At 68.4% G+C, this 113,414-nt stretch carries 111 protein-coding genes, 1 tRNA gene and 6 pseudogenes (1 of these 118 running past the window's edge); 67 read left to right on the forward strand and 51 right to left on the reverse strand.

All coding sequences use genetic code 11. The features are described from left to right. Both A5756_RS19755 and A5756_RS19760 read right to left on the reverse strand, forming a co-directional pair. A partial coding sequence (locus A5756_RS19755; RefSeq protein WP_066956311.1) for a carbon-nitrogen hydrolase family protein occupies positions 1–731 on the reverse strand: 731 nt, incomplete at its 3' end. Between the two features lie 25 nt (positions 732–756). Next, positions 757–1,281, reverse strand: coding sequence for a DUF2505 domain-containing protein (locus A5756_RS19760; RefSeq protein ID WP_066956314.1), 525 nt, complete (start codon positions 1,279–1,281; stop codon positions 757–759). Between the two features lie 26 nt (positions 1,282–1,307). Between A5756_RS19760 and A5756_RS19765 the strand changes: the two genes are divergently transcribed. Further along, the gene (locus A5756_RS19765; protein ID WP_066956317.1) at positions 1,308–2,405 is read left to right on the forward strand and encodes a UDP-N-acetylmuramate dehydrogenase; all 1,098 of its coding nucleotides are present in this window, start codon (positions 1,308–1,310) and stop codon (positions 2,403–2,405) included. A gap of 33 nt (positions 2,406–2,438) precedes the next feature. Then, a complete protein-coding gene (locus A5756_RS19770) occupies positions 2,439–3,812 on the forward strand; it encodes an Ig-like domain-containing protein (RefSeq protein WP_197505479.1) in 1,374 nt (457 codons plus the stop codon). Here the strand turns inward: A5756_RS19770 and A5756_RS19775 are convergent. Continuing rightward, positions 3,796–4,545: an SDR family NAD(P)-dependent oxidoreductase gene (locus tag A5756_RS19775; protein ID WP_066956323.1), complete on the reverse strand. Its 750-nt coding sequence runs from the start codon at positions 4,543–4,545 to the stop codon at positions 3,796–3,798. The two genes, A5756_RS19770 and A5756_RS19775, sit on opposite strands and share 17 nt — an antisense overlap. Positions 4,546–4,788: 243 nt before the next feature. On the opposite strand from A5756_RS19775, the gene A5756_RS19780 reads away from it, so the two are divergent. The 6 genes and pseudogenes from A5756_RS19780 to regX all read left to right on the forward strand — a co-directional run bounded on the left by A5756_RS19780 (position 4,789) and on the right by regX (position 10,849). Next, entirely contained in the window at positions 4,789–6,039 is a 1,251-nt protein-coding gene (locus A5756_RS19780) for an ROK family transcriptional regulator (protein ID WP_231989263.1), read from the forward strand. A 29-nt stretch (positions 6,040–6,068) separates the two neighbouring features. After that, a complete protein-coding gene (gene mshA / locus A5756_RS19785; protein ID WP_231989259.1) occupies positions 6,069–7,370 on the forward strand; it encodes a D-inositol-3-phosphate glycosyltransferase in 1,302 nt (433 codons plus the stop codon). Further along, a pseudogene (locus A5756_RS19790) lies at positions 7,367–7,901 on the forward strand (YbjN domain-containing protein); the annotation flags it as partial. The gene mshA and the pseudogene A5756_RS19790, both read left to right, overlap by 4 nt. 97 nt (positions 7,902–7,998) lie before the next feature. Beyond that, positions 7,999–8,748, forward strand: coding sequence for a phosphoglyceromutase (locus A5756_RS19795; protein ID WP_066956333.1), 750 nt, complete (start codon positions 7,999–8,001; stop codon positions 8,746–8,748). Positions 8,749–8,901: 153 nt separating this feature from the next. Further along, positions 8,902–10,116, forward strand: a complete 1,215-nt coding sequence (locus A5756_RS19800; protein WP_156659683.1) for a cell wall metabolism sensor histidine kinase WalK — start codon at positions 8,902–8,904, stop codon at positions 10,114–10,116. Positions 10,117–10,165: 49 nt separating this feature from the next. Beyond that, positions 10,166–10,849 (forward strand): two-component sensory transduction protein RegX, encoded by a 684-nt coding sequence (gene regX, locus A5756_RS19805; RefSeq protein WP_007167631.1) that lies wholly within the window; start codon positions 10,166–10,168, stop codon positions 10,847–10,849. Positions 10,850–10,924: 75 nt separating this feature from the next. On the opposite strand, the gene A5756_RS25585 is transcribed toward regX, so the two are convergent. Then, a complete protein-coding gene (locus A5756_RS25585) occupies positions 10,925–11,143 on the reverse strand; it encodes a ferric uptake regulation protein (RefSeq protein WP_082948393.1) in 219 nt (72 codons plus the stop codon). Between the two features lie 554 nt (positions 11,144–11,697). On the opposite strand from A5756_RS25585, the gene A5756_RS19810 reads away from it, so the two are divergent. The 4 genes and pseudogenes from A5756_RS19810 to A5756_RS26735 form a co-directional block, all read left to right on the forward strand. Continuing rightward, on the forward strand, positions 11,698–12,120 hold the full coding sequence (locus A5756_RS19810; RefSeq protein WP_197505477.1) for an MmpS family transport accessory protein: 423 nt from the start codon (positions 11,698–11,700) through the stop codon (positions 12,118–12,120). Next, a complete protein-coding gene (locus tag A5756_RS19815; RefSeq protein ID WP_066956343.1) occupies positions 12,117–15,053 on the forward strand; it encodes an RND family transporter in 2,937 nt (978 codons plus the stop codon). The genes A5756_RS19810 and A5756_RS19815 overlap by 4 nt, the downstream gene beginning before the upstream one ends. Before the next feature lie 165 nt (positions 15,054–15,218). Beyond that, entirely contained in the window at positions 15,219–16,457 is a 1,239-nt protein-coding gene (locus A5756_RS26650; RefSeq protein ID WP_066956346.1) for a PPE family protein, read from the forward strand. Between the two features lie 22 nt (positions 16,458–16,479). Continuing rightward, positions 16,480–16,653 (forward strand): annotated as a pseudogene (locus A5756_RS26735) (PE/PPE C-terminal domain-containing protein); the annotation flags it as partial. A gap of 47 nt (positions 16,654–16,700) precedes the next feature. On the opposite strand, the gene A5756_RS19830 reads toward A5756_RS26735, so the two are convergent. From A5756_RS19830 to A5756_RS19840, 3 genes are read right to left on the reverse strand one after another with little or no spacing between them, the layout of a single operon-like run. After that, positions 16,701–18,554, reverse strand: a complete 1,854-nt coding sequence (locus tag A5756_RS19830; protein ID WP_066956352.1) for a GMC family oxidoreductase N-terminal domain-containing protein — start codon at positions 18,552–18,554, stop codon at positions 16,701–16,703. Continuing rightward, positions 18,551–18,880, reverse strand: a complete 330-nt coding sequence (locus tag A5756_RS19835; protein WP_066956354.1) for a hypothetical protein — start codon at positions 18,878–18,880, stop codon at positions 18,551–18,553. The genes A5756_RS19830 and A5756_RS19835 overlap by 4 nt, the downstream gene beginning before the upstream one ends. Further along, complete coding sequence (locus A5756_RS19840; RefSeq protein WP_066956357.1) at positions 18,877–19,845, reverse strand: hypothetical protein; 969 nt, start codon at positions 19,843–19,845, stop codon at positions 18,877–18,879. Before A5756_RS19840 ends, A5756_RS19835 begins: the two co-directional genes overlap by 4 nt. Positions 19,846–19,887: 42 nt before the next feature. On the opposite strand from A5756_RS19840, the gene A5756_RS19845 reads away from it, so the two are divergent. Then, a complete protein-coding gene (locus tag A5756_RS19845) occupies positions 19,888–20,640 on the forward strand; it encodes a FadR/GntR family transcriptional regulator (RefSeq protein ID WP_066956360.1) in 753 nt (250 codons plus the stop codon). Here A5756_RS19845 and A5756_RS19850 read toward each other — a convergent pair. Then, complete coding sequence (locus A5756_RS19850; protein ID WP_066956364.1) at positions 20,603–21,388, reverse strand: hypothetical protein; 786 nt, start codon at positions 21,386–21,388, stop codon at positions 20,603–20,605. The two genes, A5756_RS19845 and A5756_RS19850, sit on opposite strands and share 38 nt — an antisense overlap. Before the next feature lie 115 nt (positions 21,389–21,503). Between A5756_RS19850 and A5756_RS19855 the strand changes: the two genes are divergently transcribed. The 9 genes from A5756_RS19855 to A5756_RS19895 all read left to right on the forward strand — a co-directional run bounded on the left by A5756_RS19855 (position 21,504) and on the right by A5756_RS19895 (position 28,999). Then, positions 21,504–22,520, forward strand: a complete 1,017-nt coding sequence (locus A5756_RS19855) for a Ppx/GppA family phosphatase (protein ID WP_066956367.1) — start codon at positions 21,504–21,506, stop codon at positions 22,518–22,520. Beyond that, positions 22,517–23,464: a hypothetical protein gene (locus A5756_RS19860; protein ID WP_066956370.1), complete on the forward strand. Its 948-nt coding sequence runs from the start codon at positions 22,517–22,519 to the stop codon at positions 23,462–23,464. The genes A5756_RS19855 and A5756_RS19860 overlap by 4 nt, the downstream gene beginning before the upstream one ends. 24 nt (positions 23,465–23,488) lie before the next feature. Further along, positions 23,489–24,331 (forward strand): sugar phosphate isomerase/epimerase, encoded by an 843-nt coding sequence (locus A5756_RS19865; RefSeq protein ID WP_066956373.1) that lies wholly within the window; start codon positions 23,489–23,491, stop codon positions 24,329–24,331. Between the two features lie 14 nt (positions 24,332–24,345). Beyond that, positions 24,346–25,191 (forward strand): thioesterase family protein, encoded by an 846-nt coding sequence (locus A5756_RS19870; RefSeq protein WP_066956376.1) that lies wholly within the window; start codon positions 24,346–24,348, stop codon positions 25,189–25,191. Positions 25,192–25,218: 27 nt separating this feature from the next. Next, positions 25,219–26,094 (forward strand): pyrroline-5-carboxylate reductase, encoded by an 876-nt coding sequence (gene proC, locus A5756_RS19875; protein WP_197505476.1) that lies wholly within the window; start codon positions 25,219–25,221, stop codon positions 26,092–26,094. A 140-nt stretch (positions 26,095–26,234) separates the two neighbouring features. After that, positions 26,235–26,489, forward strand: coding sequence for a cell division/environmental response transcriptional regulator (locus A5756_RS19880; protein ID WP_066956383.1), 255 nt, complete (start codon positions 26,235–26,237; stop codon positions 26,487–26,489). Positions 26,490–26,648: 159 nt separating this feature from the next. Then, positions 26,649–26,750 (forward strand): 30S ribosomal protein bS22, encoded by a 102-nt coding sequence (locus tag A5756_RS25595; protein WP_003402602.1) that lies wholly within the window; start codon positions 26,649–26,651, stop codon positions 26,748–26,750. Positions 26,751–26,801: 51 nt separating this feature from the next. Next, complete coding sequence (locus A5756_RS19890; protein WP_066956389.1) at positions 26,802–27,929, forward strand: SDR family oxidoreductase; 1,128 nt, start codon at positions 26,802–26,804, stop codon at positions 27,927–27,929. After that, positions 27,911–28,999, forward strand: a complete 1,089-nt coding sequence (locus A5756_RS19895; protein ID WP_197505806.1) for a lysophospholipid acyltransferase family protein — start codon at positions 27,911–27,913, stop codon at positions 28,997–28,999. Before A5756_RS19890 ends, A5756_RS19895 begins: the two co-directional genes overlap by 19 nt. Before the next feature lie 59 nt (positions 29,000–29,058). Here the strand turns inward: A5756_RS19895 and A5756_RS19900 are convergent, their stop codons facing one another. The 7 genes and pseudogenes from A5756_RS19900 to A5756_RS19925 form a co-directional block, all read right to left on the reverse strand. Next, positions 29,059–29,988, reverse strand: coding sequence for a cyclopropane mycolic acid synthase family methyltransferase (locus A5756_RS19900; protein ID WP_066956393.1), 930 nt, complete (start codon positions 29,986–29,988; stop codon positions 29,059–29,061). Positions 29,989–29,998: 10 nt separating this feature from the next. Then, entirely contained in the window at positions 29,999–30,511 is a 513-nt protein-coding gene (locus A5756_RS19905; RefSeq protein WP_066956395.1) for a MaoC family dehydratase N-terminal domain-containing protein, read from the reverse strand. Between the two features lie 45 nt (positions 30,512–30,556). Then, positions 30,557–31,462, reverse strand: coding sequence for an HAD family phosphatase (locus A5756_RS19910; protein ID WP_066956399.1), 906 nt, complete (start codon positions 31,460–31,462; stop codon positions 30,557–30,559). A gap of 418 nt (positions 31,463–31,880) precedes the next feature. Continuing rightward, positions 31,881–32,657: an SseB family protein gene (locus A5756_RS26035; RefSeq protein WP_156659687.1), complete on the reverse strand. Its 777-nt coding sequence runs from the start codon at positions 32,655–32,657 to the stop codon at positions 31,881–31,883. 56 nt (positions 32,658–32,713) lie between these two features. Continuing rightward, positions 32,714–33,157 (reverse strand): annotated as a pseudogene (locus tag A5756_RS19915) (NAD(+)--arginine ADP-ribosyltransferase Mav); the annotation flags it as partial. A 4-nt stretch (positions 33,158–33,161) separates the two neighbouring features. Further along, positions 33,162–33,452 carry a WXG100 family type VII secretion target gene (locus A5756_RS19920; RefSeq protein ID WP_066956658.1) on the reverse strand — a complete coding sequence of 97 codons (291 nt, stop codon included), beginning with the start codon at positions 33,450–33,452 and terminating at the stop codon, positions 33,162–33,164. After that, entirely contained in the window at positions 33,445–33,753 is a 309-nt protein-coding gene (locus tag A5756_RS19925) for a WXG100 family type VII secretion target (RefSeq protein WP_066956405.1), read from the reverse strand. The genes A5756_RS19920 and A5756_RS19925 overlap by 8 nt, the downstream gene beginning before the upstream one ends. A 59-nt stretch (positions 33,754–33,812) precedes the next feature. On the opposite strand from A5756_RS19925, the pseudogene A5756_RS19930 reads away from it, so the two are divergent. The 7 genes and pseudogenes from A5756_RS19930 to A5756_RS19960 all read left to right on the forward strand — a co-directional run bounded on the left by A5756_RS19930 (position 33,813) and on the right by A5756_RS19960 (position 40,110). After that, positions 33,813–34,177 (forward strand): annotated as a pseudogene (locus A5756_RS19930) (glutaredoxin family protein). A 7-nt stretch (positions 34,178–34,184) separates the two neighbouring features. Further along, positions 34,185–35,555, forward strand: coding sequence for a glutamyl-tRNA reductase (locus A5756_RS19935; RefSeq protein WP_066956410.1), 1,371 nt, complete (start codon positions 34,185–34,187; stop codon positions 35,553–35,555). 13 nt (positions 35,556–35,568) lie between these two features. Continuing rightward, a complete protein-coding gene (hemC, locus tag A5756_RS19940; RefSeq protein ID WP_066956661.1) occupies positions 35,569–36,513 on the forward strand; it encodes a hydroxymethylbilane synthase in 945 nt (314 codons plus the stop codon). 23 nt (positions 36,514–36,536) lie between these two features. Further along, positions 36,537–38,192: a uroporphyrinogen-III synthase gene (locus A5756_RS19945; protein WP_066956412.1), complete on the forward strand. Its 1,656-nt coding sequence runs from the start codon at positions 36,537–36,539 to the stop codon at positions 38,190–38,192. Between the two features lie 106 nt (positions 38,193–38,298). Beyond that, positions 38,299–39,282: a porphobilinogen synthase gene (gene hemB, locus A5756_RS19950; protein WP_082948394.1), complete on the forward strand. Its 984-nt coding sequence runs from the start codon at positions 38,299–38,301 to the stop codon at positions 39,280–39,282. 1 nt (position 39,283) lies between these two features. Next, complete coding sequence (locus A5756_RS19955) at positions 39,284–39,850, forward strand: DUF3093 domain-containing protein (RefSeq protein ID WP_066956415.1); 567 nt, start codon at positions 39,284–39,286, stop codon at positions 39,848–39,850. Then, positions 39,847–40,110, forward strand: a complete 264-nt coding sequence (locus tag A5756_RS19960; RefSeq protein WP_066956418.1) for a hypothetical protein — start codon at positions 39,847–39,849, stop codon at positions 40,108–40,110. Before A5756_RS19955 ends, A5756_RS19960 begins: the two co-directional genes overlap by 4 nt. On the opposite strand, the gene A5756_RS19965 is transcribed toward A5756_RS19960, so the two are convergent. Continuing rightward, on the reverse strand, positions 40,097–40,522 hold the full coding sequence (locus A5756_RS19965; RefSeq protein WP_066956668.1) for an STAS domain-containing protein: 426 nt from the start codon (positions 40,520–40,522) through the stop codon (positions 40,097–40,099). The two genes, A5756_RS19960 and A5756_RS19965, sit on opposite strands and share 14 nt — an antisense overlap. A gap of 313 nt (positions 40,523–40,835) precedes the next feature. Here A5756_RS19965 and A5756_RS19970 point away from each other — a divergent pair, with 313 nt between their 5' ends. Together A5756_RS19970 and A5756_RS19975 are read left to right on the forward strand one after the other, a co-directional pair. After that, positions 40,836–42,086 carry an acyltransferase gene (locus A5756_RS19970; protein WP_066956421.1) on the forward strand — a complete coding sequence of 417 codons (1,251 nt, stop codon included), beginning with the start codon at positions 40,836–40,838 and terminating at the stop codon, positions 42,084–42,086. A 91-nt stretch (positions 42,087–42,177) separates the two neighbouring features. Further along, positions 42,178–42,864, forward strand: a complete 687-nt coding sequence (locus tag A5756_RS19975) for a GDSL lipase (protein ID WP_066956670.1) — start codon at positions 42,178–42,180, stop codon at positions 42,862–42,864. 1 nt (position 42,865) lies between these two features. Here A5756_RS19975 and A5756_RS19980 read toward each other — a convergent pair whose 3' ends face one another. From A5756_RS19980 to A5756_RS19990, 3 genes are all read right to left on the reverse strand, one after another. Next, positions 42,866–46,183 carry a LuxR C-terminal-related transcriptional regulator gene (locus A5756_RS19980; RefSeq protein WP_066956424.1) on the reverse strand — a complete coding sequence of 1,106 codons (3,318 nt, stop codon included), beginning with the start codon at positions 46,181–46,183 and terminating at the stop codon, positions 42,866–42,868. Positions 46,184–46,431: 248 nt separating this feature from the next. Further along, positions 46,432–46,599 carry a hypothetical protein gene (locus A5756_RS26040; RefSeq protein ID WP_156659694.1) on the reverse strand — a complete coding sequence of 56 codons (168 nt, stop codon included), beginning with the start codon at positions 46,597–46,599 and terminating at the stop codon, positions 46,432–46,434. A 9-nt stretch (positions 46,600–46,608) separates the two neighbouring features. Beyond that, complete coding sequence (locus A5756_RS19990; protein ID WP_231989262.1) at positions 46,609–47,487, reverse strand: alpha/beta hydrolase-fold protein; 879 nt, start codon at positions 47,485–47,487, stop codon at positions 46,609–46,611. Positions 47,488–47,863: 376 nt separating this feature from the next. Between A5756_RS19990 and A5756_RS19995 the strand changes: the two genes are divergently transcribed. Genes A5756_RS19995 through A5756_RS20010 form a run of 4 tightly spaced genes read left to right on the forward strand, consistent with a single transcriptional unit; the run spans position 47,864 to position 52,566 of the window. Continuing rightward, positions 47,864–49,018 (forward strand): LLM class flavin-dependent oxidoreductase, encoded by a 1,155-nt coding sequence (locus A5756_RS19995; protein WP_066956431.1) that lies wholly within the window; start codon positions 47,864–47,866, stop codon positions 49,016–49,018. A gap of 4 nt (positions 49,019–49,022) precedes the next feature. Then, positions 49,023–50,378 carry an MFS transporter gene (locus A5756_RS20000; protein ID WP_066956434.1) on the forward strand — a complete coding sequence of 452 codons (1,356 nt, stop codon included), beginning with the start codon at positions 49,023–49,025 and terminating at the stop codon, positions 50,376–50,378. A gap of 55 nt (positions 50,379–50,433) precedes the next feature. Continuing rightward, entirely contained in the window at positions 50,434–51,174 is a 741-nt protein-coding gene (locus tag A5756_RS20005; RefSeq protein WP_156659696.1) for a class I SAM-dependent methyltransferase, read from the forward strand. Between the two features lie 21 nt (positions 51,175–51,195). Then, positions 51,196–52,566 (forward strand): amino acid permease, encoded by a 1,371-nt coding sequence (locus A5756_RS20010; RefSeq protein WP_066956437.1) that lies wholly within the window; start codon positions 51,196–51,198, stop codon positions 52,564–52,566. A gap of 20 nt (positions 52,567–52,586) precedes the next feature. Here the strand turns inward: A5756_RS20010 and A5756_RS20015 are convergent, their stop codons facing one another. Next, positions 52,587–53,114 carry a hypothetical protein gene (locus tag A5756_RS20015; protein WP_066956440.1) on the reverse strand — a complete coding sequence of 176 codons (528 nt, stop codon included), beginning with the start codon at positions 53,112–53,114 and terminating at the stop codon, positions 52,587–52,589. 114 nt (positions 53,115–53,228) lie between these two features. On the opposite strand from A5756_RS20015, the gene A5756_RS20020 reads away from it, so the two are divergent. Together A5756_RS20020 and A5756_RS20025 are read left to right on the forward strand one after the other, a co-directional pair. Beyond that, on the forward strand, positions 53,229–53,651 hold the full coding sequence (locus A5756_RS20020; protein WP_066956443.1) for a MarR family winged helix-turn-helix transcriptional regulator: 423 nt from the start codon (positions 53,229–53,231) through the stop codon (positions 53,649–53,651). 181 nt (positions 53,652–53,832) lie between these two features. Next, positions 53,833–54,674, forward strand: a pseudogene (locus tag A5756_RS20025) (DNA polymerase domain-containing protein). Between the two features lie 28 nt (positions 54,675–54,702). On the opposite strand, the gene A5756_RS20030 reads toward A5756_RS20025, so the two are convergent. Beyond that, entirely contained in the window at positions 54,703–55,095 is a 393-nt protein-coding gene (locus A5756_RS20030) for a nitroreductase family deazaflavin-dependent oxidoreductase (RefSeq protein WP_066956445.1), read from the reverse strand. Positions 55,096–55,268: 173 nt separating this feature from the next. On the opposite strand from A5756_RS20030, the gene hemL reads away from it, so the two are divergent. Genes hemL through A5756_RS20065 form a run of 7 tightly spaced genes read left to right on the forward strand, consistent with a single transcriptional unit; the run spans position 55,269 to position 62,511 of the window. After that, the gene (hemL, locus tag A5756_RS20035) at positions 55,269–56,600 is read left to right on the forward strand and encodes a glutamate-1-semialdehyde 2,1-aminomutase (protein ID WP_066956447.1); all 1,332 of its coding nucleotides are present in this window, start codon (positions 55,269–55,271) and stop codon (positions 56,598–56,600) included. Continuing rightward, on the forward strand, positions 56,600–57,208 hold the full coding sequence (locus tag A5756_RS20040; protein WP_066956450.1) for a histidine phosphatase family protein: 609 nt from the start codon (positions 56,600–56,602) through the stop codon (positions 57,206–57,208). Before hemL ends, A5756_RS20040 begins: the two co-directional genes overlap by 1 nt. A 2-nt stretch (positions 57,209–57,210) precedes the next feature. Then, entirely contained in the window at positions 57,211–57,798 is a 588-nt protein-coding gene (locus A5756_RS20045) for a TlpA disulfide reductase family protein (protein ID WP_066956453.1), read from the forward strand. Beyond that, positions 57,795–58,574: a cytochrome c biogenesis CcdA family protein gene (locus tag A5756_RS20050; RefSeq protein ID WP_066956456.1), complete on the forward strand. Its 780-nt coding sequence runs from the start codon at positions 57,795–57,797 to the stop codon at positions 58,572–58,574. The genes A5756_RS20045 and A5756_RS20050 overlap by 4 nt, the downstream gene beginning before the upstream one ends. A 47-nt stretch (positions 58,575–58,621) precedes the next feature. Then, positions 58,622–60,199, forward strand: a complete 1,578-nt coding sequence (locus A5756_RS20055; protein WP_066956459.1) for a cytochrome c biogenesis protein ResB — start codon at positions 58,622–58,624, stop codon at positions 60,197–60,199. Continuing rightward, the gene (ccsB, locus tag A5756_RS20060) at positions 60,196–61,173 is read left to right on the forward strand and encodes a c-type cytochrome biogenesis protein CcsB (protein ID WP_066956462.1); all 978 of its coding nucleotides are present in this window, start codon (positions 60,196–60,198) and stop codon (positions 61,171–61,173) included. Before A5756_RS20055 ends, ccsB begins: the two co-directional genes overlap by 4 nt. Positions 61,174–61,215: 42 nt before the next feature. Beyond that, positions 61,216–62,511 carry a MinD/ParA family protein gene (locus tag A5756_RS20065; protein ID WP_066956680.1) on the forward strand — a complete coding sequence of 432 codons (1,296 nt, stop codon included), beginning with the start codon at positions 61,216–61,218 and terminating at the stop codon, positions 62,509–62,511. A gap of 8 nt (positions 62,512–62,519) precedes the next feature. On the opposite strand, the gene A5756_RS26045 is transcribed toward A5756_RS20065, so the two are convergent. Then, entirely contained in the window at positions 62,520–62,681 is a 162-nt protein-coding gene (locus A5756_RS26045; protein WP_156622576.1) for a hypothetical protein, read from the reverse strand. 85 nt (positions 62,682–62,766) lie between these two features. Between A5756_RS26045 and A5756_RS20070 the strand changes: the two genes are divergently transcribed. Beyond that, on the forward strand, positions 62,767–63,087 hold the full coding sequence (locus A5756_RS20070) for a DUF4229 domain-containing protein (protein ID WP_066956683.1): 321 nt from the start codon (positions 62,767–62,769) through the stop codon (positions 63,085–63,087). 6 nt (positions 63,088–63,093) lie between these two features. Here A5756_RS20070 and fabH read toward each other — a convergent pair whose 3' ends face one another. Beyond that, positions 63,094–64,101 carry a beta-ketoacyl-ACP synthase III gene (fabH, locus tag A5756_RS20075; protein WP_066956465.1) on the reverse strand — a complete coding sequence of 336 codons (1,008 nt, stop codon included), beginning with the start codon at positions 64,099–64,101 and terminating at the stop codon, positions 63,094–63,096. A 167-nt stretch (positions 64,102–64,268) separates the two neighbouring features. Continuing rightward, on the reverse strand, positions 64,269–65,141 hold the full coding sequence (locus A5756_RS20080) for a 1,4-dihydroxy-2-naphthoate polyprenyltransferase (protein WP_066956467.1): 873 nt from the start codon (positions 65,139–65,141) through the stop codon (positions 64,269–64,271). Between the two features lie 71 nt (positions 65,142–65,212). On the opposite strand from A5756_RS20080, the gene A5756_RS20085 reads away from it, so the two are divergent. Beyond that, entirely contained in the window at positions 65,213–65,992 is a 780-nt protein-coding gene (locus tag A5756_RS20085) for an S-methyl-5'-thioadenosine phosphorylase (RefSeq protein WP_197505808.1), read from the forward strand. Then, positions 65,989–67,017: an NAD(P)-dependent oxidoreductase gene (locus A5756_RS20090; RefSeq protein ID WP_066956472.1), complete on the forward strand. Its 1,029-nt coding sequence runs from the start codon at positions 65,989–65,991 to the stop codon at positions 67,015–67,017. Before A5756_RS20085 ends, A5756_RS20090 begins: the two co-directional genes overlap by 4 nt. A 5-nt stretch (positions 67,018–67,022) precedes the next feature. On the opposite strand, the gene A5756_RS20095 is transcribed toward A5756_RS20090, so the two are convergent. After that, positions 67,023–68,696, reverse strand: a complete 1,674-nt coding sequence (locus tag A5756_RS20095; RefSeq protein WP_066956474.1) for a hypothetical protein — start codon at positions 68,694–68,696, stop codon at positions 67,023–67,025. Positions 68,697–68,974: 278 nt separating this feature from the next. Here A5756_RS20095 and A5756_RS26050 point away from each other — a divergent pair, with 278 nt between their 5' ends. The 3 genes from A5756_RS26050 to A5756_RS20110 are packed head-to-tail and all read left to right on the forward strand — an operon-like array spanning position 68,975 to position 71,932. Beyond that, positions 68,975–70,612: a hypothetical protein gene (locus A5756_RS26050; protein ID WP_066956477.1), complete on the forward strand. Its 1,638-nt coding sequence runs from the start codon at positions 68,975–68,977 to the stop codon at positions 70,610–70,612. A 7-nt stretch (positions 70,613–70,619) separates the two neighbouring features. Continuing rightward, positions 70,620–71,273 (forward strand): glycosyltransferase family 2 protein, encoded by a 654-nt coding sequence (locus A5756_RS20105; RefSeq protein ID WP_066956480.1) that lies wholly within the window; start codon positions 70,620–70,622, stop codon positions 71,271–71,273. Further along, entirely contained in the window at positions 71,270–71,932 is a 663-nt protein-coding gene (locus A5756_RS20110) for a DUF2064 domain-containing protein (protein WP_066956483.1), read from the forward strand. The genes A5756_RS20105 and A5756_RS20110 overlap by 4 nt, the downstream gene beginning before the upstream one ends. A 7-nt stretch (positions 71,933–71,939) precedes the next feature. On the opposite strand, the gene A5756_RS20115 is transcribed toward A5756_RS20110, so the two are convergent. From A5756_RS20115 to A5756_RS20160, 10 genes are all read right to left on the reverse strand, one after another. Beyond that, complete coding sequence (locus tag A5756_RS20115) at positions 71,940–73,292, reverse strand: hypothetical protein (RefSeq protein WP_066956486.1); 1,353 nt, start codon at positions 73,290–73,292, stop codon at positions 71,940–71,942. A 6-nt stretch (positions 73,293–73,298) separates the two neighbouring features. Next, the gene (menE, locus tag A5756_RS20120) at positions 73,299–74,384 is read right to left on the reverse strand and encodes an o-succinylbenzoate--CoA ligase (protein ID WP_232005367.1); all 1,086 of its coding nucleotides are present in this window, start codon (positions 74,382–74,384) and stop codon (positions 73,299–73,301) included. Positions 74,385–74,452: 68 nt separating this feature from the next. Next, complete coding sequence (locus A5756_RS20125) at positions 74,453–74,755, reverse strand: DUF3349 domain-containing protein (protein WP_066956493.1); 303 nt, start codon at positions 74,753–74,755, stop codon at positions 74,453–74,455. 56 nt (positions 74,756–74,811) lie between these two features. Further along, positions 74,812–75,111 carry a hypothetical protein gene (locus tag A5756_RS20130; protein WP_066956495.1) on the reverse strand — a complete coding sequence of 100 codons (300 nt, stop codon included), beginning with the start codon at positions 75,109–75,111 and terminating at the stop codon, positions 74,812–74,814. Then, entirely contained in the window at positions 75,111–76,346 is a 1,236-nt protein-coding gene (locus tag A5756_RS20135) for an inorganic phosphate transporter (RefSeq protein ID WP_066956498.1), read from the reverse strand. Before A5756_RS20135 ends, A5756_RS20130 begins: the two co-directional genes overlap by 1 nt. Positions 76,347–76,443: 97 nt before the next feature. Then, a complete protein-coding gene (locus A5756_RS20140; RefSeq protein ID WP_066956501.1) occupies positions 76,444–76,851 on the reverse strand; it encodes a VOC family protein in 408 nt (135 codons plus the stop codon). Between the two features lie 27 nt (positions 76,852–76,878). After that, on the reverse strand, positions 76,879–77,775 hold the full coding sequence (locus A5756_RS20145; RefSeq protein ID WP_066956504.1) for an SDR family oxidoreductase: 897 nt from the start codon (positions 77,773–77,775) through the stop codon (positions 76,879–76,881). A 107-nt stretch (positions 77,776–77,882) separates the two neighbouring features. Further along, complete coding sequence (locus A5756_RS20150) at positions 77,883–78,785, reverse strand: 1,4-dihydroxy-2-naphthoyl-CoA synthase (RefSeq protein ID WP_066956506.1); 903 nt, start codon at positions 78,783–78,785, stop codon at positions 77,883–77,885. A gap of 13 nt (positions 78,786–78,798) precedes the next feature. Continuing rightward, positions 78,799–79,254 carry a nitroreductase family deazaflavin-dependent oxidoreductase gene (locus A5756_RS20155; protein WP_066956509.1) on the reverse strand — a complete coding sequence of 152 codons (456 nt, stop codon included), beginning with the start codon at positions 79,252–79,254 and terminating at the stop codon, positions 78,799–78,801. An 11-nt stretch (positions 79,255–79,265) separates the two neighbouring features. Beyond that, positions 79,266–80,189, reverse strand: a complete 924-nt coding sequence (locus A5756_RS20160) for an aldo/keto reductase (protein WP_066956513.1) — start codon at positions 80,187–80,189, stop codon at positions 79,266–79,268. An 81-nt stretch (positions 80,190–80,270) separates the two neighbouring features. Between A5756_RS20160 and A5756_RS20165 the strand changes: the two genes are divergently transcribed. Further along, entirely contained in the window at positions 80,271–80,819 is a 549-nt protein-coding gene (locus A5756_RS20165) for a TetR/AcrR family transcriptional regulator (protein WP_066956515.1), read from the forward strand. 81 nt (positions 80,820–80,900) lie between these two features. Here the strand turns inward: A5756_RS20165 and fadD8 are convergent, their stop codons facing one another. Next, entirely contained in the window at positions 80,901–82,502 is a 1,602-nt protein-coding gene (gene fadD8, locus A5756_RS20170) for a fatty-acid--CoA ligase FadD8 (RefSeq protein WP_066956518.1), read from the reverse strand. A 66-nt stretch (positions 82,503–82,568) separates the two neighbouring features. On the opposite strand from fadD8, the gene A5756_RS20175 reads away from it, so the two are divergent. The 7 genes from A5756_RS20175 (at position 82,569) to A5756_RS20205 (ending at position 90,172) form a co-directional block, all read left to right on the forward strand. Next, complete coding sequence (locus A5756_RS20175) at positions 82,569–84,173, forward strand: amidohydrolase (RefSeq protein WP_066956521.1); 1,605 nt, start codon at positions 82,569–82,571, stop codon at positions 84,171–84,173. Positions 84,174–84,223: 50 nt separating this feature from the next. Continuing rightward, positions 84,224–85,141, forward strand: coding sequence for an o-succinylbenzoate synthase (locus tag A5756_RS20180; protein ID WP_232005369.1), 918 nt, complete (start codon positions 84,224–84,226; stop codon positions 85,139–85,141). Continuing rightward, complete coding sequence (locus A5756_RS20185) at positions 85,138–85,920, forward strand: alpha/beta fold hydrolase (RefSeq protein WP_066956528.1); 783 nt, start codon at positions 85,138–85,140, stop codon at positions 85,918–85,920. The genes A5756_RS20180 and A5756_RS20185 overlap by 4 nt, the downstream gene beginning before the upstream one ends. A gap of 57 nt (positions 85,921–85,977) precedes the next feature. Beyond that, on the forward strand, positions 85,978–87,603 hold the full coding sequence (gene menD, locus A5756_RS20190; RefSeq protein WP_066956531.1) for a 2-succinyl-5-enolpyruvyl-6-hydroxy-3-cyclohexene-1-carboxylic-acid synthase: 1,626 nt from the start codon (positions 85,978–85,980) through the stop codon (positions 87,601–87,603). Continuing rightward, a complete protein-coding gene (locus A5756_RS20195; RefSeq protein WP_066956534.1) occupies positions 87,578–88,144 on the forward strand; it encodes a DUF3592 domain-containing protein in 567 nt (188 codons plus the stop codon). The genes menD and A5756_RS20195 overlap by 26 nt, the downstream gene beginning before the upstream one ends. Before the next feature lie 38 nt (positions 88,145–88,182). After that, complete coding sequence (locus A5756_RS20200; protein ID WP_066956537.1) at positions 88,183–89,337, forward strand: glycosyltransferase family 1 protein; 1,155 nt, start codon at positions 88,183–88,185, stop codon at positions 89,335–89,337. A 211-nt stretch (positions 89,338–89,548) separates the two neighbouring features. Next, a complete protein-coding gene (locus tag A5756_RS20205; protein ID WP_066956540.1) occupies positions 89,549–90,172 on the forward strand; it encodes an FHA domain-containing protein in 624 nt (207 codons plus the stop codon). Here A5756_RS20205 and A5756_RS20210 read toward each other — a convergent pair whose 3' ends face one another. From A5756_RS20210 to A5756_RS26060, 3 genes are all read right to left on the reverse strand, one after another. Then, a complete protein-coding gene (locus A5756_RS20210) occupies positions 90,173–90,934 on the reverse strand; it encodes an RNA polymerase sigma factor (protein WP_066956543.1) in 762 nt (253 codons plus the stop codon). It abuts the gene before it with no gap. A gap of 190 nt (positions 90,935–91,124) precedes the next feature. Then, complete coding sequence (locus A5756_RS26055; RefSeq protein ID WP_156659706.1) at positions 91,125–91,262, reverse strand: hypothetical protein; 138 nt, start codon at positions 91,260–91,262, stop codon at positions 91,125–91,127. Further along, entirely contained in the window at positions 91,259–91,480 is a 222-nt protein-coding gene (locus A5756_RS26060) for a hypothetical protein (RefSeq protein ID WP_156659708.1), read from the reverse strand. The genes A5756_RS26055 and A5756_RS26060 overlap by 4 nt, the downstream gene beginning before the upstream one ends. On the opposite strand from A5756_RS26060, the gene A5756_RS20215 reads away from it, so the two are divergent. Continuing rightward, on the forward strand, positions 91,473–91,721 hold the full coding sequence (locus tag A5756_RS20215) for a hypothetical protein (protein ID WP_066956545.1): 249 nt from the start codon (positions 91,473–91,475) through the stop codon (positions 91,719–91,721). The two genes, A5756_RS26060 and A5756_RS20215, sit on opposite strands and share 8 nt — an antisense overlap. 28 nt (positions 91,722–91,749) lie before the next feature. On the opposite strand, the gene A5756_RS20220 is transcribed toward A5756_RS20215, so the two are convergent. Further along, positions 91,750–92,574 (reverse strand): SDR family oxidoreductase, encoded by an 825-nt coding sequence (locus tag A5756_RS20220; RefSeq protein ID WP_066956548.1) that lies wholly within the window; start codon positions 92,572–92,574, stop codon positions 91,750–91,752. A gap of 55 nt (positions 92,575–92,629) precedes the next feature. Here A5756_RS20220 and A5756_RS20225 point away from each other — a divergent pair, with 55 nt between their 5' ends. Beyond that, a complete protein-coding gene (locus tag A5756_RS20225) occupies positions 92,630–93,322 on the forward strand; it encodes a demethylmenaquinone methyltransferase (RefSeq protein WP_066956551.1) in 693 nt (230 codons plus the stop codon). Positions 93,323–93,329: 7 nt separating this feature from the next. Here A5756_RS20225 and A5756_RS20230 read toward each other — a convergent pair whose 3' ends face one another. Together A5756_RS20230 and menJ are read right to left on the reverse strand one after the other, a co-directional pair. Next, on the reverse strand, positions 93,330–93,683 hold the full coding sequence (locus A5756_RS20230) for a DUF732 domain-containing protein (RefSeq protein WP_066956686.1): 354 nt from the start codon (positions 93,681–93,683) through the stop codon (positions 93,330–93,332). Positions 93,684–93,775: 92 nt separating this feature from the next. Next, positions 93,776–95,002, reverse strand: coding sequence for a menaquinone reductase (gene menJ / locus A5756_RS20235; RefSeq protein WP_156659710.1), 1,227 nt, complete (start codon positions 95,000–95,002; stop codon positions 93,776–93,778). A 15-nt stretch (positions 95,003–95,017) separates the two neighbouring features. Between menJ and grcC1 the strand changes: the two genes are divergently transcribed. The 3 genes and pseudogenes from grcC1 to A5756_RS20250 all read left to right on the forward strand — a co-directional run bounded on the left by grcC1 (position 95,018) and on the right by A5756_RS20250 (position 97,497). After that, on the forward strand, positions 95,018–96,034 hold the full coding sequence (gene grcC1, locus A5756_RS20240; protein ID WP_066956557.1) for a nonaprenyl/(2E,6E)-farnesyl/geranylgeranyl diphosphat synthase: 1,017 nt from the start codon (positions 95,018–95,020) through the stop codon (positions 96,032–96,034). Between the two features lie 83 nt (positions 96,035–96,117). After that, a complete protein-coding gene (gene htpX, locus A5756_RS20245; protein WP_066956560.1) occupies positions 96,118–96,972 on the forward strand; it encodes a zinc metalloprotease HtpX in 855 nt (284 codons plus the stop codon). Between the two features lie 163 nt (positions 96,973–97,135). Then, positions 97,136–97,497, forward strand: a pseudogene (locus A5756_RS20250) (toxin-antitoxin system HicB family antitoxin). A gap of 9 nt (positions 97,498–97,506) precedes the next feature. On the opposite strand, the gene A5756_RS20255 reads toward A5756_RS20250, so the two are convergent. The 6 genes from A5756_RS20255 to A5756_RS20280 all read right to left on the reverse strand — a co-directional run bounded on the left by A5756_RS20255 (position 97,507) and on the right by A5756_RS20280 (position 103,670). Next, positions 97,507–99,060 carry a SulP family inorganic anion transporter gene (locus A5756_RS20255; protein WP_066956563.1) on the reverse strand — a complete coding sequence of 518 codons (1,554 nt, stop codon included), beginning with the start codon at positions 99,058–99,060 and terminating at the stop codon, positions 97,507–97,509. Between the two features lie 245 nt (positions 99,061–99,305). Continuing rightward, on the reverse strand, positions 99,306–100,331 hold the full coding sequence (locus A5756_RS20260) for an NAD(P)H-dependent glycerol-3-phosphate dehydrogenase (RefSeq protein WP_156659712.1): 1,026 nt from the start codon (positions 100,329–100,331) through the stop codon (positions 99,306–99,308). A 71-nt stretch (positions 100,332–100,402) separates the two neighbouring features. Beyond that, positions 100,403–101,914, reverse strand: a complete 1,512-nt coding sequence (locus A5756_RS20265) for an NAD(P)/FAD-dependent oxidoreductase (RefSeq protein ID WP_066956568.1) — start codon at positions 101,912–101,914, stop codon at positions 100,403–100,405. Positions 101,915–101,985: 71 nt separating this feature from the next. Then, positions 101,986–102,612, reverse strand: a complete 627-nt coding sequence (locus tag A5756_RS20270) for an RES family NAD+ phosphorylase (protein ID WP_197505807.1) — start codon at positions 102,610–102,612, stop codon at positions 101,986–101,988. Then, on the reverse strand, positions 102,609–103,115 hold the full coding sequence (locus A5756_RS26065; protein ID WP_066956574.1) for a DUF2384 domain-containing protein: 507 nt from the start codon (positions 103,113–103,115) through the stop codon (positions 102,609–102,611). Before A5756_RS26065 ends, A5756_RS20270 begins: the two co-directional genes overlap by 4 nt. 63 nt (positions 103,116–103,178) lie before the next feature. Then, complete coding sequence (locus tag A5756_RS20280; protein ID WP_066956577.1) at positions 103,179–103,670, reverse strand: YajQ family cyclic di-GMP-binding protein; 492 nt, start codon at positions 103,668–103,670, stop codon at positions 103,179–103,181. A gap of 69 nt (positions 103,671–103,739) precedes the next feature. Here A5756_RS20280 and A5756_RS20285 point away from each other — a divergent pair. Further along, positions 103,740–103,823, forward strand: a tRNA-Tyr gene (locus A5756_RS20285). Positions 103,824–104,549: 726 nt separating this feature from the next. Here A5756_RS20285 and A5756_RS20290 read toward each other — a convergent pair. From A5756_RS20290 to A5756_RS20300, 3 genes are all read right to left on the reverse strand, one after another. Continuing rightward, complete coding sequence (locus A5756_RS20290) at positions 104,550–105,689, reverse strand: PPE family protein (protein WP_066956580.1); 1,140 nt, start codon at positions 105,687–105,689, stop codon at positions 104,550–104,552. An 868-nt stretch (positions 105,690–106,557) separates the two neighbouring features. Next, positions 106,558–107,487, reverse strand: a complete 930-nt coding sequence (locus tag A5756_RS20295; RefSeq protein WP_066956583.1) for a DMT family transporter — start codon at positions 107,485–107,487, stop codon at positions 106,558–106,560. A 46-nt stretch (positions 107,488–107,533) separates the two neighbouring features. Continuing rightward, the gene (locus A5756_RS20300; RefSeq protein ID WP_066956586.1) at positions 107,534–108,403 is read right to left on the reverse strand and encodes an oxidoreductase; all 870 of its coding nucleotides are present in this window, start codon (positions 108,401–108,403) and stop codon (positions 107,534–107,536) included. A gap of 91 nt (positions 108,404–108,494) precedes the next feature. On the opposite strand from A5756_RS20300, the gene A5756_RS20305 reads away from it, so the two are divergent. From A5756_RS20305 to A5756_RS20315, 3 genes are all read left to right on the forward strand, one after another. Next, positions 108,495–109,481, forward strand: a complete 987-nt coding sequence (locus A5756_RS20305) for a diacylglycerol kinase family protein (RefSeq protein ID WP_066956589.1) — start codon at positions 108,495–108,497, stop codon at positions 109,479–109,481. A gap of 458 nt (positions 109,482–109,939) precedes the next feature. Then, the gene (locus A5756_RS20310) at positions 109,940–113,179 is read left to right on the forward strand and encodes a fatty acyl-AMP ligase (protein WP_066956592.1); all 3,240 of its coding nucleotides are present in this window, start codon (positions 109,940–109,942) and stop codon (positions 113,177–113,179) included. A gap of 17 nt (positions 113,180–113,196) precedes the next feature. Continuing rightward, a protein-coding gene (locus tag A5756_RS20315; protein WP_066956595.1) for a metal-dependent hydrolase crosses the window boundary here: on the forward strand, positions 113,197–113,414 show its 5' end (the start). Its footprint extends 691 nt past the window's final position; only the first 218 of its 909 coding nucleotides appear in the window; its start codon is at positions 113,197–113,199; the stop codon falls past the right edge of the window.

Below are 113,414 nucleotides of genomic sequence, written 5' to 3' on the forward strand. Positions count from 1 at the left end.
TCGGCCAGCACCAACTGCGGCGCGGAGCCGGCCGACGCGACGACCTCGCCGAACGGGGAGGCCACCAGGCTGCCGCCGACCCCGGTGGGCGCGCCCGACCCGGTCAGAGACTCGCCCGGGTCGGCCTGGCCGGCCGCGGCGACGTAGCTCATCGAATCGAGCGCGCGGGCCCGCGCCAAGAGCGTCCACTGGTCGAGCTTGCCGGGCCCCGCGCCCCACGATGCGCAGACGGCGATCAGCTGGGCGCCGCGGCGGGCCAGCTCGGTGTACAGGGCCGGGAAGCGGATGTCGTAGCAGACCGTCAGCCCCACCCCCACGCCGGCGACCGTGATCACCACCGGCTCGCGGCCGGGTGCGACGGTGCGTGACTCGGTGAAGCCGAAGGCGTCGTAGAGATGGATCTTGTCGTAGTGCGTGTCCGGCTCGTTGGGACTGCCCGGACCGGCCGCGATCAGCGTGTTCTTCACCCGGCCGTCCCCGGCCGGGGTGAACATGCCGGCAACCACCGTGATGCCGCAATCGGCCGCGACGCCCCGCACCCCGGCCGCCCACGGCCCGTCGACCGGTTCGGCGATCGGCGCCAGCGGAACGCCGAACCGGCACATGGTCGCCTCCGGGAACACCACCAGCTTCGCGCCGGCGTCGGCGGCCCGGCCGCTGTACTCGCGCACCAGCTCCAAGTTGGCGGCCGGGTCGGTGCCGCTGAGGATCTGCGCCAACGCGATTCGCATGGGCGCCAGCTTAGGCTCGGCGTCCTTAGGCCGTGTTGGCGATCCACTCCGTGGTGAACCGCTGCTCCGCTGCCACCAGCTCGGCCAGTCGGGTGCCGATGATGTTCTCCAGCTTGCCGCCGATGATCGGGACGCGTACCTGGACGGTGGCCCGGAAGGTCAGTCGGGCACCGCCCGTCTCCACGATTGTCGAGAGCGCGGCGGTGCCCTTCAGTTTCACCGGGGCGTCCAATATCGAGCCGACGACCAAGCCCTGCGCGGCGCCGTCCGCGACGGGTCCCCAGATCTCCTCGCGCCTGATGCGGAGGTCGCCGCTGTGCAACTGCGTGACCATCCCCGGCAACTTGTGACTGTGGATCACCTGCACGGTGACGACCTCGACGGTGTCGTCGTCCCCGGCTTCACCGCCGACCCGCATCGATTCCAGCGTGGCGAGGTCGACACCGGACCCGGCCAGCCGTGCCCGCCAATAGGTCTCGTCCGTGAACGCCCGATGCACCTCTTCAACGCTGCCGTCGTAGTCGGCCGACAAGTCGAATGAACGCGGCATAGCAGGTGAGGCTACCGTTACGGGCCATGAAATCCAGCGATGCCGGCTCGACATTCGCCGGCGCGCATGTCGCCGAGGCGGTGTCGCTCGCGCCGCTGACGACGTTGCGGGTGGGGCCGGTCGCGCGCCGCCTGATCACCTGCGCCAGCACCGAACAGGTGATCGCCGCGGTGCGGGGGGCGGATGCCGAAAGCCTTGCGGGAGAACATGCCCCGGTGCTGGTGTTCGCCGGCGGGTCCAACCTGGTGATCGCCGACACCTGCGCCGACCTGACCGCCGTTCGGTTGGCCAACAGCGCGATCACCATCGACGGCGCCCTGGTGCGCGCCGAGGCGGGGGCGGTGTGGGACGACGTCGTGGTCAGCGCCATTGAGCACGGTCTGGGCGGCCTGGAATGCCTGTCCGGGATTCCCGGGTCGGCCGGGGCCACCCCGGTGCAAAACGTCGGAGCCTACGGTGCGGAAGTCTCCGACACCATCACCCGGGTCCGGGTACTGGACCGCGGCAGCGGGCAGGTGCGCTGGGTGCCGGCCGGCGAGCTCGGCTTCGGCTACCGCACCAGCGTGTTCAAACAGGCTGCGCCCGAAACCCCTTGGGTGGTACTGGAAGTCGAGTTCGCCCTGGACGCATCGGGCCGCAGTGCGCCGCTGCGCTACGGCGAACTGGCCGCCGCGCTGGGGCTGAGCGGCGGTGAGCGGGCCGATCCGCGGGCGGTCCGCGAGGCGGTTTTGACGCTGCGAGGCCGCAAGGGCATGGTGCTCGACCCGGACGACCACGACACCTGGAGCGTGGGGTCGTTCTTCACCAACCCGGTGGTTGCGCCCGAGGTGTACGAGCGGCTGGCCGCGAGCGTCCACGAGGCCGTTCCGCACTACCCGGCGCCCGACGGCGTCAAGCTGGCGGCGGGCTGGCTGGTGGAGCGGGCCGGCTTCACCAAGGGTTATCCCGACGATCCCGGGGCGCGATGCCGGCTGTCCACCAAGCACGCGCTGGCGCTGACCAACCGCGGCGGCGCCACCGCCGACGAGGTGATCGCACTGGCCCGCGTCATCCGCGACGGGGTTCGTGATGTGTTTGGTGTCACATTGCAACCCGAGCCTGTCCTGCTCGGCTGCAGGCTGTAGCTCCGAATCCTGCGAAAGACCGCCCCGGCCCCGATTTGTCGCGGCGGGGTTGGCGGATTTTGCCCGGTATCTTTGACTTTCGTGAGCACGTCGCACACCCCGCCGCCGATCAACCGGCGTGTGGCTTTGGCGGCCCTCGGACTGGGGGTCTTCGCCCCCAGCCTGTTGGCCGCGTGTAGCGGCACCACGGCCAAGCAGGCCGACAAGAAAGAGCAGCCCGCGCCGCAGCTGAAGTTCCAGCCGGCCGATGCAACCGAAAACGTGGTGCCGATCGCGCCGATCAGCGTCCAGATCAGCGACGGCTGGTTCCAGCACGTCGCGCTGACGAATTCCGCGGGCAAGGCCGTGGCGGGCAAGTTCAACTCCGACCGCACCGTCTACAGCACCACCGAGCCGTTGGGCTACGACGCGACCTACACGTGGAGCGGCTCGGCCGTCGGGCACGACGGCAAGGCGATCCCGGTGAAGGGCAAGTTCACCACGGTTTCTCCCACCAAGAAGATCGGTGGGGCGTTCCAGCTGGCCGACGGCCAGACCGTCGGGGTGGCGGCGCCGATCATCATCCAGTTCGACGCGCCGATCACCGACAAGGCCGCCGTCGAGAAGGCGCTGACCGTCACCACGAATCCGCCCGTCGAGGGCAGTTGGGCGTGGCTGCCCGACGAAGCGGCGGGCGCCCGGGTGCACTGGCGCACCCGCGAGTACTACCCCGCGGGCACCACCGTCAACGTCGACGCCAAGTTGTACGGCCTGCCCTTCGGCGACAGCGCCTACGGCGCCGACGACATCTCACTGAACATCCAGATCGGCCGCCGGCAGGTGGTCAAGGCCGAGGTCACCTCGCACCGCATCCAGGTGATCAGGGACGAAGGCGTCATCATGGACTTCCCGTGCAGCTACGGCGAGGCCGACAAGGCGCGCAACGTCACCCGCAACGGCATCCACGTCGTCACCGAGAAGTACGCCGACTTCTACATGTCCAACCCCGCCGCCGGCTACAGCCACGTGCACGAGCGCTGGGCGGTGCGGATCTCCAACAACGGCGAGTTCATCCACGCCAACCCGTCGAGCGCCGGCGCGCAAGGCAACAGCAACGTCACCAACGGCTGCATCAACCTGTCGACCGGCGACGCGGAGCAGTACTTCGGGTCGGCGATGTACGGCGACCCGGTCGAAGTGACCGGGAGCTCGATCCAGCTGTCCTATTCCGACGGCGACCTCTGGGACTGGGCCGTCGATTGGGACACCTGGGTCGCCATGTCGGCGCTCCCACCTCCCACCGCGCACCCGCCGTCCACGCAGATTCCGGTGACCGCACCGGTCACGCCGTCGACCGCGCCGAGCCTGTCCGGCACGCCCACCACGACAACCACCTCGTCCAGCCCGGCGACTAGCCCCGGCGGTTGAACCGGGTGGCCGACGCCTGGTCGCGCGGCTTCATGACGATCAGGTCGAGGTCGACGTGGGGCGGCCGCGAGGCCACGAAGCCGATCACCTCGGCGACATCGGCGGCAACCAGCGGTGTGAGGCCGGTGTAGACGGCGTCGGCGCGTTGTTGATCGCCGTCGAAGCGAACCAGCGAAAACTCGGTCTCCACCGCGCCGGGCGCGATCTCGGTCAGCCGCACCGGCTTACCCAGCAGCTCGCCGCGCAGCGTGCGGTGCAGCGCTCCCTGGGCGTGTTTGGCCGCCGTGTATCCGGCGCCGCCGTCGTAAACCTCAAGTGCCGCAACCGAAGTCACCGTGACGATCAGGCCGTCGCCGGAGTCAATGAGTTTGGGCAGCAGCGCCCGGGTGACCCGCAGCGTGCCCAGCACGTTGGTCTCCCACATCCACCGCCAGTGCTCGAAGTCGGAATCGGCGACCGGTGCCAGTCCGCGGGCGCCCCCGGCGTTGTTGACCAGCACGTCCACCCGGGCCAGTTCGTCGGCCAAGGCGGCGACCGCCGCGTCGTCTGTGACGTCGGCCACAATCGCGGTTCCGCCGATCTCCCGAGCCAGGGCGTTGATCCGCTCCGCCCGGCGCGCCACCGCCACCACGTGAAAGCCCTGCGCAGCGAGGGTCTGGGCGGTCGCCTCGCCGATTCCCGAGCTGGCGCCTGTGACCACCGCGACCCGTTCATTCCTGACGTTTCCAACCATAGAAACAACCTTAGTGAGCGTGCTAAATTTTCTTCGTGCACCTCAGCGCCCTGTCCAGCACCACCGCCGCGTGTCTTTGCGCGGCGGGTGCGTGTTGTTGTCGCGCACTTTGCCGCTCCTGACTTTTTCAGGCGTGGCCAGTGACGGCCAACAAAAATCGGACAAAGGACGCTCGTGCGCTCGAATACCCTCACCCAGACTCTTCATCCGCCCGCCCGTGCCAGCTACAAGGGCCACCGGTCGGTGCGTCGTCAAATCGTGCCGCCGGCACTGCACATCGCCGACTCGGCGGCGGCCTCGGTGTTCCGGGCCGTCCGATTGCGCGGCCCCGTCGGGCGTGACGTCATCGCAGGCGTCACCTCGCTGAGCATTGCGACGGTCAACCGCCAAGTCATCGCCCTGCTCGAGGCCGGGTTGCTGCGGGAGCGCGCCGACCTGGCCGTTTCCGGAGCGATCGGACGCCCACGCGTGCCGGTCGAGATCAACCACGAACCGTTCGTGACGCTGGGCATCCACATCGGCGCCCGGACCACCAGCATCGTGGCCACCGACCTGTTCGGTCGCACGCTCGACACCGTCGAGACGCCGACACCGCTCAGCCCGGCCGGGCCCGCGCTGGCTTCGCTGGCCGAGAGCGCCGCTCGTTACCTGCGGCGTTGGCATCGGCGCCGCCCGCTGTGGGTCGGCGTCGCGATCGGCGGCACCGTCGACAGCGCCACCGGTCACGTCGATCACCCGCGGCTAGGTTGGCGGCAGGCGCCGGTCGGTCCGGTGCTGGCCGACGCGCTGGGACTGCCGGTGTCGGTGGCCTCGCACGTCGACGCCATGGCCGGGGCCGAGCTGCTGCTCGGCATGCGGCGATTCCTGCCCAGCTCGCCCACCAGTCTCTACGTCTACGCCCGCGAGACCGTGGGCTACGCGCTGGTGATCGGCGGACGGGTGCACTGCCCGGCCAGCGGCCCCGGCACCATCGCGACGCTGCCCGCCCACTCCGAGCTGCTGGGCGGCACCGGCCAACTGGAATCCACCGTCAGCGACGAGGCGGTGCTGGCCGCCGCCCGCAGGCTGCGGGTCCTCCCGTTCGCTTCACCGGGCCGGTCCAACGCGCCGGCCGCCGGCATCGCCGACCTGCTGCGGCTGGCCCGGGCCGGCAACGAGCAGGCCAAAGAATTGCTGAACGAGCGCGGCCGGGTGCTCGGGGAGGCGGTGGCGTTGCTGCGCGACATGCTCAACCCCGACGAACTGGTCGTCGGCGGCCAGGCCTTCACCGAGTACCCCGAGGCGATGGAGCACGTGGAGGCGGCGTTCGCCGAGCGCTCGGTGTTGCCGCCGCGCGATATCCGCGTCACCGTCTTCGGCAACCGGGTCCAGGAGGCGGGCGCGGGGACCGTGTCGCTGGGCGGGCTGTACGCCGATCCGCTCGGGGCGATGCGGCGGGCCGGGGCGCTGAATCCGCGGCTGCGCGACGTCGCCGTCGACGAGACTTCCGCTTAGCGCGAAGCCATGTCCTGGGCGTTGGGCTGGTGAGCGGAACGTCCTGTAAAGATGACAGAGTGCGGCACGATGACGTATTCCGGCTGAAACCGCGCCGCGTCGCAGTGTTGGCGGTGCACACCTCACCATTGGCCCAGCCGGGCACCGGCGACGCCGGGGGCATGAACGTCTACGTCCTGCAGACGGCGCTGCACCTGGCGCGGCGGGGCATCGAGGTCGAGATCTTCACCCGGGCCACCGCGTCCGCCGACCCTCCCGTCGCCCGGGTCGCGCCCGGCGTGCTGGTGCGCAACGTGGTCGCGGGGCCGTTCGAGGGCCTGGACAAATACGACCTGCCCACCCAGCTGTGCGCGTTCGCCGCGGGGGTGCTGCGCGCGGAAGCGTCGCACGAACCGGGTTACTACGACATCGTGCACTCGCACTATTGGCTGTCCGGGCAGGTCGGCTGGCTGGCCCGCGACCGCTGGGCGGTGCCGCTGGTGCACACCGCACACACACTCGCCGCGGTCAAGAACGCGGCGCTGGCCGCGGGTGACGCGCCCGAGCCGCCGCTGCGCACCGTCGGTGAGCAGCAGGTCGTCGACGAGGCGGATCGCCTGATCGTCAACACCGACGATGAAGCCGGGCAACTGATCTCCATCCACCACGCCGACCCGGCGCGCATCGACGTCGTCCACCCGGGAGTGGATCTCGAGGTGTTCCGCCCGGGCGACCGCCGGGCGGCCCGGGCCGCGCTGGGGTTGCCGCTCGACGAAGACGTGGTGGCGTTCGTCGGGCGGATCCAGCCGCTGAAGGCGCCCGACATCGTGCTGCGCGCCGCCGCGAAATTGCCGGGCGTGCGCATCGTGGTGGCCGGCGGCCCGTCGGGCAGCGGCATGGCCTCCCCGGACGGGCTGCGGCGGCTGGCCGACGAGCTCGGCATCGCGGCGCGGGTTACCTTCCTGCCCCCGCAGTCCCGCACGGACCTGGCCACCTTGTTCCGGGCCGCCAACCTGGTCGCCGTGCCCAGCTACTCGGAGTCGTTCGGCCTGGTAGCCGTCGAGGCACAGGCGTGTGGCACGCCGGTGGTGGCCGCCGCGGTCGGTGGTCTGCCGGTGGCGGTGCGCGACGGGGTCACCGGCACGCTGGTGTCCGGCCACGACGTCGACCAGTGGGCGGACGCCCTGGACCGGGTGCTGCGGCTGCGCGCGCCACAGGCCGAGGCGATGAGCCGCGCGGCGGCCGAGCACGCGGCCACGTTCTCCTGGGACAACACCACCGACGCGCTGCTGGCCAGCTATCGGCGCGCGATCCGCGCGTACACCGCCGAGCGAAGCGGCGTGGGCGCATGACGTCGACCGTGGAGCAGGTGATCGAGGACGCGCTGCAGGCGAGCGGTCTGGAGTACTCGAAACACGAGGGGGCGCACGGCGGGCTGTCCGGCCTGGTGGTGGAGCTGCCCGGCGAGCGCAAACTCAAGACCAACACCATCCTGAGCGTCGGCGAGCATTCGGTGCGCATCGAGGCGTTCGTGTGCCGCAAGCCCGACGAGAACCACGAGGGCGTCTACCGCTTCCTGCTCAAGCGGAACCGCCGCCTCTACGGGGTCGCCTACACACTGGACAAGGTCGGCGACGTCTACCTGGTGGGCCGCATGTCGCTGGCGTCGGTGGACGCCGACGAGATCGACCGAGTGCTCGGGCAGGTGCTCGAAGCGGTGGATTCGGACTTCAATACGTTGCTGGAGTTGGGTTTTCGTTCGTCGATACAGAAAGAGTGGGAGTGGCGGGTGTCCCGCGGCGAATCGCTGAAGAACCTCGAGGCGTTCGCTCACCTGATCGACGAAGACGACGATGCAGAGCGCGAAGCGCGATGAGGAGAAGTCGAGCAAGTATCGACGAAGACGACGATGCAGAGCGCGAAGCGCGATGAGGAGAAGTCGAGCAAGTATCGACGAAGACGACGAATAAGCTAGCCCGCATGGGAGACACTGCCACGCTGGTGCTGCTGCGCCACGGCGAGAGCGACTGGAATGCCCTGAACCTGTTCACCGGTTGGGTGGACGTCGGGCTGACCGAAAAGGGCCGGGCCGAGGCGGTGCGCAGCGGGGAGCTGCTGGCCGAACAGAACCTGTTGCCCGACGTCCTCTACACCTCGCTGCTGCGCCGCGCGATCACCACCGCGCACCTGACGCTGGACGCCGTCGACCGGCTGTGGATCCCGGTGCGGCGCAGCTGGCGGCTCAACGAACGGCACTACGGGGCGCTGCAGGGGCTGGACAAGGCCGAGACCAAGGCCCGCTACGGCGACGAGCAGTTCATGGCCTGGCGGCGCAGCTACGACACGCCGCCCCCGCCGATCGAGAGGGGTAGCCGGTTCAGCCAGGACACCGACCCCCGGTACGCCAACATCGGCGGCGGCCCGCTGACCGAATGCCTGGCTGACGTGGTGGTCCGGTTCCTGCCGTACTTCACCGACGTCATCGTCCCGGACCTGCGCAGCGGCAAGACGGTGTTGATCGTCGCGCACGGCAATTCGCTGCGGGCCCTGGTCAAGTACCTCGACCAGATGTCCGACGACGATGTCGTCGGGCTGAACATCCCGACCGGCGTTCCGCTGCGCTACGACCTGGACGCCGACCTGCAACCGGTGGTGCCGGGCGGCACCTACCTCGACCCGGAGGCGGCCGCCGCGGGCGCGGCGGCGGTTGCCAGCCAGGGGCGCGGGTAACGCCGGGCCGGGTGGCTACGGCGAGTTTTAAAGGCCTGTTTGCCGAACATCGCGTTAACGGGAGTCGAACACCTGAAGCGCAAAGTGTGACTTGTCCGATTTTGGCCTCGTTCCGCTAGGGCGGCGTTCAGGAAGATTTGTAGGATTTGCTATGTGACTGTGTTCTCGGCGCTGTTGCTGGCCGGGGTCTTGTCCGTGCTGGGGCTGGCCATAGGGGTAGCAGCCGGGACCCGGCTGTCGCCGAAAGCTCGCCGGCAGCGAGCGACCACCGAATGGACCGGGATCACCGTCGCGCAGATGCTGCAACGCATCGTCGCGCTGATGCCGCTTGGAGTCGCGGTGGTGGATTCCCACCGCGACGTCGTCTACCTCAACGACCGGGCCAGGGAACTGGGCCTGGTGCGCGACCGGCAGCTTGACGACCAGGCGTGGGAGGCGGCCCAGCAGGCGCTGAGCGGGGTCGACGTCGAATTCGACCTGCGGCCGGCCAAACGGGCGGCGGGCCGGTCCGGGCTCTCGGTGCACGGGCAGGCCCGGCTGCTCAGCGAAGAGGACCGCCGGTTCGCCGTGGTGTTCGCCCACGACCAGTCCGACTATGCGCGCATGGAGGCGACCAGGCGCGATTTCGTGGCCAACGTCAGCCACGAGCTCAAGACCCCGGTCGGCGCCATGGCCCTGCTCGCCGAGGCCCTGTTGGCGTCCGCCGACGACCCCGAAACCGTTCGCCGCTTTGCCGAGAGGGTGCTCGTCGAAGCCAACCGGCTGGGGGACATGGTCGCCGAGCTGATCGAGCTGTCCCGGCTGCAGGGCGCGGAGCGGTTACCCAACGTGACCGAGGTCGACGTGGATACCGTTGTATCCGAGGCGATTTCACGCCACAAGGTGGCGGCCGACAACGCGCATATCGAGATTCGCACCGATGCGCCCAGCGGCTTGCGGGTGCTGGGCGACGAAACGCTTCTGGTCACCGCGCTGGCCAACCTGGTGTCCAACGCGATCGCCTATTCGCCGCCCGGTTCGCCGGTCTCGATCAGCCGCCGGCGCCGCGGCGACAACATCGAGATCGCCGTCACCGACCGTGGCATCGGGATCGCGTTGGAAGACCAGGAGCGGGTCTTCGAGCGGTTCTTCCGGGGGGACAAGGCACGCTCGCGCGCCACTGGCGGCAGTGGGCTGGGCCTGGCCATCGTCAAGCATGTCGCGGCCAACCACAACGGCAGCATCGGCGTGTGGAGCAAGCCGGGAACCGGATCGACATTCACGCTGTCGATTCCGGCCTACACGGACAATGACGAACAACCCGAGCAACCGCCGGGTCGCGACGTGCGGCCCAACAGGTCACAACGAGAGGAAGAACTAAGTCGATGACCCGCGCTTACGACGATGCAGAGCATCGCGATGAGAAGGAGTGGCGCGCATGACCAGTGTGCTGATCGTGGAGGACGAGGAGTCGCTGGCCGATCCGCTGGCATTCCTGTTGCGCAAGGAGGGCTTCGAGGCCACGGTCGTAACCGATGGGCAAGCCGCGTTGGCCGAGTTCGATCGTGGGGGCGCCGACATCGTGCTGCTCGATCTGATGCTGCCCGGCATGTCGGGGACCGACGTGTGCAAGCAGCTCCGCGCTCGTTCCAGCGTGCCGGTGATCATGGTGACCGCACGCGACAGCGAGATCGACAAGGTCGTCGGGTTGGAGCTGGGCGCCGATGACTATGTGACCAAGCCGTATTCGGCGCGTGAGCTGATCGCACGGATCCGCGCGGTGCTCCGCCGTGGCGGTGACGACGATTCCGAAATCAGCGACGGTGTGCTCGAGTCCGGACCGGTACGGATGGACGTCGAGCGACACGTCGTCTCAGTCAACGGCGATACGATCACGTTGCCGCTCAAGGAGTTTGACTTGCTGGAGTACCTGATGCGCAACAGCGGTCGGGTGTTGACGCGCGGACAGTTGATCGACCGGGTGTGGGGCGCCGATTACGTCGGCGACACCAAGACGCTCGACGTCCACGTCAAGCGGTTGCGGTCCAAGATCGAAGCCGACCCGGCCAACCCCGTCCACCTGGTGACCGTGCGGGGGCTGGGCTACAAGCTCGAGGGCTAGACCGGCCCGAACAGTGCAGGCTCGATAGCCGGGAATATCCGGCTTTCGTGCCGAAAGATTCGGTCGAAGCGCGGATTACCGCGCCGCCTTGGCGCCTTTGCGACGAGTCTTTTCTTTCGCGCGGGTCGAGCAGCAATGCGCCATATCGCAATGGAACCGGTCACTGCATTCATGCGAACAATAAATTGACGCGGCCGGAAGCCAGCCCGGATCGGACAGGTCGCGGTGTCGGTCGCTCGGATCGAACGTGTGGCCGCAATGTACGCAGGTCCTGACCTTGGTCTTGGTGGCCATATCGGTCAGGGTACGCGCCACGGCCCCAAATCGGTGCCGGTTTCAGATCGACAAATCGCACCCGGGTGTATTCGACGCAAAGGCGTCTGCGCCAGCGAATTACTTTCTGAAACTAATTCAGTCGGTCCGTTGCCGCTTGCGCCGCAATCGACACCACTGCGCGGTCATCTCGATGAAATCGACCGCGCAACAGGCCAATAGGCGGTAAATCGGCGCCTCGCAACGAATTAGCCTGCAGGGCAGAGCGTTTCCGTGTCTCCGGCGAAAGCTACCGTCCCGAGTGTCTTTCGCCTTGGCAACACGGTTGTTGCCATGCACACGCGAGTGACCACCATGGTGCCGCGTCGTCGCGGAGAAAACGGATCAGGTGTGGTACGACGAGCGGTGCGGTCACGGCCAGGGCGGCGACATCGTTACGACACGACGGCGCACCGCAGGAATTAATTCGGCAACCATGGCGTTCGGGATAGCCGTGGCGCACGCGACGAAATGCCTGAACAGATGAAGTGTCTTAACATCAGCCCGTCGGGCAATCGTGGTCGGGGGGAACGGTGTTGACTCTTCTCAAGCGGGGATGGGTCGCGCTGGTCGTGGTCGTGGCAGCGGTGATCGGCGGCGTGGCGGTGGACCGACTCAGCGGCGTCTTCCCGGGACCCGGCCTGCCCAAGCCCGATCCGCGCGATGCGACCCCGCCGTACGCGGCCAAGACCGCCATCTACGAGATCCTGGGACCGCCCGGGACGACCGGCGTCGTCAACTGGATGGATGCGGACGCACAACCGCAGAAGGCGAACTTCACCACGTTGCCGTGGTCGCAGACGATCGTCGCCGAGATGCCCGGCATCTTCGCCTACGTCGTGGCCCAGGGTGACGGACCCTCCATCGGCTGCCGGATCACCGTCGACGGCAAATTGGTCGATCAAGAACAGGTCAACACCCGTGACGCGCAGGTCTCCTGCTTGGACAAGTCCGCATGACCGACGACACGAGCGACACGGACGAAATCCCCGTCGCGCAACGCACCGAAGTCGAGCGCAAACCGCGACTGGCCCGCACCATCCGCGTTCTGGCGCTGCCGATCGTCGTGACCTGGCTGCTGATCGCGGTCGGCGTCAATGTCTTCGTCCCACAGTTGGAGAAGGTCGCCGAGGACGTCTCGGTGCCGCTCTCCCCGTCCGACGCGCCGTCGGTGACCGGGATGAAGCACATCGGGGAGAAATTCAAGGAGTACGACTCCGACAACCTCGTCCTGGTGACCCTGGTCGGTGACAAGCCTCTCGGCGAGGACGCTCACCGGTATTACGACGATCTGGTCAAGAAGCTGAAGCAGGACACCGAACACGTCGAGCACGCGCTGAATTTCTGGGGGCAGCGGTTTACGGCTTCGGGTGTCGAGAGCTATGACCACAAGTCCGCCTACGTCCAGGTCAACCTGCGCGGTGACCAGGGCGGCGCCGTCGGCGACAAGTCGGTTGACGCGGTTCGCAAGATCGTCGCGGACTCGAAGCCGCCGCCTGGGGTCAAGGCCTACGTCGCGGGTCAGGGAGCCCTGACCGACGACACGATCGTCGTGGGCAACGCGAGCCTGTTCAAGATGACGATCATCACCATCGTCATCATCGCGGTCATGCTGATGTTCGTCTATCGGTCCATCGGCACTGTGCTGCTGACGATGGTGATTCTGTTCGTCGGACTGGCCACCGGCCGAGGCGTGGTGTCGCTGCTGGGCGACACGGGCATCATGGGGCTTTCCACCTTTGCCGTCAACCTGCTGACGGCATTGGCGATCGCCGCGGGTACCGACTACGCGATCTTCATGGTCGGCCGCTACCAGGAGGCCCGCGAACGGGGACTAGACCGCGAAGCCGCCTACTACGACACCTTCGCCGGGGTCAGCAAGGTAGTGCTGGGTTCGGGTTTGACGATCGTCGGGGCGCTGGCATGTCTGCATTTCACCAGGCTGCCCTATTTCAGTTCGCTGGCGTTTCCGTGCGCGATCGGTCTGCTGGTGGTGGTGGCCGCCGGGGTGACCCTCACCCCGGCACTGATCGCATTCGCTAGCGGCTTCGGTCTTTTCGATCCGAAGCGAAAGTTCAACTACACCCGGTGGCGCCGCCTGGCGACCGCAATCGTGCGATGGCCGGCACCCATCCTCGCCACCTCCGTCATCCTGGCGATCGTCGGCGCCCTGGGCTTGATGGGCTTCAACCCGCGCTACAACGACCTGTACTACCTACCGAAGAGTGCGTCCTCGGTTCAGGCGTATGACGCGGCCGATCAACACTTCACCCAGGCCCGCCTGAACCCGGACCTGCTGATGATCGAATCGGACCACGATCTGCGCAATCCCACCGACATGCTGGTCCTGGACAAGATTGCCGGAGCCATCTTCCGGGTGCCCGGCATCGAACGGGTGCAGAGCATCACCAGACCCCTCGGGCCGCCGATCCAAGACGGATCCGTTCCGTTCCAGCTCAGTGTGCAAACCGCGCCGATCCGCGACAACCTCAATTACCTGAAGGCCCGCGTCGGCGATATCAAGAAAATCACGGGCTTCCTCGACACCCAGATCGCCCTGTTGGAGCGCCAGTACGCGGTGACCCAGAAGCTCGCGGACGCCGCGGACGACAGCTCGAAAACCACGGGGGAGACGGCGGCCATCACGGACGAGATCCGGGACCACATCGCGGATTTCGACGACTTCTGGAGACCGATCCGCAGTTACTTCTACTGGGAGAGGCACTGCTACGACATCCCGATTTGCTGGTCGTTACGAAGCCTGTTCGACGCCTTGGACGGGTTCGATCAACTGGCCGAAAAGTTTCACGCCCTCACCAGCGACCTCACCAACACGGCTGCGGCCACCCGCGAATTGCTGGCGATCATTCCCGAGAACATCGCTGTCTCGAAATCGATCCGCGACACGACGCTGACCATCTACAGCACCTTCGACAATCTGATCGATCAGTTCGACCGGCTGACCGATACCAACGCCGTGATGGGCAAGTCCTTCAACGACTCTCAGATCGAGAGCCTCTTCTACCTGCCGCCCGAGATTTTCGACAACCCGGACTTCCAGCTGGGATTGCGTTTGATGGTGTCACCGGACGGCAAGGCCGCTCGCTTCATCATCACCCATGCAGTGGATCCGGCGACGACGCAGGGAATCTCGTCCGTCGACAAGGAGCGCCAAGCAGCCAAGGAGGCGCTGAAACTCACCTCGCTGCAAAACGCCGACATTTACCTCGGCGGTACGGCCGCAACGTTTTACGACATCGCCAACGGCGCGAAGTTCGACCTGATGATCGCCGGGGTGGCCTCGATCGTGCTCATCTTCATCATCATGGTGATAGTCACCCGCGCGTTGGTCGCCGCCGGCGTGATCGTCGGCACGATCGTGATGTCGCTGGGGGCGGCGTTCGGGTTCTCGACACTGATCTGGCAGCACCTTCTGCATTTCCAGTTGCATTGGGTGGCAACAGAATTCGCGTTGATTGTGCTCTTGGCGGTGGGGTCGGACTACAACCTGATGCTGGTGTCCCGAATCGAAGAGGAGATCGGTGCCGGCCTGAAGACCGGACTCATCCGCGGGATGGGTCTGACCGGCCCGGTGGTGACCGCGGCCGGTCTGGTGTTCGCCGTCACCATGGCCACGATGATCACCAGCGATCTGCGGGCGATCGGCCAGTTCGGCACGACGATCGGGCTCGGCTTGATGTTCGACACCTTCGTCGTCCGATCACTCATCACGCCGTCGATCATGACGGTGATGGGACGTTGGTTCTGGTGGCCGAAGCGGGTACGAGTCCGCCCAGCCAGTCAGATGCTTCGGTCGGTCGGGCCGCGCCCGCTGGTCCGTGCACTGCTGTACCAGCCGCGGCACGCGATCGCGCCGGATCCGCAGACGTAGCACGCGACGCCGACCGTCTAACCCGGACACGGCTCGAGTTTCCCCCGCCGTTTGTGCCAATCGCTGGTGCCCGAACACCGCCGGCGTTATTCTATGGCCGTTGAAAAACTATTCTATGGGTGTTGAAAACAACCCCTGCCGGCTGCCGCGGAGAGGACTGACGACATGGACTTTGCGTCGCTGCCTCCGGAGGTCAACTCCGGGCTGATGTATGCAGGCCCGGGGGCGGGGCCGATGCTCGCGGCGGCGGCCGGTTGGGACGCGCTGGCCGCCGAGCTGGAGTCCACCGCCGGCGGCTATGCGGCCGAGCTGGCCGGACTGACCGGCCAGGCGTGGTCCGGCCCCTCGTCGCTGCTCATGACGGCCGCGGCCACCCCCTATGTGGAATGGCTGTCGACTGCCGCTGCTCAGGCCGCGCAGACCGCCGCCCAGGCTTACGCGGCGGCCGCGGCCTATGAGGCGGCGTTCGCGATGACGGTGCCCCCGCCGGTGATCGCGGCCAACCGGGTGCAGCTGCTGGCGCTGATCGCGACCAATTTCTTCGGCCAGAACGCCCCGGCGATCGCGGCCACCGAAGCCCAATACATGCAGATGTGGGTACAAGACGCCACGGCGATGTATGGGTATGCCGCCGCGTCCGAGACCGCCAGCACCCTGACCCCGTTCGACGAGCCGCCGCAGACCACCAACCCGGCGGCGCAGGGCGCCCAGGCCCAGCCGGTGGCGCAGGCCGCCGGCAACGTCACACAGCAGGTGGCCTCGACCAACACCACGATGCACACCCTCAGCTCCACCACCGCCGACACCGTCGGGCCCGTCGCTCCCGGCGAAACCGTCACCGTCGCGCCGGGTGACACCATCGCCATCGGCACCGACACCGGCATGTCCGTCAACAGCGGCTCGATCACGATCACGGGCTCCGGAACAAATCTGATCAGTTTCGGCTCCGTTATCGTCAACCCGGGCAGCACAATTCACACGTTGATCGACTGTTCCGAGGGCGGTGTTCTGATTCCTAGCGGTGTTGACGTCACTGCCGACTCCGCCCCACTCGTCCTCACCCCGGGATCGTTCCAGGAGGTCCTGGTCAGCCTCGTCAACGGCTCGGCCACGCTCCCCGTTGTCGGCGGGGAACAGGTCGCCATCGAAACCTTCGGGAACACCGCCACCGCTATCGCCGGCCCCGCCGGCGCGTCCATCACCAACGTCTTCGGCACCGTCAGCATCGCCTCCGTCACCCCCATCCCCAGCTCGCCGGGCGCATTGGGGGTCGCGGTAGGCGGGCTGGCCTCGCCAGGCCTGGCGGGTACCGCAGGCATTCAGCCTCAGCTCGACGCGGATGGGTTGTTGGAGTGGGCTCGAACCATTTCGGGCGCCGACCTGGCAGCCGCCGGTTCAGGGTAGGTAAATCGTGGCAAGAGGCGACATGCAGTGGCCGCTCCACCCCTCGTCCGGGGTTGGCGCGCCGTCCGCAGGGGTCGGCGAGGCGGCCTCGCTCGGTTCGCTGTCCGTGCCGGCGGCCTGGACGGCGACCGCCCCGCAGGTCGAACCGGCGCTGCCTTCAACGGCTTTGAGCGTCGAGGCCACTGCGCCGGGGCGCACGTTCCAGGAGGCGCTCATGGCAACGGTGACAGGTCTGGCGCTCGATCAGCTGCGTGCGCTCAGCACTTCGTCGGCCACGCCCAACGCCAGCGCCATGATCGACACCTGCGGGTTGACCTCCGGGCAGCTCGGCAGGATCGAGGCGTCGGCGACCCATACCCCGTCCACGCCGCGCAGCCGCCCGGTCTCGTCGACCGGACAGAGCTGAGCGTCGACACCGGCTGCGGCCGTGCCGGTCGGGTGAAAGGCGGCCAGGTGCAAGCCTTTTGGGTCGCAACGGCGCAGGGCGTCCTGCAGGGCGGGCAGCGACGTCACCGTCGTCGCCCCCGGTAAACCGGTGAGCACCTCGGTCGCGCCCGCCGCGAACAACAGCCGGCCCATGGCCTCGATTGCGACGACGAGCTTGGCGATGTCGGCGCGGGAGATGTTGTAGCGCACCAGCGTTTCACCACGCACCGAGGACACCGAGCCGACGCCGCGATCGGCCACCATCGCACCGAACGTCGCCACCCGGGGTGCGGTGTCCAGCCAGCCGAGCAGCTCGGCGCCATAGCCGGGAAACACCATCGAACCCATGCCGGGTGGGGTCGATGTCGCCTCGATCAGCACGCCGTGTGATTCGTGAAGCTCGTGAACCGCGGCGCTTTGCAGCACCCCGTGCCAGGCGACGACGTCGTCCTCGAAACGTCCGGCGAGCATTGTCGCCGGATGCAGCGCCAGGTTGCGGCCGAGCCGCGGATGCGCACCGAAGTCGCTCCGCCGCAACAGCCCTGGCGTTTCGGTGGCGCCGGCCGCCACGAGTACCGTGTCGGCCAGGACGTCCAGGGCCGTGCCGTCGGCCCGGCGGGCCCGCACTCCCCGGGCGCGCCCGTGCCGATGCAACACCCGCTCGACGCGGGCATCGGAGATGATCCGCGCACCCGCCGCGCACGCCTCGGGCAGCGCGTTGAGGTGCACGCCGAACTTGGCATTGCGGGGACAGCCGATCGCGCACTGGCAACAGCCTTCGCAGCCCGGCGCGTTGCGCGGAATGGGCGCCGCCCGCCAGCCCAGTGTGGCGGCGGCGTCCAGCAGCAGCCGCCCGTTGCGGCCCATGACTTCCAGCGGCACCGGGGCGACCCGCAGGGTGTGCTCGACGTCGTCGAGGCGCTCGGTCAGCCGGTCCGAATCGGCCAGGGCGAGCCCGAACTCGTCACGCCAGCGCCGCTGCACTTCTGCCGGCGGGCGGTAGCAGGTGCCGGAGTTCACCACCGTGGTGCCGCCGACCGCCCGCCCGATGGGCAGCACGACTGACGGACGTCCGAGGGCGATGGTGGCCCCGCCGCCGCGGTACAACCCGGCGTAGCGGTCGATGGGATGAGTGGTGCGGAATTCTTCGACCGTCCACCGGCGCCCCTCCTCGAGAACGACGACGTCCAGCCCGGCCCGCGCCAGGGTGCGGGCCACCATCGCGCCGCCGGCACCGGACCCCACAATCACCGCATCCGCGGTGACGACCGAACCGCTCTCGGCCGAGGAGACGACGTTCAACGTCGCGTCGCGCCGGGCCGTTCCGTGCTCTTTGGCATGCGAAAGCAGTTCCGGCGCATAGGTTTCCGCGCCGTTGGCCAAGAGCACAACCGCCTTCATGGCCTCGACGGCCGCGCCGGCGTCTGGGCTCAGCGCGGCGACGCGCCGCACCACCTGCTCGCGCCGATCGGGGCCGAGCCGGGGCAGTGACCGGCCGGTGGTGACGTAGCTCGCCGCGGCCAGCGCGAACATCCCGGCGCGCATCGCGACCCGCGATGTCGTCGGCAGCTGCCGCAGATATCGCTCGACGCGATCGGTCAGCTCGGGCGGTGTCGGGCCGCCATATTCCTCCGGTAGTAGGGCGCTCCCGAACGACGCGACCAGGCTCATATCACCCGCGCGAGCCGGCGGCCCATCTTGATGAAGAACGGATAGGTGGCGAAGATGGCGCCCGCCGCGGCGTGCAGGGGCCAGTCCGCTTCAGCGGTATTCACGCCGAAAACCCCGCTGTTCCACATGAAGTCGCGACCATTGCGGGCACGGAAGGGCCGCCACAACAATCCCAATCCGGGGACGTTGTTGTACAGCCCGAACGACCCGCCGAAGAAGACACCCAGCGTGGCGGCCTCGGCGACATCGCGACGGTCGGCGGGCAGCCGCCGCTCGATGAGCACGCCGGAGGCAAATAGCAGTGGTGGGTCCAGCAGAAAGCTCATTTCGGAATCCTTTCGTTGACGTCGGGTGCCGCGCGGCCGCGCAAGCCCACCTCGGCATGCCCGGTGCCCAGCACCGACCAGTGCCGGTCGTCGATCTCGATGTGGACGTCGGCTTGTTCGGTGTTGGTGCACACCGCCTTGCCGCCGTCGGGATCGGTGTATTGCAGGCTCACGCACCGCTCCGCCGGCTGGTCGATCCGGATGAGCACCCGGCGACCGCCGATGCGTCCCTCCAGCTGCCAGTGCGCCACGCCGAGCGTCGTGCGCATCCGCAGTGACGGCAGGCGGCTTGTTAAAGGGCTTGCAGGCCAATCCTTTCCGTCGATCCGAAATCGAACGAACGCCAGCGGCGCCAGCCTGTTCAGGCCCGGCTTGTGCGATACGGCGGTGACCGCCTCGCACACGTCGCCATTGCCGAGGTCGGCATGGACCCATCCCCAGCGTTTGGCATTGCCGTGCCCGTAGATGTGGGCGACGCCGCCGCGCCACCCCTCGATGCGCGCGGCGGCGTCGTTGATGGTCAGTGAGCCGGTGAAGTCGGCGGTGGGGGCCAGGACGACCTGGGCGCCCGGCAGCAGCTCGCGCTCCCAGGCGGCGCGGGGAAACGTCCACAGCGGTGCGCCGGTGTCGGTCCAGGACAGATCCCAGGCGAGTGACCCGGCGCGTCCGCTCAGCCGTTCGTCACCCACGCGCACGCCCTCGGCGTCGAACCACCAGGGGCCGGCGGCGGGCCGGGCGGGCACGGGCCCGAACCGCTCGGTGCGTGGCGGCCCGTCGGGGGCAAACCAGGTGGCCCAGCCGTGCGCGTAGGCATCGTCGGCGCCGGCCAGCGGGGCCACCGTCTCGCAGTGCACCCATAGGCCGGCGCGCGTCACCGGATCCGAGAGGGTGGCGTACCAGACCTCCAGGCGCCCGGCCTTGCCGCGCCAGCGCGGGGCCGCCGCCGATCGCATCTCGCCGTCCATTGCTCACCTTCCGTGGGTCCGTCCACTATATTGGTTGAGCCAATGAACCAGTCAACTCCGCTGCGCCCGCCCGACCGCCAACGCGTCGATGAACAGATCGCCGCGTCCATCACCGACGCCATCCTCGACGGGGCGTTTCCGCCGGGATCGGCGTTGCCGCCCGAGCGCGAACTGGCCGAACAGCTCGGTGTCAACCGCACGTCGCTGCGGCAGGGTCTGGCCAGGCTGCAGCAGATGGGCCTGATCGAGGCCCGCCACGGCAGCGGCAACGTGGTCGCCGACCCGCAGGCGCTCACCCACCCCGCGGTCGTCGAGGCGCTGGTCCGCAAACTGGGCCCCGAGTTCCTGGTGGAACTGTTCGAAATCCGGGCGGCCCTGGGCCCGCTGATCGGCCGTTCGGCCGCGCGACACGGCGCCCGCGGGGATGCCGAGGCCCTACGCGCCGCGTTGGCCGCGGTTCGCGAGGCCGACAGCGCGGCCGCGCGCCAGGCTGCCGACCTCGCCTACTTCCGGGTGCTCATCCATCACAGCCGCAACCGCGCGCTGGTGTTGCTGTACCGCTGGGTCGAGCACGCCTTCGGCGGCCGAGAGCACGACCTCACCGCCGCTTATGACGACGCCGCGCCCGTGGTAGCCGGCCTCAGTGCCATCACCGACGCCGTGCTGTCGGGCGACGAGGATGGGGCGGCCGCGGCGGTGGAGGACTACCTGCACGCCAGCGCACAGCGAATGGTGTTGTCGTACAACAAGACTGAAGTTACTCGGCGAGGCGAGTCGCCGGATGGACCGCGATGAGCCCCAACTTGCTGCGGCGCTTGCACATCGCCGCCAGTTCCGCGTAGGCCTTGGCGCCGAGCAGCTCGGTGAGCTCATCGGCCATGCTCTCCCACACCTGCTTGGCGCCGACATGGGCGCCGGGGTCGCCGGTGCAGTACCAATGCAGGTCGGCACCCCCGGAGCCCCAGCCGCGCCGATCGTATTCGGTGACAGTGGTTTTGAGGATTTCGGTGCCGTCGGGCCGCGTCACCCACTCCTGGCTGCGCCGGATGGGCAACTGCCAGCAGACATCGGGCTTCATGGTCAACGGCGCGACGCCCAGCTTGAGGGCTTTGCTGTGCAGCGCGCACCCGGTGCCGGCGGGGAAGCCGGGCCGGTTCAAGAAGATGCAGGCGTCCTTGTGTTTGCGGGTGCGGTACTGGGCCTGCCCGTCGTGCTCGTCGAGCTCCAGATATCCCTTGCGGCCCAAGCCCTTTTCGCGGAACTGCCAGTCTTCGTCGGTCAGCTGCTGCACGGCGTCGTCGAGCCGGGCACGGTCGTCGTCGTCGGATAAGAACGCCCCGTGCGAACAGCATCCGTCGTCTGGGCGGCCGGCCACCGTGCCGTGGCAAGCGGGTGTGCCGAACACGCATGTCCAGCGCGACAACAACCAGGTGAGGTCCGCCGCGATCAGGTGCTCGGGATTGTCCGGGTCGTAGAACTCCACCCACTCACGGGCGAAGTCGAGTTCGACCTCGTGCCCCGGCTCCGGATAAGGATTCGCCACGGGTCCACGTTAGTCGACGCTTCCGGCTCTTCGGCTTGCTGACACTCGGGGCCCGACGCCGCAACATCGGCAACCTCCACAGCGGGCAGCATCTTCGCCGACTAGGTTGTTTCCCGTGCGATTGGGCGTGCTCGACGTGGGCAGCAACACGGTGCATCTGCTTGTGGTTGATGCGCACCGTGGTGGGCATCCCACGCCCATGAGTTCGACCAAGGCCACGCTGCGCCTCGCCGAGTCCATCGACAGCTCCGGCAAGATCACCAAGCGCGGCGCCGAGAAACTCATCTCCACGATCGACGAGTTCGCCAAGATCGCGGACAGCTCGGGCTGCGCCGAGCTGATGGCCTTTGCCACGTCCGCCCTGCGTGACGCGGTGAACTCCGACGACGTGCTCACCCGCATCCGCAAAGAAACCGGTGTCGAGCTGGAGGCTCTCAGTGGCGTCGACGAGTCGCGGCTGACCTTTCTGGCCGTGCGCCGCTGGTACGGGTGGAGTGCGGGGCGGATCATCAACCTCGACATCGGCGGCGGCTCGCTGGAAATGTCCAGCGGCGTCGACGAGGAGCCCGAGGTTGCCCTGTCGCTGCCGCTGGGTGCCGGCCGATTGACCCGCGAATGGCTGCCCGACGATCCGCCCGGCCGGCGCCGGGTGGGGATGCTGCGGGACTGGCTGGACGCCGAGCTCGCCGATGCCGCCGTGACCGTGCTGGAAGCCGGTGCCCCCGACCTGGCGGTGGCAACCTCCAAGACGTTCCGCTCCCTGGCACGGCTCACCGGCGCGGCGCCGTCGGCGGCCGGCCCGCGGGCGAAGAGGACGCTCACAGCAAACGGCCTCAGGCAACTCATATCTTTCATCTCTAGGATGACGACCGCTGACCGGGCAGAACTGGAAGGGGTGAGCGCCGAGCGGGCGCCGCAGATCGTGGCGGGTGCGCTGGTGGCGGAGGCGAGCATGCGAGCGCTGTCGATTGAATCGGTGGATATCTGCCCGTGGGCATTACGGGAAGGTCTCATCTTGCGCAAACTCGACAGCGAAGCCGACGGAACACCCCTCATGAAGCGTTCCATGCGCGATGCTGGAGGCCAGGCAGGTGATCGGGACGGGAACCGATCGAGAGGCGACAAAGCATGACCGGACCACATTCTGAGACCGACAGCCCCGGCACTCGGCCGATCTCGGTGGCCGAACTGCTGGCCAAGAACGGAACCATCGGCGCGCCGGCAGTCACGCGGCGCCGGCGCCGGCGGCGCGGCGACAGCGACGCGGTGACCGTCGCTGAGCTGACCGGCGAGATTCCGGTCATCCGTGACGACCAAGAGGACCCCCGCACGGCCGAACGGCCCAGCGCCGAACCCGTCGTCGCCGCCTCCGAGCAGCAAACCGAGGAAAAGCCCGCCACCGCGTACTGGTCGCAGCCGGAGCCGCGCTGGCCCAAGTCGCCGTCGCAACCCAGCAAGGCGGCCGGGCCTGAGCGCAGCGCGTACCCGCGCCCCCTGAGCCACGTCGAGGCGGGGGAGACCAACGGCACCGGGCAGTCCGGTGCCGAGGGCATGAATCCCGACCCGCTGGACCACTACAGCGATCTCCCGGTGGACGTGATGGATTCGGAGGTCCGCGACGCCGAACCCGCACTGGAGGACTCGGCATACGTGCGATCCTTCCTGCGCACCGAGACCGACGAGGCCGAAGACGACGCAGACCCGCTGGCCACCGGATTCGTAGCGGACGAGGAGCGCGAGGAGGATCACCTCGACGGCGCGACCGTGCGCGCGGACGCGGCCACCGACGTCCACCCGGCGCAGGGCAGGCTCGAGTCGCTGTGGCGCGGCAGCCTGGTCGTGTTCCAGTCGATTCTGGCCGTCGCTTTCGGCGCGGGATTGTTCGTCGCCTTCGACCAGTTGTGGCGCTGGAACAGCATCGTGGCCTTGGTGCTCTCGGTGCTGGTGATCCTGGGCCTGGTGGCCGGCGTTCGGGTGGTGCGCAAGACCGAGGACATCGCCAGCACGTTGATCGCGGTCGCGGTGGGGTCGCTGATCACCCTGGGCCCCTTGGCGCTGTCGCTGCAGTCGGGCTAGGCGGATCCGGGACCACACAGACCGTTGCGGCCAGCTATCAAAGTCGGACTTTCGACGGCTTCGGTGTACCCATTGCGGGCCGAGGCCGCATTCGAGTATGCGGCCCGGCTCGGCTACGACGGCGTCGAGCTGATGGTGTGGGCCGAGTCGGTCAGCCAGGACATCGACGCCGTCCAGAAGCTGTCCCGCCGCTATCGCGTACCGGTCTTGTCCGTGCACGCGCCCTGCCTGCTCATCTCGCAGCGGGTGTGGGGCGCCAACCCGATCTCCAAGCTGGACCGCAGCGTGCGGGCGGCAGAGCAACTCGGCGCGCAGACGGTGGTCGTGCACCCGCCGTTTCGCTGGCAGCGTCGGTACGCCGACGGATTCAGCGACCAGGTCGCCGAGCTGGAAGCGTCGAGCGACGTGATGGTCGCGGTGGAAAACATGTTCCCGTTCCGGGCGGACCGGTTCTTCGGATCCGGCCAATCGCGGGAGCGGATGCGCCGGCGTGGCGGCGGCCCGGGGCCGGCGATATCTGCGTTCGCGCCCTCGTACGACCCGCTGGACGGCAACCACACGCACTACACGCTGGACCTGTCCCACACGTCGACCGCGGGCACCGACTCGCTGGACATGGCGCAGCGGATGGGGGGCGGGTTGGTCCACCTGCACCTGTGCGACGGCAGCGGCCTGCCCGCCGACGAGCACCTGGTGCCCGGACATGGCACCCAGCCCACCGCCGAGGTGTGTCAGATGCTGGCCGGCAGCCACTTCGCCGGCCACGTCATCCTGGAGGTGTCCACATCCAGCGCGCGCAGCGCCAGTGAGCGCGAAAGCATGCTCGCCGAATCGTTGCAGTTCGCCCGCACACACCTGCTGCGCTGATAACCCAGGAGACCATGAACGCGTTATTCACCACCGCGATGGCCTTGCGGCAGGTTGACCCCGGCGTCTTTGAGGGTGAGCTCAACAAGCACTGGACCATCGGTCCGAAGGTGCACGGCGGCGCGATGCTGGCGCTTTGCGCCAACGCCGCCCGCACCGCCTGCGGCGCAGAGTCGCCGGCCGGCTTCGAACCGGCCCAGCAACCCGTCGCGGTTTCGGCGAACTTCCTGTGGGCCCCCGATCCGGGCCCGATGCGGTTGGTGACCTCGATCCGTAAGCGCGGCCGCCGGATCAGCGTCGTCGACGTCGAGCTCACCCAGGGCGACCGCACCGCGGTGCACGCCGTGGTCAACCTCGGCGAGCCGGAACATTTTCCGCCCGACGGTGATGCCAAGCCGCTGCTGTCAGCCAACCCTGTCGTGGGCCTGATGGCGCCCGAGCCCCCCGACGACATCGCGCCGATCGGGCCCGGGCATCCGTTGGCCGGCCTGGTGCACCTCGGCGAAGGCTGCGATGTGCGTCCGGTGCTGTCGACCCTGGGGCCGTCCGCTGACGGTGGCCCGCCGGTGATCCAGATGTGGGCGCGCCCGCGGGGCGTGGCTCCCGACGCGCTGTTCGCGCTCATGTGCGGGGATCTGTCGGCGCCGGTCACCTTCGCCGTGGAGCGCACCGGCTGGGCTCCCACCGTCCAGCTGACCGCCTTCCTGCGCGGACTGCCCGCCGACGGGTGGCTGCGAATCATCGCGACGTGCACCGAGATCGGGCACGACTGGTTCGACGAGGACCACACGGTCGTCGACAGCCTGGGTCGCCTGGTGGTGCAAGCCCGCCAATTGGCGTTGGTCCCTGCCGCCGGGTAGCCGCCGCTGTCTGCGATGCTGTCGGGCATGGCAAGAATCGCGATCATCGGTGGCGGCAGCATCGGGGAGGCACTGCTGTCGGGTCTGCTCCGCGCGGGCCGGCAGGTGAAAGACCTGGTGGTCGCCGAACGCGTTCCGGAGCGCGCCCAGTATCTGGCCGACACCTACTCGGTGTTGATCACTTCGGTGGCCGACGCGGTGGAGAACGCATCCTTCGTCGTGGTCGCGGTCAAGCCCGGCGATGTGGAGCCCGTGATGGCGGAGCTGGCGAAGGCGGCCGCCGCGTCCGAGAGCGACAGCGCCGAGCAGGTGTTCGTCACCGTCGCGGCGGGGATCAGCGTCTCGTATTTCGAGTCGAAGCTGCCGGCCGGAACGCCGGTGGTCCGGGCGATGCCCAACGCGGCGGCACTGGTCGGCGCGGGGGTGACGGCGCTGGCCAAGGGCCGGTTCGTCACCGTCCCGCAGCTCGAGGGCGTCTCGGCCCTGTTCGACTCGGTCGGCGGCGTGCTGACCGTGCCGGAAGCCCAGATGGACGCCGTGACGGCGCTGTCGGGGTCCGGCCCGGCGTACTTCTTCTTGATGGTCGAGGCCCTGGTGGACGCCGGGGTAGCCGCGGGCCTGAGCCGGGACGTGGCGGCCGACCTGACGGCGCAGACGATGGCCGGGTCCGCGGCCATGCTGCTGGAACGGATGGACGCCGAACGGCGGCCGGGCGAGGGGGAGGCGCCGGGGCTGCGGGTGGACGCCACGGCGACGCAGTTGCGGGCGACCATCACCTCACCCGGTGGCACCACTGCCGCGGGGCTTCGCGAACTGGAAAAGGGCGGACTGCGGGCGGCCGTGGATGCGGCGGTTCAGGCCGCCAAAACGCGCTCTGAGCAGCTAAGAATTACATCGGAGTAATCCACAAATTTTGAACTGATTGTCCCCCACCAGTACCAGTAACCCCATTAGTCCCGCTATTCTCCTCTTTGTATGCACGTGTGGGTGCCAGCGGAGGGGAAGCCGCTGGCATTGCGCGGGCCTGACACGATTGGGTTGCGATGACGTCTACGAACGGGCCATCGGCGCGAGATTCCGCTGGTAAGCGGGACGCCGGTTCCGGCGAGGGCCAGCAGGGCAGGACACAATTCTTGACGGTCGCCGAGGTGGCGGCGTTGATGCGGGTCTCCAAGATGACGGTGTATCGACTGGTGCACAACGGCGAGCTGCCCGCGGTCCGGGTCGGGCGGTCTTTCCGGGTGCACGCCAAGGCGGTGCACGACATGCTGGAGACGTCTTACTTCGACGCGGGCTGACCCTGAAACTGGCTGCTTGCGCGGAGTGTGCGGGCAGCCAGCGGTGCGCTTCGCGGTTACGCGGCGGCCGTCGACGCCGGTTTGGTGTTCGGTGCGTCCCGCCGGGTAAAGTGTCCGGGTCAATCCTGCAAGCAGGTCACGGGTCAGATAGCGGAGTTCATGGGTTCAGTAATCAAGAAGCGGCGCAAGCGCATGTCCAAGAAGAAGCACCGCAAGTTGTTGCGCCGCACGCGGGTGCAGCGCAGAAAACTCGGCAAGTAGGCCCGCCCGCGGCGTAGTGCTGCGGTCTCTCCTGGTGGATAGGCTGTTTGGGTGGATCAGTCGAGTGGGGATGGCGCCGGAACCGGCGACGCCGCGAGCAACACGGTGCATTACCCCAAGGTTGTGCTGGTTACCGGTGCGTGCCGGTTCCTGGGCGGCTACCTGACCGCTCGGCTGGCGCAGAACCCGATGATCAACGCGGTCATCGCGGTGGACGCGATCGCGCCCAGCAAGGACATGCTGCGCCGCATGGGCCGCGCGGAGTTCGTCCGTGCCGACATCCGTAATCCCTTCATAGCCAAGGTGATTCGTAACGGCGACGTCGACACCGTGGTGCACGCGGCGGCCGCGTCGTACGCCCCGCGGTCCGGTGGCACCGCGGCGTTGAAGGAAATCAACGTGATGGGCGCGATGCAGCTGTTCGCGGCCTGCCAGAAGGCGCCCTCGGTGCGCCGCGTCGTGCTCAAGTCGACCTCTGAGGTGTACGGGTCGAGCGCTCACGACCCGGTGATGTTCACCGAGGACAGCACCAGCCGTCGGCCGCTGCGCGGTGGTTTCGCCAAGGACAGTCTCGACATCGAGGCCTACGCGCGCGGCCTGGGCCGGCGCCGCCCCGACATCGCCGTGACGATCCTGCGCCTGGCCAACATGATCGGGCCGGCCATGGACACCACGCTGTCGCGGTACCTGGCCGGGCCGCTGGTGCCCACGATGTTCGGTCGCGACGCACGCCTGCAGCTGCTGCACGAGCAGGATGCGCTGGGCGCGCTGGAGCGCGCGGCGATGGCCGGCAAGGCCGGCACCTTCAACGTCGGCGCCGACGGGATCATCATGCTGTCGCAGGCAATCCGGCGGGCCGGCCGGATTCCATTGCCGGTGCCCGGTTTTGGCGTCTGGGCGCTCGATTCGCTGAGGCGGGCCAATCGCTACAACGAGATCAGCCGCGATCAGTTCGCCTACCTGAGTTACGGCCGGGTCATGGACACCACCCGGATGCGCTCGGAGCTCGGATACCAGCCGAAATGGACGACGGCCGAGGCTTTCGACGACTACGTTCGCGGCCGCGGCATGACTCCCATTATCGACCCGCATCGGGTACGCTCCCTGGAGGGTCGTGCCATATCTTTAGCTCAGCGCTGGGGTAGCCGAAATCCAGTTCCGTGGGGTGGGGTCAGGTAGGTATCGTGGCTGGTGAAACCAGAGCCAATGTCATTCCACTGCACACAAATCGGGGTCGGGTAGCGGCGCGCAAACGAGCCGATCAGCGGGCGGAGTCAGCTCGCCAGCATCCTTCCTTGCTTTCGGACCCCCACGGTCGGGCCTCAGCCGAACAGCTCGCCGCCGTCGTCCGCGAGATCGACGAGCATCGGCGTGCCGCGGGCGCGGGGTCGGCGGACGCCCCGCTCAACGAACTCGCCCAGCGCGTCGCCGCGGTCGCCGGCTTCCTGCGTCAGCGGATCACGGGTGACTACACCGTCGACGAGTTCGGCTTCGATCCGCACTTCAACAGCGCGATCGTCCGGCCGTTGCTGAGGTTCTTCTTCCGGTCGTGGTTCCGGGTCGAGGTCAGCGGAATCGAAAACCTGCCCAGCGACGGGGCCGCGTTGGTGGTCGCCAACCATGCTGGGGTGCTGCCGTTCGACGGGCTGATGTTGTCGGTGGCCGTCCACGACGAGCATCCCGCCCAGCGGGACCTGCGGTTACTCGCCGCCGACATGGTGTTCGACCTGCCCGTGGTGGGGGAGGCCGCCCGCAAGGCCGGCCACACCATGGCCTGCACGACGGACGCGCACCGGCTGCTTGCCGCCGGCGAACTCACCGCCGTGTTCCCGGAGGGCTATAAGGGGCTGGGGAAGCGCTTCGAGGACCGCTACCGGCTGCAGCGGTTCGGCCGCGGGGGCTTTGTGACGGCGGCGCTGCGCACCAAGGCGCCCATCGTCCCGTGCTCGATCATCGGTTCGGAAGAGATCTATCCGATGCTGACCGATGTGAAGCTGCTCGCCCGGCTGTTCGGCCTGCCCTACTTCCCGATCACGCCGCTGTTCCCGCTGGCGGGACCGGCGGGGCTGGTGCCGCTGCCGTCGAAGTGGCGCATCGCGTTCGGCGAGCCCATCTACACCAACGACTACGCCGCCTCCGACGCCGAGGACCCGATGGTCACCTTCGAGCTGACCGATCAGGTTCGCGAGACGATCCAACAGACGCTGTACCGGTTGCTCGCCGGCCGGCGCAACATCTTCTTCGGCTGAACCTCTCCTGACGCGAAAACGCCCCGGAGCCAACGGCTTCGGGGCGTTTTGCGCTTGGATTACTTGACCATCGTGAACTGGCAGACGTTGGTGTAGCCGTCGCGGAACAAGTCCGAGCAGCCCCGCAAGTACTTCAGGTAGATGTCGTAGGTCTCCTGGCCCTTGAGGGCAATCGCCTCCTCCTTGTGCGCCTCGAGGGCATCCCCCCAGGCGGTCAGCGTCGGCACGTAGTTCTTGCCGATGTAGTGGTGTCGCTCGATCTTGAAACCCGCATCCGTCGCGTATTTGTCGACCAGGTTGACCTGGGGCAACTTTCCGCCCGGGTAGATCTCCTTCAGGATGAAACTGATGAACCGCAGCAGGGTCATGTTCACCTGCAAGCCCATCGCTTTGCCCTCCTCGGCGGTGGGCACCACGATGCTGTGGAGCAGCATCCGGCCGTCGTCGGGCAGCAGGTCGTAGTACTTCTTGAAGAAGGTGGCGTAACGCTCGTACCCGGCGTCGCCTGCGCCGTCGGCGAAGTGCTCGAACGCGCCCAGCGACACGATCCGGTCGATCGGTACGTCGCCGGGGAATTCCTCCCAGCCCTGGATCCGCACCTCCTTGCGGCGGGGACTGTCCATCTTCTCGAATTCGGCCACACAGTGGGCGTACTGGTTCTCGCTGAGCGTCAGGCCGATGACGTTGACGTCGTACTCGGCCACCGCGTGCCGCATGGTCGAGCCCCAGCCGCTGCCGATGTCGAGCAGCGTCATGCCGGGCTCGAGGTTCAGCTTGTCCAGGGCCAGCTTGCGCTTGGCGTACTGCGCCTCTTCCAGCGTCTTGGTCAGATTCTGCGGGTCCGGATTCTCGTCGAAGTATCCGCAGCTGTAGGTCATCGACGGGTCGAGCCAGAGCTTGAAGAATTCGTTCGACTTGTCGTAATGGGACCGGACCTTCTCGACCGGTGGCTTGAGCTGGGTGCTACCCGTTTCCCCCTGTGACGTCATTGATTCAAACCTACTTTCCCGCTGATATGGACGCGACTGCCGCGACGGTTGCTTCGTGGTCGGTTTCGTTGTTTGCGGCTTCCCCCAGCATCGTGACTGTACTGGTGATCACCGGTTCGCCCTCGGCATCCGTAACCTCGCTGCGGATCTCTGTGATCACGGCGCCATGGGACTCAATGACAGAGTCTAGGTAGGTGTCGAAATAAAGCCTATCCCCGGCGACGATCGGCCGGTGGAACTTGAATTTCTGGTCGCGGTGCATGACCCGCGCGATGTTGATCGGAATGCTGAACTTGGTGAAGATCTCCAACTGCACGCGCCGACCCGCGATGGCGAGGAAGGTGAGCGGGGCCACCAGCGCGTCATACCCGGCGGCGGCGGCGTCGGCCTCGCTGAAGTGCGTCGGATGGTCGTTCCTGATGGCGAGCGCGAACTCCCGGATCTTCTCGCGGCCGACCAGGAAGTAATCCGGCGCCCGGTAATGGCTGCCGATGAGCCCTTCGGCTCCCTTGGGGATTGTCATACCGCTGTCGCTCTCCGCTCGAATAGGTCTCAGCGGCGCAGCCTATCAGCGCGATTGCCGCCGGGATGCTACCGCGGCCAGTGCGCCACCGGCCGCCCCGAGCGCCAGGGCCGACGGGACCCCGATTCGGGCGGCCTTGCGGGCGGTGCGAAAGTCCCGGATCTCCCAACCGCGTTCGCGGGCCAGGGTGCGCAGGCGCGCGTCCGGGTTGATGGCGACCGCGGTGCCCACCAACGACAGCATGGGCACGTCGTTGAAGCTGTCGGAGTAGGCGGTGCACCGTTTGAGGTTGAGCCCCTCCCGGATGGCCAGCGACCGGACGGCGTGCGCCTTTCCGGTCCCGTGCAGGATGTCGCCGACGAGCCGGCCGGTGAACACCCCGTCGACGGACTCCGCGACGGTGCCCAGGGCGCCCGTCAGGCCGAGCCGCCGCGCGATGGTCGCCGCGAGTTCGTAAGGCGTGGCGGTGATCAGCCAGACCTGCTGGCCCGCGTCGAGGTGCATCTGCGTGAGCTCGCGGGTGCCCGGCCAGATCTTGTCGGCGATGATCTCGTCGTAAATCTCCTCGCCCAGAGTTACCAGCTGTTCGACCGAGCGGCCCTCGATGAAGGCGAGCGCTTTGCGCCGGCCGGCGGCGACGTCGTTGCTGTTCTCCTTGCCGAGGATCTGGAATTTGGCCTGGGCGTAGATGAAGCCGAGGACATCGCGGTACGTGAAGTAGTTGCGCGCCGCCAGCCCGCGGCCGAAGTGCACCGCCGAGGAGCCCTGCACCAACGTGTTGTCCACGTCGAAGAAGGCGGCCGCGGTCAAGTCGATCGGCGGCTGCGGGCGATCCTCGGCGGCGGTTTCCTCCCGCAGGCCTTCCAGCGCGCGTGCGGCGCTGGCTTCGGCGGCCAGCGACTCCAAGTCAACGCGACTGAGGTCTCCGTTGACCGGGTCAGAGGAAGTCATCGCCAAACCTCCTAGATCGCTGTGTTGCCCGGCGACCCAGCGGGTCCCGGTGTTCAACCCTATCCGGGAGATGGTCCGGAGGCGTCAGCTGTGCCGCGCTGTCGAGTGTGAAGCTAGCCGCACACTCGACGCCGAGCGTGAAGGTAGTTTCACCGTCGGCGGGTTCGGAGGAGTGTGCGACCGACGGTCCATTCGTTATTCGCGTCCCCTGGTCCAAGTGCGTATCTCCGGAGGGGGCCTAACTGCAAAGATGAATTGCCCGCCCGATAAACCAAAATTTCGTTAGCGAATAGTAGTTGGTGGCTACTCGAGCTCCAATTTGTCAGCAAGGTCGAGCACAGAACTCATCCGGCGGCCGCGGCCCACGATTCCTTGCCGCGACGGATGCGCGGCGTGGCTTGCTCCGGCCGACAAATTGTCATGCTTCGCTGCCTTCGTCCAGCCCTAAAGCTTTCCGATCAATAACTACCCAATCGTCCGCGTTGTTCATCACCTGGACGCCTTTGATTTCGGGCAGCGCACGGATCATTTCTTTTAGCGCAGACCACCGAAGACCCCCATATCGGATGCCGGGACGGAGCCGACTTGTGTATGCACGCACTACCGGCCCGAGTGGTTCAATCAAAAAAGAATTCATGCTCTGACGGCCATCATCTCTTGTCAAGCGGCTCATCTCAAGGAATATTTCGCGGTCCTCGAGCGCGGCTGTCACTGCAGAGACCGAATTCATGGATTTGGAGCCAACGGCACGGCTCACCAGCTCTTCGACGGTGTCAAGGGCACGATCGTCGTCGGACGACGATGCGGCAACAGTGTTGTTGTTGAGGGAGTCGAGATATGCCGGAATCTGGGTCTTGTGAATTGAAATCCACTCTGAAGTCCGATTTGTTACTATCACCCAATCGAGCTCCGGCATTCTGAGGGCGGCCTTCAGCGCCGAATCGAACGTTGCCCCGGCGAAGGAATCCGGCAGATCCGGATGTGAATTAGAGGTGTATGTCATCATGGCGTGGGTACCATCTGGAAGTAAAAGCAGGGGAACGGCTTTAACTTCCGCGCCGTCGCGGAACACCGCTTCGAACGGCATAAAAACTTCGTGGTCCTTCAAGGCCTGAACTACTTTGCGGAGGTCGGCTTGCTCCTGCGTACGAGCGGCTGTGCTTATCAATTCGTCGACGTTGTTGCTAGTTGCCACCTGAATTAGGCCTTTCGTAGGGGCTTAATTCTCCCGCATTTTCGTCCCATATACCAATCGCCACTGGGCCAGATCATTCCGATGTAGGGAGCCACCCAGCCCCAGCCCGCTGGGGCGCCGCTACCGGCGCCCACCGCCGACGGCGGCTTCGCCCCTACGGTCATAGGCGCGGTCACCGGCGGCGTCGGCAAACCCGCGGCTTGGCCCGTGACATCCGACAACGCCTCGGCCAACGCATAGTTGTGCGCCGACACCCGCACCCCTTCGCCGATGCTGCACAGCCCGTTGCGGGTACTGGCCATAGCCTCGATCACCTTGGCCGCCGCACTGTCGTACGAGCGGGCCAACGCCGCGCCAACCGGGTCGTCGCCGGCCATGCCCGCACTGCCGGCCAGCGCCGCAGTCAATCCCGAAATCACCGATCCCAGTGACTCACCGGTGGCGAGCACCGTGGCACCGCCGCGGTCTAGGGCAGTCGGATCACACGCCAGCGGCGCCATCTGCTCACGACCACATACCGAGATTCGTCGACATGGCGCCGGTGTAGTTGCCGTGTGCGGTCGTGGCTACCTTCTCGAGTTGCGCCAGCGCCTCACGCATCATCGCCTCGCCGCGCACCCAGTGCTGATGCGCCTCGGCATGGGCCGCAGCGGCCTCACCCGTCCACGCGGTGTGCAAACGCGTTACCCGAGAATCGATTTCGGTGATCATGTCCTCGGCATAACGCTGAAACGTCGCCATCCGCTGCACCGCATCGGCCAGCGCCTGGGGATCCACCCGGAACGCCTCAGCCACCACGCACCGCCCGCTCCGCCTGGGCAGACCCGGCCTCGTTGGCCCGATAACCCTCGCCGGCCTGACCCACCAGGCGCGCCAGCATCGACAGCCCGAGCTGTACCTCGCGGGCGCCCCGATGCCATAGCTCCCATGCCGAGGCGTATGCCGTCCCCGACGCTCCCTGCCAGCCACCCAGCATCTGACCCACCTGGTCGTCGAGCTGGGACAGCTGGGCCGAGAGATGCTCGGCCGCACCGCTGAGCGAGACGGCGAAGCCCTGCATCACCGCAGGATCAACGCGCACACTTTCCTCGGCCATAGCCGGAACATAACGCCTGGTAGTCGGCCTCACAAGTCACCGATGCCACACTGGTGGCCATGACCGACGCCCCCCGACGGCCGCACGTGGAACTACTGACCCGAGACGGCTGCACCATCTGCGAACGCGTGCACGCGCGACTCGGCGAATTGGCCGCTGAGCTGGGCTTCGACCTGTCGACGATCGACGTCGACGCCGCCGCCTCGGCCGGCAACCCGGCGCTGCGGGCCGAGTTCGGCGACCGGCTGCCCGTGATCCTGCTCGACGGCCGCGAGCACAGTTACTGGGACATAGACGAGCCCCGGCTGCGCGCGGATCTCGCTCGATGAGGGCCGCCGGGCAATTATTTGGTAGCCCACCTGATAAACGATTACCTTGGAAACCAGTTCAATTACTGGAGAAAGCAAGGGAGCTGGCCAGGTGATGCTGCCGTGAGCGTCTTGCTTTTCGGGGTTTCGCACCGCAGTGCGCCGGTCTCCGTCCTGGAACAACTCACCATCGACGAATCCGATCAGGGCAAGATCGTCGACCGGGTGTTGCAGTCGCCGCTGGTGACCGAGGCGATGGTGCTGTCGACGTGCAACCGGGTCGAGGTCTACGCGGTGGTGGATGCCTTCCACGGCGGGCTGGCGGCAATCGGGCAGGTGCTGTCGGATCACTCCGGAATGTCGATGGGGGACCTGACCAAGTACGCGTACGTCCGCTACAGCGAGGCCGCCGTCGAGCACCTGTTCGCGGTGGCCAGCGGTCTGGACTCCGCGGTCGTCGGTGAGCAGCAGGTGCTCGGCCAGGTGCGCCGCGCGTACGCCACCGCGGAAACCAACCGCACCGTCGGCCGGGTGCTGCATGAGCTGGCCCAGCGGGCGCTGTCGGTGGGAAAGCGGGTGCATTCCGAAACCGCGATCGACGCGGCCGGCGCATCCGTGGTGTCGGTCGCCCTGGACATGGCCGAACGCCGGCTGGGCGGGCTACAGGGCAAGACCGCCGTGCTGGTCGGCGCCGGCGCGATGGGTGCCCTGGCGGCGGCCCACCTGACCAGGGCCGGCATCCGGCACGTGCACGTCCTGAATCGGTCGCTGGCCCGGGCGCAGCGGTTGGCCCGCAAACTCCGCGAATCCGGTGTGCAGGCCGATGCGATGTCACTCGACCGCTTGGCCGACGCGGTCGCCGACGCGGACGTCATGGTCAGCTGCACCGGCGCGGTGAGCCCGGTCGTCACGCTGGCCGACGTGCACCACGCGCTGGCCGCCGCGCGCCGCGACGAGTCGACCCGGCCGCTGGTGATCTGCGACCTGGGCATGCCGCGTGATGTGGACCCCGCGGTCGCCGGTCTGCCCGGTGTCTGGGTCGTCGACGTGGACCGCGTGCAGCACGAGCCGTCGGCGCACGCCGCGGCCTCCGATGTCCACGCCGCGCGCCACATCGTGGCCGCGGAGGTCGCCGCCTACCTGGCGGGCCAGCGCATGGCCGAGGTCACGCCGACGGTGACGGCCTTGCGCCAGCGCGCCGCCGACGTGGTGGAGGCGGAGCTGCTGCGCCTGGACAACCGGCTACCCGGCCTTCAGAGCGCCCACCGCGAGGAGGTGGCGCGGACCGTGCGGCGGGTGGTGGACAAGCTGCTGCATGCGCCCACGGTGCGGATCAAACAACTCGCCAGCGCCCCAGGCGGGGACAGCTACGCCGAAGCGCTGCGCGAACTCTTCGAACTCGACCAGACCGCCGTCGACGCCGTCGCCGCGGGCGAATTGCCCGTCATGTCAACGGGATTCGACGCCGGAACGCAAGAACCGTCCGCCGAGTAGCCGATTGGCGAACGTGATCCGGATAGGTACCCGGGGCAGTCTCTTGGCCACCACCCAGGCCGGCGTCGTCAGGGACGCCTTGATCGCCAACGGTCATCCAGCGGAGCTGGTGATCATCACCACCGCCGGCGACCGCTCGTCGGCGCCCATCGAGACCCTGGGCGTCGGCGCCTTCACCACCGCGCTGCGCGAGGCGATGAACGACGGCCGGGTGGACGCCGCGGTGCACTCCCACAAGGATTTGCCCACGGCGGACGACCCGCGGTTCACCATCGCGGCGATCCCGCCGCGCAACGACCCCCGCGACGTGGTGGTGGCCCGCGACGGGCTGGTGCTCGGGGAGTTGCCGGCCGGTTCGCTGGTGGGCACCTCGTCCCCGCGGCGGGCTGCGCAGCTTAGAGCATTGGGTCTCGGTTTGGAAATCCGCCCCCTACGAGGCAACCTAGATACCAGGTTGAACAGGGTAAGCAATGGTGATCTCGACGCGATCGTGGTAGCCCGGGCCGGACTGGCCCGGCTCGGTCGCCTCGACGATGTCACCGAGACGTTAGAGCCGGTGCAGATGTTGCCAGCACCGGCTCAGGGCGCGCTCGCCGTCGAATGCCGCGCCGGCGATGCGTTGGTAGCGGTGCTGGCGGAGTTGGACGATGCCGACACGCGTGCGTCGGTCACTGCGGAGCGAGCCCTGTTGGCCGAACTGGAGGCCGGTTGTTCCGCACCGGTGGGCGCGATCGCCGAGGTGGTCGAGTCCATCGATGAGGAAGGCCGAGTCTTCGAAGAGCTGTCGCTGCGCGGGTGCGTGGCGGCACTGGACGGATCTGACGTGATCCGCGCGTCCGGGGTCGGCACCGCCGACCGGGCGCGTGAGCTGGGGGTTTCGGTCGCCGCGGAGTTGTTCGAACTCGGCGCCCGAGAACTCATGCAGGAAGCGCGGCAGGACCCGGCACGAGGAAATTAATTGCGAGTGACGTGGGAGCGACAATGACGACGCGAGGGCGTAAGCCGAGACCCGGCCGCATCACGTACGTGGGTTCTGGTCCCGGCGATCCGGGACTCCTGACCACCCGGGCCGCCACGGTATTGGCGAACGCCGCCTTGGTGTTCACCGACCCCGACGTGCCGGAGCCGGTGCTGGCGCTGATCGGCAAAGACTTGCCACCGGTTTCGGGCCCGGCACCCGCCGATGCCCCCGCCGGGCACGGCGACGCCGCCACCGGCGCGGAGCAACCCGCGGTGATATCGGCCGGTCCCGATGTCCGCCCGGCGCTCGGCGAGCCCGCCGAGGTGGCGAAGACGCTGACGGCCGAGGCCCGAACGGGCGTCGACGTGGTCCGGCTGGTGGCTGGGGATCCGCTGACGGTTGACGCGGTCATCACCGAGGTGAACGCCGTCGCGCGGAGCCACCTGCACCTCGAGATCGTGCCCGGCCTGGCTCCCACGGACTCCGTGCCCACCTACGCGGGGTTGCCGCTGGGCTCGTCGCACACGGTTGCCGACGTCCGCGACCCACATGTGGACTGGGACGCATTGGCCGCGGCGCCCGGTCCGCTGATCCTGCAGGCGACCACGTCGCATCTGGCCGATGCGGCGCGCACCCTGATCGAGCACGAACTGGCCGAGACCACTCCGTGCGTGGTGACCGCGCACGGCACCACCTGCCAGCAGCGTTCTATCGAGACCACGCTGGGCGGCCTGACCGACTCGGCCGTGCTGGGCGCGACGGACCCGGCGGGCCCGTTGACCGGGCCGCTGGTGGTGACCATCGGCAAGACGGTGGCCAGCCGGGCGAAGCTGAACTGGTGGGAGAGCCGCGCCCTGTACGGCTGGACCGTATTGGTGCCGCGCACCAAGGACCAGGCCGGCGAGATGAGCGAGCGGCTGACCTCCTACGGTGCACTGCCGATCGAGGTGCCGACCATCGCCGTCGAGCCGCCGCGCAGCCCCGCGCAGATGGAGCGGGCGGTCAAAGGTCTGGTCGACGGCCGCTTCCAGTGGGTGGTGTTCACCTCCACCAACGCGGTGCGCGCGGTGTGGGAGAAGTTCGGCGAGTTCGGTCTGGACGCTCGTGCCTTCTCGGGCGTGAAGATCGCCTGTGTCGGCGAATCCACGGCCGATCGGGTGCGCGCCTTCGGGATCAGCCCCGAATTGGTGCCGGCCGGGGAGCAGTCGTCGTTGGGTCTGCTGGACGATTTCCCGCCCTACGACAGCATTTTCGACCCGGTGAATCGTGTCCTGCTGCCGCGGGCCGACATCGCCACCGAGACGCTGGCCGAGGGGCTGCGCGAACGGGGCTGGGAGATCGAGGACGTCACCGCCTACCGGACCGTGCGGGCCGCCCCGCCGCCGGCGGAGACGCGGGAGATGATCAAGACCGGCGGGTTCGACGCCGTGTGCTTCACCTCCAGCTCCACGGTGCGCAACCTGGTTGGCATCGCCGGCAAGCCGCACGCGCGGACGATCATCGCCTGCATCGGTCCCAAGACCGCCGAGACCGCCGCCGAGTTCGGGTTGCGGGTGGACGTGCAGCCGGAAACGGCGGCGGTCGGTCCGCTGGTCGACGCTTTGGCCGAGCACGCCGCGCGGTTGCGCGCCGAGGGTGCGCTGCCACCGCCGCGTAAGAAGAGCCGCAGGCGCTAGTGGTTGCGGCGATCGCAAGCGCGGCCGTGGCGATCGCAAGCGCGGCGAAGCCGGGCGCGGCGGGTCGCCACGAGAGCGCGAAGCCGGGCGCAGCGGGTCGCCGCTGATGAGCGCATTTCCGCGGCAGCGCCCGCGTCGGCTCCGCTCCACCCCAGCGCTGCGTCGTTTGGTGGCGCAAACGTCCTTGGAGCCAAGGCATTTGGTGCTGCCGATGTTCGTCGCCGACGGTATCGACGAACCGCGGCCGATCGCGTCGATGCCCGGCGTCGTGCAGCACACCCGCGACTCGCTGCGCAGCGCCGCGACCGATGCCGTCAACGCCGGCGTTGGTGGCCTGATGCTGTTCGGCGTGCCTCGCGACGAGGACAAGGACTCGACGGGGTCGGCGGGCACCGACCCCGATGGCATTCTCAATCTCGCCCTGCGGGACCTGGCCAAGGATCTCGGCGACGCGACGGTATTGATGGCCGACACCTGCCTGGACGAGTTCACTGACCACGGCCATTGCGGCGTGCTGGACGCCAGGGGCCGGGTCGACAACGACGCCACCCTGGCCCGGTACGTGAAACTGGCTGTCGCACAGGCGGAGTCGGGCGCCCACGTGGTCGGGCCCAGCGGGATGATGGACGGCCAGGTGGCCGCGATCCGTGACGGCCTGGACGCCGCCGGTTACACCGACGTGGTGGTCTTGGCCTATGCCGCGAAATTCGCCTCGGCGTTCTACGGCCCCTTCCGCGAGGCGGTCAGTTCCAGTCTGTCCGGGGACCGGCGCACCTATCAGCAGGAGCCGGGAAACTTTCGCGAGGCGCTGCGCGAGATCCGGCTGGACCTCGACGAGGGCGCGGACATCATCATGGTCAAGCCCGCGATGAGTTACCTCGACGTGGTGGCCGCCGCGGCGGACATCTCGCCGGTGCCGGTGGCCGCCTACCAGGTTTCGGGGGAGTACGCCATGATTTGCGCTGCAGCCGCGAATAATTGGATCGACGAGCGGGTGGCGGCGCTCGAGTCGTTGACCAGCATCCGCCGTGCAGGAGCCGATATCGTGCTGACCTATTGGGCCGTGGACGCGGCCGGTTGGCTTTCGTGAGATGGGGCTTGCTTTGACATCACAGTCGACGAAGGGCGAGCCGAAGCCGTTGTTCTACGAGCCGGGCGCCAGCTGGTGGTGGGTGGCATGGGGCCCGGTGGCCGCGGGCTCGATGATCCTGATCGAGGTCTGGAGTGGCGCCCCGGTGTCGTTCTTGATCCCGGTGATCTTCCTGGTCCTGGTGTCGGGGTTCGTCGGGTTGCAGGTCAAGGCGGCCCGGATCCACGTCTCGGTCGAGCTCACCGAAGACGCCCTGCGGCAAGGCACCGAAACCATCCTGGTGCGCGAGATCCTCAAGGTGTATCCCGACGCCGAAAACCACGAAGCGTCCGGTAAGGAGCTGGCCCAGTGGCAGTCGGCGCGGGCCCTCGGCGAGTTGGTCGGGGTGCCCCGCGGCCGGATCGGCATCGGGCTTCGGCTCACCGGAAAACGCACCGTTCAGGCCTGGGCCCGCCGGCATCGTCGCCTCCGCGAGGCGCTGACCCCGCTGGTCCAGGAGCGGGTCGAACCCGCCCGCTCGGAGGCCACCGACGCCGACCATGACGACGAGGCCGGGCCCACCCAGTGAGCGCCCCACGCTGGACAACCAGGGTCCTCGTCGAACTCGGCCTGGCCTGCGCGGCGTTCGTCGGCGCGATTGTGAGCTGGTCGCGTTCGCATCACGCGGTGGCGGTGGCGCCCATCGCGGACGGGCAGCCGTTCACGACGTCAACGGTGTACGACCCGCAGCTGCTGTTGCTGACCCTCTTGCTGCTGACGAGTGCAGGGGTGCTGGCGGTGGTCGGAACCGCCCGACACCGCCGCGAGCGACGCTCTAAGACGTCCTGACCAGCGGCAGCGCCAGCCGACGGCGCCGGGCTATGGCGTCGGCCAGGTCGTGCAGTGCCTCGGGCACCGAGTGGTCGTCCGAGAAACCGCTGTCACCCAACGCTTCGGTGACCGCCGGGCTCGCGACCAGCGTCCATTGCACCCCTTCGGCGCGGCAGTCGTCATCGACGGTTTGCAGAAGCGAAATGCCCGCCGCAGCAAATTGACTGACGCCGCTCATGTCGAGCACCACGCGGTCTTCTCCGAGGATGAAACGGTGAATGTAGCCGGCGACTCGGTCGGCATTGAGATCGTCGATTTCGCCCCGGATGGTCACCACGGTGGCCAGCTGACGACGGTGCGCCCGGATCCAGGCGCCGTCGCAGTGAAAGATGCCGTTTTGTTCCCGTGCCAGCACATCGGCGATCGTCATGAACACCCCTCGCTCTCCGTGGCGTTCGCTGTACTTCTGACGCTAAACCCCAAGGTTAAGGAGGGTGAAAGCCGAACCTAACGGTTTGCTAAGGAAGCGATTGTCGCCCTTTTCGAGCAAAGGTCGCCGGGCGCGGATTTTCGGCGAAAGGCCGCATGCCACACCACAACCGTCCGCGCGCCGGGGCGATTGCGCTGCTAGGCTGCCATGGCTACCGGTTGCGAGGCGGGGGCTTGTGACATCGCGTGGTCGCCCGGTCAGCCGACCTAAAAGGCGAACGGAACAGCAGAGTCCAGGCGGAAAGAAAAGCGCTGTGCGCGGTGGAAATATCACGGGAGAGATCAGGGGCGAGATCAAGGCCCTGACGGGGCTCCGCATCGTCGCCGCGCTGTGGGTCGTGCTGTTTCACTTCCGGCCGATGCTGGGCGACGTGGGAACCGATTTCCACGATGCCCTCGCGCCCGTGCTCAACTGCGGAGCCCAGGGCGTCGACCTGTTCTTCATCCTCAGCGGATTCGTTCTGACCTGGAACTACCTCGACCGGATGGGCCGGTCATGGTCGACGCGCGCGACCCTGCACTTCCTGTGGCTGCGGCTGGCCAGGGTGTGGCCGGTGTACCTGGTCACGCTGCATCTCGCCGCCCTCTGGGTGGTCTTCACCCTGCACGTCGGCCACGTGCCGTCGCCCGATGCCGGTCAGCTCACCGCGATCAGCTACGTGCGCCAGATCCTGCTGGTGCAGCTGTGGTTCGTGCCGTTCTTCGACGATTCGAGCTGGGACGGGCCCGCCTGGTCGATCAGTGCGGAATGGCTGGCGTATCTGCTTTTCGGCCTTCTGGTGCTGGTGATCCTGCGGATGAAGCAGGCGACGCGGGCGCGCAGCCTGATGGTGCTGGCGTTCGCGGCGGCGCTGCCGCCCGTGGTCATGCTTCTGGCCAGTGGCCACTTCTACACCCCGTGGAGCTGGCTGCCGCGGATCGTCACCCAGTTCACGGCCGGCGCGCTTGCTTGCGCCGCGGTGCGCCGGCTGCGGCTGACCGATCGCGGTCGCCGAGTGGCGGGCTACCTGTCCCTGCTTCTGCTGGCCGCGATGGTGGGCGTCCTCTACTGGTTCGACGCGCACCCGATCTCCGGTGTGGTGGAGAACGACAGCGGTGGCGTGGTCGACATCCTGTTCATTCCGCTGGTGATCACGCTGGCCATCGGCGTCGGCAGCCTGCCCCGGGTGCTCTCCACCCGGTTGATGGTCTACGGAGGCCAGATCTCGTTCTGCCTGTACATGGTTCACGAGCTGGTGCACACGGCGTGGGGCTGGTCAGTCGAGCAGTTCGAGCTTCGGCCGCAGGACAATCCGTGGAAATGGAACATCATTGGCCTGCTCGCGATCGCCGTGATCATCTCGATCGTGATGTATCACTTCGTCGAAGAGCCCGCCCGCCGCTGGATGCGCCGGATGGTCGATGTCAAAGCCGTCACCGCGAGAAGCGAGCCCGACGAGCCGCCGAACGGCAAGGTCCACCCGATCGACCGCTCGCTGGAAGCTGTTTCGGTCCGCGCGGTGTGACGGTTGCGTTAGCGCACGGCCGCGGGCCGGCGGCGGATAATCGATGAAAATCCGGTGGCACATGACGATGCCGTTGACGGGGGAGGTAGTGGTGAGTCGTCTGGCCACCTTTGTCATCGGCCTGACTTTTCTGGTCGGCGTCGGCATCGCGTACCCGGCTCAGGTGCGCACCTACGACACGCTGACCCTGGATTTCCGGTTGAACCACATTGCCGTCATCGGCGACTCCTATACCACCGGCACCGGTGAAGGTGGGCTAGGCCCGAGGTCATGGCCCGCCCGCGCCTGGGACGTTCTCGCCGCGCGCGGCGAACGGATCTCGGCCGACGTCTCGGCCGAGGGCAGGGCCGGCTACGGCATGCCGGGCGACCATGGCAGCGTCTTCGAGGACCTGACCGCAAGGGCCGTGCAGCGCGACGATGTGCTGGTGGTGTTCTTCGGCTCCCGCAACGACGAGCCGATCGATCCGGGCGTGATCGGTCAAAAAGCCCGCAGCGCATTCGATTTGGCCCGCAGCCTGGCGCCGTCTGCTCGGTTCCTGGTGATCGGGCCGCCGTGGCCGACCGCGGACGTGCCCCTCCCGATCCTGCAGATTCGCGACGCGCTCGGGGCGGCGGCCGGCGGCGCGGGTGCGACGTGGGTCGACCCGATCGCCGAACGCTGGTTCGTCGGTAGGCCCGACCTGATCGGGGCGGACGGAGTGCACCCGAACGACGCCGGGCATCAATACATGGCGGACAAGATCGCGCCGCTGATCCGCACCCAGCTGTCGACCTGACCTAGCCGTGCCGGGCCGCTTCCTGAGCGAGCTGTACCCGCGATGACACGGCGAGCTTGGTGTAGACGTGCGTGAGATGAGACTGCACGGTGCGCGGCGAGACGAACAGCCGTGCGGCAATGTCCTTGTTGGGCAATCCTTCGCCGACGAGCCGGACGACGTCGAGTTCGGTGGGCGTCAGGGACTCCCAACCGCTGGCCGGCCGTCCGCGCGAGCCGCGGCCGCGCTGCGCGTAGCTGATGGCCTCTCCGGTCGACAGCGCGTTGCCTTCCGCCCATACGGCTTCGAAAGCCTGCTGGCCCAGGGCTTCTCGTGTCTTTGCCAGCGACGCGTCATAGCTGGCTTGAAAAGCCTTGAAGCGCACCGAGCCCTGGCGCTGCCGCAGGCCTTCGGCCGCACCCAAAAGCCGCGCGGAATGCTCGGGATTGATATCGGCGGCCAGGGCGGCAAGACCTTCGAGGGCATCGGGTAGATAGTGGGTTCCGCCCGTGTCCTCGGCGGCCGCGACGGCATCGTGCAGGTCGCGTTCGGCCTGGTGCGGCTCACGTTGCGCGACCGCGACGCGGGCCCGCGCCGTCAGCGCCGCCACCCGATAGCAGCCGGGCACCGTTGCGACCGTGTCGTCCGCCCAGCGGCGGGCGCCGAGCAAGTCTCCGCAACCCATCAGAGCGTCGGCCATCGGCAACAGGCTTCGCACAAACAGCTCTTTCAGCGGAGAAGTGTGCTGCAGGGCCGCGTCGCACGCCTCCTTGGCCCCCGCAACGTTCGCATCTGCCAACTCGGCGTTGGCCAGGGCTGAGAAGGCGGTGTCCTCGTGGAAACCGCCGATGGCAGCGCCGTTTTCGAGGGCGGCTTCCGCGGCGGCCCGGCCCGCCGCGGCATCGCCGGTCATCGCGAGCGCTTGTCCCAGCGCCATGAGGCCAAACGTCTCCATGGGGAGGTCATCGGCGGCCCGGGCTTCCTCGACCAGCGCATGGGATACCCGAAGCGCCTCGGGCAGCTTGCCCTGCATGGCGAGCGCGCCCGTGAGGAACACCCGGCTGTAGCGCGACATGAAACTGTCGCCGAGCTTGTCGGCGAGGTCTCGTCCCTCCTCGCCGGCCTCCTGCGACGCGATCGGATCGCCGGTGACATTCCTGGCGAAGCACTGGTAGGCGCGCACGTGGTAGAGAGCGGAAAGGTCGCCCGAGGCGCGAGCCAGGTCGGCCGCCTCGGCGAAAAGCGGCGCGGTCAGCTCCGCGTCGTTGAACGCCAACATGCAGCAGGTCCTCAGGCAGTGGGCGATGAGGTGCTGATCGCCGACTTGCCGCGCGGCAGCCAGGGCCTCTTCCGCCCGCTCGAGGCTGGCTGGAACGGAGTACCAGACCGCGAGCAGCCCCGCGTCGGCGACCGCGCGCGCCCAGATTTCGGGCGCGACGTCCGTATCGCGGTACCGCTCGTCGCTGAAGACGGCCTCGAATCCGGCCACTCCCTCGCGGAACCGTGCACGCGTCACCCACAGCCGCTGCAGGGCCGAGACGAGCTGCAACGCCGGCTCGAACTCCCCGGCGTCGCAACTCCACGCGTGGGCGGCCCGCAGGTTGGCCATCTCGAGTTCGGCCCACGGAACCAACGGTGTCCCGTCGCCACGCATCCGCGATTCCAGCGTCACGGCGGCCGCGGTGTAGTAGTCGCGGTGCCGGATCCGTACGGCCTCGGCCTCGCCCGACTCGGCGAGCTTTTCCAGGCCGTACTGGCGGACGGTCTCCAGCAGGCGGTAGCGCATCATGCCGTCGATTTCTTCGGTGACGATCAGCGACTTGTCCACGAGCAGCCCGAGCAGGTCGATGAGCTGGAAGTGCTCCACACCGGCGTCGGCGCCCACGGCGTGCGCGGCGTCCAGGTCGAAACCGCCCATGAACACGGCCAGGCGGCGAAACAGGATGCGCTCAGGCTCGGTGAGCATGGCGTGCGACCAGTCGATGGATGCGCGCAGCGTCTGCTGGCGGCGAACCGCGTTGCGTGCGCCCCCGGCCAGGAGGCGGAAGTTGTGATGAAGGCTGTCGACGATCTGGGTCAGGGACAGGGTGCGGGTCCGCGCCGCAGCCAGCTCGATCGCCAGCGGCATGCCGTCCAGGCGCCGGCAGATCTCGGCGATGGCGGGTGAATTGTCCTCGGTGCGTTGGAAATCCGGTCTGGTGCGACGGGCACGGTCGACGAACAATTCGAGCGCCTCGCCGTCGACCGACAGCGACGGCACGCGCCAGGTCAGTTCTCCGGCGACGCCGACCGGCTCCCGGCTGGTCGCCAGCACCGTGACAGCCGGGCCCGCGTCAAGCAGGGCCACGACCAGTGTCGCGCTGGCATCCAGTAGGTGCTCGCAATTGTCGAGTACCAACAGCATTTTGCGGTCCCGGACGAACTTCGACACCGTCTCCATGGTGGAACGGCCCGGTTGGTCGGCAAGACCCAAGGTGCGCGCCAGGGTGACCGGCACGACGAGGGGATTGGTGACGGGGGCAAGATCGACAAACCAGGCCCCGCCGGGGAACGCGTCCGCAACCTGCTCGGCGACCTGCACCGCCAACCGGGTCTTGCCGACGCCGCCCGCGCCGGTCAGGGTCACGAACCTGTTGTCCCGCAAGATCTGTCCGATGTCGCTGATCTGCGTGCCCCGGCCGACGAAGCTGGTCAGCTGTGTCGGAAGATGGGCATTGGCAACGTCATTCGCCCCTCGCAACGGCGGGAAGTCGTTGGTCAGGCCGGGGTGATTGAGTTGGACGACGCGTTCCGGCCGCGGCAGGTCGCGCAACGGGTGGACGCCCAGGTCGGTCAGCCAGGCATCGGTCGGTAGCCGGTCGAGCACCAGCGGTTCGGTGGCACCGGAGAGCACGGTCTGCCCGCCGTGGGCGAGGTCGCGCAGCCGCGCGGTGCGGTTGATTGTGGGCCCGGCGTAGTTGCCGGCGTCGCGCAGCTGCACCTCGCCGGTGTGCAGGCCGATGCGGATCCGGATCGGCGGCGGGACGGCCAGCTGGAGTGCAAGCGCGCACCCGACGGCGTCGCTGGGGCGGGCAAAGGCCACCACGAAACTGTCGCCCTCACCCTGTTCGACGGGCCGCACCCCGCCGTGGGCGGCGACGAGATCGTTCACGGTTTGATTGAGCTGCTCGAGCGCCGCCGTCATGGTGTCGGACTGGGTCTCCCACAGCCGTGTCGAGCCTTCCACGTCGGCAAGCAGCAACGTCACGGTCCCTGTGGGCAGGTCGCTCACGCTCTGCTCGCTCCAGTCCAGCAGCGGAGTGTCCGCCGACGAATGAATGTCGATCATGTTAGCCAGCATGCGGGGACGATGAGTGGCAAAACATCAGCGAAAGCGCGCAACTCCGCCGGCCAGCACGCGGAGCTACGACCCGGGTTCAGTCCTCGGCGTGCCGCTCGTAGTCCCATCGCTCCAGGCGGGCTTGCAAGTTCAGCAAGCCGAACCCGGCGACAGGAGCGGCGGCCGCAATGCAGGCCAGCAGCAGCGGAGTCATCCCCACAACCTCCCAAAACCCTTCGCTGATATGACGTTCGTCGACCACCAGAAGTTCATTGCCGTTCACCCACCCGCCAGGGCGCGGTCCGCCAGCGCGCCAGCACCTGCGCGACCGCGATGACCGCGACCGCCCGCAAGCCCTCGATGTCGGGGCGAAATCCGGTCCGCTTCACCGCCCGCTCGGTTTGGCGGGTGGGGAGTTCGCTCGGCCGGACGCTCATGGGGTTCCGCTAGGACGCCATCCAGGCAAGCTCGCCGGGCAACTGTGCCCGCCAATAGACGATGTCGTGGCCGCCCAGCGAGAAGCTGCCGGCTGGCGGCGTCTTCAGCTGGCTCACGAATTGCCGCGTGGCCGAATAGAAGCGGTCGAAGGTGCCGCAATCCACGCGCAGCGGGATCTGCGACAACGCCGGCACACCCAGCACGCTGTTCTGGGTAAAGTCGTCCTCGCTGTCGAACGCCTTGGGAGCGCAGTCGGCGAACGAGGGGTACAGCGCCGGACTGATCGCGCAGATGCCCGCGGTCCGCGCGGGCCCCAGCTTGGCGCCCAGGTGTAGCGCCCCGTAGCCCCCCATCGACCAGCCCATCAAGCCAACCCGAGAGGTGTCGAATCCCATCGAGGACAGCATCGGCAGCAGCTCGTCGAGCACCATGGCGCCCGAGTCGGTGCCGTCGGCCCGTTTGTGCCAGTAGGAGTCGCTGCCCCCGTCGACGCCCACCACCGCGAACGGCGGCTTGCCCTCCTTGACCAGCTGGGCCAGGCCCCGCTCGACGCCGCAGTCGAGCATCATGTTCGCGTCGCCGTCCTTGCCGTGCAGGGCGATCACGGGTCGCAGCATCCCGGTTTGCCCCGGCGGCAACGCGATCACGTAATTCGTCTTCACGCCCCCGCGGGCGGCGGAGACGAACGAACCCGTGAGCCTGGTGGGGAGGTTGCTGCTCGCTGCCGACGGCTCGAACGGGGCGGGAGCCTGCGGCAACGTCGCGGCTAGCGACCTGACCGGATCGAGTAGGGCGCTTAAGGCGAACACGCCAGCGGCTCCCAGGCCGGTGCCGGCTCCCATTCTCAGCACCGCCCGGCGTGTCAGGTCAGGCATGATCGCAATAATGCCGCGCTGACCGGGCATTCCCGCCTGAGCCACGCCGAAATGGAACATTTGTGTGATCTCGCGTGACCGATCGGTCATGAACCGGTTACCTGTGGGGCACCGCAGGTATGGGTCTGGCGGCCGAGTTGCGGCACCATGCTACGGCCACCATCGCGACGCCCGCCGGTGTCTCCGCGCACTGCTATTCCCTTGTGCCAGAAGAGAAAAGACGGGTATGGGGCGGGGAGGTCGACTCCCCCGGAGGACGCCTCTCGCCGCGCGGCAGCGCCGCCGGACGGGGATGCAATCTGGACGGTTTCAACCCTCCCGTACCGGCCGCAAGTTTCGCAGGATGGAGCTTTCGTGCCTGGCGTCGTGGATTGAAAGAGGATTGAGGATGAGTCTGGCGTTTCATTGGTTTCTGCCGACCTACGGTGATTCCCGGAACCTGGTGGCGGGCGGACACGGGACGCCGATGTCCGGGGACCGGCCCGCCACGCTGAAGTACCTGCACCAGATTTGTGCGGCTGCCGAGGACAATGGCTTCGAGGCGGTGCTCACCCCCACCGGATTGTGGTGTGAGGATGCCTGGTTGACGACGGCGATGCTGGTCGAGGCCACCGAGACGCTGAAGTTTCTGGTCGCCTTCCGGCCCGGGTTGCTGAGCCCCACCCTGGCCGCCCAGATGGCCGGGACCTTCCAGCGGCATTCCGGCGGGCGGCTGCTGCTCAACGTCGTCACCGGTGGCGAACCGCACGAGCAGCGGGCCTACGGAGACTTTCTCGACAAGGAGGCGCGTTATGCGCGCACCGCCGAGTTCTTGCACGTGGTCCGCCAACTGTGGACCGCATCGGAGCCGGTCACCTTTGCGGGAGAGCACATTCGCGTCGAGGGCGCGCAGCTGAACAATCCACCCGATCCGGTGCCGGCGGTGTTCTTCGGCGGATCGTCGGCGGCGGCCGGTCCGGTCGCGGCCAAGCACAGCGACGTCTACCTCACCTGGGGTGAGCCGGCCACGGCGGTCGCGCAGAAGATCGACTGGATCCGTGGGCTGGCCGTGGACGCCGGCCGAATCCTGCAGTACGGCTTGCGGATTCATGTGATCAGCCGCGACACGTCCGAGCAGGCATGGGCCGAGGCCGACCGGCTGCTGGCCGCTGTCGACCCGGCCGACGTCGAGCGGGTGCAGGCCAGCCTGGCCCGCAGCGAATCGGAGGGCCAGCGGCGCATGCTGGACCTGCATGGCGGAAGCAGCAGCCGGTTGCTGGTGGGGCCCAACCTGTGGGCCGGCGTGGGGCTGGTCCGCGGGGGAGCGGGCACCGCGTTGGTCGGGTCGCACGCCGAGGTCGCCGAACGGCTGACCGAGTACGCCAAGATCGGCATCACCCACTTCATCCTGTCGGGATATCCGCACCTGGAAGAGGCCTACTGGTTCGGCGAGGGCGTCCTGCCGCTGCTGGAGCGAACGGGGTTGTGGCGTCATCCCGGCCGGCCCAACGGCCGGTCGCGCCCGGTATCGGCGACGCCGTTCGCGGCCGCCTCGGCCCACTGAGACCATGGCGGCCACGTTGCCCGCGCCGGCGACCGGCGCAGGCCTCGACCCGAGCGCCCGCGCGGTCGAAGAGTCCGCCGCGCAGCAACGCGGGCGGCTGCGCATCGTCGTCGCGGCGAGCCTGTTGGGCACCACCGTGGAGTGGTACGACTTCTTCCTCTACGCGACCGCGGCGGGCCTGGTGTTCAACAAGGTCTTCTTTCCCAGCGAGAGCTCACTTGTCGGCACGCTGCTCGCGTTCGCGACGTTCGCCGTCGGGTTCGTCATGCGGCCGGTCGGCGGGCTGGTCTTCGGCCACATCGGCGACCGGATCGGCCGCAAGCGCAGCCTCGCGCTGACCATGCTGATCATGGGCGTCGCCACGGCGTTGATCGGGGTGTTGCCCACCGCCGCGCAGATCGGGGTGTGGGCGCCGCTGTTGCTGTTGGCGCTGCGGATCCTGCAGGGATTCGCCCTCGGCGGCGAGTGGGCCGGTGCCGTGTTGCTCGCAGTGGAGCACAGCCCCGAGGGCCGGCGCGGCCGCTTCGGGGCTATCCCGCAGATCGGGCTGGCGCTCGGATTAGCCTTGGGCACAGGGATTTTCGCGTTCCTGCAAATCGCCTTGGGTCCGGCCCGCTTCCTCGCCTACGGCTGGCGTATCGGTTTTCTGCTCAGCCTGGTGCTGGTGGTGGTCGGCGTCGTGGTGCGGTTGCGGGTCGAGGAGACACCGGCTTTCCGCGAGCTGCGTGAGCTCGAGGCCACGGCCACGGTGCCCATCCGCGAGATCGTCCGTGAACCCCGGTCGAGGCGAAACACGGTGTTGGGCTTGCTGTCTCGCTGGGCCGAAGGCTCGGCGTTCAACACCTGGGGCGTCTTCGCGATCAGCTACGCCACCGGGGCGCTGGGCTTCAACCGGGTGTCGGTGCTGGTGGTGGTGACCATCGCCGCCCTGTTGATGGCGGCGCTGCTGCCCGTGTCGGGGGCGCTGACCGACCGGTTCGGCGCCCGCCGGGTGTACCTGGCCGGCGTGGCATGCTACGGCGTCGCGGCGTTCCCCGCCTTCGCCCTGTTCGGCACCAGGAACCTGGTCTGGTTCGCGGTGGCGCTGGTCGTCGTGTTCGGCGTTGTGCACGCGCTGTTCTACGGGGCGCAGGGCACGCTGTACTCGTCGCTGTATCCCACCAGCACGCGCTACACTGGTCTGTCGTTCGTGTATCAGTTCTCGGGCATCTACGCCTCCGGCGTTACCCCGATGATCGTGACCGCGCTCATCGCGGCCCTCGGCGGCGCGCCATGGCTGGCGTGCGGGTACCTGGTGGCGACGGCCGTCATCAGCGTGCTCGCCACGGCATTGATCCGCGAGCAAGACCTATATCTTTGAGCTAACTTCGCACTAGTGTCGTTCCCGTCGGGAGTCGCGAGGAAGCGAGAAGGCAATGACTGACGGGAACGTCGCCGGTTTCGAGCCGCTGTACGACGAGGCAGAACATGCCGGCGGGCGGATCCCCTGGGACATCGGCGGCCCGCAGCCGGCGGTCCAGCAGCTGGTGGCCTACGGCGGGATACGCGGCGAGGTGCTCGATCCCGGCACGGGCCCCGGCCATCACGCCATTCACTTTGCCGCGCATGGATATTCGGCGACCGGAATCGATGATTCACCCTCGGCCATCGAGCAAGCCAAGCGCAACGCCGATCGGGCCGGCGTCGAGGTCGATTTCCAAGTGGCCGACGCCACCAGGCTCGAAGGCTTCGAGGGTCGATTCGACACGGTGGTGGACAGCGCTTTCTATCACGTGTTCCTCAACGACGGGGTCACCCAGACGCGGTACGCGCAGGCGCTGCACCGCGCCACCAGGCCCGGGGCGCGGCTGTACATGTTCGAATTCAGCCCCCACAACGTCAACGGCCTGCAGTGGACGGCCATACCCGCCGACAACTTCGAGCGGGTGTTCGGTGCCAACGGATGGCGCATCGACTACCTGGGCAGCACGACGTATGAGGCCCGCTTCCTCAAGGAGACGTTCGACGCCATGAAGACGCTCGCGTCCGAACAGCAGGGCGAGATTCTGCAGCGGATGCGGCCGCTGGTACACCGGCTGGGCGTCATCGACCCCCTGCTGGAAGACCACCGGGTCCACCTTCCGGTGTGGTCGGTGGTGGCCACCCGCCTCGACTGAGCACCGCTGCATCCGACCGGCATGGCACGCACTCCGCAACTGCGCCAGGGGCTGTCGCAGCGCCAGCTCAGCATGATCGCCCTCGGCGGCGTCATCGGTGCCGGCTTGTTCGTCGGCTCGGGTGTGGTGATCAAAGACACCGGCCCCGCGGCGTTTGTGACGTACGCGCTGTGCGGCTTGCTGATCGTCCTGGTGATGCGCATGCTGGGCGAGATGGCGGCCGCGAACCCGTCGACCGGTTCGTTCGCCGATTACGCGGCTAAGGCGCTGGGCCGCTGGGCGGGATTCTCGGTCGCCTGGCTGTACTGGTACTTCTGGGTGATCGTGGTCGGCTTCGAGGCCGTCGCCGGCGGGAAAGTCCTCAACTACTGGTTCCACGCGCCGCTGTGGCTGCTGTCGCTGTGCCTGATGGTCTTGATGACGGCGACCAACCTGTTCTCCGTCTCGTCTTTCGGTGAGTTCGAATTCTGGTTCGCCGGAATCAAAGTCGCGACCATCGTGATCTTCCTCGGTGTGGGCACGGCCTTCGTGCTGGACCTCGTGCCGGGCCATCACGGCGGACTGGCCAACCTCACCGCGCACGGCGGCTTCTTCCCGAAGGGCGTCGGGGCCGTCTTCGCCGCCATCGTGGTGGTGATCTTCTCCATGGTCGGCGCCGAAATCGTCACCGTGGCCGCGGCGGAAAGCCGGGACCCGGAACTGGCGGTCCAGAAGGCCACCAGATCGGTGGTGGCGCGGATCGGCGTCTTCTTTGTGGGGTCGGTGTTCTTGTTGGTGGCGATATTGCCTTGGGACTCCGTGGAACTCGGCGCGTCGCCGTACGTGGCCGCGCTGAACCACCTGGGGCTGCGCGGCGCGGACCAGGTGATGAACGCCGTGGTGCTCACCGCGGTGCTGTCCTGCCTGAACTCCGGACTGTATACCGCGTCGCGCATGCTGTTCGTGCTCGCCGAGCGGGGCGAGGCCCCGACGCGGTTGGTCAGGTTGAGCGGGCGTGGCGTTCCGCACGTCGCGATTTTGTGCTCGTCGGCGGTCGGGTTCGGCTGCGTCATCATGGCGCGCGTCGCGCCCAACACCGTGTTCCTGTTCCTGCTCAACTCCTCGGGCGCCATCATCTTGTTCGTCTACTGGCTCATCGCGCTTTCGCAGATCACCTTGCGCCGCCGCACCCCCGCCGAAAAGTTGCGGGTGAAGATGTGGTTCTTCCCGGTATTGTCCATCCTCACCCTGGCCGGAATCACCGCCGTGCTGGTGCAGATGGCCTTCGATCGCTCGGCGCGCAGCCAGCTCTGGCTCAGCCTGTTGTCGTGGGCGGTGGTGATCGGGGTGTACTTCGCCGCCCGCGCCCGCGGCCGAATGGGTAGCCGCAGTGCGATCCCCGCGGGGGAGTAGCAACCCAGTGCCTCGGGCGGTTAATCGTCACCGCTTTGCCGACCGGCTGACATGTGGCGGGGCATCCGCATGTGTTCCTCGGCGCGACCCCATGTCACCGTCGGGACGAATCGCTCGTCAGTCCAAGTCACCGATTCCACCCGCACCCGTCCCCGCCAGTTCTTCACGATTTCGGCGTGCACCGGCCAGCGGATGAAACGGCGTAAATCGCTTCTGCTGTCCCAGACGGATAGCGATCCGCCGCGGCACTCCGCAGGCTTGCCCCAGAGCCACAGTCCGACCGCTCCGTGCATGATCGGCCAGCTTTGCGCCAGCCTCAAACCCAGTTCGGCGACCTGCTGCCAATCCTGTTCGGATTCGCTATGAAAGTCGGTGAAACTCACTACAACCGGGAACCGGGTCGAGTCGGACGGGCCCGGCAGCCAGTCGGTGCTGATGAGCCCGGCGCCGGGTGTGATCGGCGGTTGGCCCGCCGCTTTCGCCTCACCCGAGGATGGCCGGCCGTCGTCACCACTGGCCAAGACGTCGCCGCGTTGCGTTGTGGTCATGGACAGCTCCTATGTCAAATGGCAGCGCGGCAAGCCCGTACCGCCTGACAAAATAATAAGCGTACATAGATGATATGACAATGCATATAAAATGCCGATGTCTATCATCACGACATGGCACGAAAGTCGACGCGTCCAGATCTTGCGGCAATGCTCGTGCGGCTGACCCGGCAAGCCGTGGCCGCCGAGCGGCCGGTGCTGGCGGCGCACGGCCTGTCGATGTGGGGTTACGTCATTCTCAGCGCCCTTGATGGCTCGCCGATCCGCACGCAGGCGGCCCTCGCCGAGGCGATCGGCGCCGACAAGACGCGCATCATTCCCACGCTCGATGAACTGCAGGAGCGCGGCTACATCGAACGCTCACCCGATCCCGATGACCGTCGCGCGCGCCTGCTGGCGATCACCAGCGCCGGACGGTCGATCAAGAGTGCCGCGCAGCGCGACATCCAAGCCGGCGAGGAGCGCTGGCTCGGGCAGCTGTCCACCAGCGACCGAACCGTCTTTCTGCGCGTGCTGCGCCAGCTGGCGTTCGGATGAACACGTCGAGCGCACGCCGCAGTGCAATCCGGGGCTGGTGTGGACCGCCGGTCGGTGTGCCATGACAGCCGAGGAGCGGCGCGCCGGCGTTGATCTGACCAACCTGGACCAGCCGCTGAGCCCGGACGCCGGAGCCACCAAGCGTGAGCTGATCGACTACCTGGATGCGGTCGCCGACCGAATGTTGCCCGTCCTGGCCGGTCGCGCGCTCACGGTGCTGCGCCTGCTGCGGGGCCAGGCCGCGTTCATGCAGAAGAACGTGCCGAAGTACGCACCGCCTGGGTGCGGACCGTCCCGGTATGGGCCGACGCATCGAAACGCCAAGTGCACTATGTCGTCTGCGACGACCGGCGGACGCTGCTTTGGCTGGCCAATCAGCGCGCCCTCGAATACCACCCGTCGCTCGGACTGGTCGATGACCTGCGTCGGCCCACCCATTTGGTGCTCGACCTCGACCCGCCGGCCGACGGCGACTTCCCCGCCGTGGTCGCCGTCGCCTACCTGGTCCGGCAGGCGTTGGCCGACAGCCGTTTGGCGGGCGCGGTGAAGACCAGCGGCGCCAAGGGCATTCACGTCTTCGTGCCGGTCGACGGCACGGCCGCGGTGGACGACGTTGCGGCGGCTACCCGGGCGCTCGCCGCCCGCGTCGAAGCGCTCGACCCGCAAAGGGCGACAACGGCTTTCATCGTGGCCGACCGCGCCGGCAAGGTGTTCGTCGACTCCACCCGGGCCGGCGGGGCGACCGTCGCCGCCGCCTACAGCCCGCGCCTGCGGCCGGGCATGCCGGTGTCCTTTCCGCTCGCCTGGTCGGATCTCGATTCCGTACGTCCCGGCGACTTCACCATCCACACGGCGATCGCTGCCCTTGCCGGGCGCGATCCGTGGTCCGAGCACATGCCTGATCCGCAGCGTCTGCCGGACGATCTGATCGAGCAGGGCCGCGCGATTCCGGTCGCCCGGCTGGCCGCTATGCACGAGGGCAAACGGCGCGCGCGGGCCCGCCGGACGACCCCTGGGGCTTGACGACCTCCCGGGCGTGCGGGCGCCCGCCTTACTCGGTCCTGGTGAGCAATACCGCCTGCTCGAACGGCAGCCGGGCGAACACCGCGCGGCCCCGTGTCACGTACCGGGCCGCCTCGTCGTTGGTGACCACTCGCGGCTCGGCGATGCCGAAGCTCTTGCCGTTGCGGTGCATGCGCCCGCCTCCCGCGGCGATCAAGTTCTTCAGCCAGTCCCGGTCCGGGCCGTAGGTCAACAGGATCGCCACCCCGGGCTTGCCGTCGACAGCTGTGCTGAACACGTTCACCGGGGTGCGGTACGGCTTGCCCGAGCGGCGGCCGACGTGTTCGACGATGGCGAACGGCGGCAGCCGGCCGGCCCATAGCCGCTGAACTGGATTGGTGACGCGGCGGTTGAACCGGGCGAGCCCCTGCGGCATCTGCATACCGCTATCCAACTCGCCTGCGCCGCCGGGTATCAACCCAACTTTTGGCTGCGATCGGGTCTAGCGTCTTAACATGGGCGACTCGCCAGGTAACGAAGCGGCAAGGCGATGCCTGACCCTTCCTGCTACACCCTGTAGTTGAACCGGCCGCGGGGGCTGGGACACTGGTTGTCATGGGAAGCAGTGACCAGGCGACCGCGCATGCCGCGACGACGGCGGCGTCGGCCCGGTTGTTCGAGGAGGCCTGCGCCGTCATCCCCGGCGGCGTGAACTCCCCGGTGCGCGCGTTCACCGCGGTCGGCGGGACCCCGCGCTTCATCACCGAGGCCCGCGGGTGCTGGCTCACCGACGCGGACGGCAATCGCTACGTCGACCTGGTCTGCTCCTGGGGCCCGATGATCCTCGGACACGCGCACCCCGCCGTCGTCGAAGCCGTCACCACGGCCGCGGCTTCCGGACTGTCGTTCGGCGCGCCCACTCCGGCGGAGAGCCGCCTGGCCGCCGAGATCATCGAGCGGGTGGCGCCGGTCGAACGGATACGGCTGGTCAACTCCGGCACCGAGGCGACGATGAGCGCGATCCGGCTGGCCCGCGGGTTCACCGGCAGGCCCAAGATCGTCAAGTTCTCCGGCTGCTATCACGGCCACGCCGACGCGCTGCTCGCCGACGCGGGCTCCGGGGTGGCGACGCTGGGTCTGCCGTCCTCGCCCGGGGTCACCGGCGCGGCGGCGGCCGACACGATTGTGTTGCCGTACAACGACATCGACGCCGTGCGCAGGGCGTTCGCCGAATTCGGCGACCAGATCGCCGCGGTGATCACCGAAGCCAGCCCAGGCAACATGGGCGTCGTCCCGCCCGTGGCCGGCTACAACGCGGGGCTGCGCGCGATCACCGCCGAGCATGGCGCGCTGCTGATCGTGGACGAGGTGATGACCGGGTTCCGGGTCAGCCGAAGTGGTTGGTACGGAATCGATCCCGTCCCCGCCGACCTGTTCACCTTCGGCAAGGTGATGAGCGGCGGACTGCCCGCGGCCGCTTTCGGCGGACGCGCCGAGGTGATGGAGCGGCTGGCGCCGCTGGGGCCGGTGTATCAGGCCGGCACGCTGTCGGGCAACCCGGTGGCGGTGGCCGCCGGCTTGGCGACCCTGCGCGCCGCCGACGCCGCGGTCTACGCCGCACTGGACGCCAACGCCGACCGGCTGGCCGGCCTGCTCTCCCAGGCGTTGACCAACGCCGCTGTGCCGCACCAACTTTCGCGGGCAGGCAACATGCTCAGCGTGTTCTTCGGCGACGCGCCGGTGACCGACTTCGCGTCCGCGCGGGCCAGCCAGACGTGGCGCTACCCGCCGTTCTTTCACGCCCTGCTGAACGCGGGCGTCTACCCGCCCTGCAGTGCTTTCGAGGCATGGTTCGTCTCTGCGGCGCTGGACGACGCGGCGTTCGACCGGATCGCCGACGCCCTGCCCAACGCGGCCCGCGCCGCCGCCCAGGAGGACAAGCCCTGATGGCCGAGCAAACCCGCGTCCACGTCGTGCGCCACGGCGAGGTGCACAACCCCAGCGGCGTCCTCTACGGCCGGCTGCCCGGGTTCCACCTGTCCGACCGGGGCCGCGAGCAGGCGGCCGCGGTCGCCGATGCGCTGTCCGGCCGCGACATCGTCGCGGTGGTCGCATCTCCACTGCAGCGGGCCCAGGAAACCGCCGCGCCCATCGCCGCGAAGCACGACGTGGCCGTGGACACCGACCACGACCTAATCGAATCGGCGAACTTCTTCGAGGGCCGACGCGTCGGCCCCGGGGACGGCGCCTGGCGCGACCCGCGGGTCTGGTGGCACCTGCGCAATCCGTTCACCCCGTCGTGGGGCGAGCCGTACGCCGAGATCGCGGCGCGGATGACGACCGCGGTGGACAAGGCCCGCGCCCGCGCGGCCGGCAGCGAGGTCGTGTGCGTCAGCCATCAGCTCCCGGTGTGGACGCTGCGGCTGCACGTGACCGGCCAGCGCCTGTGGCACGACCCGCGGCGCCGCGAGTGCGGGCTGTGCTCGATCACCACCCTGGTGTACGAGGGCGACCGGCTGGTCGACGTCGAGTATCAGGAACCGGCGGGCGGTTGATCATGCGGCGACTGGCGACGGCCGGGGTCGTACTGACGACCCTGGTCGCCGGCTGTTCTTCCGGTCGCGACGCGGTGGCCCAGGGCGGCACGTTCGAATTCGTTTCGCCCGGCGGGAAGACCGACATCTACTACAACCCGCCGACCAGCCGCGGCCACCCCGGTCCCCTGTCCGGGCCGGACCTGGCGGACCCCGCTCATCCGCTGTCGCTGGACGATCCGATCTTCGGCGGCCGCGTCGTCGTCATCAACATCTGGGGGCAGTGGTGCGGCCCATGCCGGGCCGAGGTCAGCCAACTGCAGCAGGTGTACGACGCCACCCGCGACAAGGGGGTGTCCTTTCTCGGCATCGACGTGCGCGACAGCAACCGGCAGGCGGCGCTGGACTTCGTCAACGACCGCCACGTGACGTTCCCCTCCATCTACGACCCGGCGATGCGCACGCTGATCGCGTTCGGCGGCAAGTACCCGACCACCGTGATCCCGTCCACGCTCGTCCTGGACCGGCAGCACCGGGTCGCGGCGGTGTTCCTGCGCGAACTGCTGGTGGCCGACCTGCAGCCCGTGGTGCAGAAGTTGGCCCAGGAGTGAGCGGGTTCACCCAGATCGCCGCCGCCGGACCGCTCCTGGTGGCCCTCGGGGCGTGCCTGCTGGCGGGGCTGGTGTCGTTCGCCTCGCCCTGCGTGGTGCCGCTGGTACCCGGCTACCTGTCCTACCTGGCCGCCGTTGTCGGCGTGGACGAGCAACCGCCGCCCGGCGCCATCAAGGCCCCACCGTCGGCGCGCTGGCGGGTCGCGGGCTCGGCGGCGCTGTTCGTTGCCGGGTTCACCACGGTGTTCGTGCTGGGCACCGTTGCCGTCCTCGGCATGACGACCGCACTGATCACCAACCAGCTGCTGCTGCAGCGGGTCGGCGGCGTCCTGACGATCGTGATGGGGCTGGTGTTCGTCGGCCTCATCCCGGCCCTGCAACGCCAGGCGCGGTTCAGCCCGCGGCAGCTGACGACGGTCGCCGGGGCGCCGCTGCTGGGCGCGGTATTCGCGCTGGGCTGGACGCCGTGCCTGGGGCCGACGCTGGCCGGCGTGATCACCGTGGCCTCGGCCACCGACGGCGCGAGCGTGGCCCGCGGGATCACGCTGGTGATCGCGTACTGCCTGGGGCTGGGCATCCCGTTCGTGCTGCTGGCCTTCGGCTCGGCGGGCGCGGTGGGGGCGCTGGGCTGGCTGCGCCGCCACACCCGGGCCATCCAGATCTTCGGGGGCGCGCTGCTCATCGCGGTCGGTGCGCTGCTGGTCAGCGGGGCGTGGAACGACTTCGTCTCCTTGCTGCGCGACGCCTTCGTGTCCGACGTGAGGCTGCCGATTTGAGGCAAGTTCTCGCTTGGGCCCGCAACACCTGGCGCGCGCTGACGTCGATGGGCACCGCGCTGGTGTTGCTGTTCCTGCTCGCGCTGGGAGCGATCCCCGGGGCGCTGCTGCCGCAGCGCAGCCTCAACGCCGGCAAGGTCGACGACTACCTGAAGGCCCACCGGGTCATCGGGCCATGGCTCGATCGGCTGCAGGCCTTCAACGTGTTCTCCAGCTTCTGGTTCACGGCCATCTACGTCCTGCTGTTCGTCTCGCTAGTCGGCTGCCTGACCCCGCGGATGATCGAGCACGCTCGCAGCCTGCGCGCCACCCCGGTGGCCGCCCCGCGCAACCTGGCCCGGCTGCCCAAGCACGCCAGCGCCGAGATCGAAGCCGGCGCCGACGAACTGAACGCCTTGGCGAACGAGATCACCGGCCGGCTGCGCGGCTGGCGCACGGCCATCCGGCATGAAGACGAAGCCGTCGAGGTGTCCGCCGAGAAGGGCTATCTGCGCGAGTTCGGCAACATCGCCTTCCACTTCTCGTTACTGGGCCTGCTGGTCGCGGTGGCCGTCGGCAAGCTGTTCGGCTACGAGGGCAACGTCATCGTGATCGCCGACTCGGGCCCGGGGTTCTGCTCGGCCTCGCCGGCCGCATTCGATTCGTTCCGCGCCGGCAACACCGTCGACGGCACGTCGCTCAACCCGATCTGCATACGCGTCAACGACTTCCAGGCGCACTACCTGCCGTCCGGGCAGGCCACCTCGTTCGCCGCCGACATCGACTACCAGGCCGGGCACGATCTGGCGGCCAACAGCTGGCGGCACTACCTCTTGGAGGTCAACCACCCGCTGCGGGTCGGCGGCGACCGGGTGTACCTGCAGGGCCACGGCTACGCGCCCTCCTTCACCGTGACCTTCCCGGACGGTCAGACGCGCTCGTCGACCGTGCAATGGCGGCCCGACAATCCGCAGACCCTGCTCTCGTCGGGCGTGGCGCGCATCGACCCCCCCGCGGGCAGCTATCCCAACGCCGCCGATCGCCGACAGCACGAGATCGCGATCCAGGGCTTGCTGGCGCCGACCGAGCAGCTCGACGGCACGCTCTTGTCGTCGCGCTTCCCGGCCCTGAACGCCCCCGCGGTGGCCGTCGACATCTACCGCGGCGACACCGGGCTGGACACCGGGCGACCGCAATCGCTGTTCACACTCGATCCGCGGCTGATCCAGCAGGGCCGGCTGACCAGGGAAAAGCGGGTCAACCTGCGCGCCGGGCAGGAGGTGCGGATCGATCAGGGCCCGGCGGCCGGCACCGTCGTCCGCTTCGACGGCGCCGTGCCGTTCGTCAACCTGCAGGTATCCCACGACCCCGGGCAGGCCTGGGTGCTGGTCTTCGCCATCACGATGATGGCGGGCCTGGTGGTATCGCTGCTGGTGCGCCGGCGCCGGGTGTGGGTCAGGCTCACCCCGGGGGCCGGTACGGTGAACGTCGAACTGGGCGGGCTGGCGCGCACCGACAACTCCGGGTGGGGCGACGAGTTCGAGCGGTTGACCGAGCGGGTGCTCAACGGCCTGGGTGAGCCCGGCGTGGCGCACTCACCGAAGCCCCCCGCGCCCAAAAGGAGTTCTCAGGTGGACGTCAAATGAACACGGTGCACGTCAACATCGGCTTGGCGCGTTACTCCGACTGGGCTTTCACCTCGGCCGTGGTGGCGCTCGTCATCGCGTTGTTACTGTTGGCCTTCGAGCTGGCCTATGCCGGCGGCCGCCGCGTCGACCGGCGCGAGCGGGTCTTGGCCGGTGCGGTTTCCTCCGACAGCTTCACCCCAGGCATCGTGGAGGAGGCCCCCGGCCGGCCGTTGGACGAACGGGTGGGGCGGGCCGGGCTGGCCCTCGTCTACCTCGGCATCGGCCTGCTGCTGGCCTGCATCGTGCTGCGCGGCCTGGCCACCCTGCGGCCGCCGTGGGGCAACATGTACGAGTTCATCAACCTGACCTGCATGTGCGGCCTGCTCGCCGGGGCCTTGGTCCTGCGCCGCCCGCAGTACCGCCCGCTGTGGGTTTTCCTGCTGGTTCCGGTGCTGATCCTGCTCACGGTGTCCGGCCGCTGGCTCTACACCAACGCCGCGCCGGTGATGCCCGCGCTGCAGTCCTATTGGCTGCCCATCCACGTGTCGGTGGTCAGCCTGGGCTCCGGGGTGTTCATGGTCGCCGGCATCGCCAGCATCCTGTTCCTGCTGCGTACGTCTCGGCTGGGCGAAGCCGGGGCCGAGGGCGCCCTCGCCCGGATCGTCCAGCGGTTTCCCGACGCGCAGACCCTGGACCGCGTCGCCTACCGGACCACGATCTTCGCCTTCCCGGTGTTCGGCTTCGGGGTCATCTTCGGGGCGATCTGGGCGGAGGAGGCCTGGGGCCGGTACTGGGGCTGGGACCCCAAGGAGACGGTGTCCTTCGTCGCGTGGGTGATTTACGCCTCGTACCTGCATGCCAGGTCGACCGCGGGCTGGCGAGACAGGAAGGCGGCCTGGATCAACGTTGCCGGGTTCGTGGCCATGGTCTTCAATCTGTTCTTCGTTAACCTGGTGACCGTGGGCCTGCATTCGTATGCGGGCGTGGGGTGACCGCAGCGACCGACCCGAGTAACACAACAAGGGGGAGTGCACGTGTCCGACCATCCAACGGGCGTCGGGACGCCCGATCAACCGACAACGCAATTGCCTCCGCAGGAGTTGTCCGCCTCGCCATCGCCGGAAAACACTGACGACTCGCTTGCCGACGGCGGCGAAGCGCCGACTCGCGCCTTCACCGGATTCCGCACCGAGCGGCGGGTCCCCGGTCCCGAGCGGCGCGAGGCGGCGCCGCCCACCACGCCCAGGCCCGCGGGGATGCCGCCGTGGGACGCCACCCCGGTGACCGGCATCCCGCGGGTCGACCCGACCGCCTACGGCGCCTACTACACGGGCCCGGTCGCGACGCCGCCCCCGCAAGCCCCGGCGCGCCCGGAATCGCTGCCGCACACGCCGTACCCGGAGCTGTCCACCGGCATGCTGCTGCGGCCGGTAAAGCCACCGCCCTCCGAGGGCTGGCGCCGGCTGCTCTACGAACTGTCCGGCCACCTGGTCAACCTCGGGGAAGGCCCCCGGGCCGCCCGGTACAACAACCTGGTGGCGCAGGTGAACCGGCCGTTGCGCGGGTGCTACCGGATCGCGCTCGTGTCGCTCAAGGGCGGCGTCGGCAAGACGACCATCGCCGCGACCATGGGTGCCACGTTCGCCTCCATCCGCGGTGACCGGGTGGTGGCGGTCGACGCCAACCCGGACCGCGGCACCCTGAGCCAGAAGATCCCGCTGGAGACGGCGGCGACGGTGCGCCAGCTGCTGCACGACGCCGGCAGCATCGAGCGCTACAGCGATGTCCGCCGCTACACCTCGAAGGGCCCGAGCGGGCTGGAGGTGCTGGCGTCGGAGACCGACCCGGCCATCTCGGAGGCGTTCGGCGCCGACGACTACACCCGGGTCCTCGACGTCCTGGAGCGGTTCTACGGCTTGGTGCTCACCGACTGCGGCCCGGGACTGCTGCATTCGGTGATGTCCTCGGTACTGGAGAAGGCCGACGTTCTCGTGGTGGTCAGCTCGGGATCCATCGACGGGGCACGCAGCGCGTCGGCGACGCTGGACTGGTTGGACGCGCACGGCCACGAGGAGATGGTCCGCAACTCGGTCGCGGTCATCAACGGGGTGCGGTCGCGAACGGGCAAGGTCGACATGAACAAGGTGGTCGACCACTTCTCCCGCCGGTGCCGCGCGGTCCAGATCGTGCCGTTCGACTCGCACCTCGAGGAGGGCGCCGAAATCGAGTTGGACCGGCTCAAGCGGTCGACCCGCGAGGCGCTCACCGAGCTGGCGGCCATTGTCGCCGACGGGTTCCCGGGCGACCAGCGCAATCCCGGAGTCACGTAGAGCGAGCCTTACCGGGGGTTGTTGTCCCCGTGCCCTAACCGCCGTAAGAAGTCCGGATCGTCGTCGGGCCCGATAACGCGCGTCTTCGCCCGGTTGGTTTGTGACCGAGCCGTCCGCCAGCCAACGTAGATCAGCGTCCCCAACATCAGGACGAGCAGCAGGTAGAGCACTCAACACCTCCGTTGACGAATATACCCGCGTCGTAGGCTCTCCCCTGTGTCAGAAGGAGCGAGCGACAACAGCGCCGGGGACCGCGTGGACGAGGGCGGGCCGCAACGCGCCGGCCGTCGGGCGGTCGTCGACGTTCTGCTCTACGCGGGGGCACGGCTGCTGCTGGCGGTGGCGCTTGCCGCGGCGATCTACGGGGTGGCGCGCCTGATGGGTGTCACCCAGTTTCCGATCGCGGTCGCCGCGTTGTTCGCTCTCATCATCGCCATGCCCCTGGGCATTTGGCTGTTCGGCCCGCTGCGCCGGCGCGCTACCGCGTCGCTGGCGATCGCCGGCGAGCGCCGGCGCCGGGAGCGCGAGCAATTGCGGGCGCGGTTGCAGGGTGAGGCGCCGACCGACGACGCGTGAGACGGGTCAGAAGTTGGGCATCCGGACGACCTGCGCGGCGTAACTGAGGCCCGCGCCGTAACCGATCAGCAGCGCGAGGTCGCCCGGCTTGGCCGCCCCGGTTGCCAGCAGTTCGGCCATCGCGAGGGGGATGGAAGCCGCCGACGTGTTGCCGGTGTGCTCGATGTCGTTGGCGACGATGGCGTCCGGCCGCAACTCGAGGCCCTTGGCCAGGACCTCGTTGATGCGGCTGTTGGCCTGGTGCGGCACGAACACGTCGATCTCGTCGGGCCGCACGCCCGCCGCATCCATCGCCTGCCGGCCGACCTTGCCCATCTCGAATGCCGCCCACCGAAACACCGCGCTGCCCTCGAGCCGCAGGAAGGGGCGCGGGCCCGTCGGGCTGTCCATGTAGTCGATCCAGTCAATGTCCTGGCGTATCGCCAGGGCCTGCTCGCCGTCACTGCCCCAGACGGTCGGCCCGATGCCCTGATCGGGTGTCTCTCCGACCACCACTCCGGCCGCGCCGTCGGCGAAGATGAAGCAGTTGGTGCGGTCTTGCATGTCCACGGTGGGGGACAGCTTCTCCGAGCCGAGGACGAGCACCTTGGCGGCGGTCCCGCCGCGGATCATGTCGGCCGCGACGCCGAGCGCGTAGCCGAAGCCGGCGCACCCCGCCGAGACGTCGAACGCGGGCACACCCGTGGCGTCCAGCGCCGCGGCGACGGCCGGGGCGCAGGCTGGGGTCTGCAGAAAATGCGTGCTGGTCGCGACGATCACGCAGTCGATGTCCGACGGTGTCAGCCCGGCGTTCGCGATCGCTTGCCGCCCGGCCTCGGTGGCCATCGACGCGGCGGATTCGTCGCGGGCGGCGAACCGGCGGGTCTTGATCCCGGTGCGGGAGTAAATCCACTCGTCGGAAGATTCGATGTTCTCGCAGATCTCGTCGTTGGTGACCACCCGTTCGGGGCGGTACGCGCCGACGCTGAGCATGCCGATGTTCTTCGGTCCACTGGTCGCGGCGATCTGCTTCATTGCTGTCCCCGATCGGTGCTCGCTGTGAACGGCCATCGGTCCCGACGCCGGTCCCTCATTGTTATCGGATCCGGCCGCGCTATTTCACTCGAGTGGGCATTTACGGCGGTGACACGCCGTGAAACGCCGCCGCCAGCGCACAGTCAACGTCGTGGGCGCACGCTCGATCAGCCGGCCAGCGCCAGCGCCGCGGCCACCGCGATCGCCCAGGCGACCATGGCCAGGCCGGTATCCCGCAGCACGGGAATCAACTCCCGGCCGCCGCGTCCCGACCGCACCGGACCCGCCGCACGCAGCGCCAGCGGCGTGGCAACGAATCCCACGGCGCACCACGGCGTCGCCGCCATCAGCACCAGGGTCAATACCCCGGCGGTCGCCAGCAGCGCCTGGTACAGCGCGCGAGTGCGGGCGTCACCCAGCCGCACCGCCAGCGTGATCTTGCCCGACTGCGCGTCAGTGGGAATGTCGCGCAGGTTGTTGGCCACCAGCACCGACGACGACAGCGCGCCGATTGACACCGCGAGCGCCACCCCCACCCAGTCCACCCGCAGCGACTGGGTGTACTCGGTGCCGAGCACGGCCACCAGGCCGAAGAACACAAACACCGCGACCTCGCCGAAACCGGCGTAGCCGTAGGGTTTCGAGCCGCCCGTGTACAGCCACGCCCCGGCGATGCACACCGCCCCGACGGCGATCAGCCACGGCGCGCTGACGAGCGCGAGCGCCAGGCCGGCCGCCGCCCCGATCGTTAGGCTCGCCACCGCGGCGGCCAGCACCGAGCGGGGGGAGGCCAGCCGCGAGCCCACCAGGCGCACCGGGCCGGCCCGGTCGTCGTCGGTGCCGCGGATGCCGTCGGAGTAGTCGTTGGCGTAGTTGACACCGACGGTCAGCGCGACCGCGACGGCCAGCGCCAGCAGCGCCTTCCACCACACCGCGGATCCCAGCCATGCCGCCGCGCCGGTGCCCGCGACCACCGGCGCCACCGCGTTGGGCAGCGTCCGCGGCCGCGCACCAGAGATCCACTGCCCGAAATTGGCCACGCACGCATCCTGCCAGGGGCCCGGCGCGCCCCCGCACCCGCGATCGGCGTGGGGCCATGCACCACAATGGGCTGATGCTCGGAGTCATCGGCGGCAGCGGCTTTTACACCTTCTTCGAGACCGAAACCCGCGCCGTCGACGTGGACACCCCGTACGGCCCGCCCAGCGCCCCGGTGACGATCGGCGCCGTCGGGGGACACGAGGTCGCGTTCCTGCCCCGGCACGGGAGCACGCACCAGTTCTCGGCGCACACCGTGCCGTATCGGGCCAACATGTGGGCGCTGCGCAAGCTCGGGGTGCGGCGGGTTTTCGGCCCGTGCGCCGTCGGCAGTCTGAACCTCAACAACGGGCCGGGCGCGGTGGTGGTGCCCGACCAGCTGGTGGATCGCACCAGCGGCCGCCCCGACACCTACTTCGATTCCGGCGGCATCCACGTCGACTTCGCCGACCCATACTGTCCCACCCTGCGCGCCGCGGTGGCCGGCCTGCCCAACGTGGTCGACGGCGGCACCATGGTGGTGATCCAGGGGCCCCGGTTTTCCACGCGCGCGGAGAGCCAGTGGTTCGCCTCAGCGGGGTTCTCGCTGGTGAACATGACCGGCTACCCGGAGGCGGTGCTCGCGCGTGAGCTCGAAATGTGTTATGCGACAATAGCTTTGGTAACCGACCTGGACGCCGGTGTCTCGGTCGGCGAGGGCGTGACGACCGTCGAGGTGTTCGCCGAATTCGAGAAGAACATCGGGGGATTCAAGGAGCTGGTGCGCCAGGCCATCGGCCGCGTCGCCGACGAACGCAACTGCACGCAGTGCCTGCCGCACACCGGCGTGACGCTGCCCCTCGAGCTGCCATGAGGGTATTGCTCACCGGGGCGGCCGGTTTCATCGGTTCGCGGGTGGCCGCGGCGCTGCGGGCGGCGGGCCACGACGTCGTCGGCGTCGACGTGTTGCTGCCGGCGGCGCACGGCCCGAATCCGGTGCTGCCGCATGGATGTCACCGCGTCGACGTCCGCGACGCCGATGCGCTGGCGCCCCTGCTGGACGGGGTGGACCTGGTCTGCCATCAGGCGGCGATGGTCGGTGCGGGCGTGGACGCCGCCGACGCCCCCGCCTACGGCGGCCACAACGATCTCGCCACCACGGTGCTGCTGGCGCAGATGTTCGCCGCCGGGGTGCGCCGCCTGGTGCTGGCGTCGTCGATGGTGGTGTACGGGCAGGGCCGTTACCACTGCGGGCAACACGGACACGTCGATCCGTTGCCGCGGCGGCGCGGCGACCTCGACGCCGGGAGCTTCGAACACCGCTGCCCGATCGGGGGCGAGGAACTGCAGTGGCGCCTGGTCGACGAGGGCGCCGCGCTGCGGCCGCGCAGCCTGTACGCGGCCAGCAAGACCGCTCAGGAGCACTACGCGCTGGCATGGTCGGATTCGACAGGCGGTTCGGTGGTGGCGTTGCGCTACCACAACGTCTACGGCCCCGGGATGCCCCGCGACACCCCGTATTCCGGGGTGGCGGCCATCTTCCGGTCGTCGCTCGAAAGGGGCGAGCCGCCAAGGGTTTTCGAGGACGGCGGCCAGATGCGTGACTTCGTCCACGTCGACGACGTGGCCGCCGCCAACCTCGCGGCGACCCAGGACATCGACGGATTCACCGCGGTCAACGTCTGTTCCGGACGGCCCGTCTCCATCCTGCAGGTGGCCGGCGCCTTGTGCGACGCGCGCGGCGGTTCGCTCTCGCCCGTGATCACCGGCCAGTACCGCAGCGGCGACGTGCGCCACATCGTCGCCGATCCATCCCGGGCGGCCGAGGTGCTCGGCTTCCGCGCGGCCATCGACCCGGCCGAGGGCCTGGGCGAGTTCGCGTTCGCCCCGCTGCGCTGAGCGCCCTACCCCTGCGGCGGCCGGTAGATCTTGGGCTTCTGGACGGGAATCTGTCGCGTCGCGGAGTCGTCGCCGCGGAAGATCCGTGGGCCGGTGGTGATCCGGGTGGTGGCCGCGGCCGACGGCGGTGCGGCGTGGCCGACCGGGACGCGCGCCCGCGGCGTGGGCGGAACGCCGCCCGCAGGCACGGCGGGCTTGGGGGCGGCGCGGCGGCGGCGCACGCGGCGGCCGCGCAGCTGCCCGGTGACGATCGCGGCCCCCAGGATGCACAACGCCAGGCCGCACAGCGCCACATCGAAGGTGCTGGTGATCTGCTGGGCCAGGTTGTTGCCGTAGACCGGGTGCTGCGCGGGGGAGTTGGCTGAGTCCGCGAACCGCGGTGCCAGCACCACACCCACGACGACGCGGGCGACGCTGAGCGTGGCGACCAGACCGCACAGCGACGAGATCAGGCGCGCCGAGTGGGCGGCGTGGCGCAGGTTGATGCGCAGCCAGATCGCCAGCACCGCGGTGGCCAGATCGAACGCGGCCAGCACCATGCTGTCGTACCGGGAGAAGGGGTAATCCAGGCTCACGGCGACGAAGAGGTCGGTCAACCGCATCAGCATCGAGCCCAGGCCCCATACGGCGATGAGCAGCAAGCCATTTCGGGCCGCCGCCCGCCAGGCGCTCTCCTCGGCCCCCGTCGTGTTGCGGTTACCGAACAGGGTTTGCGGCGCGAACATCGCGGCGGCCGCCGCCCACGCCAAGTAGCCCTCGAAGCCGACCCCGGCGGTCGACGTGTTCTGCGCGATGCCGTGGAACGCGTCCACGTCCCGCCCCAGGGGCAGGAGCCACACGAGGATCCCGGCGACCAGTGTCGACGTGCCGAGCGCGACGGTGGCCAGCCGCGCGGCCCTGGTGCTGCGCAGCAACCACCTGGCGGCGACCAACACGGCCACCAGCGCCACGACGCCGTACACCACCGCCGTCACGATGACCGCCACGTTCTGCTTGCCGAACGCGGCGGCGCCGCCGGTGTTCTGCAGCGCGTAGCGAACCCGCCAGTACAGGTTGAAACCAAAGCTGAGCGCCGCCAACGCCATCGACGCGTAGCCGATGAGCCGGGCCGACCGCAGCCAGCCGGTGTGCTCGTCGCCCTCGGGAACCGGTCCGGTGTGGGCGCCGGCGGCCACCGCCTGCGCGCTCAGCATGCAGCCGGCGATTCCCGCCCACGCGCCCGGCCCCACCCCGCCCGGCACGTTCACCGTGCCACCGAACCGGACGGTCTCGAACGCGTCGAAGACCACGAACGCCAGCACCAGCAGCGCGTAGGGGACGTTGAGCCCCAGGCGAAGCCGGCCCGCCCTCGCGGGGTTGAAACGCGCGCCGGCGGACCTCCAGGAACCGGCCACCGCGACGGCGACGACGGACAGCGCGGTCACGGCGAGCAGCACCGCGAAGAGGGTCGTACTGCTGCCGGGGATCCCGACACCGAAGTACAGATTCCACGGCAGGAACAGCGCGAAGACGAGCAGCGCGATCGCGGTCAGGTCGCTGACGATGTGCCGGCGCCGCGTCGTCGCGGTCCCCGCCACCGGCGGAGCGGCGGCAGCCGGCCGGATGATGCGAGCGGTTTGCTGCGCCTGTCCGGGATCGATGGGGCCGGTGGGCGCGTCGTCACTGCTCTGGATCACCATGCCCCCCGGAATTCAAGGACGCTCAATCGTGGCGCAGGTTCGGTTGCGCGGCGGGTAAACACCCTGCCGAGGCGGCCGGACCGCTCGCTTGCGAACATATTCTCCGTTCGGACGCCCTCGCAGATTCCCCCGCGACCGTCCTGTCGTTCGAGAAGCTGGTTACGCTGCGCTATGGGCAAACGTTGTCGCCCGAATAACGGATACTGCCAACGGTATCGCAAGTGTAATGATGCCGGGACATTGCTGGTCGTGGGGTAGCCAGCCGAAGGAGAACCGGGATGGACGTCGTGTTGGGGGTCGCGGTCACGGGCCCGGTTGCCCGCTTGGCGCTTGTCGGGCCGGGCGCGGACGTGATCGACCAATCCGTCGTCGACCTGGCGGAGAACCCGGTCGGCAAACTCACCGAGACGGTGGTGGGCACCAATCGGCTCCTGGCGGACGAGAACCACCGGCTGGTCAGCACCCGGGTGTGCTGGAGCGACGATCCGCGGGCCGGCCAGCTGCGGCAGGCACTGGAAGATTCCGGCGTTTCCAACGTCGCGTTGCTCTCCGACTCGCAGGCGGTGGCCGCGCTGATGCGCGCGGCCGGGCGCCCCGGCGCCGCCGCGCTGGTGCTGGACGACGCGACGGCGACGCTGTCCGTGCCGGGTTCTGCCGATGACCAGAACGCACCGCCGACCGTGCTGGCCAGGGAGGCGGTCGCCGGCAGCGACGCGACCGCGACGTTCAACACGATGATGGCCCAACTCAGCGCCAGGCCGGACGCCCCGGGCGACGTGTACCTGGTGGGCGCTTCGCCCGAGCTGGCTCAGGTCGCCGACCAGATCCGCAATGCGTCGACCATGCGGGTGCAGGTCGCCGACGACCCCGCCTTCGCGATCGCCCGCGGCGCGGCGATGGCCGCCGCGGCGCAGACGGCGTTGTCGGCCGGGGATGCCACCGCGATGGCGCCGGCTGTGGGACTCACCGGGGATGAGACCGCGATGGCGCCCGGGCTCACCGGGGATGAGACCGCCATGGCGCCCGGGCTCACCGGGGACGAGACGACGGTCGTGCCTCCGGCAGATGTGGAGGAACCACAGCTGGCGTACTCGATGACCGACGATGCCGAGCCGTTCGCCGGCGACGAGTACGGCCCCGAATACGACGACTTCGACGACGTCGACGAGACCACGGCCATCCCCTCCCGGCTGAGCCGCCGATCCCTGGTGGTGGGCAACGCCGTGATCGCCTTCGCGGTCATCGGTTTCGCGTCGCTGGCCGCCGCGGTGGCCATTGCGGTCCGTCCCACCGCGAGCCAACAGCCGGTGGTGGGACACCAGAACGCCGCCCCGGGCAAGTTCATGCCGTTGTTGCCGACCCAGCAGCAGGCGCCGGTGCCACCGCCCCCGGTTGATCAGCCCAACGCGGGTTTCCAGGGCGGCGTCATCCCGGATGCCAACGGTCTTATTCCGGCACAGGGCGGCGGTGGGCCGGCCGTCCCCGCCGCGCCGGTGTCGCCCGGCTTCGTACCTAACCCGAATCCCGCTGTGCCCGTTCCGGTCCCGGTCATCGTTCCGGTCCCGGTGTATCCGCCGCCCCCATACACCCCGCCGACGTTCACGACGCCGACGACCACGACGACGATCACTACCACGACCACGACCACGACGCCGACGACCACGACACCGACCACGACGACGTCCACCACGACGGAGCCGTCCACCACAACGCCAACCACGACGACGCCGACGACAACGACACCGCCCGTGACCACGACCACCCCGCCGACGAGCTCTAAGGAGCCGTTCACCTCGACGCAAACGCCGACAACCGCCGCGCCGCCGCCCAGCACGCACGAAACGACGGTGGCGCCGCACACGCAGACCCCGCAAACGCTCGCCCCGCAGCAGCCACGCACCCATCGCGGGTTCTGAGGCGTCCATGCCCGACGCCGTCACGGTGGTGCTGCCCTGCCTCAACGAGGAGGAGTCGCTGCCCGCGGTGCTGGCGGCCATCCCCGCCGGATACCGGGCGCTGGTCGTCGACAACAACAGCACCGACGACACTGCCGGGGTCGCGCGGCGGCACGGCGCCGAGGTCGTGGTCGAGCCGCGGGCCGGGTACGGCTCGGCGGTGCACGCGGGCGTGGTGGCCGCGAGGACGCCGATCGTGGCGGTGATCGACGCCGACGGCTCGATGGACGCCGGGGAGCTGCCGCGGCTGGTCGCCGCGCTCGAGCAGGGTGCCGATCTGGTGATCGGACGGCGCCGGCCGGTAGCCGGGCTGCATTGGCCGTGGGTGGCCCGGGTCGGCACCGTGGTGATGAGCTGGCGGCTGCGCACCCGCCACGGATTGCCGGTGCACGACATCGCGCCGATGCGGGTGACCCGGCGCGAGGCGCTGCTGAATCTCGGTGTCGTCGACCGGCGTTCGGGTTACCCGCTGGAGCTGCTGGTCCGGGCCGCGGCCGCCGGCTGGCGCGTGGTCGAACTCGACGTCAGCTACGGCCCCCGCACCGGCGGCCAGTCGAAGGTCAGCGGTTCGCTGCGGGGGAGCATCACCGCGATCGTCGACTTCTGGAAGGTGATCTCGTGACTGTCGTGGCGGTGACGCTGCTGGTGGTCGCGAAGGCGCCCGAGCCCGGCCGGGCCAAGACCCGGCTCGCCGCGACGGTCGGGGACCTCGTCGCCGCCGAAATCGCCGCCGCCGCACTGCTGGACACGCTGGACGCGGTGGCCGCCGCGCCGGTGGCGAACCGGGTGGTCGCCATGACCGGCGACCTGAGCGCCGCAGCCGCCGCCGACGAGATCCGGCAACGGCTGGAGTCCTTCACGGTGATTCCCCAGCGCGGCAACGACTTCGCCGATCGCCTCGCCAACGCCCATGCCGACGCGGCGGACGGCTATCCGGTGGTGCAGATCGGGATGGATACCCCGCAGGTGACCGCCGACATGTTGATCGACTGCGCGCAACGCCTGCAGGAGGCGCCGGCCGTGCTCGGGCCGGCCGTCGACGGCGGCTGGTGGGTGCTCGGTTTGCGGAGCCCCGAAACGGCCGAATGCCTGCGCACCGTCCCGATGTCGCAGCCCGATACCGGACTGCTGACGTATCGGGCGTTGCACGACTTGGGAATTGAGCCCTATGCGGCGCCCCGACTGGCCGACTTCGACGTCGTCGACGACGTGGCGGCGGTGCGCGAGGCGTGCGGGCCCGCCAGTCGCTTCACGACGGTGACCCGCGCGGCCGGCCTGTAGCCCGCGCCTACCAGTTCGTGACGATGAGGGTATTGAGCGCCAGGGCGCCGGCGACGTTGAGCGCCAGCCACACTCGGTGCGACCGGACGGGCAACAGCGCGGGTGCCGCGGTGAGCCAGATGGTGAAGGGCAGCCAGATGCGCTCGACCTCGGCCTTGCTGAGCATGCTCAGGTCCGCGCAGGCGATCGCGGCGAGCGCCGCCAGCAGCAGCAGGTGGAACCCGGAACGGCGGCGGATGGCCACCGGGTCGAACAGCCGGCTGATGCCGGCGACGCTGCCCAACCCGATCGCACACACCACCGACGCCAGGTTGGCCCAGCTCCAGTACGCAAACGGGCGGTCTTTAGCGATTCCCTGCCAATAGCGTTGCTGCACAAGGGTATAGCCTTCGAACCAGTAGAACCCCGCCACCGCGAAGGCGACCGCCACCGCCACCGCGGCCAGCGTCGCCGGGCCGAGCGCCCGCAGCACGGCGCGCCAGTCGGCGGCCGATGCCAGCACCGCCAGGGCCGGGATCCCCATCAACATCAGGCCGTAGTTACAGAACACGCCCCAGCCCAGCAGCAGGCCCGCGGCGGCGCCCACCCCCGCGGGGAACCGGACCGGTCGGTGCACCGCCACGGCCAACAGCGCGATGCCCCATGCCGCGACCCCGGCGAAGTAGCCGTCGGCGGAGACCGCGACCCAGATTGCGGTTGGCGCCACGGCCACGAACGGCGCGGCACGTCGCGCGGTCTGTTCGTCGGCCAGCGCGCGAACGGCGATCAGCACCGCGGCCGTCGCGCTGGAGCCGACGAGCAGGCACAGCAGCCCGGACCACGCGCCCCCGTGCAGGCCGATCCGGTCCAGCCAGACGAAGGTCAGCAGCGCGCCGGGTGGGTGCCCGGAGACGTGGGTGGTCCAGGAGTTCGGTTGGTAGTCGACGATCCGGCCCGCGAACGTGCGCAACGTAGCCGGAATGTCGGCGATGCTTCCCACCTGGGACAGGTACTCGTCCCGGGTGGTCAGCCGGCCGGCGAAGCCGCGTTGCCACCCGTCGATCATCGCCAGCGCGAAGGCCCAGGCGCAGGCGGTGGCCCAGGTGCCTAGCGTAAGGATCCGCCACGAAAGGCGTTGCGCCAGAATCGGTCCCCACGCCACCGCGGCAATCGCGAGGGCGATGGCAGGCCCGGTACCCCAACTGGCGTGGATTTCCCAGGCACCGAAAATCGGCGCGGCTCCGGCGTGCGTGCCGAACCGCTCCTGCCCCACATCGGTCCGCGGCCGCACGCCCCAGTGCAGGCGCGGCAGGATGAACGCCGCCCCGACCAGCACCACCCCGACCGCGACGGCCGCTGACTCACGACGTGCCACCCTCACGGTCGATCAGCCTATTGATCGGCCGAACCGGCGCCCCAGCGCCGCCCGGTCGACCTTGCCGATGCCCCGCCGCGGCAGCGCGTCGACCACGTGCAACTCGCGCGGGGCGGCGGTGGGGTCCAGGGTGCCCGTCACATGGGCGCGCAGCGCGTCCAGCGTCGGCGCCGAGCAACCCTCGGCCAGCACGACCGCGGCCACCACCCGCTGGCCCAGCCGGTCGTCGGCCACGCCGAAAACCGCGCAGTCCGCGACGGCGGGGTGGGTGCCCAGCGCCGCCTCGACCAGCTGCGGCAACACGGTCAAGCCGCCCGTGCTGATCGCGTCGTCGGCGCGGCCCAGCACGGTCAGCACGCCCGCCTCGTCGACGACGCCGAGATCGTCGGTGCGGAACCAGCCCGGCTCGGCGAACGGGTCGGGGTCCACCGGATTGCGGTAGCCCTTGGCCAGGGTCGCGCCCCCGAGGTCGATGCGCCCGTCGTCCACCCGGACCAATACGCCGCGCAGCGGTACGCCGTCGTAGACGCAGCCACCGGCGGTCTCACTCATGCCGTAGGTGCGAACCACGGTGATGCCGGCGGCCGCCGCGGCGTCGAGCACGCCCGCCGGGGCCGGTCCACCCCCGAGCAACACGGCATCGAGTTCGGCGAGCGCGCCCGCGGCCGCCGGATCGGTCAGCGCCTTGGCCATCTGCGCAGCGACCAGCGACGTGTAGCGCCGGCCGGGTCCCAATCGCCTTATCGCGCCGGGCAATTCGGCCACATCGAAGCCCTTGGAGGGGTTTGTGACGTCCAGCTCGACGGGCGCCGAGCCCGCGAGCGCGCTGCGCACCAGCACCTGCAGCCCGGCGATGTGGTACGGCGGCAACGCCAGTAGCCAGCTGCCCGGCCCGCCGAGGCGGTCGTGGGTGGCCGCGGCGCTGGCCGTCAGCGCGGCCGCGGTCAGCAGGGCACCCTTGGGCGCACCCGTGGTTCCCGACGTTGTCACCACCAGGGCCACGTCGTCGTCGATGTCTGCACCCACCCGCAGGGCCGCCGCCAGCGCATCCGAGCCGGGGGCCAGGGCGACCAGGGCGGAGTCGCGGCCATCCAGCACCCGTTCCAGGGCGGGCAGCAGCAACGAGACGGCCGAACCCGGCAGGACGGTCTGGGCGCGCAGTACGGCTATGCGGGGTCCTCGACCTGGTCCGCGTCATCGAACGGCCAGCCCTGCGCACCCAGCCGGACCCGCACCCGCTCGACGTCGTCGGGGGTGGGCAGCTCGTCGGTGATCTGCGTGATCAGCACCCCGATGTCGACGTCATCGAACTCGCCGCGCCGGATCAGCTCGCAGGCCACCTCTTTGACCTCGTCGTTGGACATCCGGCGGGCCAGCAGCGCCAGCACCGGGAAGGTGTCCGTCGGCGGGACGCCTTCCGGGTATCCCGCGCGCAGCCACGAGACGATTGAATTGAGAAATCCGTTCACGCTGGTCCAACTCCCCCCGGTGTCCGGCTCGTTGACGCGGTGGGCATCGCTCGATGCTACTTGGGTTTGGCTCCAAGGAAGGCGACGCCGGTGTGATGGGCGATGAAATCCCGGGAGATGTACGCCAGAGCGAAGGCGATCGCCAGCAGGACCACCGCATAGATCGCCCATGCGAGGGCCAGCAGCAGCGGGTTTTTCTGTGCCGAGCTGCCATCGGTGCTTACCTGCCCCGCACCCACTGCGTGGAATCGGAGCCCCAGGGCGAACAACCCCGGCAACGCGGCTCCGGCCAGCATGGCGAAGAGCAGGATCTTGAGGGAGGCCTGGTAGTTGAACCAGTCGCTGAAGTGACTCATCAAGCGTTCGCCTTCATTGTGGGGTCGTCGGAGTCGTACCGGGGGGTGGCGCCCGCCATGGGGCCACCGTCGGAGGGCGGTTCGTGGCCGTCCGCGGCTTCGAGCCCGGCGGTCAGGTCGCCCTTCCATTCGGCGTTGACGTTGTTGTGGTCGACCTTGACCTTGCGCGACCGGATGTAGATGGTGGCCGAAACCGCGACCAGCAGCGCGAAGCCGACGATCGCGCCGGGGTAGCCGCCGATGTAGTGCACGATCCAGTAGGTGACCGCGCCGACCAGCCCGGCCAACGGAAGCGTCACCAGCCAGGCGACGCCCATGCGGCCGGCGACGCCCCAGCGGACCTCGCCGCCGGGCTTGCCGAGTCCGCTGCCCAGCACCGAACCGGTGCAGACCTGGGTGGTCGACAGCGCATAGCCGAAGTGGGTGGACAGCAAAATCACTGCGGCCGAGGACGACTCGGCCGCCATGCCCTGGGGCGACTGGATCTCCACCAGCCCCTTGCCCAGCGTGCGGATGATCCGCCAGCCGCCCAGGTAGGTGCCCGCCGCCATGGACAACGCGCAAGCGACGATGACCCATAGGGGCGGCATCGCGGCGTTTCTGCTGATCGAGCCGTAGGACATCAGCGCCAGGAAGATGATGCCCATCGTCTTCTGCGCGTCGCCGGTCCCGTGCGCCAGCGAAACCAGCGACGCCGAGCCCCACTGGCCGTACCGGAACCCGGCCTCGGTGCGCTTGACCGGGATGCCGCGGGTGATCCGGTACACCAGCCAGGTCGCGATCGCCCCGACGGCGATGGCCAGGATCGCGGCCACCACAGCCGGGATGAGTACGTGGGATACCAGGCCTTTCCACAGCACCCCGTGCCCGCCGACGGCGGCGATCGTGGCGCCGACGATGCCGCCGATCAAGGCGTGCGAGGAACTCGAGGGGATACCGAAGAGCCACGTCAGCAGGTTCCACACGATGCCGCCGACCAAGCCGGCGAATACCAGCTCCAGCGTCACGATGTGCCCGTCGATCAAGCCCTTGGCGATCGTGGCGGCGACGGCGGTGGACATGAACGCGCCTACCAGGTTCAGCACCGCGGACAGTGCGACCGCCGCCTTGGGCTTGAGCGCGCCGCTGGCGATGGAGGTCGCCATCGCGTTGCCGGTGTCGTGGAAGCCGTTCGTGAAATCGAAAGCCAGTGCCGTGATTACGACAATACTCAAGAGGAACAACTGGATGTTCACAGCGCCCGATTCTGGTGGTAGGGGGATTCCATTGTCGAATGCAGGAAGACCTGAATCGCGGGTGTATTGAGAGTCGTCGCCAGATGTTACCTCTCAGTTAACCGGAATTCCCCTGCGGTTTACCCCGGGTGTCGCGGCGCAGCGGGTGGTCGGGCGGGATTTGAACGAAGATCAGCGTGATCCCGTCCGGGTCCGTCACGTGCATTTCGTATAGGCCCCACGGTTCTTGGCGCGCCTCGCGCGCGATCGGCACGCCCCGGCTTTGCAGCTCGGCCTGGGTCGCTTCGATGTCGCGAACCTGAAGCCACAGCGCGCCGGGGAACGGGCCCCGGGAATGGTTCGGGGAGCCGTAGCCCGCCAGCTCCAGCAACGACTGGCCGGCGAAAAAGACTGTGCCCGCGCCGTATTCACGGGCTATCGCGAGCCCGATCTGGTCTCGGTAAAACGTCAACGACTGCTGATAGTCCGCCGGCCGGAACAGCATCCGGCTGGCCAGGATCTCCATAGCGTCGTGTCTATCACATGGGGCGGTTCAGCTGCCGTTTTCGCGGTTGGGTTGGATCCGCTGCCGCTGCATGAGCGTGTTCACCAGCCGGGGACCGAACGTGTCGATCGCCTTCGCGGCGATCGCCATCCGCGGCGCGATCCGCACCGGCCGGGTGCGGGCGGCGGTCAGCATCCATTCGGCGGCCTCTTCTGACGTGAGCGCGGGCATGCCCTCGTACGCCTTCGTCGGCGCGATCATCGGCGTGGCCACCAGCGGGTAGTACAGCGTCGTCGAATGCACACCCTTGCGCCCCCACTCGGTCTCCACGACGCGGCTTACCGCCGACAGCGCCGCCTTCGATGCGTTGTAGACCGCGAACAGCGGCGACGCCTCCGACAGCACCCCCCATGTTGAGACGTTGATGATGTGGCCGTCGCCGCGTTCGAGCATGCCGGGCGCCAGCCCGCGGATCAGCCGCAGCGGCGAGTAGTAGTTGAGCGCGATCGTCCGCTCGACGTCGTGCCAGCGCTCCAGCGACTCCGCCAGCGGCCGGCGGATGGACCGGCCGGCGTTGTTGATCAGGATGTCGACCCCGCCGAGCCGCTTCTCGACGTCGGCGACCAACGCGTCGACGGCGTCCATGTCGGAGACGTCGCACGGCAGGGACAGCGCGGTGCCGCCCGCCGTGGTGATCCGTTCCGCGAGCGCGTCGAGCAGTTCCTGTCGACGGGCGACGACGGCCACCGTCGCGCCCTGGCGGGCCAGCAGTTCGGCCGCGGCCTCGCCGATGCCCGACGACGCGCCGGTCAGCAGGATGCGCTTGCCGTTGAGGTCGACCGGCTTGATGGCGGGCCGGTTGATCAGCACCTGCGGGGCCATCGGGGGGCGCATGGTGGCCAGGACCAGCTGATCGGTGATCCGGCGCAGGGGACTCTTGCTCACGTGGGGAGTCTAGGGGCGCGCCCCGTGCCGCCGAACGTCACGCTAGCGTGACGTGGGCCGCCGAGCGTCACGCCAGCGTGACGTGGGCCGCCGAGCGTCGGACCCGGCTAGAAGTAGCGCGGGAACCGGCTCCAGTCCGGCGGTCGCTTCTCCAGGAAGGCGTCGCGGCCCTCGACGGCCTCGTCGGTCATGTAGGCCAGCCGGGTGGCCTCTCCCGCGAACAGCTGCTGGCCCACCAGTCCGTCGTCGAGCAGGTTGAAGGCGAACTTGAGCATCCGTTGCGCCTGAGGCGATTTGGCGTTGATCTCGGCGGCCCACTCGATTGCCGCCTTCTCCAGGTCGGCGTGGTCGATGACCGCGTTGACCGCGCCCATGTGGTGCATCTGCTCGGCGGTGTACGCGCGGCCGAGGAAGAAGATCTCGCGGGCGAACTTCTGGCCCACCTGACGCGCCAGATATGCACTGCCATAGCCGCCGTCGAAGCTGCCGACGTCGGCGTCGGTCTGCTTGAAGCGGGCGTGCTCGCGGCTGGCCAGGGTGAGATCGCAGACCACGTGCAGGCTGTGCCCGCCGCCGGCCGCCCAGCCGTTGACCAGGCAGATGACCACCTTGGGCATGAATCGGATCAGCCGCTGCACCTCGAGGATGTGCAGCCTGCCGGCGCGGGCGGGGTCGACGGTCTCGGCGGTGTCGCCGCTCGCGTACTGGTAACCGCTGCGCCCCCGGATCCGCTGATCGCCGCCGGAGCAGAACGCCCAGCCGCCGTCTTTGGGCGACGGACCGTTGCCGGTCAGCAGCACCACGCCCACGTCGGGGGACATCCGCGCGTGGTCGAGCACCCGGTAGAGCTCGTCGACGGTGTGCGGTCGAAAGGCGTTGCGCACCTCGGGCCGGTCGAACGCCACCCGCACGGTCGCGTCGGTGACGTGGCGGTGGTAGGTGATGTCGGTCAGGTCGTCGAACCCGGCCACGGGCCGCCAGGCCTGGGCGTCAAAGGGATTGTCAGTCAAGGGTTTCGAACTCCTATACCGGGTCCAGGCGGAACACTGCGCAGCGGCCGGCGAGGGCTTCGAACTCGTCGGGGCGCCCTTCGGTGACGAGCCCCGCCCGCTTCATGAAGCCGACGCCCGTCGGCACCTCGGTGGGGAAGAGTCGCAGGATCGGCCGCGCGTCGTCGGCGGACAGCTCGGCCATCCGTACCCTCTGGGCGTGACGGCCGCGCGCGATCGTGGCCTCACCGGCGGCCCGAACGTTGGCCACCCAGTCGGCGCCCGGGAACCCGGCGACGACGTACTGCCGGCCGTCGACGGTCATGGGGGTCACCGGGGTTGAGCGGTCCGCGCCGGACTTGCGGCCGGTCACCGTCAGCACCACTGGGCTCTCGCCGCCGAAACTCATTCCCAGCCGCGACATCTGGATGAAGACCTTGTTGGCCGGCTTCAACCACCACGGCGGCTTGATCGGTTTGCCGCTTCCCATAGGCAGCGACGTTACCTCTCAAAGGGCTCCGCGCCATGGGGCTGGGGTTCGGTTGTACCAACGGCGTCCAGCGTTTCCAGTGCTTCGGCATCGAGGGCGACGTCGGCCGCGGCAAGGTTTTCCTCGAGGTGCCCGACGGATCGCGTGCCCGGGATCAGCAATGTGTTCGGCGCGTGCGCCAGCAGCCACGCCAAGCCGACCTGGGCGCCCGTGACGCCGAGCGCACCGGCGATCTCGGCCACCGCAGGATGGTCGGCGACCTTCGGGAAGCCCGGAAACGACGAGCCCAGCGGGAAGTAAGGCACCCAGGCGACGCCCTCGGCCGCGCACAGGTCCAGCGTGGCTTCCTGTGAGCGGTCGAGCAGGCTGTAGGCGTTCTGCACGCAGGCAATCCCCGCGGGCAACGCCCGCCGCACCACCTCGAGCGGCACGGCGCTGATGCCGATCGCGCCGATCTTGCCCTCGTCGCGCAGCGCGATCATCTCGGCGAGCTGGTCGTCGACGTCGACGACCTGGTCGCCCTCGGCGGCCACGCCGGGCCCCAGGTCCATGCGCCGCAGGTTGACCACCGGAACGCAGTCCAGACCGAGCTGGCGCAGGTCGTCCTCGACCGCGGCGCGCAGCTGCTCGGGCTTTTGTGCGGCGGCCAGGGGGATCGGTTGTTCGCCGGTGAAGCGCGCACCGACCTTGCTGACGATGACGAGGTCGTCCGGGTAGGGGGCCAGCGCCGCCCGGATCCGGCGGTTCACTTCGCCGGGGCCGTAGAACGACGCGGTGTCGATGTGGTTGACGCCGAGGTCGACCGCGCGGCGCAGCACCGCGGCCGCATCCTCGGCAGACGGGGCCTCGAACAGCTGCATCGCGCCGTAGCCGATGCGGGCGACTGCCGACGCGCCAATGTTGCCCCGCCCGCCGGGTTGTGGTTTGTCCGTCATGGTGCTCCCTCGTGCCACACTGGAGAAATGCGGAGGGTCCTCCGCTTGTTCGAGCCTAGCAGAAACGGAGGAACCTCCGCTTTGGTCGAGATCCGATCGGACGCGCGCCGTAATCGTGAGCGGCTGCTCGAGGTGGCGACGGCGGCGTTCACCGCCGGCCAAGGGCGATCCGTGTCGCTCGAGGCCATCGCGCGCGAGGCCGGCGTCGGGATCGGCACGCTCTACCGCCACTTTCCGAATCGGGAGGCGCTCGTCGAGGCGGTCTATCGCGCCGAGCTCGCCGAAGTGGCCGCAACGGCCGACCGGCTACTCAAGCGGCATCCGCCCAAGGCCGCGCTGCGCCGCTGGATGGACCGCTACGCGTCATTCGTGGCCGCCAAGCGTGGCATGGCCGAGTCGCTGCAGGCGATCTTCGCCTCCGGCGCCATGCAGGCCGGCCAGACTCGTGACAGCATCGTCGGCGCCGTCGACCTGCTGTTGCGTGCGGGCGTCGAGGACGGCAGCCTGCGCCCCGACGTGCAGGCCGACGATGTGGTGTCCAGCCTGATTGGCATCTTCCTGGCCAGCGGCTCGCCCGAGCAGACGGGCCGCATGCTCGACCTGCTGGCGGCCGGCATCGCGACAAGCTAGCCGGATTTTTGCGCCCAACGTCACGCTGGAGTGACGGCGCCCGGTGAGCGCCACGCTGGCGTGACGCTCGGCGACACAAACTCAGCCGACGGCGCGGCCGGCGCCCTCCCAGAACTGGGCGCGCACGGCCTTCTTGTCCGGCTTGCCCAGCGCGGTCACCGGCACCGACTCGACGACGATCACCTGCTTGGGCGACTGCACCGACCCCTTGCGCTCCTTGACGGCGGACTGGATCTCGACGGTCACCCGCGCCACCGACTCCTCGTCGGAGGGATGGTCGGGTCGCAGCACGATCACCGCGGTGACGGCTTCGCCCCACTTCTCGTCCGGCGTGCCGATTACGCACACCTGCGCGACCGCCGGGTGCTCGGCGACGACGTCCTCCACTTCCCGGGGGAACACGTTGAATCCGCCGGTGACGATCATGTCCTTGACCCGGTCCACGATGAACCAGAAGCCGTCCTCGTCCTCGCGGGCCATGTCACCGGTGTGCAGCCAGCCGTCCTTGAACGTCTTGGCCGTCTCCTCCGGCAGGTTCCAGTACCCGCCGCTCAGCAGTGGCCCGGACACGCAGATCTCACCGACCTCGCCCTGCGGCACCGGGTTGCCGTCGGCGTCCAGCAGTGCGGTGCGGGCGAACAGCGTGGGCCGCCCGCAGGAGGTGAGCCGCTTTTCGTCGTGGTCCTTCTTGGCCAGGTAGGAGATGACCATCGGCGCTTCGGATTGCCCGTAGTACTGGGCGAAGATCGGCCCGAAGCGGCGGATGGCCTCGGCCAGCCGCACCGGGTTCATCGCCGAGGCGCCGTAATAGACCGTCTCCAGCGACGACAGGTCGCGGGTGTGCGAATCCGGGTGGTCCATCAGCGCGTAGATCATCGACGGCACCAGCATGGTCGCGGTGATCTTCTGCTCCTCGATCACCCGCAGCACCTCGGCCGGATCGAACTTGGTCAGCACGACCAGCTCGCCGCCCTTGATGATCGTCGGCACGAAGAACGCCGCACCGGCATGCGACAGCGGCGTGCACATCAGGAAGCGCGGGTTCTCCGGCCACTCCCACTCCGCGAGCTGAATCGTGGTCATCGTGGTGATCGACTGCGCGGTGCCCAGCACACCCTTGGGCTTGCCGGTGGTGCCACCGGTGTATGCCATTCCGCCGATGTGATCGGGCGGAAGGTCGGCCGCCACCAACGGCTGCGGCGGATACTTCGCGGCCTCGGCCACCAGGTCCACCGCGGAATCGGCCAGCGCTTCGGGGACCGGGCCGATGGTCAGCACCTGCTTGAGGCCGGGCACCTTCTCCAGCAGGCCCAGCGCCCGCTCGACGAACATCGGGTTGGGATCGATGATCAGCGACGTCACGCCGGCGTCGCCCAGCACGTAGGCGTGGTCGTCCAGGGAACCCAGCGGGTGCAGGGCCACGCGCCGGTAGCCCTGGGTCTGGCCGGCGCCGATGATCATCAGCACCTCGGGCCGGTTCAGCGACAGCAGCCCGACGGTCGCGCCGGTGCCCGCACCGAGCGCCTCGAAAGCCTGGATGTATTGGCTGATGCGCTCGGCGAGCTGTCCACCGGTCAGCGTGGTGTCGCCGAGATGCAACACCGGCTTGTTCTTGTTGCGCTTGAGCGCACCGACTGTCAGGTGTCCGGAATGAATGGGATGGCGCAGCAGATCGTCACTCATGGGGCAAGACTAGAACGTGTTGCAATTCCGGTCAGCCACCCCCTCGGAGCACTAGCATCCCTGCACATGGCGCAGGCAGATCTGGTCGTTACCGGAACCATCCTGACCGTCGACGACGCGCGGCCCACCGCCGAGGCGCTCGCCGTGGCCGACGGGCGCATCGTCGCCGTCGGCAGCCGCTCCGATGTGGCCATGCTGACCGGCCCCGAGACGCGGACCATCGACTTCGGCGAAGGCTGCGTCATGCCGGGATTCGTTGAGGCGCACGGCCATCCGCTGATGGAGGCCTTGGCGCTGTCGGACCGCATCGTCGACATCCGGCCGGTCACCATACGAGAAGCCGACGACGTCGTCGGCGCCGTCCGCCGTGAGGTCGCCGCCAGGGGAGCGGCCGGCGCCTACCTGAACGGCTGGGACCCGCTGCTGCAGTCCGGGTTGCCCCAGCCGACGCTGGCCTGGCTGGACGAGATCGCGCCGAACGGGCCGTTGATCATCATCCACAACTCCGGGCACAAGGCCTATTTCAATTCGCCCGCCGCACGGCGCGCCGGCCTGACCCGCGACGCCCCCGATCCCAAGGGCGCCCGGTTCGGCCGCGACGCGCACGGCGAGCTGGACGGCACGGCCGAGGAGACCGGCGCGGTGTTCCCGCTGCTGGCCGGGGCCATCGCGCCCGGCGACTATCCGGCGATGCTGCTCGCCGAATGCGCGCGGCTCAACCGCGCCGGCCTGACCACCTGCTCCGAGATGGCCTTCGACCCGGCGTTCGGGCCGGTGGTCGAGCGGCTCCGCGACCAGCTGACGGTCCGGCTGCGCACCTACGAGATCTCCAATCCGCAGATGCGCACCGACGCCACACCCGGCCAGGGCGACGACATGCTGCGCCAGGTCGGCATCAAGATCTGGGTAGACGGCTCCCCGTGGGTCGGCAACATCGCCCTGTCCTTCCCGTACCTGGATACCGACGCCACCCGCACCATCGGGGTGCCGCCCGGCTCCTGCGGCCACGCCAACTACACCCGCGAGCAGCTCAGCGAAATCGTCGGCGCCTACTTCCCGCTGGGCTGGCCGATGGCCTGCCACGTGCAGGGCGATGCCGGAGTGGACACCATCCTCGATGTCTACGAGGAGGCGCTGAAGCGCCACCCGCGCGACGACCACCGGCTGCGGCTCGAGCACGTCGGCGCCATCCGGCCCGAGCAGCTGCAGCGCGCCGCCAACCTCGGGGTCACCTGCAGCATCTTCGTCGACCAGATCCACTACTGGGGCGACATCATCGTCGACGGCCTGTTCGGCCCCGAACGCGGATCCCGTTGGATGCCAGCCGGTTCCGCGGTCGCCACCGGCATGCGCATCTCGTTGCACAACGACCCCCCGGTCACGCCCGAGGAGCCGTTGCGCAACATCAGCGTCGCGGTCACTCGGACGGCGCCCAGCGGCCGGGTGCTGGCGCCCGAGGAGCGGTTGACCGTCGAGCAGGCCATCCGCGCGCAGACCATCGACGCGGCGTGGCAGTTGTTCGCCGACGACGTGGTCGGCTCGCTGGAGGTGGGCAAGTACGCCGATCTGGTGGTGCTGTCGGCCGACCCGCGGACCGTGCCGCCCGAGGAGATCGCCGACCTGGAGGTGCGCGCGACGTTCCTGGCGGGCCGCCAGGTCTACGGCCCGTGACACCCACGCTCGACGACCTTTTGGACCGCCTGCAGGTGGTCGCGTTGCCGATGCGGGTGCGGTTCCGCGGCATCACGACCCGGGAGGTCGCGCTCATCGAGGGCCCCGCGGGCTGGGGGGAGTTCGGCGCCTTCCTGGAGTACGCGCCGCCCGAGGCCGCGCACTGGCTGGCCGCGGGCATCGAGGCCGCCTACCGCCCGCCGCCGCAGCCGCGGCGGGACCGCATCCCGATCAACGCCACCGTCCCGGCCGTCGACGCCGCCCGGGTGGGCGAGGTGCTGGCCCGGTTCCCGGGCGCCCGCACGGCCAAGGTGAAGGTCGCCGAGCCGGGCCAGACGCTGGCCGACGACGTCGAGCGGGTCAACGCCGTGCGCGAACTCGTGCCGACCGTGCGGGTGGACGCCAACGGCGGCTGGACCGTTGAGCAGGCGGTGCGGGCAGCCACCGCGCTGACCGCCGACGGCCCGCTGGAATACCTCGAACAACCATGCGCGACCGTCGACGAACTCGCCGCCCTGCGCGCGCGGATCGACGTGCCGATCGCCGCCGACGAAAGCATCCGCAAGGCGGACGACCCGCTCGCCGTGGTCCGCGCCGGCGCCGCCGACATCGCGGTGCTGAAAGTCGCCCCGCTGGGCGGCGTTGCGGCCATGCTTGCGATCGCCGCGCAGATCGACATCCCGGTCGTGGTCTCCAGCGCGATCGACTCGGCGGTCGGCATCAGTCATGGCCTGGCCGCCGGGGCGGCCCTCCCGGTGCTGCGCCACGCGTGCGGGCTCGGCACCGGCGGGCTGTTCGTAGCGGACGTGGCCGACGTTGCCGCCCCCGTCGACGGCACCCTGGCGGTCGGGCCGGTTACCCCCGACCCGGCCCGGCTGCGGGACCTCGCCGCGCCCGCGGAGCGGCGGCAATGGTGGATCGACCGGGTCAGGGCCTGCCACGCACTCCTTGTACCGTCGTCCGAGTGATCAACCTGGCTTACGACGACCGCGGCTCCGGTGAGCCGGTGGTGTTCATCAGCGGCCACGGCGGGGCCGGCCGGACCTGGCAGCCGTATCAGGTCCCCGCGTTCCTGGCGGCCGGCTACCGCGTCATCACCTTCGACAATCGGGGCATCGGCGCCACGGAGAACGCGCAGGGTTTCACGACGCAGACCATGGTGGCCGACACGGCGGCGCTGATCGAAGGACTGGATGCCGCGCCGGCCCGCATCGTGGGGATGTCGATGGGTGCGTTCATCGCCCAGGAACTCATGCTCGCGCGGCCCGAGCTCGTCAGCTCCGCGGTGTTGATGGGCACCCGGGGCCGCATGGATAAAACCCGCGAGTTCTTCCGCGACGCCGAGGCCGAGCTGGCCGACGCCGGTGTCCAGGTGCCGAGCTCGTACGAGGCGAAAATCCGCCTGCTGGAAAACTTTTCGCACAAGACGCTCAACGACGACGTCGCGGTCGCGGACTGGATCGCCATGTTCAGCATGTGGCCCGTCAAGGCCACCCCGGGAACGCGTTGCCAGCTCGACATCGCCCCGCACACCAACCGGTTGCCGGCCTACCGCAGCATCGCGACGCCGGTGCTGGTGATCGGCTTCTCCGACGACGTGTTGACGCCGCCCTACCTGGGGCGCGAGGTCGCCGACGCGCTGCCCCACGGCCGTTACGTGCAGATACCCGACGCCGGCCACCTCGGCTTCTTCGAGCGCCCCGACGCCGTCAACGAGGCCGCGCTGAAGTTCTTCGCCAGCAACTAGTTCTGGCGCCAGCTGCGCTCGGCGCCCCCGATGTGCTGGTTGTGACAGGCTGTAGGAGTGAACCCCTCGACGACACAGGCGCGCGTCGTCGTTGACGAGCTGATCCGCGGCGGCGTCCGCGACGTGGTGCTGTGCCCCGGGTCGCGCAACGCGCCGCTGGCGTTCGCGCTGCAGGATGCGGACCGTTCTGGCCGGATCCGGCTGCACGTCCGCATCGACGAGCGCACCGCCGGCTACCTGGCCATCGGCCTCGCAATCGCCGCCGGTGCCCCGGTGTGCGTCGCGATGACGTCGGGCACCGCCGTGGCCAACCTCGGGCCGGCCGTGGTGGAGGCCAACTACGCGCGGGTGCCGCTGATCGTGCTGTCGGCCAACCGGCCCTACGAAATGCTGGGCACCGGAGCCAACCAGACCATGGAGCAGCTGGGCTACTTCGGCACCCAGGTCCGCGCCGCCATCAGCCTGGGCCTGGCCGAGGACGCGCCCGAACGGCTGGACGCCCTCAACGCCACCTGGCGGTCGGCCACCTGCCGGGTGTTGACAGCCGCTACGGGATCGCGCACGGCCAACGCGGGCCCGGTGCAGTTCGACATCCCGCTGCGCGAGCCTCTGGTGCCGGACCCCGAACCGCACGGCGCCGCGATCCCGCAGGGACGGCCCGGCGGACGGCCGTGGACGTACACGCCGCCGGTCACGTTCGACCAGCCGCTGGACATCGACCTGTCGCCCGACACCGTCGTCATCGCCGGGCACGGCGCGGGCGCGCAGCCCAACCTGGCGGAGTTGCCGACGGTCGCCGAGCCGACGGCACCGGCCCCGGCCAACCCCCTGCACCCGCTGGCCTTGCCGCTGCTGCGTCCCAAGCAGGTGATCATGCTCGGCCGCCCGACGCTGCACCGGCCCGTCTCGGCATTGCTGGCCGACCCGAAGGTGCCGGTGTACGCGTTGACCACCGGGCCGCGCTGGCCGGACGTCTCGGGCAACTCCCAGGCGACAGGCACGCGGGCGGTGACCACCGGGACGCCGAATCCGGCGTGGCTGAAGCGCTGCGCGGAGGTCAACAGGCACGCGATCGACGCGGTGCGCGGCCAGCTCGAGGTGCACCCGCTCACCACCGGCCTGCACGTAGCCGCGGCGGTGGCCGGCGCGCTGCGGCCCGGAGACCAGCTGGTACTCGGCGCGTCAAACCCGGTCCGGGACGCGGCGCTGGTCGGCCTGGACACCCACGACATCCAGGTCCGCTCCAACCGCGGGGTCGCCGGCATCGACGGCACCGTTTCCACCGCGATCGGGGCCGCGCTCGCCTACGAGGGACGCACCGTCGCGCTGATCGGCGACCTGACGTTCGTCCACGACAGCTCCGGTCTGCTGATCGGCCCCACCGAGCCGACACCGCGCAAGCTGACCATCGTGGTCTCCAACGACAACGGCGGCGGCATCTTCGAACTGCTTGAGCAGGGCGACCCGCGGTTCTCCGACGTGTCGTCGCGAATCTTCGGAACGCCGCACGACGTCGATGTGGGCGCGCTGTGCCGTGCCTATCACGTTGAGAGCCGCCAGATCGAGGTGGACCAGCTCAGCGCTGCCCTTGACGAACCCGCGGCCGGGATGCGGGTGCTGGAGGTCAAGGCCGACCGGTCCTCGCTGCGGCAGCTGCATGCGGCGATCAAGGCGGCCCTGTGAGGGTTTCGTGAACTACCCGAAAAGGGTGCTGCACATACTGATTCACGGCCGCAGCGAAAAGCCGCCGAGCACCCCTTCGAGGATTGCGTTGCGCTGGGCCCGGATTGCGGTGCTGATCGTGGCCGGCTTGGTGACATTGCAATCGGCCCTGCTCGTCGCGGGCGCCTGGCGCAACGACCTTGCGATCCAACACAATATGGGGGTGGCGCAGGCCGAGGTGCTCAGTGCCGGGCCGCGCCGCTCGACCATCGAATTCGTCACACCCGAGCGGGTCACCTACCGTCCCGAGCTCGGCGTCCTGTACCCGTCGCATCTGGCGACGGGCATGCGAATCTACGTCGAGTACAACAAGAACGACCCGAATCTGGTTCGCGTGCAGCACCGCAATGCCGGGCTGGCCATCATCCCGGCGGGGTCGATCGCGGTGGTGTGCTGGCTGGCGGCGACGGTCCTCCTGGTAGGACTGGCGCTGCTGGACAAGATGCTGGATCGTCGCGCTGGGGCTCCCGACCAGCAGATTTCGCACGACGTATGCCCGTAGGCAACCTTGTCGAAAGTCGGTGCTGACACTGTGGTGTTGTGCGCGTTGCCATCGTCGCCGAATCGTTCCTGCCGGAAGTCAATGGTGTCAGTAACTCGGTGATCCGGGTGCTCGAGCACCTGCGCCGGAACGGTCACGAAGCCCTCGTCATCGCCCCGGACACCCCGCCCGGTGCCGCCCCGGCCGATCGCGTCTACGACGGGATCCGCGTGCATCGTGTTCCGTCGCGGATGTTTCCCAAGGTGACCACGCTGCCCCTCGGTGTGCCGATGCCCCGGATGGTGAGCGTGTTACGCGGATTCGACCCGCACGTTGTGCATTTGGCCTCTCCGGCGCTGCTGGGTTACGGCGGGGTGAAGGCGGCCCGGTGGCTGGGGGTGCCGACGGTCGCCGTGTATCAAACGGACGTACCGGGTTTCGCGGCGAGCTATGGCATTCCCATGACGACACGGGCCGCGTGGGCCTGGTTCCGCCATCTGCACAGCCTCGCCGACCGAACCTTGGCGCCCTCCAGCGTTACGATGGAATCACTTGTAGCGCATCGCTTCCCGCGAGTTCACCAGTGGGCACGCGGGGTCGACGTCCTGCGGTTCGCCCCGTCGGCGCGTGACGAGGCACTCAGACAACGATGGTCGCCGCAAGCCAAGCCGATCGTCGGCTTCGTGGGCCGGTTGGCGCCCGAGAAGCACGTCGAGCGGCTGATCCCGCTGGCGGCCCGAGACGACGTGCAACTTGTCATCGTCGGTGACGGCGTTGATCGGAGTAAGTTGCAAAAGGCAATGCCGACAGCGGTTTTCACGGGTGCGTTGTACGGCGACGAACTCGCAACGGCGTACGCCAGCATGGACGTCTTCGTGCATCCCGGCGAGCACGAAACGTTTTGCCAAGTCGTGCAGGAAGCGCTGGCGTCGGGATTGCCGGTGATCGCCCCCGACGCCGGCGGCCCACGCGATCTCGTCACGCCGTGGCGCACCGGTCTGTTACTGGGCGTCGGCGAATTCGAGGCGAGGTTGCCCGCGGCCGTCACCCATTTGATCGACGAACGCCACCGGTACGCGCTGGCCGCCCGGCGCAGCGTGCTCGGCCGCAGCTGGCCGGTCATCTGTGATGAGCTGCTCGGCCACTATGAGGCGGTGCTCTCGCCGTTTGCCCGCAGGCGGATGTTCGCCAAGCGGTACGCGCAGGGCGAGTGAGTTAGCGTTCGGCCCGGGGCGGGCCCACGCGGACGACGATTTGCTGTCGTCAGCTCGGCTGAATGTTTCTCGCGGCCGTGTGTTGGGCCTTAACATCCAAGTTTGGTGCCGGGTCGGCGGGGCAAGGGCGTTGCCTTGGTCACGGGCTGCATCGACGGCTCGGCCAAGCTCTGAGTCGCAGGGGCAGAATTGGCCTGATAGGAGGGTCAGCATGGCTTCGCATTTGGAGGTGTGGAAACCGTCAGGGCGGGAGCTGATCGCGCTGAGCGGTGAACGAATGACCCTCGGCAAGTCCTTGACCAACGCGGTGTCGTTCGAGCACGACCCGACCGTGTCTCGCGTTCACGCCGTCTTGGAGAACTTCGGTCAAGCGTGGTCCGTGCGGGACCTGGGTAGCCGCAACGGCACCTTTGTCAACGGAGAAAAGATCGCTGCGGAACGGATTCTGCGGTCTGGCGACGAATTGCGGCTCGGCAGTTCACGGTTGGTCTTCTGGATGACCAGGGGCGCTGACGAAGCACCGGGCGATCAAGAAACCGAAACCGGCAAGTCCGTCCTGCGGCCACCTCGGATGACCCAGCGCGAACTCGACGTCCTCAAGGTTTTGTGTCGCCCCTTCGTATCCGACGACCCGTTTCCCGAGCCTGCATCGGTTCGTCGGATGGCCCAGGAGCTGTTCGTCACCGAAGCAGCCGTCAAGCAACATCTGCAACACCTCTACGACAAGTTCGGCATCAGCACCGAGGGAGATCGCCGGGTAAGACTGGCCAATGCGGCCATCCGGCTCGGCGCCGTCAACCGCTCCATGCTGCGAGACCGCCGTACGCAAGGGTGACTAGGAGATCTTGTCGAGCACCCCGCCGCCGAGCATGGCGACGGCATTGAGGGCACTGCGACGGTATCCGTCACATGTGGGGCACGACTCGATATGGCGGGCAATGCGCTTCCGCATCAGCACGGTGAACTCTCCGTCCCAGCCCGACAGATCCGCGGCGAGCCGGGGGCACCCGTTCCGCGGGGCGCGCCTTGCCACCAATAGCGCACCCAGCGAGCGCTCGACGGTGTCGCGCAGCCGCTGCAGGAGCTTCTTGGTGGACTCATAACTGATGCCCAGCGCTTCCGCGAGCTCGGTTCCTGTCACGCCGTGGCGGTAGGCAAGGTTCAGCACTTGCCGGTCCCGCTCGGACAATCCGCCGGCGGCCTGGTCGATCAGTTGGCGGAGCTCGTTCTGGGCCGTCAGCGTAAACGGCCCCGGACCCGTCGCCACATCGTCGGGCAGCTCGTCACAGGCGGCCTCACGGCGACGTTCGGCCAGGGTCCGCAGGGCGCGGCGACGGGCGATGGCGTACAGCCACGGCCTCAGCTTGTCCGCATCACGCAACTTCGGCAACTCTGTCGTCGCGATGCAGAAGACCTCCTGCACGCAGTCCGAGGCCGCGTGGCGGTCACGCAGCATGCCGACGCAGTAGGCGTGCAGTGGGCCTGCATAGCGGTTGTAGATCGCGGCCAGCGCGGCGCGATCGCCGGTCGCCGCGGCGCGGGCGAGGTCCGTGTCGCTGATAATGGGGTTCTTCGGCACCGTGGTCATGAAAGTCATGACTGAAATGCTCGGGGTTGCTGGTTGATTTCGTAATTACCGTGAAAGCCAGTTTCAGCTTCCGCAAGGGAAGGGTTTCCTACCTGTTTGGTAAGGGTCGGTACCTGGAGCACGCGTACGACCACCGCCCCATAACCGATGCAACGGTTATGGGGCGGTGCCGACGATTGTGACCTGTTTGCCGAGCAGCTCACGCCTTCGTCTTGGTGTGCGCCGTGCGCGTGCCGGTGCCGTTGCCGCGGCCGCCGGGGGCGATGCGCAGCTCGTCAGCGGTCAGTGTGCGGATGCTCTGTCGGCGCAGCGCGATCTTGTCGTGGTTGATACTCATTTGATCTTTCCTTCTCGTGCGATTTGTTGACCGGCAAGCCCGGGGTGGACCCGCTCATAGGTAGGAGCGCCGGCGACGTCGAAGGGTGACCATTTTTCGTCATGGTTGCGCGGGTTCGTCGGTGTGACGCCGTCATTCCATTCGATACCCTGATTGCAGGTAAGTGGCGAGGCGAAAGAGTTGACCCGCAACAGGAATGGAATCGATGCGATGATCACGACACGTGCTGAAGCGGCGGAATACGTCAAGGACGCCGGAGGGTTGAAGCTTGTCGTTTTCGGAGCCGACGGGCACGAGGTTGCAGCGATGTTCGTGCAAGGATCGGTAACGTACAACCCGGAGGAAGCGACCTTCATCGCCGTCGCTGAGGACGGCCACCCGGTGGGCGAACTGCTCGTGGATGAGTCGGTCGATTATGACGAGAACATCGATGCCTTTGTCATCCGCACCGCGCGATAGTTATCGAGGCGAGCCCGGTTCTCGCTAGCTACCCCTGCGCCAGCTCCGCAACGGGCTGCCATTCCTCCCAGGTGCGCAGCCGGATTTCGTAGTCCGCCTTGGCCGTTTCCAGCGGCGATGCGCCGAAAAACACTCGCAGGGGCGGCTTTTCGGCGTCGACGACCTTCAGCAGCGCTGTGGCGGATGCCTCCGGGTTGCCCGGGCTGGCCCAGCGCTTGCTGCGCTCGGCCTGCACGGCGGCGCGAACGTCGTCGTACGCCGGTAGCGGATCGGCCAGCTTCGCCGAATCTCCGGCCCAGTCGGTGTCGAAGCCGCCCGGCTCGATCAACGTGACGTGCACGCCGAACGAGGCGACCTCCAGGGCCAGCGCCTGCGAGAAGCCTTCCAGCGCCCACTTCGACGCGTGGTAGGCGCCGAGCAACGGGAACGCGGTGATGCCCCCGATCGATGAAACCTGGATGATGTGGCCGCTGCGCTGCTCGCGCAGGTACGGCAACGCGGCCTGGGTGATCCACAGCGCCCCAAACACGTTCGTATCGATCTGTTCGCGTGCCTCTTGCTCGGAGAGCTCCTCGACGAACCCGAACTGGCCGTAGCCGGCGTTGTTGACCACAATGTCCAGCCGCCCGAAGTGGTCGTGCGCCTGCTTGACCGCCGCGAAGTCCGCGTCCCGGTCGGTGACGTCCAACCGGATCGGCAACAGCGCGTCGCCGTACTTCTCGGCCAAGTCCTCCAGCGACGCCGTGTTGCGCGCCGTCGCGGCGACCTTGTCACCGCGCTCCAGCGCCGCGATCGCCCATGCCCGTCCGAAACCTCGCGATGTACCGGTGATAAACCAAACTTTTTCAGTCACGCAGCGGTACAACGCCGATGTCGCCACCTAATTCCCGGCAGGTAGCGTCTTCATCGTGAATCGCGCGGCGTTGGACAAGGACCCCCGAGATGTCGCGTCGATGTTCGATGGCGTCGCCCGCCGCTATGACGTGACCAACACGGTGTTGTCGTTGGGACAAGACCGCTACTGGCGGCAAGCCACCCGGTCGGCGCTGGCGATCGGGCCCGGCCAAAAGGTGTTGGACCTGGCCGCGGGCACCGCGGTATCCACCGTCGAGCTGAGGAAATCGGGGGCGTGGTGTGTGGCGGCCGATTTCTCGGTCGGCATGCTGGCAGCGGGTGCCGCGCGCAACGTGCCCAAGATCGCCGCCGATGCCACCCGGCTGCCATTCGGCGACGACGTATTCGACGCTGTCACAATCAGTTTCGGTTTGCGAAATGTTGTGGACCCCCAGGCCGCGCTGCGCGAGATGGTGCGCGTCGCCCGGCCGGGTGGGAGGTTGGTGGTGTGCGAATTCTCCACGCCCACCAACCGGGTTTTTGCCACGGTCTACAAGGAGTATCTGATGCGTGCGCTGCCGCGGGTGGCGCGCGGGGTGTCCAGCAACCCCGATGCCTACGTCTATCTCGCGGAGTCGATCAGGGCCTGGCCGGACCAGGCGAGCCTGGCGCACGACATCTCACGTGCGGGATGGGCGGCGGTGCGGTGGCGCAACCTGACCGGCGGCATCGTGGCCCTACACGCGGGGTACAAGCCCCTGCGTTGAGAACGACCTAGTGGGAACCGGCGCTCTGGACGAAGCCGACCTGGTCGGGGCAGTAGTGGTCAACCGCGGCGCCGAGGAATTGGAACGCCTGGCCCTGGGTGGTGCCCCGCGGCAGGTTCCGCTGGATGAAAGTGGCGGACTTGTACGGGTCGCCGTCCACGCCCCTGCCGATCCGTTCGCACGTGATCTTGCCCAGCCAGGCGAGCTGGTCCTGCGGCTGGTAGATGCCGAAGCCGTTGACGGTGTTCTTGAACGGCGCGTCTTGGTCGTTGGGCGGCGGCGGGGAGGCCAGCGCCGGAGCGGCCAACGCGATGGCGGCGGCGGCCAGGCCGCCGATAGTAGCCAGCTTCGTTCCCTTCATTAGCCGGACTATACACCGCTCGCCGGAACCGTGCGGAAAATTCTCGATGGCCGCAATCTGGTCGGAGCACCGTTTGCGCACGTCAAAGGCGTTCAGCTGAACGGCACCCGGCGATCGAGCAGCCGCGACAGCCGGCCGCCGCCCCGCCAGGCCCGCGCCACCCAGTCGGCGTCGTCGTCGGTGACCAGGTTGGCCATCACCCGCACGGCGATCGTCATCAGCCTCGGGGAGCGCATCGCGATCGGCCCCGTCGTGGGCAGGAACCGCTGGAACGTCAGCAACAGCGCCAGCCGTCTGGCGACGGAGAACCCCCGGCCGTAGTGCTCCTGCAACAGCGACGGCCACACCCGGGACAGGTCATGACAGTCCAGCAGCTCGGCGGCCAGCCGCCCGGTCTCCATCCCGTAGTCGATGCCCTCGCCGTTCAGCGGGTTCACGCAGGCCGCGGCGTCGCCGATCAGCATCCAATTGGGGCCTGCCACCCCGGACACGGCGCCGCCCATCGGCAGCAGCGCCGACGACACGGCCCGCGGCGGCCCGTCGAAGCCCCACTCGTCGCGGCGCAGGTCGGTGTAGTAGTTGATCAGCGGTCGCAGCGCCAGGTCGGCCGGCCGTTTCGACGTCGACAAAGCCCCGATGCCGATGTTCACCTCACCGTTGCCCAGCGGGAAGATCCAGCCGTAGCCGGGCAACACCGCGCCGTCGGGGGAGCGCAGTTCGAGATGCGACGTCAGCCACGGGTCGTCGGCGCGCGAAGTGGCCAGGTACCCGCGGGCCGCGACGCCATAGACCGTCTCCTGGTGCCAACGCCGGCCTAGCTTGCGGCCCAGCGAAGACCGGGCCCCGTCGGCCACGATCAACTGGCGGCAACCCACCTCCGTGCCGTCGGCCAGCGTCAGCGACACCACTCGCCTCGACGAGTCATGATGCACCGCAACGGCTTTCGTTCCCAGCATCATCCGCGCACCGGAATCTTCGGCGACCTTGCGGATCCGGTCGTCCAACTCGAACCGGGCCACCGCGCTGCCGGTCGACGGAAACGACGGGCCGGGCCAGTCGACTTCCACCTCGCCGCCGAACCCGCTCATCCGCAGGCCGCGATGCCGGATGCGGGTGTCCAGCCAGTCGCCCAGCCCGAGGCGCTCGCACTCGGCGACCGCGCGCGGGGTCAGCCCGTCACCGCACGGCTTGTCCCGCGGAAAGCTGGCGGAGTCGATGACCAGGACGTCGTTGCCCGCGCGTGCGGCCCACGCGGCGGCGGCCGAACCGGCGGGTCCGGCGCCCACGACCACCAGGTCGGCTTGGGTCTCCACGCTCACCAGTATGTTGGTCGAGTGAGTACTCCGGCGACGGTGGTGGCGGGCGTTGACTTCGGTGACCCCGCGTTCGCCGCGACGGTGCGCGGCGGCGTCGGGCGGATCGAGCAGCTCATGGACACCGAACTGCGCAGCGCCGACGAGGTGATGACCGAGTCGCTGACGCACCTATTCAAGGCCGGCGGCAAGCGATTCCGGCCGTTGTTCACGGTGCTGTCCGCCCAGATCGGGCGGGACCCCGACGCGCACGAGGTGACCATCGCCGGCGCGGTCATCGAACTGGTTCACCTGGCCACGCTCTACCACGACGACGTGATGGACGAGGCGGAGGTGCGCCGCGGTGCCCCCACCGCGAACGTCCGCTGGGGGAACAACGTCGCGATCTTGGCCGGGGACTACCTGTTTGCCACGGCGTCGCGGTTGGTGTCGCGGCTGGGGCCCGAGGCGGTGCGCCTGATCGCCGAGACGTTCGCCCAGCTGGTGACGGGGCAGATGCGCGAGACGCGCGGCCTGACGGGCCCGTCCGAAGGGGCCGACCCGATCGAGCACTACTTGAAGGTGGTCTACGAGAAGACCGCTTGCCTGATCGCCGCGGCGGGCCGGTTCGGCGCCATGTTCTCGGGCGCTGAGGCCGAGCAGGTCGAGCGGCTCAGCCGGCTCGGCGGCATCGTGGGCACGGCCTTCCAGATCTCCGACGACATCATCGACATCGACAGCGACTCGCACGAGTCCGGCAAGCTACCGGGCACCGACGTCCGCGAGGGTGTGCACACCCTGCCGATGGTCTACGCGCTGCGCGAACCCGGGCCCGACGCGGCGCGGTTGCGTGAGCTGCTGGCCGGGCCCATCGAGGACGACGATGCGGTGGCCGAGGCGCTGGCGCTGTTACGGGCGTCCCCGGGGATGGCCAAGGCGAAGCACACCTTGGCGGAATACGCGGCCCAAGCGCGCGACGAGCTGGCCCTTTTGCCCGACGTTCCCGGCCGGCACGCGCTGCAGACGCTGGTCGAATACACCATCAGCCGGCACGGATAGCGCGTCCAGGAACCCCAGAGGTCTCCTCGGGCGTTCAATTGACAACAGTCAAGCAATGAACGGGCTCTCGTAGGAGGACACCGATGACCTGGCATCCGCATGCCAATTGGCTGAAGACCTTCGCCCTGTTGGTCGGCATGTCCACGTTGATCGTGTTTGTCGGCTCGCTGTTCGGCCGGACGGCGATGTGGCTGGCGGTGCTGTTCGCCATCGGCATGAACGCCTACACGTACTTCAACAGCGACAAGCTGGCGCTGCGGGCGATGCACGCGCAACCGGTTTCCGAGCTGCAGGCGCCGGTGATGTACCGGATCGTGCGCGAGCTGGCCACGGCCGCGCACCAGCCGATGCCCCGCCTGTACATCAGCGACACCAACGCGCCCAACGCGTTCGCGACCGGACGCAACCCGCGCAACGCCGCCGTCTGCTGCACCACCGGCATTCTGGACATCCTCAATGAGCGTGAACTGCGCGCGGTGCTCGGACACGAGCTGTCCCACGTCTACAACCGCGACATCCTCATCTCATGCATCGCCGGCGCGATGGCGTCGGTGATCACCGCCCTGTCCTACATGGCGATGTTCTTCGGCGGCGGAAACCGGGAGGGTGGTAACCCCTTTGCGATGCTGCTGGTTTCGTTGCTGGGTCCGATCGCCGCCACCGTGGTGCGGCTGGCGGTGTCCCGCTCGCGCGAGTACCAGGCGGACGAATCGGGCGCGGTGTTGACGGGCGACCCGCTGGCTTTGGCGTCTGCGCTGCGCAAGATCTCGGGTGGTGTCCAGGTCGCCCCGCTTCCGCCGGAGCCGCAGCTGGCCAGCCAGGCGCACTTGATGATCGCGAACCCGTTCCGCGCGGGCGAGCGCATCGGGTCGCTGTTCTCGACGCACCCGCCGATCGAGGACCGCATCCGGCGCCTGGAGGCGATGGCGCGGGGCTAGATATGGCCCGCACTATGAGCGCTCTCCGCAAGGATGTGTGCGCTGCCGTTTTTGATAGCGCCCGCGCTATCAAATTCGGTGAGAGCCATATGGTCCGAACAGCCGCGCGTCCCTGGGGATGAGTGACTCCCGGTTTGATAGCACCCGTGCTATCAAATCCGGCGTGAACCGCTACACCTACCGCGCTCAGTGGTTGCGCGACTACGACGAGTACCTGGGCGTATCGAATTCCCCTACATGAGGCGCGAAGCGCCGACCGCGCCGCAGGCTGTGGCCGCCGTGAAGGAGCATGTGGAGGCCGTGAAGGAGCATGTGGAGGGCCTGCGCGCCACCGGAGAGCAAGTCCCCACACCGCTTTCCGAACGACGCTACAGCGGGAAAATCCTCGTCAGAACGTCGCCGCAGCTGCATGCCCGCCTGGCGCTGGAAGCCATCGAGCAGGGGGTGCCGATGAACCAGTGGATCGTCCAGAAGCTCAGCGGGAGGGCGCCCAGCAGCACCTTCGGGCTCTCCGGGTGGGATTAAGCACGCCACTCAGGCTGCGGCCTCGGGCCTTTCGGGTCCGATGGCCTCACTTGCATCCTTGCGAGCGGAATGGCCCGTCTCGAGCCTTCCCCGGATGCGCACCATGCCGCCGTTGGCCTCATGCTGGTGCTGCCAGTCGCTGATCGCCTGGTGCGCAGCGTGATCCAGGTAGTGCACCGAAACCTCCACGGTGACAACGCATCCGGCGGGTATGGACGCCAGCACCCGCGTCAGCCGCGGGAGCGCCAGGAACGTGCAGGCCGCACCCTCGATGAGCACCTGCCACTCGCCGTCGACGGGCTTGGCGTCGACCTTGGCCCGGATCACCCGCCAACCGGTCAACGCGATGGCCAACGCGAGCCCGATCAGGACGCCGTGCAGCAGATTGAGGAAGACGACGCTGACGGCGGTCACGACGTACACGGCAAGATCGCCATGCTTCATCGCGGTTTCGATGTGTGCCGGCTTGAGCAGCTGAACGCCGATGACGATGAGCAGCCCGGCGAGTGCGGCGGTGGGAATCTCCTCGACCAGCTCGGCGAACGGGATGGTGAACAACAGGATCCACACGCCGTGCAGCAAGGCCGAGGCGCGCGATTTGGCACCCGCGTTGACATTGGTGGAGCTGCGGACGATGACACCGGTGACCGGCAGCCCGCCCATGGTCCCCGACACGATGTTGGCGGCGCCTTGTCCCACCAGCTCGCGGTCGAAATCGGTGCGTGGCCCGTTGTGCATGCGGTCAACCGACACCGCCGACAGCAGGCTCTCGACGCTGGCGATGAGCGCGACGGTGATCACCCCGATCGCAACCGCACCCCAGTTGTCGTGCGGAATGTCGGGCAGCTGCAATGCGTCCAGCGGCGAGCCCTCGAGGTCGATCCGGCGCACGTGGAACGGAAAGACGACCGACATCACCGTCACGGCCACGATCGCGACCAATGGCCCCGGAATGCGGCGCACCTTGGCCGGAACCCACCGCCAGGCCACCAGGATGACGATCACCAGTACGCCCAGGATCACCCCGGGCCGGTGCGCGCTGATGATCTGGCCCGGCAGGCCGATGAGGTTGTGCCAGGCCGTGCTCTTGGACTTTCCGCCGAGCAACACGTGCGCCTGCTGCAGCGCGATCGTGATGCCGATGCCGGCCAGCATGGCGTGCACGACCACCGGTGAGATCGCCAGGGCCGCCCGTGCGACGCGGCTGAGCCCCAACAGCACCTGCAGGGCGCCCGCGGCGACGGTGATCAAACACGTTACACCCCAACCGAAGTCGGATACGAGGTCGGCGACGACGACGGTCAGGCCCGCCGCGGGGCCGCTGACTTGCAGCGGTGATCCGCCGATGGCGCCGACCACGATGCCGCCGACGATCGCGGCGATGAGGCCGGCGAGCACGGGGGCGTTGGAAGCGATCGCGATGCCCAAGGACAAGGGGAGTGCCACCAGGAAAACCACGAGTGACGAAGGAAGGTCGTGGCGGATGATCGATCGCACTCGATCTTTGCGTGAGTCCTTGGCCTGGTCGGGAGGTTGATTGCCGAGCTGTTCGATGTTTTGCATCGGTCTCGTCCCTCGTTAGGAGTTAGCGGGGGAACTTCCGATATCCGCCCCATATAGCGTTGTATTACGTCGGCGTAACACCTTGGCGCACAAACGGTTACAACCCGGCCGGATCCGCAGGATCATGGCCGGGAATCCCTGGCTGCGTTAGTGACGGTATTTTGCTGGCAAACCCGGGGTCAAGCGGACGGGCTAACCCCATATGGAACGCAAAGATTTAAATTCCGCATCATCTGACGGACACCTCAGAACCCCGAACCGTGCACCTCGTGGCCGGGTACCTCGGCGATCAGGCCCCGGTAGGCTTCCTCGACGCTCGACCCATGGTTGATCACCGCGTCGACTTCGCGGGCGATCGGCATGTTCAGTCCGAACTCGTTGGCGAACTCCATGATCACGCTGGCGGCCTTGACGCCCTCGGCGACCTGGTTCATCGAGGAGATGATCTCGTCGATCGGCTTGCCGGCGCCCAGTTGTTCGCCGACGTGACGGTTGCGGCTGCGCTGGCTGGTGCAGGTCACGATGAGGTCGCCCAGGCCGGCCAGGCCGGGGAAGGTCTCGGGATTGCCGCCCAGGGCGACGCCGAGCTTGGTCATCTCGCGCAGCGCGCGGGCGATCACCAGCGCGCGGGTGTTTTCCCCGATGCCCAGGGAGTAGCCCATCCCGACCGATATCGCGTAGACGTTCTTCAGCGCCCCGGCCATCTCGACGCCGATCACGTCGTCGGTGGTGTACACCCGGAAACGCCGGGTGCGGAACAGCCCGGACAGCCGGGTCGCCAGATGCTGGTCGGGCATGGCCAGCACCGCCGCGGCGGCGTAGCCCTCGCCGACCTCGCGCGCGATGTTCGGCCCAGCCAGGATGCCCGCGGGATGGCCGGGCAGGACCTCCTCGATGATCTGCGACATCCGCATGTTGGTGCCCTGCTCGAGGCCCTTGACCAATGACACCACCGGCACCCACGGCCGCAGTTCCTTGGCCAGTTCGGCCAGCACGCCGCGGAAGCCGTGGGAGGGCACGCCCATCACCACGACGTCGGCGGAGTTCGCCGCCTCGGCGAAGTCGGTGGTGGCGCGCAGGGTGTCGCTCAACACCACGTCGTTGCCGAGATAGCGGCTGTTGCGGTGCTTCTCGTTGATGTCGCTTGCGGTCTCCTCCGAGCGGACCCATTGCAGCGTCGGGCCGCGGCGCGCACAGATGGACGCCACCGTGGTTCCCCAGGAACCGCCACCAAGGACAACGACTTTGGGTTCGCGCTTCTCAGCTGCCATGGCGATCAGCGTATTGCCGACACCTCGCATTTAGTAGCAGTTCACGAACTTCGGTCGGCGTCGGTCAAGCCTCACCCGGCCAGGGGTGCCCGGTCGGATGCCCGGCCGAAGACCATCGCTTCCTCGATGCGGTCGAAGCGGTAGTCGATGGCGTCGGCGAGGTAGTTCTGCCGCACGTTCCAGGGCCGCTTGGTTCCCGATTTCGGCAGCGCGTGCACCGACCGCAGCACGTAGCCGGCGTTGATGTCCCACGACGGCTTCTCGATCATCGGCTCGTTGCCGCGATGCGGGTAGGCGTGAGTGTAGCCGTGAGAGGTCATGTGCGCCAGCAACTTTGCAGTGGCCCGGGCGGTGATATCGGCGCGCAGCGTCCACGATGCGTTCGTGTAGCCGACGCACCAGAACAGGTTCGGCACGTCCTCGAGCATGTGGGCCTTGTAAACGAAGCGGTCGTTGGTCTTGATCTCGTTGCCGTCCAGGCTGATCGCGGTCCCGCCCAAGGCCTGCAGCTGCAGGCCGGTGGCGGTGACGATGATGTCGGCGTCGAGGTGCCCGCCGGATTTCAGCGCGATGCCGGTCGCGTCGAAATGGTCGATGTGATCGGTGACCACGTCGGCGCGGCCGGCGGCGATGGCGTTGTACAGGTCGGCGTCGGGGATCAGGCACATCCGTTGGTCCCACGGGTTGTAGCGCGGCTTGAAGTGGGTGTCGACGTCATAGCCGGCGGGCAGGCTGCTGATCGCCTTGCGCCGCAGCAGCCATCGCACCAGCCCGGGCGCCTTGCGCGACAGGGCGAAGAACACCGCTTCGGTCAGCGCGCTGTACATCCGGACCACGAGATGGGCCAGCCTGCGGGGCAACACTTTCCGCGCGACGGCGGCAACCGTGCCGTACTTCGACGCCGAGATGAGATAGGTGGGCGAGCGTTGCAGCATGGTCACTTTGGCGGCCCGGTCCGACAGCGAGGGAAGCAGCGTCACCGCGGTGGCCCCGCTGCCGATCACCACGACCTTCTTGCCGGTGTAGTCCAGGTCTTCCGGCCAGTGCTGGGGATGCACCACTACGCCGCCGAAGTTTTCGATGCCGGGGAACTCGGGGGTGTACCCCTCGTCGTAGTTGTAGTAGCCGCTGCCGAAGAAGAGAAATCGGCCTCGGTACAGCTTCCGCGCGCCGTCCTGCTCGACGGTGACCGTCCAGGTGTCGGTGGACGAATCCCAGTCGGCCGAGCGGACGTAACTGTTGAATCGAATGTGGCGATCGATGCCGTACTTGTGCGCGGTGGCGGCCAGGTACTCACGGATGTGGACGCCGTCGGCCACGCCTTCCTTTCGCGTCCACGGCTCGAACGGGAAGGACAGCGTGAAAATGCTGCTGTCCGAGCGCACCCCTGGGTAACGGAACAGGTCCCACGTGCCGCCGATCTGCGCGCGCCGCTCCAGGATGGTGTAGGTCAGCTGGGCGTTGCGCTCGCTGATTCGGTAGGCCGCGTCGATGCCGGAGATGCCGGCGCCGACGATGATGACGTCGGAGTAGTCGGCCTCGGTCGGTGTCTGGCCGTCGGCTTCCTGGGGAGTCACGGTCATCGTGAACCTCACTCACTTTGTGGGACTGGTCACTAGAGTAGGCACCCACCGGTTGGCCGGGCCAGTGATCGTCATAACGGCTCCATCAGCACGTCGACGTGCAGCGGCGCGCACCGGTCGATCAGCCAGATCTGGTCGGCGGGGCTGGCGAAGATGCGCGCGTGGGACGGGTCCTGAGCGAAGGCCGGGTCTGTTCCGGGGCCGCACCTGTCGCCGAAGAAGACGTAGGCCTTGGTGTCGTTGCATTGCCGCGACATCCACACCAGCCCGTCCAGCCCGGCGCCGTGCGCGGCTTCGGCCCAACGCACCGTGGTGTCGTAGCTCGACGCCGGGCTCGCCGTGAGCTCGCCGGCGGTGACCTTGAGGCGCCGCAGCCCGGTGCCGTGCAGCACGCCCAGGCGCGCGGGCCGGGTCACCTCCAGCCGGACGAGCACTTTGTCCGCGTATTGGTCGTAGGGGAGCAGGCCGCCCTCGACGGGAATGTCGTGCAGCAGCGTCTCGGCGATGGCCGCGTCCTCGGTGTCGGCCGCGTACATGATCGGCACGACCGGGTCGCCGAAGAAACCGAAGCGGGTGCGCGCGCCGATGCCGGGGTTGAAGTCGGTGGCGGTGCGCGTCGCCGACAGCACGCGGTAGAGCGGGTGTCCCGCCGGCAGGGTGGCCGTGGCCGGGTCGAACGGGTCCGGGGGTCGCCTCACCACGAGACGGCCAGGGCCTCCGCAGCGACCGCAACGACGCGATCCGGATCGGTGGCGAGGCGGTCCACGGGCCGCTTCCCGTCCAGGTAGGTGGTGGGCGAGCACAGCCACTGCACCAGCCCGGCCTCCGAGAAGCCGTTGTCCTCCGCGATCTCGCGCAGCCGGGCGATGACCGCCAGCGGTTTCCCGTCCGGGCCGAACTGGAACCCGGGGTACGCGAGGTAATTGCCGCGCCGCACGGCTACCAGCGCCTTGTTGCGGTGGGCGGTGGTGGCCAGGTTGCGCGGTGCGCTCGACCGCGAGCCCATCCGCTTACCGGCGTCGGTGCTGCTCAGCATCCCGAACTCGGCCTCGATGCGGCCGTACAGGTTCTGCTCGGCCTGCACCGCCCGCGCCACCGCGGGTTCGGTATAGACGGCGACCGACGACAGCGCGACGCCCACCGCGCGCGCGCTTTCGCGGAGGCGCTCGTGCGCGGTGGCCAGCTCGGCGACGGTGGTCATGGGGATCGCTCCAACGTTCGGTTCGTGCAGTTCATTCTACTGCACGAACCGAACGCACGGGAGCTACCGGTAGTTGACGAACTGCAGCGCGACGTCGAGGTCGGCCTGCTTGAGCATCGAGATGACGGCTTGCAGGTCGTCGCGCTTTTTGCTGCTGACCCGGATCTCGTCGCCCTGGATCTGCGTCTTGACGCCCTTGGGCCCGTCGTCGCGGATCAACTTGGTGATCTTTTTGGCGTGCTCGCTGTCGATGCCCTGCTTGAGGGTGCCGCTGACCTTGTAAGTCTTTCCCGACGCCTGCGGTTCGCCGGCGTCGAAGGCCTTCATCGAGATGTCGCGGCGGATCAGCTTCTCCTTGAAGACGTCGACGGCCGCCTTGACGCGTTCCTCGGTGGACGACGTCAGCTCGATAGCCTCGTCGCCCTTCCACGCGATGGTGGTGTCGGTGCCGCGGAAGTCGAAGCGGGTGGCCAGCTCCTTGGCTGCCTGGTTGAGTGCGTTGTCGACCTCTTGGCGCTCGACTTTGCTGACAATGTCGAACGATGAGTCCGCCATTCGATCCGTCCCTTCATCCGGTGATGGCCGTTTGTGCTTTGTCTACCCCCTCGTTGTAACCTGTCTGGCGGCAGGTTGCCCGAGCGGCCAATGGGAGCGGACTGTAAATCCGTCGCGAAAGCTTCACAGGTTCGAATCCTGTACCTGCCACCAACGTTCGTGAGAGAACTAGGTTGTCCCGCCTACGGCCGGCTTAGATGCAGGCTGAGTAGGCACTAGCTGGTGGGCGTCGCCGGGGGCAAGCACTCCGTCCACCCGGCACGCTAGTCGGACAACATTGCCGACTCGACGGCGGCGGTGCGCCCCAACGGGGGACAGGGCTATGCGGGAAGAACTGAAATCCGGGTGGCGGAATTTCGGACCCAGAAATCACCCACAGATTTGGCCCAGCTGCCCGTCAATGGGGCTCGCGCCCTCGCAATCGCCTAGTTGGTATCTGCGCACGGGGTTATCGTGCGGGAGGTTGTCGATGCAAGCCTGACGGGCGGCGGCACCGGAGATGCCGGCACAGGGATTGTCGGCTCGTGCCGGTGCTGCTGGAATGCAGATGAGCCCCAATGCTACGGCTGTTGCCGCCGCCACGCCTATTACCACCGTTCTCATTGGTTCGTCCTTTCCCGACCCCCGATGGCCACTGATTATCGGATAGATCGGGGTGGACGGCGACTCGAGCGACACGTGGTAGGCGCCTACAACCCATCCAGCAAATTAGTTGATCAATCAGGCGACGAGAACTGCATGGATAGGCACATTGTCGACACGCCTAACCGCTGTCCTCGAACCTTGCTTGGCTCAATTGAATGCATTGCAGCACAACGTATTTGGGCGGGATAGGACGACACATGTGCACGGGCGAACCCGGCGTGGTGCGCCTTTGTCTCATCCGCCTGACGGGGGTCGGCGCATGATGTGGCCGAAGATGGGCGGTCCGTAGCCCTTCTCGTCGGGCTTGTCCCGCTGGGCTTTACGCGCCCCCGGCGGCATCGGTGGGATGAACATCGGGGTGAGAGGCGCGCCCTCGGCCGTCGTTGCCATCAATGGGCCCTGTGCGGCGGACAGCTGGATCGGAGAGGTGACCGCCGAAGGCGGGACCACGAGATTGCCAACGTACATGCCCTTGCCCAGAGAAGCGGTGGCGGAACTCTCGATTGCGCCGGCCGTACTGGCCGTAGCGGCTGGCGGGGCATAGATATTGGGGGCCCCGCCCACAGCCTCGGGGCCGGTGATGTTGTAGGCGATGGCCAGGTTGCGGGGCGTCGCGGACAGGACGTCTGGGAACTGACCGGGGAAGTAATCGTGGCCGCTCGTAATCAAGCCTATGAAGGACTGGGGGTTGCCGATACCGCTGCTGACCAGGTTTTGCAGATAACCGTTGACGGTCTGAACGAACGGATTGGCGAAGAATTGCGTCGGGTCGACTGCTGCCGGGGCTAGCGGGGCGCCTACCACCGGCGCGGCCGCTGCCGCCCTGCTCACTGCAGCCGTTTGAACGGTACTGGCGGTCGGAGCGGTCATCGGGGACGGCGGGTTGAACGTCGGCATCGCCATGGTCTGGAGGCTGCTGGCCTGATAGCCGAGCATGGCGGTCGTGTTACCCGCCCACATCTGCAGGTACTGGGCCTCGTTGGCAGCGATGGCGGGAAAGTTGATGCCGAAAACGTTGGTCGCGATCAGATGGGCCAGCTGCGCGCGGTTGGCGGCGACCACGCTGGGATGCACCACAGCCGCCTGGGTGGCGGCGAACGAGCTGGCCATCGTGTCAGCCGCCATCGACATATGAGCGGCCTGGAGCGAGGTGGTTTGCAGCCAGGCGACGTAGGGCAGGGTGGATGCGGTCATCGCCGTCGCTGACGGCCCCTGCCAGGGAATCTCCGCCACGACGGAGGCGTAGCCGGCGGCGGTCTGTCCCAGCTCGATTGCCAGCTGGCGCCAGGCGTCGGCGGCGGTGAGCCATGATCCGGGCCCCGGCCCTGAATGAATCAGTGCCGATGTGATCTCGGGAGGAGCCCAGAAGTCCATCGCCGACCCCCCGTCAGAGCTTGGAGTCGATAATCCTGAAGCCGCGCATGCGGGCCTGCGCGGCCAAGCGTCCGCCGAGGGACCGATTCTCACTCCCCACGCGTTGTCCCTTTCGGTGACGTTCCTGTCCGGTACGTGGCCCGATTCGTCGATTGACAGCGTATGCGCCCGCGGGGTTGCTCACTCCGGGAATCGTGAGATCCATTTGGTCAGCTCGCCGCGCCTCTCGATTCGCCACTCGCGCGGAAAGCCGGGGCAGTGCGCTCTGATTCCGACTTCGGACCTCCCCACGAAGCGCGTATTGGATGCCCGCGCGGGGGCAGGCCGCCCGAGTCGTGATTGGCCGAAAACTCCTGCCTGGGATGTGACAGTTGACGGCAAGAGGCGCGGTCCCTGGCACACGAAAAGGCCTCAGTGTTGAACGCATCTCCCCCCCGTTCGTCAGCGCCCTTCCCGTTACAGCGTTCTCAACGCACCGGGGGCGCCCCCGGCTGTGATCCTCTCCGCTGAGCCACGCGCTGCGGTGTGCGGCGGAGGCTTTCGAATCCAGGCATTGCGACAAACTTGCCCCAGTTGTCCGTAGTCGGGGCTGGCCTGGCAATTGCCCATTCGGGGCCCGTGCATGGGGTCATCGGTCGAGGAGCTGTCGGTGCAAGCCTGGTAGGCCGTGGGATCGGTGATGCCGGCACAGGGGTCGTCGGCGCGCGCTTGTGCCGGTGGAATGCAGAGGGGTGCCAGCGCTATCAGGGCCGCCACGGACGCCCCGATTGCCCTCCTCATCGGTTCTTCCTCCTGACCACTAGCCCACTAACTCAGTGTGGCACTTGTGATGAGGGCAGTCGAGCATCGCGCAAACAGACTGAAGGGCTTACCCGCTCAGGCGTTGCGGCGACGGCGGTTTCGGCTCGTCGGCGGTCCGCACGTCGCGGCCGGCGCCGGCCGACACGGTCGCGGCCTCGCCGCGAGCCAGCCCCACCGTCGCGACGATCACCAGCACCGCCGCCACCGCCAGCACGACCCAATCGAAGCCCTGGGCGTCCAACGTCTCGCCGAGCACGGTGATCCCGAGGACCGCGCCGACAATGGGCTTGGCGGCGATGATCGTCGGCAGTGAGGCCGTCAAAGCCCCTGCGCGGTATGCCGATTGGTGGATCACCATCCCGGCCGCGCCGCAGAACACCCAGCCGTAGACCTCGGGTCTGCTCCACAACTGTTCGGGGTTGTGTTCGAGGATGTCGACGACGCCCTTCATCAGCACCGCGAACACCGCCAGCAACGAGCCGGCGACCGCCGCGAGCGATACCGCGGCCAGCGGGCGATCCGACCAGATGCGCGCGCCCAGCATCGCCAACAGCAGCGGTGGGGCCATCGCGAGGGCCACGATCAGCCACACGTGTGCCGCCGCGCGCTGCTGGCCGCCGGTCGGATCGCCGACCGCGATGACAACCACCAACGCCGCGGTCAGCAACACCGCCCACACCCACTCCGCGCGGGTGACCGGATGGCGGCTCATCCGCGCGTAGATCGGTAGTGCGAACAGCAGCGCGGTCACCTGCAGCGACATCACCAACAGCACCGAGCCCTTGTCCAGGGCCGCAGCCAGCAAGATGTAACTGGCGATGTCTCCGAGACCGCCCATCCACCACCGCGTATCGCGCAACAGCATGCCGAAGAGCGCCAGGTGGCCGACGGGTTTGTCGGTGACCTCCTGGGCGGATCGCTGACGGACGACGTTGCCGATCGCCGACGCCAGCGCGGCGCACAGGGCGAGAATCGCCGCCATATCAGCCCTCGACATGCCACTAATCTAGCCGGGCCCCGGCAAACCGCCCGCCGAGCGCGGTTCAGAGCGGGAACGCGGTACCCGTGAGCTCTTCGGACAGGTCCCACAGCGCCACGGCGGTGCCGGCTCGCTTGGCCGGCCAGTTACGCCACGTCGGCTGGGTGCGCCCGTACAGGCCGAAGCGCGGGCCGACGAAGGTGTCGCCCGGCAGATCCTGCGACACCGCGTACAGGGTCTGGCGGGCGCCGAAGTCGGCATCGGTGGACACAATGCGGTCGACCGCCAACACCGCCGCGTCGCCCAGCTTTCGGCCGGAGTTGCCTTGCAGGTTCGTATGCGACCAGCCGGGGTGGGCGGCCAGCGCGCGCAGAGAAGAACCGGCGGTGTCCAGACGTCGCTGCAGCTCGCTGGTGAACAGCAGGTTGGCGAGCTTTGACTGGCTGTAGGCCAGCCACGCCGAATACGGGCGAGACTGGAAGTTCAGGTCTTTGAGGCTGATGTAGCCGAAGTGGTGCATCAGTGAGGACACCGTCACCACCCGGTCGATCAGCTTGGGCAGCAGCAGGTTGGTCAACGCGAAGTGGCCGAGGTGGTTGGTGCCAATCTGGCCCTCGAAGCCGTCGACGGTCACCGCATGTTTGGTGGCCATGATGCCGGCGTTGTTGACCAGCACGTCCAGCGCGGCCATCTCGTCGGCGAAGCGCCGCACCGAGCCCAGGTCCTGCAGGTCGAGTTGGCGCACCTCGACGTCGCCGGCCATCCGCTCGGCGGCGGCCTTGCCCTTCTCCGTGTCCCGCACCGCCAGAACGACGCGGGCCCCGGCCCGCGCCAGCTCCCGCGCGGTGACCTCGCCGAGACCGGCGTTGGCCCCGGTGATCACGACGGTGCGTCCGGCGAACGAAGGCAGGTCTGCAGCGGTCCAACCAGGCATGCAGCCCACCCTAACTACGTGATCTCACCCGCCAAGCCGCCGCAGGTATCGTGCGTGGGATGGCCGGCGGAACCTCACCTGGACGGCGCTGATGTACCTAGGGGTCATCGTCAATCCGCTCGCGCGCAGGAATCGCCGCGGGCGGGGCGACCGCGTCGCCGAGTTGCGCCGCATCGTCGGTCCGTTCGGCGAGGTGCACGAAACCGCCTCGATCGAGGACCTCGGCAAGACCCTGGACCAGCTCCATCCGCGGGTCACGCACCTCGTCGGGGACGGCGGCGACGGCGCGCTGCACTGGCTGATCAACGAGATCGAGCGTTGCGAGAGCGACCCGGAGCGCTGGCCGACATTCGTGCCCACCAACGGGGGCAGCGTCAACGCCGTCGCCCGCAAGGCACACGTGCGCGGCCGGCCCGATGCCATCATCCGCGCGCTGGCGGCCGCCGCCAAGGCGGATCGGCCCCCGCCCGAGATGCCCCTTGACACCTTGCAACTCGACGGTGAAACCGCCGAGGGCGCCGCGTTCCATCGTCTGTGCTTCGGACTGGCCGCCGGGGGTGTCGGAAATCGGTTCTACGACATGTATTACGGGAAACCCGATCATGGCCGAGGCGAAGTCGTTCGAGTGATCGGTCGCTCGTTCCGCGACTACCTCGGTACGAAAGTCGGCCGTTCGCAGGACTCCAATTACGCGTCCGTGCTGTTCGCCCCGACGCGCGCCCGGGTCGTCATCGACGGTGAGGAGGTTCCGACCCGGATGCACCGCGTGCTGCACGCCGGCGCCATCGACCTGCGGATCGGCGGGCCGTTCCGGCTTTTCCCGAAGGCCGAGAAGCCCGGCGCGTTGCACTTCCAGGCCGGCGAGGTGCGGCCCTCGCGCATCGTCGCGCAACTGCCCGCGGCGCTCACCAATGGCACGCTCCGGGGTCGCGGAGTGCGCGACGTCAATGGCCACGAAATGATCATCGAGGCCGACGGGGAGCCGCTCTCACCGATCATCGACGGCGAACGGTTCGTCGGTATCACCCGGCTGGTGGCCCGCGCCGGTCCGCTCATCCGCGTCGCTCAAACCGGCTGACTCCGCATCTCAGTAGATCCGCAACGCGGGCCGCTAGAACCGTGGTGGAAATCACTTGCCCACGTCGTCGGCAGGCGCGAGATTTCGAATCGTTTGGACGCGGCTATGCCCTTTGCGTTGGCGATACGAAACGGCGGGGCAATTGCCTACGGATTCAAACGCAAGAATTCAGCATTAGCGCAAATACGCATCTCAGTATTCGCGGGCTTGCTGAACGCTGTACCGACGAAAGCCCCTGGTAAAAGCGGAAACTGAAATACTGAAGTCCGTAGTTAAGGACGCGGCTCGCCGCACAATGTTGTCGCTGGATAAGCCGATCCTGTGAGATCAATGTGCAGTATAGGAAAAGCCTCTGCACGCTTTGCCTGACGCCCATTAGCGGCGTTACATTGGGCTTTATCGATTGATCCCAAAGTTCTTATCGCTCATAGTTGACCCGGAAGGGGGTGGCTCCTGCGATGGAGACGCTCATTGATCACCTGCACATGCGGGAAGCGCTGACTCCGGACAAGACCCTCTTCCGGTTCGTCGACGACGAAGGCCGCGAGCAGGAGCACTACACCTACCAAAGTTTCGCCGAGCGGACGCGTGAGCTGGCCGCCTACCTGTCGGCGGAGGCCGGGCTGCGCCCGGGAGACCGCGCCCTGCTGGTCTACCCACCCGGTCTGGAGATGGTCGCTGCGTTCTACGCGTGCGCCCGCCTCGGGGTGATCGCTGTGCCGGTCAGCCCCCCGCTGCCGATGTCGTTCGAGTCGGGGCTGGCCAAACTCAGCTTCATCGCCCGCGACTGCCAGGCGAAGGCGGTGCTGTCGACCAAGCAGTTCGAATACGACTACCGCCTGCTGCTCAACCACCTCGACGATGGGTCGCCCTGGCCGGACGCCCAACGGCCCCCGGAACTGCCCTGGTACGGCACCGACGGCACGCAGGACTTCGGCGGCACGCCCGTGCCCGACACGCCTGGACCGGTGCTCTTCCTGCAGTACACCTCCGGCTCCACCAGCGACCCCAAGGGCGTGGTGGTCAGCCACGCCAACGTCATCGCCAACGCCTCGGCCTTCACCAAAGACGAGGTGCTGGTCAGCTGGCTCCCGCAACACCACGACATGGGCCTGATCTCCGCCTACCTGTTCATCCCGCTGATCGGCGGGACGACACACGCGATGTCCCCGCTGGACTTCCTCAAGCGACCGTCGGCCTGGCTGCGGCTCATCAGCGACGTGCGCGCGACCCACACGCCGGTGCCCAACTTCGCGCTCGAGTTGTGCCTGCGCGAGGACAAGCTGCCCACGTCCGAGCTCGCCGGGATCGACCTGAGCAGCCTGGAGAGCATCGTCGTCGGTGCAGAACCGCTGCGCGCCAGCACGTTCACCCGCTTCCGGCAGCGTTTCGCCCCCTACGGCCTGGAGCCCAACGCGCTCACCGGCGCGTACGGCATGGCCGAAAACACCCTGATCGTCTCGCTTCGCGGGCGCCAGACGCTGGCGCTGAACAAGCGCGCGCTGGAGAACAACCTGGCGCGCGTCGAAAAGGCCCAGCCGGAGAACAGCAACCAGGCGCCGGTGGTGAGCTGCGGCAAGCCCATCGACGGCAACGTCGTCCGAATCGTCGATCCGGAATCCGGGCGGGCCCTCGGCGAGGGCCGGGTCGGTGAGGTCTGGCTGGACGGGCCGTCCAAGGGCGGCGGCTACTGGAACCGCCCGGAGCTGAGCGCGGAGGCCTTCGCGGCCCGCATCCCCGGCGACACCGAGCACACCTACCTGCGAACCGGCGACCTCGGCTTCGTGTACGAGGGCGAGCTGTTCGTCTGCGGCCGCAGCAAGGACCTGATCATCGTGCGCGGCGTCAACTGCTACCCCTCCGACATCGAGGGCATCGTGGAGCGGTCGGCCCCGGAGGTCCGCGGCGGCTGCGTCGCCGCCTTCTCGGTGGAACACGACGAGCAGGAAGTGCTGACCGTGGTGGCCGAGGTGCGCGGCGAGCACGCGCTACCGGATGGCAAGGCCCTGGCGCGGGCCATCCGGCGGCACGGCCACATCGACCCGCACACCATCGCGTTCGTGCCGCCACACAGCATTCCCAAGACCACGTCGGGCAAGATCAGGCGCTCCTCGACGCGCCAGCTCTGGCTGGACGGCGAGCTGCCCGTCCTGGCGGCCTACACCCATCAGCCGCACGACCGGGCCGACGCGAACCCCGGGCCGCTGGACAGGTTCCGGAATCTGATCGAGAGCTACGACCTCACCGGCGAGGAGGACTGCTCCTTCGCGGACCTGGGCATCGATTCGCTGGCGCTAGCCGAGCTGCGCGCCGACCTGCAGGCCCTGCTGGAAGAGCACGGCGCGGGTGGGCTGGCCGAGGAGGTCAACACGCGCCTGCTGCAGCGACTCACGGTGGCCGAATTCTTCCGCCTGATGCGGCAATTCGGTGAGGAGTCCGGCCAGCCGCTCGATGCGCTGCGTCAGGCGCTGGACCAGATTGCGACGGAGTACGAGGCCTACGAGGTCGCCCGGATGCGTGCGGACGCGCAGCTTCCGCTGCCGGCGCTGCCGCCGGCACGCTCGGGCGCGCCCAGCGACATCCTGTTGACGGGCGCGACCGGATTCCTGGGGCCGTTCCTTGTCAGCAGCCTGCTCGGCCGGACGTCGTGCACCGTCCACGCGCTGGTTCGCGCCACGGACTCGGCACACGGCCTGGACCGGATCGTCGCGTCGCTGCGCAAGGCGCGCCTGTGGTCGCCGGCCCTGGAAGCCGAGGTCCGCCAGCGGGTGCGCGTGGTCTGCGGCGACCTCGCCGCGCCGCAGCTGGGCATCGGTGAGCAGGGGTTCCAGAGGCTGGCCGAGAGCGTCGACGCCATCGTCCACAACGGCGCCCTGGTCAACTACGTCAGGACCTACGACGCCCTGCGGCCCGCCAACGTGATCGGGACGCACGAGCTGTTGCGGCTGGCCATGACCGCGCACCGCAAGACCTTCCACCTGGTCTCCAGCACCTTCATCTACGGGTGGAGCGTCAAGCCGGTGGTCGGGGAGTCCGACGCGAACCTGGAGATGAACGCCCTGGACTTCGGCTACTCGCAGACCAAATGGGTCGCCGAGCAGCTGGCGTTCGCCGCCCAGCGGCAGGGGCTCGACGTGCGCATCTTCCGGCCCTCGTTGATCTCACCGACCAGCGCGGGGTTCGGCAGCCAGGACGACATCCTGGTGCGCACCATGGCGTTCATGATCGAGCACGGCGTCGCCGCCAACGCGCTCAACCAGCTCAGCCTGCTGCCCGCGGACCTGATCGCCGATCACATCGTCGCGTTGATGGAGCTGCCGGCCGACGCGGGCACGGTCTTCAACATGACCGCTGACGATTACTACAACATGACCGACATCACCCGGGTCTTGACCGAGCGCTATGGCTACCGCTTCGATTACCGCGACATCCCGTCGTTTGCCGCCGAGATGAACCGTCGGTGCACGCCGCGCGATCCGATCTACCCGCTGGTGGATTTCCTCACCCGCTCGGCGGACAAGATCGCGGCGATGCGGGACAAGCGCTACGGCAACAGCCAATACCAACGTGCGCGCGCGCTGGCCGCGGTCCGCCTGCGTGAGCCGGCGCTGGCGGAGACGGTCGAGAATCTCGTCCGGTTCTTGCGCAGTGAGCGCCTGATCACCGAGGCTGAGGCCGAGGCGCAACGCAGCGCCTAGCCGTAAGGGGGTCTTCTATGTTCACCGTCGACGATCAGGCGACGGGTCCGCATGACGCGTCGCTCGACCACGAGCGGATCGTTCTGCAGGCACGTGACGTCGACTTCGACTGGGCGTCGCTGCCGTTCTACTACGTGCCCAACGAGCCCTTCACCACCCACTTCTGCAACGTGCTGCACCTGCTGCTGCCCGCCGGCGAGGAGTTCATCGTCGACGCGTTCAAGAACACGTTGCC

The organism is Mycobacterium sp. 852002-53434_SCH5985345 (genome assembly GCF_001667155.1).
GTDB lineage: Bacteria > Actinomycetota > Actinomycetes > Mycobacteriales > Mycobacteriaceae > Mycobacterium.

Bases quoted from the DNA above. Each gene is read 5' to 3' on its own strand.
- A5756_RS19760 (WP_066956314.1), bottom strand. From the start codon at position 1,281: ATGCCGCGTTCATTCGACTTGTCGGCCGACTACGACGGCAGCGTTGAA.
- A5756_RS19765 (WP_066956317.1), top strand. From the start codon at position 1,308: ATGAAATCCAGCGATGCCGGCTCGACATTCGCCGGCGCGCATGTCGCC.
- A5756_RS19775 (WP_066956323.1), bottom strand. From the start codon at position 4,545: ATGGTTGGAAACGTCAGGAATGAACGGGTCGCGGTGGTCACAGGCGCC.
- A5756_RS19795 (WP_066956333.1), top strand. From the start codon at position 7,999: ATGGGAGACACTGCCACGCTGGTGCTGCTGCGCCACGGCGAGAGCGAC.
- regX (WP_007167631.1), top strand. From the start codon at position 10,166: ATGACCAGTGTGCTGATCGTGGAGGACGAGGAGTCGCTGGCCGATCCG.
- A5756_RS25585 (WP_082948393.1), bottom strand. From the start codon at position 11,143: ATGGCCACCAAGACCAAGGTCAGGACCTGCGTACATTGCGGCCACACG.
- A5756_RS19815 (WP_066956343.1), top strand. From the start codon at position 12,117: ATGACCGACGACACGAGCGACACGGACGAAATCCCCGTCGCGCAACGC.
- A5756_RS26650 (WP_066956346.1), top strand. From the start codon at position 15,219: ATGGACTTTGCGTCGCTGCCTCCGGAGGTCAACTCCGGGCTGATGTAT.
- A5756_RS19830 (WP_066956352.1), bottom strand. From the start codon at position 18,554: ATGAGCCTGGTCGCGTCGTTCGGGAGCGCCCTACTACCGGAGGAATAT.
- A5756_RS19835 (WP_066956354.1), bottom strand. From the start codon at position 18,880: ATGAGCTTTCTGCTGGACCCACCACTGCTATTTGCCTCCGGCGTGCTC.
- A5756_RS19840 (WP_066956357.1), bottom strand. From the start codon at position 19,845: ATGGACGGCGAGATGCGATCGGCGGCGGCCCCGCGCTGGCGCGGCAAG.
- A5756_RS19845 (WP_066956360.1), top strand. From the start codon at position 19,888: ATGAACCAGTCAACTCCGCTGCGCCCGCCCGACCGCCAACGCGTCGAT.
- A5756_RS19860 (WP_066956370.1), top strand. From the start codon at position 22,517: ATGACCGGACCACATTCTGAGACCGACAGCCCCGGCACTCGGCCGATC.
- A5756_RS19870 (WP_066956376.1), top strand. From the start codon at position 24,346: ATGAACGCGTTATTCACCACCGCGATGGCCTTGCGGCAGGTTGACCCC.
- proC (WP_197505476.1), top strand. From the start codon at position 25,219: ATGGCAAGAATCGCGATCATCGGTGGCGGCAGCATCGGGGAGGCACTG.
- A5756_RS19880 (WP_066956383.1), top strand. From the start codon at position 26,235: ATGACGTCTACGAACGGGCCATCGGCGCGAGATTCCGCTGGTAAGCGG.
- A5756_RS25595 (WP_003402602.1), top strand. From the start codon at position 26,649: ATGGGTTCAGTAATCAAGAAGCGGCGCAAGCGCATGTCCAAGAAGAAG.
- A5756_RS19900 (WP_066956393.1), bottom strand. From the start codon at position 29,988: ATGACGTCACAGGGGGAAACGGGTAGCACCCAGCTCAAGCCACCGGTC.
- A5756_RS19905 (WP_066956395.1), bottom strand. From the start codon at position 30,511: ATGACAATCCCCAAGGGAGCCGAAGGGCTCATCGGCAGCCATTACCGG.
- A5756_RS19910 (WP_066956399.1), bottom strand. From the start codon at position 31,462: ATGACTTCCTCTGACCCGGTCAACGGAGACCTCAGTCGCGTTGACTTG.
- A5756_RS19925 (WP_066956405.1), bottom strand. From the start codon at position 33,753: ATGGCCGAGGAAAGTGTGCGCGTTGATCCTGCGGTGATGCAGGGCTTC.
- A5756_RS19945 (WP_066956412.1), top strand. From the start codon at position 36,537: ATGACGACGCGAGGGCGTAAGCCGAGACCCGGCCGCATCACGTACGTG.
- hemB (WP_082948394.1), top strand. From the start codon at position 38,299: ATGAGCGCATTTCCGCGGCAGCGCCCGCGTCGGCTCCGCTCCACCCCA.
- A5756_RS19955 (WP_066956415.1), top strand. From the start codon at position 39,284: ATGGGGCTTGCTTTGACATCACAGTCGACGAAGGGCGAGCCGAAGCCG.
- A5756_RS19965 (WP_066956668.1), bottom strand. From the start codon at position 40,522: ATGACGATCGCCGATGTGCTGGCACGGGAACAAAACGGCATCTTTCAC.
- A5756_RS19980 (WP_066956424.1), bottom strand. From the start codon at position 46,183: ATGCTGGCTAACATGATCGACATTCATTCGTCGGCGGACACTCCGCTG.
- A5756_RS26040 (WP_156659694.1), bottom strand. From the start codon at position 46,599: ATGAGCGTCCGGCCGAGCGAACTCCCCACCCGCCAAACCGAGCGGGCG.
- A5756_RS19995 (WP_066956431.1), top strand. From the start codon at position 47,864: ATGAGTCTGGCGTTTCATTGGTTTCTGCCGACCTACGGTGATTCCCGG.
- A5756_RS20000 (WP_066956434.1), top strand. From the start codon at position 49,023: ATGGCGGCCACGTTGCCCGCGCCGGCGACCGGCGCAGGCCTCGACCCG.
- A5756_RS20005 (WP_156659696.1), top strand. From the start codon at position 50,434: ATGACTGACGGGAACGTCGCCGGTTTCGAGCCGCTGTACGACGAGGCA.
- A5756_RS20010 (WP_066956437.1), top strand. From the start codon at position 51,196: ATGGCACGCACTCCGCAACTGCGCCAGGGGCTGTCGCAGCGCCAGCTC.
- A5756_RS20015 (WP_066956440.1), bottom strand. From the start codon at position 53,114: ATGACCACAACGCAACGCGGCGACGTCTTGGCCAGTGGTGACGACGGC.
- A5756_RS20020 (WP_066956443.1), top strand. From the start codon at position 53,229: ATGGCACGAAAGTCGACGCGTCCAGATCTTGCGGCAATGCTCGTGCGG.
- A5756_RS20030 (WP_066956445.1), bottom strand. From the start codon at position 55,095: ATGCAGATGCCGCAGGGGCTCGCCCGGTTCAACCGCCGCGTCACCAAT.
- hemL (WP_066956447.1), top strand. From the start codon at position 55,269: ATGGGAAGCAGTGACCAGGCGACCGCGCATGCCGCGACGACGGCGGCG.
- A5756_RS20040 (WP_066956450.1), top strand. From the start codon at position 56,600: ATGGCCGAGCAAACCCGCGTCCACGTCGTGCGCCACGGCGAGGTGCAC.
- A5756_RS20045 (WP_066956453.1), top strand. From the start codon at position 57,211: ATGCGGCGACTGGCGACGGCCGGGGTCGTACTGACGACCCTGGTCGCC.
- A5756_RS20055 (WP_066956459.1), top strand. From the start codon at position 58,622: ATGGGCACCGCGCTGGTGTTGCTGTTCCTGCTCGCGCTGGGAGCGATC.
- ccsB (WP_066956462.1), top strand. From the start codon at position 60,196: ATGAACACGGTGCACGTCAACATCGGCTTGGCGCGTTACTCCGACTGG.
- fabH (WP_066956465.1), bottom strand. From the start codon at position 64,101: ATGAAGCAGATCGCCGCGACCAGTGGACCGAAGAACATCGGCATGCTC.
- A5756_RS20090 (WP_066956472.1), top strand. From the start codon at position 65,989: ATGAGGGTATTGCTCACCGGGGCGGCCGGTTTCATCGGTTCGCGGGTG.
- A5756_RS20095 (WP_066956474.1), bottom strand. From the start codon at position 68,696: ATGGTGATCCAGAGCAGTGACGACGCGCCCACCGGCCCCATCGATCCC.
- A5756_RS26050 (WP_066956477.1), top strand. From the start codon at position 68,975: ATGGACGTCGTGTTGGGGGTCGCGGTCACGGGCCCGGTTGCCCGCTTG.
- A5756_RS20105 (WP_066956480.1), top strand. From the start codon at position 70,620: ATGCCCGACGCCGTCACGGTGGTGCTGCCCTGCCTCAACGAGGAGGAG.
- A5756_RS20130 (WP_066956495.1), bottom strand. From the start codon at position 75,111: ATGAGTCACTTCAGCGACTGGTTCAACTACCAGGCCTCCCTCAAGATC.
- A5756_RS20140 (WP_066956501.1), bottom strand. From the start codon at position 76,851: ATGGAGATCCTGGCCAGCCGGATGCTGTTCCGGCCGGCGGACTATCAG.
- A5756_RS20155 (WP_066956509.1), bottom strand. From the start codon at position 79,254: ATGGGAAGCGGCAAACCGATCAAGCCGCCGTGGTGGTTGAAGCCGGCC.
- A5756_RS20160 (WP_066956513.1), bottom strand. From the start codon at position 80,189: ATGACGGACAAACCACAACCCGGCGGGCGGGGCAACATTGGCGCGTCG.
- fadD8 (WP_066956518.1), bottom strand. From the start codon at position 82,502: ATGAGTGACGATCTGCTGCGCCATCCCATTCATTCCGGACACCTGACA.
- A5756_RS20175 (WP_066956521.1), top strand. From the start codon at position 82,569: ATGGCGCAGGCAGATCTGGTCGTTACCGGAACCATCCTGACCGTCGAC.
- A5756_RS20180 (WP_232005369.1), top strand. From the start codon at position 84,224: ATGCGGGTGCGGTTCCGCGGCATCACGACCCGGGAGGTCGCGCTCATC.
- A5756_RS20195 (WP_066956534.1), top strand. From the start codon at position 87,578: ATGCGGCGATCAAGGCGGCCCTGTGAGGGTTTCGTGAACTACCCGAAA.
- A5756_RS20205 (WP_066956540.1), top strand. From the start codon at position 89,549: ATGGCTTCGCATTTGGAGGTGTGGAAACCGTCAGGGCGGGAGCTGATC.
- A5756_RS20210 (WP_066956543.1), bottom strand. From the start codon at position 90,934: ATGACTTTCATGACCACGGTGCCGAAGAACCCCATTATCAGCGACACG.
- A5756_RS26055 (WP_156659706.1), bottom strand. From the start codon at position 91,262: ATGAGTATCAACCACGACAAGATCGCGCTGCGCCGACAGAGCATCCGC.
- A5756_RS20215 (WP_066956545.1), top strand. From the start codon at position 91,473: ATGATCACGACACGTGCTGAAGCGGCGGAATACGTCAAGGACGCCGGA.
- A5756_RS20230 (WP_066956686.1), bottom strand. From the start codon at position 93,683: ATGAAGGGAACGAAGCTGGCTACTATCGGCGGCCTGGCCGCCGCCGCC.
- htpX (WP_066956560.1), top strand. From the start codon at position 96,118: ATGACCTGGCATCCGCATGCCAATTGGCTGAAGACCTTCGCCCTGTTG.
- A5756_RS20255 (WP_066956563.1), bottom strand. From the start codon at position 99,060: ATGCAAAACATCGAACAGCTCGGCAATCAACCTCCCGACCAGGCCAAG.
- A5756_RS20260 (WP_156659712.1), bottom strand. From the start codon at position 100,331: ATGGCAGCTGAGAAGCGCGAACCCAAAGTCGTTGTCCTTGGTGGCGGT.
- A5756_RS20265 (WP_066956568.1), bottom strand. From the start codon at position 101,914: ATGACCGTGACTCCCCAGGAAGCCGACGGCCAGACACCGACCGAGGCC.
- A5756_RS26065 (WP_066956574.1), bottom strand. From the start codon at position 103,115: ATGACCACCGTCGCCGAGCTGGCCACCGCGCACGAGCGCCTCCGCGAA.
- A5756_RS20280 (WP_066956577.1), bottom strand. From the start codon at position 103,670: ATGGCGGACTCATCGTTCGACATTGTCAGCAAAGTCGAGCGCCAAGAG.
- A5756_RS20290 (WP_066956580.1), bottom strand. From the start codon at position 105,689: ATGGACTTCTGGGCTCCTCCCGAGATCACATCGGCACTGATTCATTCA.
- A5756_RS20295 (WP_066956583.1), bottom strand. From the start codon at position 107,487: ATGTCGAGGGCTGATATGGCGGCGATTCTCGCCCTGTGCGCCGCGCTG.
- A5756_RS20300 (WP_066956586.1), bottom strand. From the start codon at position 108,403: ATGCCTGGTTGGACCGCTGCAGACCTGCCTTCGTTCGCCGGACGCACC.
- A5756_RS20305 (WP_066956589.1), top strand. From the start codon at position 108,495: ATGTACCTAGGGGTCATCGTCAATCCGCTCGCGCGCAGGAATCGCCGC.
- A5756_RS20310 (WP_066956592.1), top strand. From the start codon at position 109,940: ATGGAGACGCTCATTGATCACCTGCACATGCGGGAAGCGCTGACTCCG.